The sequence below is a fragment of the Nostoc sp. LEGE 12447 genome, from assembly GCF_015206985.1.
Lineage (GTDB): Bacteria > Cyanobacteriota > Cyanobacteriia > Cyanobacteriales > Nostocaceae > Nostoc.
This window is the reverse complement of sequence record NZ_JADEXT010000002.1, coordinates 230686-346028: the sequence shown is the minus strand read 5'-3', so window position 1 is coordinate 346028 and position 115343 is coordinate 230686. Positions and strand designations below refer to the sequence as shown.

The 115343-nt window shown below is 41.3% G+C and carries 92 protein-coding genes, 1 tRNA gene, 1 other RNA gene and 3 pseudogenes (2 of these 97 only partly in view); 51 read left to right on the top strand and 46 right to left on the bottom strand.

Translation table 11 applies throughout. The features are described from left to right. Positions 1-277: the beginning of a multicopper oxidase domain-containing protein gene (locus IQ274_RS03925; protein WP_194141484.1), read on the bottom strand. 749 nt of this gene lie to the left of the window's left edge; the window shows 277 of its 1026 coding nt (coding positions 1-277); it begins with the start codon at positions 275-277; its stop codon lies off the left edge, out of view. A 711-nt stretch (positions 278-988) separates the two neighbouring features. On the opposite strand from IQ274_RS03925, the gene IQ274_RS37680 reads away from it, so the two are divergent. The 6 genes from IQ274_RS37680 to psb27 all read left to right on the top strand — a co-directional run bounded on the left by IQ274_RS37680 (position 989) and on the right by psb27 (position 7854). After that, positions 989-1180, top strand: a complete 192-nt coding sequence (locus IQ274_RS37680; protein WP_012412434.1) for a CbtB domain-containing protein — start codon at positions 989-991, stop codon at positions 1178-1180. Between the two features lie 296 nt (positions 1181-1476). After that, positions 1477-2646 carry a hypothetical protein gene (locus tag IQ274_RS03915; RefSeq protein WP_194141483.1) on the top strand — a complete coding sequence of 390 codons (1170 nt, stop codon included), beginning with the start codon at positions 1477-1479 and terminating at the stop codon, positions 2644-2646. A gap of 297 nt (positions 2647-2943) precedes the next feature. Beyond that, on the top strand, positions 2944-4545 hold the full coding sequence (locus IQ274_RS03910) for a glycosyltransferase family 39 protein (protein ID WP_194141482.1): 1602 nt from the start codon (positions 2944-2946) through the stop codon (positions 4543-4545). A gap of 103 nt (positions 4546-4648) precedes the next feature. Then, the gene (gene cofH, locus IQ274_RS03905) at positions 4649-5791 is read left to right on the top strand and encodes a 7,8-didemethyl-8-hydroxy-5-deazariboflavin synthase subunit CofH (RefSeq protein ID WP_194141481.1); all 1143 of its coding nucleotides are present in this window, start codon (positions 4649-4651) and stop codon (positions 5789-5791) included. A 147-nt stretch (positions 5792-5938) separates the two neighbouring features. Continuing rightward, positions 5939-6637, top strand: coding sequence for a phosphatase PAP2 family protein (locus IQ274_RS03900; protein ID WP_163927482.1), 699 nt, complete (start codon positions 5939-5941; stop codon positions 6635-6637). 812 nt (positions 6638-7449) lie between these two features. Next, positions 7450-7854 carry a photosystem II protein Psb27 gene (gene psb27 / locus IQ274_RS03895; RefSeq protein WP_175586534.1) on the top strand — a complete coding sequence of 135 codons (405 nt, stop codon included), beginning with the start codon at positions 7450-7452 and terminating at the stop codon, positions 7852-7854. A 218-nt stretch (positions 7855-8072) separates the two neighbouring features. Here the strand turns inward: psb27 and polA are convergent, their stop codons facing one another. After that, positions 8073-11009 carry a DNA polymerase I gene (gene polA, locus IQ274_RS03890; RefSeq protein WP_194141480.1) on the bottom strand — a complete coding sequence of 979 codons (2937 nt, stop codon included), beginning with the start codon at positions 11007-11009 and terminating at the stop codon, positions 8073-8075. A 553-nt stretch (positions 11010-11562) separates the two neighbouring features. Between polA and IQ274_RS03885 the strand changes: the two genes are divergently transcribed. Together IQ274_RS03885 and IQ274_RS03880 are read left to right on the top strand one after the other, a co-directional pair. Then, on the top strand, positions 11563-12261 hold the full coding sequence (locus IQ274_RS03885; RefSeq protein WP_163927480.1) for a choice-of-anchor E domain-containing protein: 699 nt from the start codon (positions 11563-11565) through the stop codon (positions 12259-12261). Between the two features lie 284 nt (positions 12262-12545). Continuing rightward, on the top strand, positions 12546-13415 hold the full coding sequence (locus IQ274_RS03880) for a Cof-type HAD-IIB family hydrolase (RefSeq protein ID WP_194141479.1): 870 nt from the start codon (positions 12546-12548) through the stop codon (positions 13413-13415). 180 nt (positions 13416-13595) lie between these two features. On the opposite strand, the gene IQ274_RS03875 is transcribed toward IQ274_RS03880, so the two are convergent. Next, positions 13596-14495 carry a DALR anticodon-binding domain-containing protein gene (locus tag IQ274_RS03875; RefSeq protein ID WP_194141478.1) on the bottom strand — a complete coding sequence of 300 codons (900 nt, stop codon included), beginning with the start codon at positions 14493-14495 and terminating at the stop codon, positions 13596-13598. A 311-nt stretch (positions 14496-14806) separates the two neighbouring features. On the opposite strand from IQ274_RS03875, the gene IQ274_RS03870 reads away from it, so the two are divergent. Next, on the top strand, positions 14807-15526 hold the full coding sequence (locus IQ274_RS03870; protein WP_012412419.1) for a Crp/Fnr family transcriptional regulator: 720 nt from the start codon (positions 14807-14809) through the stop codon (positions 15524-15526). Positions 15527-15580: 54 nt separating this feature from the next. On the opposite strand, the gene IQ274_RS03865 is transcribed toward IQ274_RS03870, so the two are convergent. The 5 genes and pseudogenes from IQ274_RS03865 to IQ274_RS03845 form a co-directional block, all read right to left on the bottom strand. Then, positions 15581-16627, bottom strand: a complete 1047-nt coding sequence (locus IQ274_RS03865; protein WP_194141477.1) for a PstS family phosphate ABC transporter substrate-binding protein — start codon at positions 16625-16627, stop codon at positions 15581-15583. Positions 16628-16915: 288 nt separating this feature from the next. Then, the gene (locus IQ274_RS03860) at positions 16916-18316 is read right to left on the bottom strand and encodes an ABC transporter substrate-binding protein (RefSeq protein ID WP_194141476.1); all 1401 of its coding nucleotides are present in this window, start codon (positions 18314-18316) and stop codon (positions 16916-16918) included. A gap of 57 nt (positions 18317-18373) precedes the next feature. Further along, positions 18374-18697 (bottom strand): annotated as a pseudogene (locus IQ274_RS03855) (phosphate ABC transporter substrate-binding protein); the annotation flags it as partial. A 51-nt stretch (positions 18698-18748) separates the two neighbouring features. Beyond that, positions 18749-20146 carry a serine/threonine-protein kinase gene (locus tag IQ274_RS03850; RefSeq protein WP_163927475.1) on the bottom strand — a complete coding sequence of 466 codons (1398 nt, stop codon included), beginning with the start codon at positions 20144-20146 and terminating at the stop codon, positions 18749-18751. Positions 20147-20399: 253 nt separating this feature from the next. Beyond that, entirely contained in the window at positions 20400-21413 is a 1014-nt protein-coding gene (locus tag IQ274_RS03845) for a LysR family transcriptional regulator (RefSeq protein WP_114084359.1), read from the bottom strand. Between the two features lie 212 nt (positions 21414-21625). Between IQ274_RS03845 and IQ274_RS03840 the strand changes: the two genes are divergently transcribed. The 3 genes from IQ274_RS03840 (at position 21626) to IQ274_RS03830 (ending at position 25472) form a co-directional block, all read left to right on the top strand. Further along, entirely contained in the window at positions 21626-22348 is a 723-nt protein-coding gene (locus IQ274_RS03840) for an NnrU family protein (protein ID WP_175586533.1), read from the top strand. 414 nt (positions 22349-22762) lie between these two features. Then, complete coding sequence (locus tag IQ274_RS03835) at positions 22763-23149, top strand: thioredoxin family protein (protein WP_163927474.1); 387 nt, start codon at positions 22763-22765, stop codon at positions 23147-23149. A gap of 220 nt (positions 23150-23369) precedes the next feature. After that, positions 23370-25472, top strand: a complete 2103-nt coding sequence (locus IQ274_RS03830) for an NAD(P)H-quinone oxidoreductase subunit 5 (protein WP_163927473.1) — start codon at positions 23370-23372, stop codon at positions 25470-25472. Between the two features lie 219 nt (positions 25473-25691). Here IQ274_RS03830 and IQ274_RS03825 read toward each other — a convergent pair whose 3' ends face one another. The 3 genes from IQ274_RS03825 to IQ274_RS03815 all read right to left on the bottom strand — a co-directional run bounded on the left by IQ274_RS03825 (position 25692) and on the right by IQ274_RS03815 (position 27301). Continuing rightward, positions 25692-26261 (bottom strand): hypothetical protein, encoded by a 570-nt coding sequence (locus IQ274_RS03825; RefSeq protein WP_194141475.1) that lies wholly within the window; start codon positions 26259-26261, stop codon positions 25692-25694. 496 nt (positions 26262-26757) lie between these two features. Next, on the bottom strand, positions 26758-26988 hold the full coding sequence (locus tag IQ274_RS03820) for a hypothetical protein (RefSeq protein WP_163927470.1): 231 nt from the start codon (positions 26986-26988) through the stop codon (positions 26758-26760). Positions 26989-27037: 49 nt separating this feature from the next. Then, positions 27038-27301, bottom strand: coding sequence for a hypothetical protein (locus IQ274_RS03815; RefSeq protein WP_163927469.1), 264 nt, complete (start codon positions 27299-27301; stop codon positions 27038-27040). Between the two features lie 349 nt (positions 27302-27650). Between IQ274_RS03815 and IQ274_RS03810 the strand changes: the two genes are divergently transcribed. After that, on the top strand, positions 27651-29228 hold the full coding sequence (locus IQ274_RS03810; protein WP_163927468.1) for an NAD(P)H-quinone oxidoreductase subunit 4: 1578 nt from the start codon (positions 27651-27653) through the stop codon (positions 29226-29228). Positions 29229-29396: 168 nt separating this feature from the next. Here the strand turns inward: IQ274_RS03810 and IQ274_RS03805 are convergent, their stop codons facing one another. Both IQ274_RS03805 and IQ274_RS03800 read right to left on the bottom strand, forming a co-directional pair. Further along, entirely contained in the window at positions 29397-30386 is a 990-nt protein-coding gene (locus IQ274_RS03805) for a DUF4351 domain-containing protein (protein WP_194141474.1), read from the bottom strand. Positions 30387-30413: 27 nt separating this feature from the next. Next, entirely contained in the window at positions 30414-33014 is a 2601-nt protein-coding gene (locus tag IQ274_RS03800; protein WP_194141473.1) for an ATP-binding protein, read from the bottom strand. A gap of 421 nt (positions 33015-33435) precedes the next feature. On the opposite strand from IQ274_RS03800, the gene IQ274_RS03795 reads away from it, so the two are divergent. Beyond that, on the top strand, positions 33436-34158 hold the full coding sequence (locus IQ274_RS03795) for a Uma2 family endonuclease (RefSeq protein WP_194141472.1): 723 nt from the start codon (positions 33436-33438) through the stop codon (positions 34156-34158). A 150-nt stretch (positions 34159-34308) separates the two neighbouring features. Next, positions 34309-35031 carry a hypothetical protein gene (locus IQ274_RS03790; protein WP_194141471.1) on the top strand — a complete coding sequence of 241 codons (723 nt, stop codon included), beginning with the start codon at positions 34309-34311 and terminating at the stop codon, positions 35029-35031. Positions 35032-35068: 37 nt separating this feature from the next. Here IQ274_RS03790 and IQ274_RS03785 read toward each other — a convergent pair whose 3' ends face one another. Continuing rightward, positions 35069-35278 (bottom strand): type II toxin-antitoxin system HicA family toxin, encoded by a 210-nt coding sequence (locus IQ274_RS03785; protein ID WP_194141572.1) that lies wholly within the window; start codon positions 35276-35278, stop codon positions 35069-35071. Further along, complete coding sequence (locus IQ274_RS03780) at positions 35275-35475, bottom strand: type II toxin-antitoxin system HicB family antitoxin (protein ID WP_114084373.1); 201 nt, start codon at positions 35473-35475, stop codon at positions 35275-35277. Before IQ274_RS03780 ends, IQ274_RS03785 begins: the two co-directional genes overlap by 4 nt. A gap of 95 nt (positions 35476-35570) precedes the next feature. On the opposite strand from IQ274_RS03780, the gene IQ274_RS03775 reads away from it, so the two are divergent. Then, on the top strand, positions 35571-35924 hold the full coding sequence (locus tag IQ274_RS03775) for a CopG family ribbon-helix-helix protein (RefSeq protein WP_228058020.1): 354 nt from the start codon (positions 35571-35573) through the stop codon (positions 35922-35924). A 46-nt stretch (positions 35925-35970) separates the two neighbouring features. Here IQ274_RS03775 and IQ274_RS03770 read toward each other — a convergent pair whose 3' ends face one another. From IQ274_RS03770 to IQ274_RS03755, 4 genes are all read right to left on the bottom strand, one after another. Beyond that, a complete protein-coding gene (locus IQ274_RS03770; RefSeq protein WP_194141470.1) occupies positions 35971-36414 on the bottom strand; it encodes a DUF29 domain-containing protein in 444 nt (147 codons plus the stop codon). Positions 36415-36419: 5 nt separating this feature from the next. Continuing rightward, on the bottom strand, positions 36420-36617 hold the full coding sequence (locus IQ274_RS03765; protein ID WP_194141469.1) for a DUF433 domain-containing protein: 198 nt from the start codon (positions 36615-36617) through the stop codon (positions 36420-36422). A 12-nt stretch (positions 36618-36629) separates the two neighbouring features. Beyond that, on the bottom strand, positions 36630-36908 hold the full coding sequence (locus tag IQ274_RS03760; protein WP_194141468.1) for a LapA family protein: 279 nt from the start codon (positions 36906-36908) through the stop codon (positions 36630-36632). An 86-nt stretch (positions 36909-36994) separates the two neighbouring features. Next, a complete protein-coding gene (locus IQ274_RS03755; RefSeq protein ID WP_163927459.1) occupies positions 36995-38410 on the bottom strand; it encodes a phosphoglucomutase/phosphomannomutase family protein in 1416 nt (471 codons plus the stop codon). A 146-nt stretch (positions 38411-38556) separates the two neighbouring features. On the opposite strand from IQ274_RS03755, the gene IQ274_RS03750 reads away from it, so the two are divergent. Then, entirely contained in the window at positions 38557-39411 is an 855-nt protein-coding gene (locus IQ274_RS03750) for a PD-(D/E)XK nuclease family protein (protein ID WP_163927458.1), read from the top strand. Positions 39412-40033: 622 nt separating this feature from the next. Here IQ274_RS03750 and IQ274_RS03745 read toward each other — a convergent pair. Both IQ274_RS03745 and IQ274_RS03740 read right to left on the bottom strand, forming a co-directional pair. Continuing rightward, a complete protein-coding gene (locus IQ274_RS03745; RefSeq protein ID WP_193867393.1) occupies positions 40034-40486 on the bottom strand; it encodes a TerB family tellurite resistance protein in 453 nt (150 codons plus the stop codon). A gap of 454 nt (positions 40487-40940) precedes the next feature. Further along, entirely contained in the window at positions 40941-42611 is a 1671-nt protein-coding gene (locus IQ274_RS03740; RefSeq protein ID WP_193867392.1) for a transglutaminase-like domain-containing protein, read from the bottom strand. A gap of 636 nt (positions 42612-43247) precedes the next feature. Between IQ274_RS03740 and IQ274_RS03735 the strand changes: the two genes are divergently transcribed. Beyond that, positions 43248-46106 (top strand): cation-translocating P-type ATPase, encoded by a 2859-nt coding sequence (locus IQ274_RS03735; RefSeq protein ID WP_163927456.1) that lies wholly within the window; start codon positions 43248-43250, stop codon positions 46104-46106. 83 nt (positions 46107-46189) lie between these two features. Further along, positions 46190-47311, top strand: coding sequence for a DNA replication/repair protein RecF (recF, locus tag IQ274_RS03730; RefSeq protein WP_193867391.1), 1122 nt, complete (start codon positions 46190-46192; stop codon positions 47309-47311). Between the two features lie 255 nt (positions 47312-47566). On the opposite strand, the gene IQ274_RS03725 is transcribed toward recF, so the two are convergent. Then, positions 47567-48025 (bottom strand): MgtC/SapB family protein, encoded by a 459-nt coding sequence (locus tag IQ274_RS03725; protein WP_193867390.1) that lies wholly within the window; start codon positions 48023-48025, stop codon positions 47567-47569. A gap of 502 nt (positions 48026-48527) precedes the next feature. Between IQ274_RS03725 and IQ274_RS03720 the strand changes: the two genes are divergently transcribed. The 3 genes and pseudogenes from IQ274_RS03720 (at position 48528) to IQ274_RS03710 (ending at position 53897) form a co-directional block, all read left to right on the top strand. Further along, positions 48528-50873: a putative PEP-binding protein gene (locus tag IQ274_RS03720; RefSeq protein ID WP_193867389.1), complete on the top strand. Its 2346-nt coding sequence runs from the start codon at positions 48528-48530 to the stop codon at positions 50871-50873. 375 nt (positions 50874-51248) lie between these two features. Continuing rightward, positions 51249-52085, top strand: a complete 837-nt coding sequence (locus IQ274_RS03715) for a hypothetical protein (protein WP_193867388.1) — start codon at positions 51249-51251, stop codon at positions 52083-52085. A gap of 154 nt (positions 52086-52239) precedes the next feature. Beyond that, a pseudogene (locus IQ274_RS03710) lies at positions 52240-53897 on the top strand (IS1182 family transposase). 126 nt (positions 53898-54023) lie between these two features. Here IQ274_RS03710 and IQ274_RS03705 read toward each other — a convergent pair. The 8 genes from IQ274_RS03705 to IQ274_RS03670 all read right to left on the bottom strand — a co-directional run bounded on the left by IQ274_RS03705 (position 54024) and on the right by IQ274_RS03670 (position 63492). Further along, a complete protein-coding gene (locus IQ274_RS03705; RefSeq protein ID WP_193867387.1) occupies positions 54024-55196 on the bottom strand; it encodes a hypothetical protein in 1173 nt (390 codons plus the stop codon). Between the two features lie 228 nt (positions 55197-55424). Continuing rightward, complete coding sequence (locus tag IQ274_RS03700; protein WP_114084385.1) at positions 55425-56081, bottom strand: DUF1361 domain-containing protein; 657 nt, start codon at positions 56079-56081, stop codon at positions 55425-55427. Positions 56082-57084: 1003 nt separating this feature from the next. Beyond that, the gene (locus IQ274_RS03695) at positions 57085-58281 is read right to left on the bottom strand and encodes a hypothetical protein (protein ID WP_193867386.1); all 1197 of its coding nucleotides are present in this window, start codon (positions 58279-58281) and stop codon (positions 57085-57087) included. A 137-nt stretch (positions 58282-58418) separates the two neighbouring features. Next, entirely contained in the window at positions 58419-60311 is a 1893-nt protein-coding gene (locus IQ274_RS03690; protein ID WP_193867385.1) for an iron uptake porin, read from the bottom strand. Between the two features lie 216 nt (positions 60312-60527). Next, positions 60528-61004, bottom strand: coding sequence for a hypothetical protein (locus tag IQ274_RS03685; protein ID WP_163937670.1), 477 nt, complete (start codon positions 61002-61004; stop codon positions 60528-60530). 117 nt (positions 61005-61121) lie between these two features. Then, positions 61122-61886, bottom strand: a complete 765-nt coding sequence (locus IQ274_RS03680) for an energy-coupling factor ABC transporter ATP-binding protein (RefSeq protein ID WP_163937673.1) — start codon at positions 61884-61886, stop codon at positions 61122-61124. Between the two features lie 36 nt (positions 61887-61922). Continuing rightward, a complete protein-coding gene (locus IQ274_RS03675; protein ID WP_163937677.1) occupies positions 61923-62576 on the bottom strand; it encodes an energy-coupling factor transporter transmembrane component T family protein in 654 nt (217 codons plus the stop codon). Next, positions 62569-63492, bottom strand: coding sequence for an energy-coupling factor ABC transporter permease (locus IQ274_RS03670; RefSeq protein WP_163937680.1), 924 nt, complete (start codon positions 63490-63492; stop codon positions 62569-62571). Before IQ274_RS03670 ends, IQ274_RS03675 begins: the two co-directional genes overlap by 8 nt. Before the next feature lie 1001 nt (positions 63493-64493). Between IQ274_RS03670 and IQ274_RS03665 the strand changes: the two genes are divergently transcribed. Then, positions 64494-66332, top strand: a complete 1839-nt coding sequence (locus tag IQ274_RS03665) for a glycosyltransferase family 39 protein (protein ID WP_228058018.1) — start codon at positions 64494-64496, stop codon at positions 66330-66332. Positions 66333-66587: 255 nt separating this feature from the next. After that, complete coding sequence (locus tag IQ274_RS03660) at positions 66588-69116, top strand: mannose-1-phosphate guanyltransferase (RefSeq protein ID WP_163936547.1); 2529 nt, start codon at positions 66588-66590, stop codon at positions 69114-69116. A gap of 246 nt (positions 69117-69362) precedes the next feature. Here IQ274_RS03660 and IQ274_RS36275 read toward each other — a convergent pair whose 3' ends face one another. Continuing rightward, positions 69363-69539, bottom strand: coding sequence for a hypothetical protein (locus IQ274_RS36275; protein ID WP_228058017.1), 177 nt, complete (start codon positions 69537-69539; stop codon positions 69363-69365). 462 nt (positions 69540-70001) lie between these two features. Between IQ274_RS36275 and fldA the strand changes: the two genes are divergently transcribed. Both fldA and IQ274_RS03645 read left to right on the top strand, forming a co-directional pair. Further along, entirely contained in the window at positions 70002-70514 is a 513-nt protein-coding gene (gene fldA / locus IQ274_RS03650) for a flavodoxin FldA (RefSeq protein WP_193867384.1), read from the top strand. Positions 70515-70579: 65 nt separating this feature from the next. Next, complete coding sequence (locus IQ274_RS03645) at positions 70580-71332, top strand: alpha/beta fold hydrolase (protein WP_193867383.1); 753 nt, start codon at positions 70580-70582, stop codon at positions 71330-71332. Positions 71333-71486: 154 nt separating this feature from the next. Here the strand turns inward: IQ274_RS03645 and IQ274_RS03640 are convergent, their stop codons facing one another. Further along, positions 71487-72404, bottom strand: coding sequence for a rhodanese-related sulfurtransferase (locus tag IQ274_RS03640; protein WP_163936538.1), 918 nt, complete (start codon positions 72402-72404; stop codon positions 71487-71489). Between the two features lie 73 nt (positions 72405-72477). On the opposite strand from IQ274_RS03640, the gene IQ274_RS03635 reads away from it, so the two are divergent. From IQ274_RS03635 to IQ274_RS03615, 5 genes are all read left to right on the top strand, one after another. Continuing rightward, positions 72478-72550, top strand: a tRNA-Ala gene (locus tag IQ274_RS03635). Positions 72551-73030: 480 nt separating this feature from the next. Continuing rightward, entirely contained in the window at positions 73031-73477 is a 447-nt protein-coding gene (locus tag IQ274_RS03630; protein ID WP_163936535.1) for a DUF2127 domain-containing protein, read from the top strand. Positions 73478-73778: 301 nt separating this feature from the next. Next, positions 73779-75185, top strand: a complete 1407-nt coding sequence (locus IQ274_RS03625; protein WP_193867382.1) for a lysophospholipid acyltransferase family protein — start codon at positions 73779-73781, stop codon at positions 75183-75185. 524 nt (positions 75186-75709) lie between these two features. Then, entirely contained in the window at positions 75710-78337 is a 2628-nt protein-coding gene (locus IQ274_RS03620; RefSeq protein WP_194141569.1) for a PAS domain S-box protein, read from the top strand. Between the two features lie 64 nt (positions 78338-78401). Then, a complete protein-coding gene (locus IQ274_RS03615) occupies positions 78402-80165 on the top strand; it encodes an ATP-binding protein (RefSeq protein ID WP_194141568.1) in 1764 nt (587 codons plus the stop codon). A gap of 117 nt (positions 80166-80282) precedes the next feature. Here IQ274_RS03615 and IQ274_RS03610 read toward each other — a convergent pair whose 3' ends face one another. Next, complete coding sequence (locus IQ274_RS03610) at positions 80283-83807, bottom strand: eIF2A-related protein (protein ID WP_193867381.1); 3525 nt, start codon at positions 83805-83807, stop codon at positions 80283-80285. 227 nt (positions 83808-84034) lie between these two features. On the opposite strand from IQ274_RS03610, the gene IQ274_RS03605 reads away from it, so the two are divergent. The 5 genes from IQ274_RS03605 to IQ274_RS03585 all read left to right on the top strand — a co-directional run bounded on the left by IQ274_RS03605 (position 84035) and on the right by IQ274_RS03585 (position 86904). Beyond that, positions 84035-84907: a hypothetical protein gene (locus tag IQ274_RS03605; protein WP_193867380.1), complete on the top strand. Its 873-nt coding sequence runs from the start codon at positions 84035-84037 to the stop codon at positions 84905-84907. 25 nt (positions 84908-84932) lie between these two features. After that, entirely contained in the window at positions 84933-85313 is a 381-nt protein-coding gene (locus IQ274_RS03600; protein WP_193867379.1) for a hypothetical protein, read from the top strand. 133 nt (positions 85314-85446) lie between these two features. Beyond that, positions 85447-85851 (top strand): hypothetical protein, encoded by a 405-nt coding sequence (locus tag IQ274_RS03595; protein ID WP_193867378.1) that lies wholly within the window; start codon positions 85447-85449, stop codon positions 85849-85851. Positions 85852-85926: 75 nt separating this feature from the next. Continuing rightward, entirely contained in the window at positions 85927-86307 is a 381-nt protein-coding gene (locus IQ274_RS03590) for a DUF1304 domain-containing protein (protein WP_193867377.1), read from the top strand. Between the two features lie 93 nt (positions 86308-86400). Next, on the top strand, positions 86401-86904 hold the full coding sequence (locus IQ274_RS03585) for a hypothetical protein (protein WP_012412370.1): 504 nt from the start codon (positions 86401-86403) through the stop codon (positions 86902-86904). A gap of 28 nt (positions 86905-86932) precedes the next feature. On the opposite strand, the gene IQ274_RS03580 is transcribed toward IQ274_RS03585, so the two are convergent. After that, positions 86933-87502 (bottom strand): Uma2 family endonuclease, encoded by a 570-nt coding sequence (locus IQ274_RS03580; protein ID WP_163928690.1) that lies wholly within the window; start codon positions 87500-87502, stop codon positions 86933-86935. Positions 87503-87621: 119 nt separating this feature from the next. Between IQ274_RS03580 and ureE the strand changes: the two genes are divergently transcribed. The 3 genes from ureE (at position 87622) to ureG (ending at position 89398) form a co-directional block, all read left to right on the top strand. Next, a complete protein-coding gene (gene ureE / locus IQ274_RS03575) occupies positions 87622-88068 on the top strand; it encodes an urease accessory protein UreE (protein ID WP_163928691.1) in 447 nt (148 codons plus the stop codon). After that, the gene (locus tag IQ274_RS03570; protein ID WP_163928692.1) at positions 88043-88735 is read left to right on the top strand and encodes an urease accessory protein UreF; all 693 of its coding nucleotides are present in this window, start codon (positions 88043-88045) and stop codon (positions 88733-88735) included. Before ureE ends, IQ274_RS03570 begins: the two co-directional genes overlap by 26 nt. A 66-nt stretch (positions 88736-88801) precedes the next feature. Then, positions 88802-89398: an urease accessory protein UreG gene (ureG, locus tag IQ274_RS03565; RefSeq protein WP_194141567.1), complete on the top strand. Its 597-nt coding sequence runs from the start codon at positions 88802-88804 to the stop codon at positions 89396-89398. Between the two features lie 135 nt (positions 89399-89533). Here the strand turns inward: ureG and IQ274_RS03560 are convergent, their stop codons facing one another. Continuing rightward, positions 89534-91420 (bottom strand): ABC transporter ATP-binding protein, encoded by a 1887-nt coding sequence (locus IQ274_RS03560; protein WP_163928693.1) that lies wholly within the window; start codon positions 91418-91420, stop codon positions 89534-89536. A gap of 382 nt (positions 91421-91802) precedes the next feature. Between IQ274_RS03560 and IQ274_RS03555 the strand changes: the two genes are divergently transcribed. Both IQ274_RS03555 and IQ274_RS03550 read left to right on the top strand, forming a co-directional pair. Beyond that, positions 91803-92033, top strand: coding sequence for a hypothetical protein (locus tag IQ274_RS03555; RefSeq protein ID WP_163928694.1), 231 nt, complete (start codon positions 91803-91805; stop codon positions 92031-92033). Further along, a complete protein-coding gene (locus tag IQ274_RS03550) occupies positions 92014-92295 on the top strand; it encodes a type II toxin-antitoxin system YafQ family toxin (RefSeq protein WP_194141566.1) in 282 nt (93 codons plus the stop codon). The genes IQ274_RS03555 and IQ274_RS03550 overlap by 20 nt, the downstream gene beginning before the upstream one ends. Positions 92296-92498: 203 nt before the next feature. Here the strand turns inward: IQ274_RS03550 and IQ274_RS03545 are convergent, their stop codons facing one another. Continuing rightward, positions 92499-93068 carry a single-stranded DNA-binding protein gene (locus IQ274_RS03545; protein WP_163928695.1) on the bottom strand — a complete coding sequence of 190 codons (570 nt, stop codon included), beginning with the start codon at positions 93066-93068 and terminating at the stop codon, positions 92499-92501. 271 nt (positions 93069-93339) lie between these two features. Next, positions 93340-94596 carry an FAD-dependent oxidoreductase gene (locus IQ274_RS03540; RefSeq protein ID WP_193867376.1) on the bottom strand — a complete coding sequence of 419 codons (1257 nt, stop codon included), beginning with the start codon at positions 94594-94596 and terminating at the stop codon, positions 93340-93342. Positions 94597-94771: 175 nt separating this feature from the next. Between IQ274_RS03540 and IQ274_RS03535 the strand changes: the two genes are divergently transcribed. Further along, on the top strand, positions 94772-96130 hold the full coding sequence (locus IQ274_RS03535; protein ID WP_193867375.1) for an ABC transporter ATP-binding protein: 1359 nt from the start codon (positions 94772-94774) through the stop codon (positions 96128-96130). A 20-nt stretch (positions 96131-96150) separates the two neighbouring features. Here IQ274_RS03535 and IQ274_RS03530 read toward each other — a convergent pair whose 3' ends face one another. Both IQ274_RS03530 and IQ274_RS03525 read right to left on the bottom strand, forming a co-directional pair. Then, positions 96151-96768: an NUDIX hydrolase gene (locus tag IQ274_RS03530; RefSeq protein ID WP_163928717.1), complete on the bottom strand. Its 618-nt coding sequence runs from the start codon at positions 96766-96768 to the stop codon at positions 96151-96153. A 118-nt stretch (positions 96769-96886) separates the two neighbouring features. Continuing rightward, the gene (locus tag IQ274_RS03525; RefSeq protein WP_193867374.1) at positions 96887-98089 is read right to left on the bottom strand and encodes a phosphoglycerate kinase; all 1203 of its coding nucleotides are present in this window, start codon (positions 98087-98089) and stop codon (positions 96887-96889) included. Positions 98090-98178: 89 nt separating this feature from the next. On the opposite strand from IQ274_RS03525, the gene IQ274_RS03520 reads away from it, so the two are divergent. Continuing rightward, the gene (locus IQ274_RS03520) at positions 98179-98595 is read left to right on the top strand and encodes a universal stress protein (protein ID WP_193948439.1); all 417 of its coding nucleotides are present in this window, start codon (positions 98179-98181) and stop codon (positions 98593-98595) included. Positions 98596-98891: 296 nt separating this feature from the next. Here the strand turns inward: IQ274_RS03520 and IQ274_RS03515 are convergent, their stop codons facing one another. Together IQ274_RS03515 and IQ274_RS03510 are read right to left on the bottom strand one after the other, a co-directional pair. After that, the gene (locus tag IQ274_RS03515; RefSeq protein WP_163928699.1) at positions 98892-99602 is read right to left on the bottom strand and encodes a GDYXXLXY domain-containing protein; all 711 of its coding nucleotides are present in this window, start codon (positions 99600-99602) and stop codon (positions 98892-98894) included. A 169-nt stretch (positions 99603-99771) separates the two neighbouring features. Further along, a complete protein-coding gene (locus IQ274_RS03510) occupies positions 99772-101193 on the bottom strand; it encodes a DUF2157 domain-containing protein (protein WP_193867373.1) in 1422 nt (473 codons plus the stop codon). Between the two features lie 228 nt (positions 101194-101421). Between IQ274_RS03510 and IQ274_RS03505 the strand changes: the two genes are divergently transcribed. Continuing rightward, positions 101422-102393 (top strand): RsmB/NOP family class I SAM-dependent RNA methyltransferase, encoded by a 972-nt coding sequence (locus IQ274_RS03505; RefSeq protein ID WP_193867372.1) that lies wholly within the window; start codon positions 101422-101424, stop codon positions 102391-102393. Positions 102394-102961: 568 nt separating this feature from the next. After that, positions 102962-103411 carry an NUDIX hydrolase gene (locus IQ274_RS03500; RefSeq protein ID WP_114085362.1) on the top strand — a complete coding sequence of 150 codons (450 nt, stop codon included), beginning with the start codon at positions 102962-102964 and terminating at the stop codon, positions 103409-103411. A gap of 302 nt (positions 103412-103713) precedes the next feature. Here IQ274_RS03500 and IQ274_RS03495 read toward each other — a convergent pair. Beyond that, positions 103714-103881, bottom strand: a pseudogene (locus tag IQ274_RS03495) (peptidoglycan-binding domain-containing protein); the annotation flags it as partial. 310 nt (positions 103882-104191) lie between these two features. Beyond that, on the bottom strand, positions 104192-105130 hold the full coding sequence (gene pip / locus IQ274_RS03490; RefSeq protein ID WP_193867371.1) for a prolyl aminopeptidase: 939 nt from the start codon (positions 105128-105130) through the stop codon (positions 104192-104194). A gap of 243 nt (positions 105131-105373) precedes the next feature. Here pip and IQ274_RS03485 point away from each other — a divergent pair, with 243 nt between their 5' ends. From IQ274_RS03485 to queF, 5 genes are all read left to right on the top strand, one after another. After that, a complete protein-coding gene (locus tag IQ274_RS03485; RefSeq protein WP_012412163.1) occupies positions 105374-105640 on the top strand; it encodes a YciI family protein in 267 nt (88 codons plus the stop codon). Positions 105641-105677: 37 nt separating this feature from the next. Continuing rightward, positions 105678-105774: signal recognition particle sRNA small type (gene ffs, locus IQ274_RS03480), an RNA gene on the top strand. A gap of 25 nt (positions 105775-105799) precedes the next feature. Beyond that, positions 105800-106183 carry a phasin family protein gene (locus tag IQ274_RS03475; RefSeq protein ID WP_114085360.1) on the top strand — a complete coding sequence of 128 codons (384 nt, stop codon included), beginning with the start codon at positions 105800-105802 and terminating at the stop codon, positions 106181-106183. A 160-nt stretch (positions 106184-106343) separates the two neighbouring features. After that, a complete protein-coding gene (locus IQ274_RS03470) occupies positions 106344-106742 on the top strand; it encodes a hypothetical protein (RefSeq protein WP_094330725.1) in 399 nt (132 codons plus the stop codon). A gap of 89 nt (positions 106743-106831) precedes the next feature. Then, positions 106832-107230: a preQ(1) synthase gene (gene queF / locus IQ274_RS03465; protein ID WP_193867370.1), complete on the top strand. Its 399-nt coding sequence runs from the start codon at positions 106832-106834 to the stop codon at positions 107228-107230. 177 nt (positions 107231-107407) lie between these two features. Here the strand turns inward: queF and pstS are convergent, their stop codons facing one another. The 3 genes from pstS to IQ274_RS03450 form a co-directional block, all read right to left on the bottom strand. Then, complete coding sequence (pstS, locus tag IQ274_RS03460) at positions 107408-108502, bottom strand: phosphate ABC transporter substrate-binding protein PstS (RefSeq protein ID WP_193867369.1); 1095 nt, start codon at positions 108500-108502, stop codon at positions 107408-107410. 118 nt (positions 108503-108620) lie between these two features. Next, entirely contained in the window at positions 108621-110018 is a 1398-nt protein-coding gene (locus IQ274_RS03455) for a cytochrome c biogenesis protein (protein ID WP_163928705.1), read from the bottom strand. Between the two features lie 30 nt (positions 110019-110048). Continuing rightward, complete coding sequence (locus tag IQ274_RS03450) at positions 110049-110789, bottom strand: cytochrome c biogenesis protein CcdA (RefSeq protein ID WP_163928706.1); 741 nt, start codon at positions 110787-110789, stop codon at positions 110049-110051. A gap of 181 nt (positions 110790-110970) precedes the next feature. On the opposite strand from IQ274_RS03450, the gene IQ274_RS03445 reads away from it, so the two are divergent. Continuing rightward, positions 110971-115343 carry the 5' portion of an AAA family ATPase gene (locus IQ274_RS03445; RefSeq protein ID WP_193867368.1) on the top strand. The gene runs 2713 nt beyond the window's last position, so 4373 of the gene's 7086 nt are visible here — the first part of the coding sequence; its start codon is at positions 110971-110973; its stop codon lies beyond the right edge, outside the window.

The window sequence follows — 115343 nt, the reverse complement described above, 5'->3', positions numbered from 1 at the left end:
TGGAAGTACCCGCAGTTAGCTGAAATTCCCGGATAGTCTGTCCATTTTCTTGCTTTACCGTCCCATAATCAAAATCCCTTAACATCTTCATCGGGTTAGTAACATCGTCTGGTGCTGACCTATTGAATGGTGGCACTTTAACGATTGACTTACTTTGTAGATTTAGCATCTGCCAAAGTCCAGCTGCACCAGTCACTCCAGCACCTGCTAGGCCCAGCTTCAATAATTGACGGCGGCTCCAAGGCTTTCCGTTACCTAGAGCGAAGTTGTTGGGCATGACATTTAGTTACGGTTAGCACCAAAAAAGAATTGCAAAAGATTTGCAATTGCTTTTAAAGCTTAGAGGAATTAATAATTATTGTCAATAATTTGATAGTGCTTAAAAGCTGTTATTTAGGTTCCTAAATCTAGATCGAGCTAGAATCAGTCTTTGAAAATTCTAGCCAAACTTGCTTTATTTCAACAGTATTATTACGTTTAAATTATGTATAAATTATGTTTAGCAAAACCTAACTGTTTTATACCTATTCCTGATATGCTTATTGCTTCAGCAATACCTGTCGTACAAACAATGAGTATAATAGCATCTTGGATATAGACACAAGCAAGCAAATATCGGTAATCAGTAGTGTATTTAATTGGCTTAGAGATAACATCAATTACATTTCAAGGAATTTTGGATGCTTGGTAACATGAGCATTTTTGATTTTTAATTTTAATCTGTTACCTTCGTGTTATCAGCTTTGAAAATGCCGTCATTCAAATCCATGTGTCATTCTTTTGTTATTTGTATGGATTTTATGTGGAGATTTCTACATCCTGATGAGCCGATGTTCAAAGGATAGTATAGTATTCACTAAAGTCGAATTACACAATACATTTGATACACACTTGTCAAATCCAAAGTTGATCGTATATCTTTTTCCAATCAAGTGGCATCATGCCTTTTGATTGATAAATTACCCAAATTAATTATAGGAGGTCAAAAATGACTACTTTTTCTCAAATGTCAGTATTGCACAAGACCGCAGGTATTACCTTATCCAAGCCTGTGCAGGTAACACTTTATATGTTGCTATCTTCTTTAGTTATATGGACTGTTTTGTTCTCCACCTATCCTGCGGTTCATAACACAGCACACTCAGCGCGTCACCATACATTAGGCGTTGCATGTCACTAAATTATCATAATCCCAAGATTTTTTAGGTGAATGAAAAACTTTGCTAGTTAACATAACAAAGTTACAACGCTAAAATATCGCAGGTTTCGCACGAGTGTTTTTGCTTGGAATAAATTTTAGGTAATGTAGAGATGCTTTTTTTCATCTCCACATTACCTTAACTGTATTTTGAATGGTGTCTGAATTTATGAATAATTCTTTTACTTGGTAATAAAAATATAGAGTAAGTTTCATCCACTGCTATTGAGCTTTAAGTTGTAAAAAGTACAAAAGTTTCACATTTACCGTCAGTTTTTATGAAAAAATATCGACTTTTTGGGGTTATCAGTGCTGTTTGCATTACCTTGTCAATTCTTTATTCCTTTGTAGGGAATTCCCAAACTCCTACATCCAGAGTGCTACTCTCTACCAACCCACCTTTAGAACGTATTCTTCCCTTTGAAGCAGAGGCAGAAAAACCACAATCTCCTCTTACCCTGACTTTACAAGCTGTTGATGCTGCGGGTAAACATTTAGAAAATACCAAAATTAGCTTACAAATTCTAACACCACCGCGTAATCCTTGGCTAACAACAGATTTCCCTATTGTTGAGGGAACAAAATTGCTGCAAATGAATGCTACTGCACCTGATGGTAAGCTAGAAATTCAGCAGATGTTACCTATTCGTGGTAACTACCAACTAATGGTAAATGTGTCACCTTTAGTAGCAAATGCTTTTGCTCCATATCAACAAACTTTAAATCTGAATGTCCATGAAAATCCAACCAAATATAAATATTTTGTGGTTATCGCAGCTATTTTACTATCACTTGGATTGTTAGGTGGCTGGGTTATTGGCGGACAAGGAGAACTACAACAAGGAGAAATTGCACCACAGTCAGTACGCCTTTTATTAAGTGCATTGACAGTAGTGGCTATAGTAACCCTATTAGTTATCAATATTAGTGCAGAAGTTGCAGAAGCTCATGGCAGCGAACACCACCAAAGTAGTACCGAAGTAATTGCACCATCATCTCAGAAATCTCAGGGATTGGAAATTAGCCTTGACGGAGATAAAAACGCAACTGTCGGAAAACTTGCGAATTTAGCACTACAACTGAAAGATACAGCAACCGGACAACCGATCACAGATGTAGCGTTGCAAGTAAAAGCGATCGCCACAGAACATAATTTAACAGTCTTTGACTACAAAGGTATTCCCGACGAGCAAGGTAAGTTAACATGGCTTGAACAGTTTTTTGATGGTTCACCCCACAAAATCGAGGTGGAAGCAACTCCTCTACCAGGATCTAACCGTCAATTTGCACCAGTGAAAGTAGCGCAAGAAGTGGAAGTTAAAGCGATCGCACCACCAATTTATATCCGATTGATTGGTTTATTCTACTTTACAGCCTTTGTCGGCATTGGTATGGCGATCGGGTTACTAATACAGCATCGGCGAACACCACAAGCAAGGGAAAATTAGTAAAATCCAATGTTTTAGTGAGAATTCCAGCTAATCAATATAACAATGGGGATTAAGTAAGTCAACTAAATTACGCAATTTCAAATTAATTAAATTTGCTTATAGTAAGCGGCTCCTGCCCTTACTATAAATTCTCTTAATTGCCTATTTTATTGTTAATTAATTACAAAGCTCGTCTACGATCTATATGATTACAATGGCTTTTAAATTATTAATTATTAACATCTAAAAGAGTGCTTTAAAAACTACGAATACTGGACTTTATGAACTTTTAATCTACGCTATAGTCCGATATTTATGATAAACAGACAATCAATAATTGCAAAATATTCTCCTCCGATTTGGCTACGATTTTTAATTATTATTTTGTTAATATTAGGGATATTTTTTCGCTTTGCCTATCTAGATCGAAAAGTCTACTGGCATGATGAAGCTTATACCTCATTAAGAATTTCTGGTTATACTAAGACAGAATTTGTTCAAAAAGTGTTTAATGGGCGTGTGTTTGCTGTTGGAGATATACAAAAATATCAACAGCCTAATTCTGAAAAAGGTTTAATAAATACAATCAACTCTTTGGCGGTGGAGGATGCCCAGCATCCTCCACTCTATTACGTGATGCTTAGATTATGGATGCAGTTTTTTGGTAATTCAGTAGCGATTACGAGAAGCTTGTCAGCCATAATTAGCTTAATAGCTTTTCCTTGTATTTATTGGTTGTGCTTAGAATTATTTCAGTCACCTATAACAGCATGGATCAGCGTAGCCCTTCTAACAGTCTCGCCCTTCCATGTACTGTACGCCCAAGAGGCAAGGGAGTTCGGTTTGTGGATGGTGACTACTTTGCTAGAGAGTGCTGTACTGCTGCGAGCAATAAGACTAGGTAGTAAGAAGCTTTGGGGGATTTATGCAGTAACAGTGGCACTAGGACTGTACACCTTTTTGTTTTCTGGGTTGCTAGCGATTGCCTACGGTATTTATGTATTTGCCATCGAGCGCTTTCGATTCACCAAAACCGTTAAAGCTTATCTAATAGCAACTAGTGTCGGGTTTTTAGCTTTCGTTCCTTGGATTTTAACTATTATTAACAGCTTATCTGAAATTCAACGCACAACAACCAGCACTCAAACAAGGCAATCTGTGTCAGTTTTGATTTCTGGTTGGATTAGCAATATTAGCTATTTATTTGCTGATTTCTGGCGCTACGAACCATTTTTTAGAGATTTGAATTTGCCAGTTTTGCGCTGGGGTCGATTTTTAATTCCCTTGCTACTAATCTTGGTAATATATTCATTCTTATTTCTTTATAATCACGCAGGAAAACGAGTTTGGTTATTTGTTTTTATCTTAAGTGGAGTACCTGCTTTAGCTTTCATATTGCCTGATTTGATTATTGGAGGTAAGGTCAGTCTGCGAGCTAGATATGTCATCCCGTGCTATGTAGGCATTCAGCTAGCTGTTCCTTACTTGCTAGCATCCCAAATTATTACTTCTAAGTTAATAGCCCGCAAATTTTGGCAATTAGTAATGGTAGTAGTAATTTCTAGTGGAGTTCTATCTTGTGCCGTCAGTTCTCAAGCTGAGACGTGGTGGAATAAAAGCAGCCATGCCAATCCTCAAATAGCTCGCATCATCAATAAAGCTAATAACCCACTATTAATTAGTAGTAATTATTCTCTAAATATTGGCGATTTAATGTCTCTCGTTCATCTGCTAGATCAGAGAGTGCAGATGCAATTGGTAATTGAACCAAGTCTGCCAAATATCCCTAATAGTTTCAGTGAGGTATTTCTGTATAATCCTTCTAAGGAATTTAGATATCAACTCGAGAGAAAATACAAACTAGTCGATGTTTTCCAGTATAGTAGGCTGTGGCGGCTAGAACAGAAAGGTACTTAAATTTTATCTAGCTGGGATTTTCCAGAGCTTGGCGTATTTATTAAGTAAAATTTTATTATTTACCAGATCATAAAATTAAAATTTACTGAGAAATTAAGAAATAATGCTGACAAAAATTGCTGTTGAAAAAATTCTTGAGCGTGCCTTGATGGGGTATGACTTATCTCCTCAAGAGGGAGTGGTATTGCTACAACAAACTGAGCCAGAGGCGATCGCAGCAATTCGTGCTACATCAGACACACTCCGCCATACCCAAGCAGGCGATACGGTTACATACATAATTAACCGTAATATCAACTTCACTAATATTTGTGAGCAGCACTGTAGTTTTTGTGCATTCCGTCGAGATGATGGTGATGTCGGTGCATACTGGTTAGATTCGGCGCAAATTTTGGAAAAGGCAACAGATGCAGTGCGACGGGGTGCTACAGAAATCTGTATGCAGGGTGGGTTAAATCCACAAGCGCAGATAAATGGTAAATCTTTGCCCTACTATCTCAAGGTAGTGGAAACCATCAAACAGGAATTTCCGCAGATTCATCTCCATGCTTTTTCTCCCCAGGAAGTGGAATTTATCGCCAGACTTGATGGACTTGAATATGCCGATGTAATTATTGCTTTGCGTGATGCTGGCGTTGGCTCAATGCCAGGAACAGCAGCAGAAGTATTAGACGATGAAGTAAGGCGGATATTGTGTCCAGAGAAGATTAATACAGCAACTTGGCTAGAAATTGTCAGCACCGCTCATAAATTAGGCTTACATACCACTAGCACCATGTTATCTGGGCATATTGAAACCCACGAGCAGCAAATTGGGCATTTAGAAAAATTGCGATCGCTCCAACAAACCGCCATTAATCAGGGATATCCGGCAAAGATCACAGAGTTTATTTTATTACCCTTTGTTGGTCAAGAAGCGCCCAAACCCTTACGTCGCCGTGTTGGACGCGATCAACCAGTTTTAAGCGATGCGCTGCTGCTAGGCGCTGTGGCGCGGATTTACTTGGGTAATTGGATTCCCAACCATCAGCAGAGTTGGGTAAAACTGGGGCTTGCAGGTGCAACCGAAGCCCTAATTTGGGGTTGCAACGATATCGGTGGCACCTTGATGGAGGAGCATATCACCACAATGGCGGGTGCTTTGGGCGGTACATGTATGGAAGTGGAAACTTTAGAAACTGCGATCGCTTCTTTAGGACGACCTTATCAACAACGTGAGACTCTTTATCAAAAAGTTAGGATTTAAGAGTTAGGAGTAGCCTTTTCAAGGTGGATAAAAATTTTAGTTAAAAAATTCCTTTCCAATCTCTTTACTCTGTTTTCTCTGCACCTCTGGGGTTAAATAAATTACTTTTTAACCCCAGAGGTGCAGCGAAAAAAATGATATTAAAGTATGATTCGAAAAATTTCTAACTTCTGGTTACGTCATATACACCCTCGTTTGGCTCCCTTAATTGCGACAATTGGTATTGTTGGACTTACTAGTTGTCTTCTCATCCTTTTTGTTTTAGCACAACTGGCTGAAGAGGTTTTAGAGCGAGATGCTTTTAGATTTGATACTACTTTTCTGTTATGGCTACATCAGTTTGCCAATCCAAATTTAGATAATTTAATGCTGTTTATTACAAATCTTGGTAATCCTACAACAGTAGTCATCGTTGTCGGCGTTAATCTATTATTACTTTGGTGGCGACGTTATCGAGAAGAAGCAAGATTTTTTCTACTTGCTTGCCTGGGAGCATTCATTTTAAATACAGGGCTAAAGTTATTTTTTTCTAAACCTCGCCCGGAACTCTGGCATCAATTAATTTCTGAAAAATCTTTTAGTTTTCCTAGCGGTCATGCACTTGGCTCTATGGTGCTTTATGGTTTTATTGCTCACGAATTGGCAACTCATTATCCTCGTTTTGCCAAGTTAATTTACAGTTTGACAGTTATTTTAATTGCTGCTATTGGTATTAGCCGTTTATATTTAGGAGTCCATTGGCCCACAGACATAATTGCAGGTTATGGAGTTGGCTTTTTGTGGTTAATGATATGTATTACGATGCTGAAATTGCAGAGATTGAGGCAAGGGAAGTCAGTTGATTAAATAGTTTTAATACCAATTCTCTATGAAGATGCACATAACAAGACCCCCCTGTAGTCCCCCCTTGGCAAGCTACTGTGTATACACAAGTCCTAAAATCCTTGCCTGGTAGGATACAAGCCTTAGTAGGCAAGGTTTTGAACCGAGCAAGCTAATTATCAATAGTGTCAGCTTATTGATAGAGATTTAACGGATAATCTTGGATTTTAAAAAAATTTTCCGTTCTTTTGTATCTATGTGATTCCCAACTCAACTTGTGTATACACGGTAGCCTTGGCAAGGGGGGACGGCGACAGCCGGGGGGTAAATATATGCAGCTTCACAAAGAAACGGTATAACCTCTCATTTTATAAATCTAACTCGCAAGCTACTATTTTCCATAGACTGAAAACTGTTGCTCTCACTCTAGGTAGTAAGTCCAGAACGAAAGCATTATCTCTTGTGAAGATTTCGTCGAATTGGCGATTGAAATCCCTACTCACCAACTGTCACAGGAATATTGTCAAGAGTCTAAGCGAGAAATCTGCACCCAGTTGGTAATCGAAAAGCTACCACCTCAACAAGTAAATTTAAGTGTGTTGCTGTACTTATACGGCGAAGCAAACTATGCGCGTAGCATCTGGCAGAGAAACCATGACTATGATAATTATCCAATCAGATTTTTTAATCACCTAATTTTTTGCCCAAGATGCTTGTAAATGAAAGCCTTTTAGGGAATGAAATAGCCCTTACCAACTTCCTAGTCACCATTCAATTGATCCCCAAGTTACCAATCCAAGATAGGATGGACGTTGATTTACGTATTCTTTTAATTAATGCATATGAAGCGCTATTGGTCGCGTTTGCTTGCGCTGGTTTTGGTTGTGTCTATCGGCTTAATGGGCTGTTCTGGCAGTCCAGATAGTTTGACTGGGGATTATCGCCAAGATACCTTAGCTGTAGTCAATGTGATGAGACAGGCTCTGAATCTATCACAAGATTCATCAGACAAAACAGCAGTTCAAGCAGAAGCGCGTCAGAAAATTAATGACTTTTCGGCTCGCTATCAGCGAGTTAACTCTGTTTCTGGTCTTGGTTCCTTTACAACCATGCGGACAGCCCTTAATTCCCTGGCTGGACACTACAGTTCTTACCCAAATCGTCCCGTACCCGAAAAACTCAAAAATCGTTTAGAGAAGGAATTACAGCAGGTTGAGGCCGCACTAAAACGTGGCGGTTAACTTTTAGACTAAGCCAAAAAACATCTAATTTGCATAACTAAATTAAATATAACTCTTGTGCGGTAGGCCGAAAAGCCCGCCCAGTTTATGCAATTTAAATGTGAAACAGCTTATTATCTATTCAATGATCTAAGAATCAAGAGTCAAAAATTTTGACTCTTGATTACCTTTGAAATTTTTCACTAAAAATTGTCTAAATCCGCAGTCCCAAATTCAACTTACTTTGTATCCATCCAATTTTCACCTACACGCGCCTCTACCAGCAACGGCACGCTCAACTGAACTGCGTTTTCCATCACCGACTTAATTTGCGGTTGTAATTCTTCCCACTCATCAGGGGGAATTTCAAACACTAATTCATCGTGTACTTGCAATAATAAACGCGCCTGATAGTTTTTCAAAACTTCATGCAGTCTTACCATCGCAATTTTGATAATATCAGCGTTAGAACCTTGAATTGGTGCATTAGCCGCCGAGCGTAATAAACCCGCATCATAAGGGCCCAAATTCTTCAATTTACTCAGATCAATATCTTCTGGGTTGCTGCCTTTTAATTTGCGTAAACTGTTATTAGTAAAATCAAAGTAACGACGACGACCGAAAATAGTTTCTACATAACCAAGAGCGATCGCTTCTTTTTTTACTTGCTCCAAATATGCAAAAACTTTAGGATATCGTTCATTAAACCGCTTAATGAACTCGTTGGCAATGTTCTTATCTATCCCAGTTGAGCGCGAAAATCTTAAAGAACCCATTCCATAAATCACGCCAAAATTGATAGTTTTTGCTATCCCTCGTTCTTCTGAGGTTATATTTTCTTTTTCAAAAACTAACCGTGCGGTAACAGTGTGAACATCTTCATTTTGCTGATATGCTTGCACTAATATTGGCTCTTGACTCAAATGAGCCAAAATCCGCAATTCAATTTGTGAGTAATCAGCAGCCACCATTAACCAACCAGCTTCAGGCAAAAACGCCTTCCGAATTTGGCGACTAAAAGCTGTACGAATGGGGATATTTTGCAAATTCGGATTAGAAGAAGATAACCTACCAGTTGATGTTGCTGCTTGATTAAAATCAGTATGCACCCTCTGCGTATCTGGACGCACCAATGCAGGTAGGGCATCAACATAAGTAGACTTTAATTTAGATAGAGTGCGATACTCAATGATCGCCTCAACAAAACCACTTTTATCATCTTCTTGGAGTTTTTCTAGTGTGGCTGCATCTGTAGAGAAACCCGTTTGGATTTTACGAGAATGTTTGGTACTTAACCCCAATTTTTCAAACAATATTTGGCTTAATTGCTTAGGGGAACCTAAGTTAAAATTTTCTCCAGCTATTTCAGTTGCTTCTTCTTTTAACCTGGCTAACTCCGTTTCTAAATGCTGCGAAAGTTGTTGTAAATAAGCTGAATTAATGCGGACACCCGTGTATTCCATTTGGGCTAAAACCGCTTCTAGTGGCTGTTCCACTTCCACTAACAGCTTAGACAAAGTTGGAAGTTTATCCAGTTCTTCACGCAATTTCGGCACTAAGCCAAAAGTAGAATAGGCATCCATACCGCAGTAATCTGCAACGGAGGGAATATCTATATCAGCGATGGTTTTGCCTTTAGGAACTAAATCTAAGTAACTTTTTGCTATCAATCCCAAATATCGCTGCCCTAAATCCATCAAATTATGACTTGAATCTGGATTTAGAATGTAACTTGCCAGCATGGGATCAAACACTACTCCTGCCAAATTAATCCCTTGACACTTTAAAACTAGGCGATCAAATTTAGCATTCTGTAAAGCTTTAGGGTAATCAGCGCTTTCAAGAATTGGGCGTAATGCTTCTAGTACTAAATCTTTATGCAAATTTTCTCCAGTTTTATGCCCCAGAGGAATATACGCTACCTCATCTGGTTGCATTCCCCAACAGCAACCAATTCCTACTAACTCAGCATCTCTTGGTTCTAAAGCGGTAGTTTCAGTATCCCAACCAACGGGAATATTGGGGTTAGTGAATGTTTGCAAAAGTTTCACTAACTCAGTTAGTTTGGCTTCGGTGTTGATGATGCGTGGTGTAATAGGAGAAGTAGATTGTTGTGGAACTGCTGCTGTATCGCTAGCGCTGAAAAACCACAAATCATTATCTTCATCATCTCTCAATTCTGATTTAGGATTAACTACATCTGTTTTGGCTTCTTGCTTTTCTTCAACTTTGCCACCAAAACGTTGTTGAAGGTCGTTAATTTTCCCTAAAAAAGACTTGAATTCTAACTTTTCTAAAATGGGGGATAAAACGCTTGTATCAAATCCTCTTAATTTGCAATCTTCTAAATTAATTTCTATAGGAACATCTAAAACTATGGTTGCCAAATAACGAGACTTATCGGCATCTTCTTTACCACTTGCCAGTTTTTTCTGAGTTGCGCCTTTAATTTCATCTAATGCAGCATAAATATTGTCAAGGGAACCATAGGTATTTAGCAGCTGTACTGCTGTCTTTTCTCCAATTCCTTTAACTCCAGGAATATTATCTGATTTATCTCCACAAAGAGCTTTGAAATCGATAATTTGTGAAGGTAAAACACCCATCTTCTCTTTGACTTGTTCTGCTTCAAATTCCGTAATGCTATTTGTAGAGCGTTTTATGGCATCTGGACTAAAATTCAGAACAGTGATTTCTTTGTCAGAGTCGATCAATTGAAATAAATCGCGATCGCCAGTTAGAATCTTTACCCTATACCCAGCCGCAGTTACTCGCTGTGCTAAGGTTCCCAAAACATCATCCGCCTCGTAACCAGGGGCAGTGAAAATTGGTAGATTGAAGCCATTTAGCAACTCATGCAGGTTTGCTAAGTCGGGAATGAAGTCTTCTGGCGTTTCTTTGCGATCGGCTTTATAAGTCTCGTCAGCTTCGTGGCGAAAAGTGGCCTCACCCAAATCAAAAGCGATCGCCATTGCTTGAGGCTGTTGTGTTGCCATTACCTCCAGCAGGCACTTCACAAAACCAAAACATATACTCGTAGGAATGCCTGCTTTAGTACGCAGTCCTCCATCTCGCCCTTTGGCGAAAGCAAAGTATGAACGATAAGCCAGCGAGTGTCCATCTACAAGGATGAACGTGGGGCGTGTTGCAGTTACAGAAGTGAAAGTTTCAGACATAGCCCTATTTTAGCCAGAAGCTTTGTCACATAGTTAGCAATTTACGATGCTTGTTCAGCTTGGCTTTGGCGACAATAGCGCACTTTTTGCGTATCAATTGCTCCTGACATATAATTTTAGACAAAGTTATGTCTACGCATTTACAGCTTTAGTACGGAAGCCCAGTAAAACAAACTTTTGGCAGGGATACCACCCTAATTAAGTACGTGAGTATCAATATAATAACCAGATAGTAACTAGATTCCCAATTTCTCACCAGAAGTCGGGGATCTATATCCTGAGCGTTTTATGTTTAATAAGGTTGACCTAGCTTACTTCTCAGAAACCAACAAAAACTAGCTTAATATTTCGACATAAAATTACCGCTATAAAAGCCTCTTTAACTTAACAAAACTTTATATATACAAATCAAAAAGTAGATTTTCCGAAGGCACTTGGACATAAAAACTTTACATAAATTTACGTGAATTTATCAATACTACAAGCAAAGTTTCAGAGTTAGAAATAACTTAGTAATCCTGTAATGATTCGTTTTAGAAAAGCATCTTCCATCATGACAACAAAACTATTGAACACTCTAGCTGTTGCTACAACTCTGGTAGGAATTGTTGCGACATCTGGAGCAGCTAATGCAGCTTCTCTCTCTTACACTAGTTCTAGTAATTACGAATTCACAGATATTATTGATACACCTCTAAGCGTCCAACAATTTAACTCATCTCTAGGCACACTCCAAGGTGTAACAATAGAATTTACTGGAGATATACTCGGAAATGCAGGTTTTGAAAATAGAAGTCCAACCCCAAGTCAAACCACAGTAAAACTTGACAGTCAATTTAGCTTACAACTAAATAATCAGTCTTTGTTGGCACTGAATCCACAATATACTTCCAGTTACCAAGTTGCCAAATACGATAACATCACTGATTATAGTGGCACATCTGGAAAGACTCTTTCTAACTTAACTGCCACACAATCTGGTATCCAGACTTTTACTGATACGCAATTCTTGCAGTCTTTCATTGGTAATGGCAACATAGACTTTTTGTTCTCAGCCATAGCCAACTCATTAGTTACAGGATCGGGCAACATAAGATCCTATATTGATACTTATGCCAAAGCAGGTATCAAAGTAACCTATAACTACGATGATGTAAAATCAGTACCTGAACCCTCTGCCACACTTGGAGTTGCTTTAATTGCTGGGCTTTGTCTGTTGTCACAAAGCAAAAAAAGCTGGAACAAAGGGTAAAATTTATAGGCTTTATTGAATAGGTGGTTTTTCTCATATTATCTATCCATCAGGCTTTCTAATTTAAATGAAAAACCCCGATTCTCGAAAAAATCGGGGTTTTTTGTTGTGATTATTATCCAGAATTTTGAATATAAAAAAAACTATAGCAATCTAAAATCATGTGATTCAGCATCCTCATGTTAGAAAAGTTAGGTTGACTAAAGAACCCAATTTTTGCTATTACTGCCCACTGGTCGCTAGAGCCTGTTAACCTCTTACTGGAACTTAAAATCTAGGAAATTATGCAGAAAGCATCTGCCACCCATTTGGCATCCACCGATTATCAGGCTGCTGCAAAAGACATTAAACTACTAGTTTTGGATATAGACGGCACGATCGCAGGACACTCTAACACCATCAGCGCAGGTGTAAAGCAAGCTATTGTTGCAGCGCAAGCACGAGGAATTCCAGTGGCGATCGCTACAGGTAGGATGTACCGTTCAGCCTTGCGTTTTCACCAAGAAATCGGCTCTACATTACCATTAATGGCCTATCAAGGAGCCTGGATTCAAGATCCAATTACTCAAAAAATTCATCGCCATTGGCCTGTTTCCAGGGAAATGGCTCATCAACTACTCGACTATTTTGAACAGCCTGAGTTGCGATCGCTCCTATCTGTCCACTTTTACATCAACGATCAGCTATACGTCCGTGAAATAACCAGAGAAACCCAAATTTATGCAGAACGTTCTGGTATTACTCCGATTCCCGTTGGTGATTTGCGCCAAACTTTAACAAATGAACCGACAAAAATTCTCGCTTTGTCTGATGACATAGATTTAATTGATCAGTTATTGGGGAATTTGCGCCGCCAATATACACCTGCTGAACTTTATCTCACAACATCTGTTGCTACCTTTTTTGAAGCAACTAACGCCTCTGTGAATAAGGGAACTGCTGTGCGTTACCTAGCTGAAGAATTACTGGGATTAAAGATAGCCAACGTTATGGCGATTGGTGATAACTTCAATGATGTAGAAATGCTAGAGTCTGTTGGACTTGGTGTAGCTATGGGCAACGCACCCGAAGGAGTCCAAGCGATCGCGCAGTGGGTAGCTCCTAGTGTAGAGGAAGACGGAGCAGCAGTAGCAATTGAAAAGTTCTTGCTGTAATGAGGACACTTTTTCAAGCCTAAACCCTATAAATCAGAAAGGACACCGACGACTGGCCGTGTTTCGTCTCGGTGCCCTAGCTGGTTCGCTCCTCACACACCTGCTAATGTAGCCGAGGTGATGCATTGAGTCAATAGCTATTATAAAAGTTTTTATTTGTGCCTAAGCGACATTACCGATTTATAACTCCAAGGGCGCAAAAACACCCAAGTTTTCCTCTAGTACGTATCTTAATACTGACTGAGTAGCCATAAGTAATCCAAGTCTGGCTTGTGCTAACTCTGGTAATGTAACTTTCACCTCACCCCAAATCCGGCAATTAGACCAGAAGTGTTCAAAAGCTTGACTCAAATTCAGCGCTAATTTTTCCCATTTCACAGAACCGTTAATATCAGGGGACTCTATGTTGTCTACTACTTGTATTAACTCGGCAATTAAACGACGCTCAGCTGGATGATTTAGTCGTAATGTTTCATTACAGTTGAGCCAAGGTAGAGGGTTAGGAGAAATAACATCCCAAAAACCTTGACTAGTATTTGTAACAGGTTGTTTAAGTTTAATCAATCCCTCTCGGTGAGCCAGAAATACCAGCGAACAGCAACGTGCATGGGCGTGCTGAATAGCAAATAGTGAATTGGGGATTGGGGATTGGGGATTGGGGATTGGGCATTGGTTATTCACCTTGCCTCCCCCTGCTCCCTGCTCCCCCTCTTCCCCCAAACTCCCAACTACGAGACTTTGTAACCAAGTCGCTAAGGTCGAGTGAGTCAATTCAAAATGTATCCAGCCAGGAGGAACAATTTGGATGCGAAAAACGTCACCACAAGTCCTTGATAAATCAGATGCGATCGCACTAGCAAGCTCCATAGCTTTTCGATTCTGAGATTTTGACAGTTGCAGAGACACATTTGAGGTATATAAAACTCTATTTTCATCTCTATCTTTATGTAGAGGAATTTTTTTATCTTTTATGCATCCATTCTCTGGGTTATAAGTATCAATGCTTAGTGATTTTATTAAATAACTGTACAATAACTGCTTGATTGACTTATATTTGCTAACTGGTAATTTATAATGCACGTAATATTATTTAAACAACCATGTAAGATATATTTGTTACTTTTCTGTCATCTATCTTGCGGTATAAATTGAATTTAGATGAAGAAAAATGAGAAGAGGATAAAATTTGATGAATAATCGATGAATAGTAAGTAAACTTTACTACCATCATTGTACAGTAGGAAGTATAACAAAAGAGTAGAGAGTAATTTTCTTTCTATTCTTTGGATTGGCTGACGCTGTTAGGCGTTAAGCCTGCCTCGTCAACACAAAGACACTCCTTGCACCTTTTGATCACGTCTTTGTCTTCAGCCGAACGCTCTTTGTTACCTATGCAATCTCCATCCTCCTTTTCTGAGGCATCACGGCCTTTTTTAACTTGGCAACGAATTCTTGACTGGGCTCAAGAACACTATCGATGCCGTACCTTTAGCAAAGATGAGCGCATTCCAGCCCGGCCTGGATTGCTATATTTGGTGCAAAGGGGTGCGATCCGCATGGTAGGAACTGCCCAAGTTAGTGCAACAGCTAGTCAGCTAACGTCTCGACGAATCAACAGAACCCCAGAAGAAGCGTTCTTGGGTTTTGTGGGAGCGGGACAGCCATTTGAAATTGTTGCTCAGTCGCCATTTACACTCCAGGCTTACGCCCATGTTGACCAAACTGCGGTGCTGTGGATGTACTGGCATGACCTAGACAACTGGCCTCACTTCCGTCGTGAAGTTATGGATGCCTTTAGGTATCAGCACCAGCGTAAGCTGCTGTGGCTGAGTGCCTTGGGACAACGCCGTACAATTGATCGACTCTTAGGATTTCTCACATTGTTAATTGAGGAATATGGAGAGCCAGCAATGAGCGACACCGATCCTGATGTGATTCGCGGCTATTGTCTGCCTTTTCCCCTCACCCATGCCCAAATTGGTAGCGCGATTGGTTCGACCCGTGTCACCGTCACCCGCTTGATGGGTAAGCTGCGTCAACGCGGCTTAATCCTCACCCAAGGGGATAATTTAATTTGTTTGCCAGCAGAATCGATTAATAGAGCTGGTTAAAGCAGAGTTCAGAGCGGCGATTTCCGCCACTCTGCCTGAGTGTAATCCTAGGTGTCAGCGAATTTTGACAAATCCAGCTTGGGTAATCAATTCCTGTCCCTGCTCAGTCAGCAGTAAGTTGGCGTAAGCGACACCTGCTTGCTGCTCAGTCTGACCATTCTGTTTGACCACCACAAACAGATTGCGGGTAATCGGGTATTTTCCTGATTGGAAAGCCTCAATATTCAATTTGTTCCGTTTACCAGGACATTCAGACGGGAGGACAAATGTTTCTTGGTAAGGAGCAATATATTGCCCTTGTGTTCGCCCCAACGGTAAGGGTTTGATTGAACATTGAGGAATCACCTCTGGGGCAGAAGCGTAGTAGATACCACCAGAACTACCAGCCAATTTTTGCAAGGCTTGGGTGGTTGTGGAGATAAATTCCACATTGGGGCTAAAAGCTTGACCACCCAAGATGTCTTGGACAAAAAGTTCTACAGTACCGCCATCAGCAATGCGGCGAGAATACAGCTTAATCGGGATATTGGGGCCACCCACCTGGCTCCAATTATTGATTTTGCCTGTGTAAATTGACTTTAATTGGTCTACAGTCAGTCCTGAGATTTTGAGGTTGGGGTTAACTGCGACTGCTAAACCATCAATAGCTACAGGAATTTGTTTCAAACTGAATCCACGCTGCTGGGCGCGGCTTAATTCCTGATCGAGAACTGGTCGGGAAGACTGGGCAAAGGCTAGTTGACCGTCTATCAGTGACTGGATGCCAGTACCAGAACCAGGAGATGCATTACTGGGTTCTACATAACGCAGCCGAAACTCTGGTCGCGCCGCTTGAATTGGTGAATCAACTACCAAGCGAATCGGTGCCCAAGATGTACTGCCTCCATAATTGAATAATCCTGTAGGAACATCTTGGATTGAGGCAAAAGTCTTGCCACTAGGTTGTTCTGATACAGCTTGTGGTGTTTTGGTGCTACCAGAATTAATTGCATTTAGGTCAACACCAGACTTTCTACTAAACCACCAAAAACCGCCAGCTATTAACCCGGCTGTGATTAGGATGGATAAAACAAGAATAGTTGTTTCATTTTTTTGAGACATAGTAAATTACCCGCACGTCCATTCAATATAAGTGCTTAACTTAATAGGTGCTTGCTACTTGAGATTGTATTTGGAGGACGGGTATTTTGTTAGTGAATTATGACAAATCCTAACTTCTGAATTACTTACGGTTTTAGATATAGTAAATTTCCTTTGAATTATTTGTTACTTTTCTATAAGGCATAAATTGTTAGTTGGCGTTAATATTTTTCCCTATAAAGCTCAATTTCTCATCTTGAGAGCTTTTTTAGGTTAACTATTGGTTAATTTTTAATTTTTTATTGCTGATTAACGCACTGGTTCAAAGTCATAACCAGTGCGAGAGCGAGAACCAGGAACGATTTTTACAAGTTGGACTGGCGCATTGCGATCGCCTGATGCTAAAAACCGAATTGTACCAGAAGCGCCGGTGACAGAGAAGTCAGAGGAAAAGAGTGCTTGTTGGACTCCAGAACGTGTGGGATTGCGTTTTAATGCCGTAATCAAAGCCACTGTAGCATCATAGCTGAGAGCGCTTCGCCAACTCACATCACCACCCCATAGCTGCCGAGATTTCTGGGGGAAATCTGATTTAGGATCGCCGTCAATATGCCAGGGAACCGCCACTACCATCCCCACAGCTTGTTCTCTACCAATCTCTAAAGTTTTGGCGGTATAAACATCATCTCCTGCCAGCAGAGTTAACCGTTTCTGATTAATATGAATTACTTGCAGCGCTTTATCGAGAGTTGCTGTATTAGCAGCTAACATCAACACTTCTGCACCTTGTTTAGTTGCTTCTTCTATACTTTTAGCTGCACTAAAATCTGCCTTGGATAAGTCAAATTCGCTGGATATCTGTCCACCTTCTAAAGAAACAGATGAAACAAATTCAGACTTTAAGGACTGGCTATAGTTGCTTTGTGAATTAAAGAAAACCACTGCATTTTTTTTCTGCAAAGTTCTCACCATATAGTTGGCTAAACTTCTCGCAGCCATAAAATCACTGGGAACCGTGCGAAAAACGTAGCGGCTAAAGTTAGAAATTTTGACAGATGTACTGGTAGGGGAAATAGCTACAAGTTGTCCAGAAGTATAAATAGTACCTGCGGCTAAAGTAGAATCGCTAGTGATGGGCCCAACTACACCTAATACTTCTGAATTGCTGACTAGGCTAGAAGCGATTTGCTTTGCTATTTCTGGATTGTCGTCGTCGTTAGCTATACCTACCCTCAACAGTACTCCTTTAGCTCCCCCAGAGGTATTAATTTCATTTTGGGCTTGAGCGATGCCACGTAAAATTTCTAAAGACGCATTGGGGTCAGTGCCTATTGCTACGGAAGCCACAATGGTGTAACTCTTGGAAGAGCCAATGCGGGCGTTATTAAGAAAGATCAGTGCTTCTGGATCGTTACGGTTGAGTTTTAGGGAATCTGTGAAATTAGCGATCGCTTTATCATAACTTTTAGCAGCGATCGCCTGGACTCCTTCTTTTTTTGCAGCAGAAACCGCACCTGGAGTCAAAGTTTTGTCCCCAAAACTAATCCGATCTTTTAGGGATGGATTTTTGCCTGCTTCTGAACCTGGAATGATGGTATTACTTATTTTGACTCCAGAGCCATTAGTAAACCACCACACACCTCCGCCAACTATTCCAACTGTCAGCAACAGAGCCAAGGCTAAAACTGCGGTTTCATTCTTTTGTGACATGAACAAATTTTAATAAAATAAAAATGTTTATTATTTGGCTAAATCTAACTCATTTGATCATTTAATTCTGACAAATCCAGCCTTTTCGATCAGGCCTTGACTCTGAGGTGTCAGCAGCCAATTTGCATAAGCTTCGCCAGCTTGCTGATCTGCTTGACCATTCTGTTTAATAATTACAAATAAATTGCGGGTAATTGCATAATCTCCACTACGAAATGCCTGACTATTCAATTGATTACGTTTACTGGGACATTGAGATGGAGGTACAAACGGTTGTTGGTAAGGAGGCACTAATTGACTGCTTGTGCGTCCCAGTGGTATGGATTTAATAATACACTGAGGTACAACCTCTGGGGCAGAAGCATAGTAAATTCCCCCAGGAAGTGTTTCGTTTTTCTGAGACATTATGTGACTATTAGCACCAAAAGCTTTTTAAAGGATGAGAGATAATAATTTATAAATAAGCCGAAATATGGCTGTAAGTGAAATGGCTACCAATGCTGCTGCAACTGATAAAATGACCACTGCCTGAATGCCAAGACCCCCTTGTAAAAAGGGAATAAAAAAAATAATCGCAAAAGTAATTGTCGGAATAATTAATAAATCGAACTTTTCAATCCAGCGTCTGGTTTGGGCAAATACCAGTATTCCCAAAATTACACATACAACGCTTAAAGTAACTATTGGTGATTGTACTAGACTGAAGAGGGCGATCGCTATCAATGCCCCCTCAAATCCACTAAATGCCGCTCCACCCAACAATTCCACTGTAGAAAACGCTGGTTGAGTTGGTGAAGGCTGGGAGACGACGGGATTAAAACTTTTAGGTGATTGTGGTGGAAGTGTTACAGAAGGCGAATTAAGCTGTGTAGCGGCTAGAGGCTGTGAGTAAAGTGTATTTAGAACTTCCTGCGCCGATTGAAAGCGCTGATTAGCAGCAGGTAACAGCATCTTATCTAAAATGTCAGCAAGGCGAGGATTGACATTTACTTGCTCCCGCCATTTCCACTGGTTGCTATAGGCATCAAATAGTTGAATTGCTTCTTGATTTGTTAATAAGGTAATAATAGTTACAGCTAAAGCGTATAAGTCTGTACATGGGAATACTTGCCCCCCAGCCATCTGTTCAGGTGGTGCAAATCCCATAGAATAAATTCCTGTGGAAGAAGCAGCTCCTAGTGCAACATTTGTTACTTGCTTAACTGCGCCAAAATCTAAGAGGAAAAGTTTCCCATCACGACGGCGCATGATGTTAGAAGGTTTAATATCTCTGTGGATAATGCCTCGATCATGGACAAACTTTAGCACCTTCAGGATTTCTTGCAGCACCTCTAAGACTTGGTGTTCAGAAAATTTACCCTGTTGAACTAATTCTTCTTCTAAATTTTGCCCATCAATATATTCTTGTGCTAAGTAAAAAAATTGGTCTTCCTGTCCTGATTGCGAACTATTAACTATCACTGGGAAGAAGGCAAACAGGTCAGGAATTTGTTCGTGATCGTTACCAAGTTGTGCTAGAACGTCTGCCTCTCTCTCAAACATTATCTGTGCTTGTTGCAGTTGAGTTGAGGTTAAATTACCCACTGGTTGAAACTGCTTAACCACGCATTGACGCATTCCTGGGATGCGGCGATCGCGTGCCAAAAATGCTGCTCCAAATCCACCCCTTCCCAGCAACTTCGTGGGTACATATCGACCATCTAACAGCAGTGGCATACCACACGTAGTACAGTATTTTTGCTGCGTTGTTTTCAGGGTTGTAATATCATCTAAATCAGCAAAATAGTTTTGTGGGCGTGGACAACGTGGACGAGTACAGTAAACTTCCATTTTCGTGATTAGTCATTAGTCATTGGTCATTTACAAAAAACAAAGGACTAATAACCTTAACTAATTTTAGATTTTAGATTTTAGATTTTGGAGTTAAGGAAAAATTTCCCATCCAAAATCTAAAATGTTGGCTTTATACCCTTGAATTAATTCGTGGAGATGAATCAAATAATTTCATGATCTCAAGCTCCACTTTTCCTATGGGGTCAATCCAAAATCTTAAATTTAAAATCCAAAATTGTGTTACCAGATTTTAGTCTTCGCCAGAGGAGGCGGGTATTGCTATATCCAATGTAGTTACCACGATGTTTTTTTGTGTAAATTTTAACACATCTTGACTCCATCCAGGGTTAGCAAACTGGGGCAAAATTTCTTGACTAAAGGCTTCTGCGGCCTTGGATCTATAGCGATTGGGATTAAAAATCAACCATAGCGTCCGTTTGACGACTACCCCTTCAATAGGGGTACGGTGCAGAACACCCATTTGTAACTCTTTAGCGATCGCACTTGTTGAAACAAAAGCAGCCCCTAAACCAGATTGCACAGCATTCTTAATTGCTTCAATGGAATTTAGTTCCATTTCAACCTTAAAACGTCTGGTATCAATTTCACAGCGTCCTAGCACTTGGTCAATCACTTTGCGGATGGTCGATTGGGAATCTAGGGCAATGAATTGTAATTTATATAGGTCTTCTTTTTGGATTGTTTCAAGTTTGGCAAAGGGGTGAAAGACAGGTAAAATCAACGCTAGTTCATCTTCTGCGTAAGAAAGAACTTCCAAAGATTCTGACAGTTCACCAGGAATTTCACCGCCGATTATTGCCAGATCAACTTGTCCGTTAGCGACACTCCAAGCAGTCCGCCGGGTAGAGTGGACGTGTAATTGCACTGCCACATCTGGATATTTTTGTCGGAACATTCCGATCATTCTAGGCAAAAGATAAGTGCCGGTGGTTTGAGAAGCACCGACAATTAACGTACCGCCTTGGAGATTTTGTAAATCCTCAATGGCGCGGCAGGTTTCTTGACACAGACTGAGGATTTTTTCACCGTAATTTAGGAGTAGATGTCCTGCTTCAGTTAATTGGGCACGTCGTCCTCCACGGTCGAATAAAGGGACATCTAGCTGCCGTTCAAGATTTTGGACTTGTAAGCTGACGGCAGGCTGGGAGACATAAAGACTATCGGCGGCACGCTTGAAGCTTCCTTCTTGTGCGATCGCTTTTAAAATCCGTAACTGATCTAAAGTGAAAGGAAGGTCAGACATAAGGCTCAACCCACAAACATTGAAAGGAGCGGATGCACACAACAAATAAACTTTGGCAGCAATCAGCCGCGTCTGATTTGTTGCATATTAAACTTGAAGACTTGACTCGAAAAGGACAGTAGCACAACATCTTGACTAAAGTCTCCTTTGGAATACTTTGTGGTATTGGTTGTACTGAATTCAATTTTCTTTAAATTACTTCACCCGTTTATATGCTGCTGATTTCTTGGTTGACACCCAGTCATTTTGTCATACTGGGGTTACAAATAGTTTTTGCGATCGCTCACAGTGGAGGCGCTGCTTTGCGTCCTTGGGCAGAAAAATATATTGGCCCAAGGCTTTATCGCATTTTCTTTGCATTAGTCAGCCTACCGTTGGCTGTGATATTAATTATTTACTTTTTTGGGCACCGCTATGATGGTTTGCAACTTTGGCAGGTACAAGGAGTGCCAGGAGTACGAGAATTTGTTTGGCTGCTGTCAGCAATCTCGTTTTTGTTTTTATATCCTGCTACCTTCAATCTACTAGAAATTGCTGCCATTCAAAAGCCCCAAGTTCATCTCTACGAAACAGGAATTATTCGAATTACCCGTCATCCCCAGATGGTGGGACAAATAATCTGGTGTGTTGCCCATACTCTCTGGCTAGGTACTACCTTTACCCTTGTGACTTCCATTGGATTGGTGTTGCATCACTTGTTTGGGGTTTGGCATGGGGATCGCCGTCTAAGCGATCGCTATGGGGAAGCCTTTGAAATTGCCAAACAACGGACTTCAATTATTCCCTTTAAAGCAATTATTGACGGCCGTCAATCTATCTTATGGCAGGAATTTCTCCGCCCTTCCTATTTGGGAGTTGCCATTTTTATCGCTTTGCTTTGGTGGTCGCACCCTCTGTTGATGGAAGCAACTGGTAGAATAAAATGGGAGATTTAAGCGATCCCCAATGTCAGCAGAAAATCCCAAATAGATTGGAATTTCCGCTTATCAATTGCTCCGAATCAATGTAGGATAAATTCAAACATCTATCAGTGGGGGTGCGTTTAGTCGGCTTAAGATTTTATATTGGTAGTTGAAGACCCGTTGTCTTTCCTTGGGAGTCAGTAGCAGATTCAGTCAAATCCCAGGCGGACAAAGCAATCAGGAGTCTAACATCCGAAAAAGCCACAGTGAGAGTCGCAGTGGCTTTTTACGTCAGAGACACATTAACATGCTGAATTTTTGCCCAATTATTCTGTGTCCTGAGATTTGGTTCCTGAAAGTATCTATCGGCAGTTACTGACTTACCAATCCTTCACTTCAGTACTGATAGGTAGTTTGATATAAAAACCTTATAATCCAAGAGGCGTCATGGTGTTGTCGGTTAGTGAACGGACATTTACTCAAGAAGTTTTAGAATCACCTATTCCTGTTTTAGTTAACTTTGAAGCACCTTGGTGTGGCTTGTGTCGGATTATCCACCCACTGTTGTTGCAATTTCAAGCCCAATGTGGGGACGAAATTAAATTAGTTGGGGTTAACGCCGATCAAAATTTTAAATTGTCTACTACTTATAGGCTAAAGTCACTGCCAACTTTACTACTGATTCAAAATGGCACTGTTCGCCATCGCTTAGAAGGCTTTCGCGGCAGAGAAGATTTACGTCTAGCTTTAGAAGACATTAAAGCCAGCTACAGCAATTACGCGAAAATCTACAAGAGTCCAAAAACAGTGGACTTAGAGTGTCGATCAGCTTGATGAATATTGGGAATAGGGCATGGGGCATGGGGCATGGGGCATTGGACAAATGACTAATGACCAATGACTAATGACTAATGACTAATGACCAAATCTAAAACCATGCTTAACACCCCACCCAATCAGTCTTGGGTGGGTTATTTTATCCTAAAGGGTGTGTGTCACAATTATTAACAGTTTCGACACGCTAAATCAAGAATTCTAAAAGTAGGCGTCAGTGATGGAAGTAATCTATCAGTATGCCTGGCTGATTCCGGTGTTCCCTCTTTTTGGGGCAATGCTGGTCGGTCTAGGGTTAATCTCGTTGAATCAGGTGACAAACCGCCTACGGCAGCTTAACGCTGTGGTGATTATCTTCATGATGGCAGCAGCTATGGGGCTGTCGTTTGCCTTGTTATGGAGTCAAATTCAAGGACACCCGCCCTATCTCCGCACCTTTGAGTGGGCGGCAGCAGGTAATTTTCACCTGAGCATGGGCTACACTATTGACCACCTGACAGCCCTAATGCTGGTGATTGTAACAACGGTAGCCTGTTTAGTCATGGTTTACACCGATGGCTATATGGCTCACGATCCCGGCTACGTGAGGTTTTACGCCTATCTCAGTTTGTTTGGCTCCTCAATGTTAGGTCTGGTGGTCAGCCCCAACCTAGTACAGATTTATATATTCTGGGAACTTGTGGGGATGTGTTCCTACTTGCTGGTCGGCTTTTGGTACGATCGCAAGTCAGCAGCCGATGCCGCTCAAAAAGCGTTTGTTACCAACCGCGTCGGCGACTTTGGTTTGTTACTCGGCATTTTGGGGTTGTTCTGGGCAACAGGAAGCTTTGATTTTAATATCATGGGCGATCGCCTCGCTCAGCTCGTGCAATCAGGTTCTATCAGCAATTTTCTCGCTGTCCTGTTGGCGATTTTAGTTTTCTTAGGCCCAGTTGCAAAATCAGCCCAATTTCCCCTCCATGTCTGGCTACCAGATGCGATGGAAGGCCCCACCCCCATTTCTGCCTTGATTCACGCGGCAACAATGGTGGCGGCTGGTGTTTTCCTGATTGCCCGGATGTACCCAGTATTTGAAGACGTTCCAGCCGCAATGAATGTCATTGCCTTTACTGGGGCGTTTACGGCGTTTTTGGGGGCAACCATTGCCATTACCCAAAACGACATCAAAAAAGGCTTGGCTTACTCCACCATTTCCCAACTTGGTTATATGGTGATGGCAATGGGAATAGGTTCCTACAGTGCTGGACTATTCCACCTGATGACCCACGCCTATTTCAAGGCGATGCTGTTCTTGGGTTCAGGTTCTGTAATTCACGGTATGGAAGGTGTCGTCGGTCACGATCCGGCCTTAGCGCAAGATATGCGGCTGATGGGTGGACTGCGAAAATATATGCCCGTCACCTCAATTACCTTTTTGATTGGTTGCTTGGCAATTTCTGGTATTCCGCCTTTTGCTGGTTTCTGGTCAAAAGATGAAATTCTAGGGAAGGCTTTTGAGGCTAACCCATTTCTTTGGATGATTGGCTGGCTAACTGCCGGGATTACAGCTTTCTATATGTTTAGAATGTATTTCATGACATTTGAAGGCAAATTCCGGGGTACTGACGAGAAAATCAAGGAAAAACTCAAGAAAGCTGCGGCGACAATTGTCCTGGAATTAGAGTCAGAAGAACCAGTCCCGAATTTTGGGCCTGGGGCGATGAAGAAAGGAGAATTGGCAGCAACTAGTCAGCATCATGACTCCCATGACTCCCACGGGCATCACAGCGACTCCCCCCACGAATCGCCGTGGACGATGACGCTGCCGTTGGCACTGTTGGCTGTGCCTTCGATTTTGATTGGTTTGGTGGGAACTCCCTACGCCAATTATTTTGAAGAGTTTATCTTTCCTCCTAGTGAAACTCTCTCCGAAGTTATAGAAAAGGCTTCCGAGTTTAATCCGACGGAATTCTACATCATGGCGGGTGCCTCAGTCGGAATTTCTTTGATTGCGATTACCCTGGCTTCGCTGATGTATTTGCGCCGTAAAATTGACCCGGCTGCGATCGCTGCTAAAATCCAACCACTTTACGAGTTATCGCTCAACAAGTGGTACTTTGATGACATTTACCATCGGGTTTTTGTCCTCGGCTTGCGTCGCGTAGCTAGACAAGTTATGGAAGTTGACTTCCGCGTTGTAGATGGTGCTGTTAACCTCACAGGCTTTTTTACTCTTGTTAGCGGTGAAGGTCTGAAGTACCTAGAAAACGGTCGCGCTCAATTCTATGCCTTGATTGTGTTTGGGGCGGTTTTGGGTTTAGTGATTGTCTTTGGTGTTACCTGATTTTCATTGGGGTGGGCGATCGTCCACCCCTAAGTTTTTTAAGAGTTTTAAGAGTCTAATTTAGACTCCTTTTTTTTGGCTGATAGTTTAGTAATTTAATATACAGTCTCCTAGATTACTCAAAAACCTCCTAGTTCAGAAAAAGGTAGCGAATAGGCAAATGATTTTCTCGTCTGTCTCAGAGGTTATGTTAGACCGGAGACTTTGATTATATAGATATCAACGCCAAGAGTAAAACACTACGATTTCGATTATAAAACTCACAAGCTTTCCCAATTCGCTTGAACTGGTTTGCACTGTCGTTTCTATGTCACCAGTACTCAATATCTGTGCAACAGGCTTTCCCGTATTGCGCTGCCAAACTTCTCCCCACTGACCATCATTACAATCAGCCTCACCTTCATTGACAACCATTCGTAATTTCATTGTCGATTTATCTGAAGTAATAATATCAAAATCTACCCAGTAATACTGTCCAATATTATCGAAATACTTTGATGGATGCTCTCTATAAAGCCTAGTAGAATCTTTAGCATTTTCTCTATGATGATCGGGTATGTTTGGACATTCTAAGTATTTTGCCGTACTACATTTTCCTAGAATTGAAACTGACCGAATTGAAAAGAGCATTTCATCGAATCTATCTGTCCAGCTGTGTGCCTCTCTTAGTTCGGCGAGCGATTCTCCCTCTAGTGGATGTTTATTTTTAACAGGCGACAACTTATTAATGCAAGTAGGGCATTTAACTTGCCTATCTTCTTTACTATACAGAATCCACTTCTTCGTCATAGCAATTGCTTAAGCTCACTCAAAATCGATGATATCTGAAAGTATCGAATAAGAGCTAAAGATTCATTGACAAAGTGTAAAAGTTTTATAAAAAGCAGAGTTAGCTGTTAATAATGGAGCAGAATTGGAGATTATTAGATATGCAGTTTAGTGTTCTTATTTGTGTTTCTGCTTTAGCGATGGGTTATTCAGATTATGGAATTTTATTATAATTGGTAAATAAAATAGCGATCGTGTTATGAAAAAAAGCTTTCATAATCGTCATGGCTACCTATCCAGAACCATGTAACTGTATCACCCTCCAAAACCCCAATTGCTCGATAATTGCGAGTTATTCTGACAGACCAAATATTCTCCTCGTTATTTATACATTTGAAATGCAAAGACGGATGAAAAGAATTTTCTCTCCATAACTGATAAGCTTTTTTCGCACTCTGTCTAACTTGCTTTTCAAGAGACTGATATTTATCCCAAAAAGAAGGAAGAGTTGCAGACTTCACAAATTTTCATAGTTCATAGGTTTTGCAAGTCCTTCTGCAATCTCTCTTTTAGCAGATTGGGCAGATGCAATCAGTTGTTGTTGAGTTTTCTTAAATGATTTATTCCATTTCAATTCATCTTGCAAATCTTCCAGGTACTCTAGAAGATGTTCCACAACTCTTTCTTGTACATCTTCAGATAAAGATTCCATCATCTTAACTACAGTAGCGATCGCTGGAGATGACATAATCGAATTTCCCTTATCAACTTTCCCTGTCTATTTTACTAAAAAAAACTCAATCAAATCGCTTACTGTAGTCCCAAAGCTCTGAAACTGGAAAGGTTTGTCCTAGTGCTGCTTGTCGCACGGACTCTTGCAAATCGGCTAATATTTGTGCTTTTGGCTCTTGTTCATCAATCCAAGCTAAACCACTGACGTTATCAGAATTTATGGAACTTATAAGCTGTTGCCAAAGTTCTACAGGGACGAGTACATCAGTTGTTTCTCCATTTACGTTGGTGACATAACGAATCTGACTTTCAATTTGTGCGATTATCATAGTGTTATTTCTCCTGTGATGCTTTTTTGTACCGAATCAACACTAAACAGCATCTTGTATTTTTAGAGATGCGGTAGGCTACGCGTAGACATGGAGCGGCTTGTCGTAGACATCGCACCGCTAAAATTCTAGTTTACCAACTTTTTTAGGGTAAATTGTTGACCTGACCGGGAGTATCACAACCTACATTCCGCACGCCCAAAGGTCAAAAGAGACTCCCAACAGAAGAAACGAGGGATTGCCAATTTAATTAAATCAACCTAACGAGGAAGACGAAATCCCTAAAAAGCTGTTACTTAATAACTAGTGACTTTTTGCCAAACATGATTTTGATAGCAGACGAATTGTGATGAATATAGCTAATTTTCCGTGGCTGACGACGATTATTCTGTTTCCGATAGCCGCGTCGCTACTTCTTCCCGTCATTCCTGATAAAGAAGGCAAAACAGTGCGCTGGTACTCCCTTATCGTGGGGCTGATAGATTTTGCACTAATTGTTTATGCTTTTTATACTGGGTATGATTTCTCCAATCCAGATTTGCAGTTGGTGGAAAGTTACCCCTGGGTACCACAAATCGGTTTGAATTGGTCAGTAGGGGCAGATGGCTTATCCATGCCCCTAATTATTTTGACTGGATTCATTACCACGCTGGCGATTTTAGCAGCTTGGCCTGTCACCTTCAAGCCCAAGCTATTTTACTTCTTGATTTTGGCGATGTATGGCGGTCAGATTGCCGTGTTCGCCGTCCAGGATATGCTGTTATTTTTCCTGGTGTGGGAACTGGAACTAGTACCGATATACTTCCTGCTGTCGATTTGGGGAGGTAAAAGGCGGCAATATGCAGCGACCAAATTCATTTTATACACTGCTGGCGGTTCGCTATTTATTTTGCTGTCTGCCCTGACAATGGGATTTTACGGCGATACGGTGACGTTCGACATGAGAGCGATCGCCTTAAAAGATTTCGCCCTGAATTTCCAACTAGCTCTCTATGCTGGCTTCCTAATTGCCTACGCCGTCAAGTTGCCGATTATTCCTTTGCACACCTGGCTACCTGATGCCCACGGTGAAGCGACAGCACCTGTACACATGTTATTAGCAGGTATTCTCTTGAAAATGGGCGGTTACGCCTTAATTCGGATGAATGCCCAAATGCTCCCCGATGCCCACGCTTATTTTGCACCAGTGTTAGTGGTTTTAGGGGTAGTTAATATCATCTACGCTGCCTTGACATCCTTTGCCCAGCGCAACCTAAAGCGAAAAATTGCCTACTCTTCAATTTCTCACATGGGCTTTGTGATGATTGGTATCGCCTCCTTCACTGATTTAGGATTGAGTGGGGCGGTGTTACAAATGGTTTCCCACGGGTTAATTGGGGCGAGTTTGTTCTTCCTGGTTGGCGCAACTTACGATCGCACCCACACCCTAATGTTGGATGAAATGGGTGGTGTTGCGAAGAGAATGCCGAAAATTTTCGCTATGTTCACTACCTGTTCGATGGCTTCTTTGGCATTGCCAGGGATGAGCGGTTTCGTGGCAGAATTGATGGTGTTTGTAGGCTTTGCTACTAGCGATGCTTATAGCTCTACCTTCAAAGTCATTGTAGTGTTCTTGATGGCAGTTGGAGTGATTTTAACTCCGATTTATCTGTTGTCGATGTTGCGAGAAATTTTCTATGGAGAAGAGAACAAGGAATTAGTTTCTCACCAAGCTTTGATAGATGCCGAACCCCGTGAAGTCTTTATCATTGCCTGTTTGTTAATTCCAATTATTGGTATTGGTTTCTATCCAAAATTGCTGACTCAGATGTATGACGCGACAACTGTACAATTGACAGCAAGATTGCGTGATTCCGTACCGACATTAGCACAGCAAAAAGACGAAACCCTAAAAGTTTCTTTGAGTGCGCCCCAAATTGGTAATTAAGTAGCGATCGCTAGTTTAGTTTTAATATTGATTGCTTTGAGGGCAGGTTTTATACTTGCCCTTTTTGTTACTCATTCGTAACTTTTTATGGGCAAGGTAAAAAATAAATCATTGAACTGATTTAAAAAATCCTGTATAGGGTTAAGTGAATTTTTATAAAAATAGATTTTAAGCTGATTGATTTGTTTGCAACCACTTAAGCAAATCTTCCATACCAGTAAAATCTAACAAAGCTTCGCCAAGGGTTTCTAATTGATTTAAAGAAAGAGATTTGATGCGCTCTTGCAATTCTGGTGATAATTCTCCCACTCGTCTTTGTAGTAACCTTAAAATAAGCTGTTGTTCACCTTCTTTTTTACCTTCTTGTTTACCTTCTTGTTTGCCTTCTTGTTTTCCGCGCTCGTAGCCAATGCGCTCACCTGTAGTTACATATCTCATAGTTCGCTCCTGCTCAAATTGTTTAAACTCTTCCCAAAACTGATTTTCTAATGCCTTTGGTAATATCATAACCCAATCTATAAATCGATACAGGTTGCGAATATCCTGCTCTTCTAAACCTAAATCATAGAGTCTGCGAATTAAGCTAAATTTCCATATTTTGCGTTGTTCTGGTGATGAGCATGTCTGCTGCGTTTTCAAATGCGCCATGACAACAATTGCAAATGGATTATCGCTATTTTCTAACTCGCCAAATCTATTTTCATAATCCAAAAGTTTAATACTGCCAAATTCAAAATTTAAGCGAGTATTGGGATAATTGTAACTATAATTGCTTGGTCGCCATTCGCGGTTTGGATCGCAGAGAATCGCAAGGCTAATTGCTGGTCGATCAAAGCGGTCAAATATGCGAAAGTTGTAGGTAAACATCCGCTTACTAAAGTTATCTTCTTTTTGTGCCTGAATTTCAACATGGACTAATAACCAAAGCTCTTCCCCTTGAGTTTGCCAAACTTTGACTAATTGATCGGCATATCTTTTACCTTGTTCGGCTTCACGAGCTATTTGTTGGAATTCTTTATCTAGAAATTCGTAGGGATGTTCCCAATCAATTAATGCAGAAGTTTCTGGAAAAAAGAAATGCATTGCTTGGGGAAAATAAGCTTCTATAATTTCTTTCCAAGGGCTATCAAAATCAGCACGGTCGCTATAATTATTCATATCATTTTCCATTTGTCCAGAGTAACATCAAATTCTGGATAGAGTGGCAGTACTTGTAGTAGCTAGTGTACTACTTTGAGAGATCGGAATCTCAACCCAAAATTCTGCTCCCTGTCCTGGTTCTGAAATACACCAGATAGCTCCATTGTGTTTTTCTGCGACAATCTGAGCGCTAATTGCCAATCCTAATCCTGTGCCTTTACCTGCGGGTTTTGTGGTAAAGAAAGGGTCAAATAATCGTTGCTTAACTGCTGGGTTTATGCCAGCACCATTATCTGCAATTTGTATAGTTATGCGATCTGGGTTGCGTAACTGAGTACGAATTACAATTTGGCTGGGGTTAGCTTCTATGTCTTCAAGAGTTCGCTGACTGTTATAACTATCTAGGGCATCAATGGCATTACTGATGAGATTCATAAATACCTGATTGAGTTGTCCAGCATAGCAATCTACTAAAGGGATATCACCATATTCTTTTATTATCTCAATTCCGGTATTTCCAGACGTTTGTTTGAGGCGATTTTGTAAAATCAGTAGTGTGCTATCAATACCTTCGTGAATGTTGACAGGCTTCATATCCGCTTCGTCAAGTCGAGAAAAATTCCGCAAGGATAGAACTATTTCACGAATGCGGTTAGCTCCCATTTTCATTGAACTTAGGATTTTAGGTAGATCCTCAGCCATAAAGTCAAGATCGATCGCTTCTATATAAGCTTGTACTTCATGTGTTGGATTAGCATTGGACTTTTGATAAAGTTCTACCAGTTCCAATAAGCCCAGCGTATATTCATTTACATGGGTCAGATTACCGTAGATAAAGTTAACTGGGTTATTGATTTCGTGAGCTACCCCAGCCACTAATTGACCTAAACTCGACATTTTTTCAGTTTGAATTAGTTGAGCTTGGGTCTGTTTGAGATTGTGCAGTACTTGGTTGAGTTGTTCTGCTTGAGTAGTTGCAGCAGCAGTCGCAGCGCGGCTTTGATTATACAATTGCGCCTGGTCAATGGCGATCGCTAACTGGTCAGCTACGCCTCGAATCAGTTCCACCTCTTCATCACTCCAAGAACGCAGCGCCCTACTATGTTCGCAGACAATCACACCCAAGCGACCCGACTGAGTTTGAACCGAAACTATTAGTAGAGACTTAAAGCCCAATGTCACCAGTAAATTCCGATTTTTGAAATCAAGCCAGGGATCTGTTGCAATGTCATCAAAGCAAAGCAAATTTCCTTGCAGAATAGCCTCACTCAGTGCTTCCACATTTTGGATAGGAGAACAGCCTAAAGGTTCTAGCAAGTCGGGAGCGCAAGCTTGTTGACTGAGTTCAAAACTAGTAGATTCATCTTCTTGATGACACCAAAAAAACTGGCATCGATCAATCTGTAGCAGTTCCCGAACTTCAACTACTACTGTACTCAAAATCGTATTTAGATCCAACGAGTTGCGAATTTGACTAGATAAACGAGTTTTAAGAATTTTTTCCCGTTTAACTAGCTTTCGTAACTCAGCTTCAGACTGCTTTAACTCTAGCTGGGCCATCTGACGATTGACACTAGCTTTTGCTAGTAGCCAAGAACCAATGCCAATGAGTCCTACTAACCCAGCATATAGAAGTAGTAATTGGCTCAAAAATCGGTTTGATTTGGCCATCAACATCTCTGGTGATACCCATGAGACAATCTTCCAATAATAGGATTTCGTATCAATTTGATTTTGGCTTGGTGCAAAAGCCTGTCCTGCTCCTGTACTAGATTTTTGTCCTTCAAGAAGTGGATAAACTGTAGTAAAAGTGAACATTCCCTCAGCAGTTTGGAATTGTCCCGATTCTTTTTGAGAAATTTGCTGCCATGCTTGAGGAAAAGTTTTGCCAAAAGTATGGTTTTTGCGATCAGGAAACATAAATCCCCATTCGTCCTCAGATTTAGCCCCTTTTAACCAATAACCATCAGCATTCAGCAGCATTCCCTGACTAGGTACGTTAGCGAAAGCTTGATTAAAATTATCCAGCAGTTTAGCACCGAAATAATTTAACACTACAATGCCTCGTTTCTGTCCACGACGATCAAAAACGGGTGTGCCAAAGCGGATCATTGGCTTCAAGGGTTGTTGAACCTGACCTCGTTCAATGTTGAGGTCAAGAGGAGAGACAAACACTTCTCCTTGACTCAGTTGCAAAGTGTCATTAAACCAGTAGCGCTTGGCTTGCACTTGCAGTTTTTCTTCGGGGACAATCTCTGGTTCACCTTGTTTGAAGTTGACTCTGACAACTTCTTTACCTGATTGATCCAAAAAGCGAATTTGGTCGTAAAGTTTTTTATATTGAGAAAATGATAAGAATTCTCTGGATAGTGCCTGTTTATCTGCATCTACTCCTTCTAAAATTCTCTGTAGCTCGTTTTGTTTAGAAATGACAATCACATCTGAAACAACGGAGTGAAAGTCTCCACTAATTACTTTTGTTTGTAAATCTACCTTGTCAAATTCATTAGTTTTTAATACAATTTTCTCCGTCTGTACCTGTTGGTAATAAATAGTCCCTACAACACTTCCAAGGAAGGCCGATAATGGTAAAAAAACGGCTAAAAAGTGTTTGATTAAAATTCGTGAATGGCTCTGTGGTGACATATCTGATACTTAAGTACGATTCAGAAAAAAATCGGGCTAAAAATCAGCTAAGTTCCAGCTACGCCATATTTTCGGAGTCAAGGTTGAGAAAAGCTTTTTTCTCTTGGTAGGTATAGCTAATCAGCCCAGCTACCAAATTCACCATGAAATTGAATACTCTGCGACTTCTGGAATGTTCTAGTTGAACAATATTCCACCCTTTTTTGCTATTGTGGGTTAGACACTCTCATAGTCAGTACCGAAAAATTACCTAATTAGAAAATTACACTTGCAATTGCTTTTCAATACTGAAAATAAAGAGAAGCTATGGCTACGACAGGCTATTCGGCATCGCTAAAAATGGTTCTTTATTCTGTCGCTGCGATCACACATCAATAGATTACGTACAATCTATCTAGAATCAGATTTGGCAAAACCGCTCATGTTAAACTACAATCCGCTACATTGTTTGCCATCTTCCGAAGAGCTACCCGACTCAAATGATACCCCTGTGGATAATGAAGTCCAAAATTTAATTCCCGGCTTGCTGAAAACGACACTGGCTTTAGTTTGGTGCGATCGTTGGGATTGGTTTTTTGGTGTTGATATGGGTATTTATTATCACCCAGACAAGCCAGCCATCGTCCCTGATGGGTTTCTCAGCTTAGGAGTTAAACGTGTAATTGATGAGGACTTGCGCCTAAGTTATGTGCTGTGGGAAGAAAAAAAGCTGCCAATTTTAGCACTAGAAGTTGTTTCTCAAATATATCGGGAAGAACATAGCAGCAAGAAAGAACTCTATGCCAAAGAATTAGGAATTTTGTACTATGTTGTGTATAGTCCCCTTCGCCGGAAAAAGACACCTTTGGAGGTGTATCACCTAGTTGATGGGGAATATATCTTAATGTCAGGAAATCCCGTTTGGCTACCAGAAATTGGTTTAGGAATTGGTCGAGAACGAGGAATTTATCAAGGTATAGTCCGGGAATGGCTGTACTGGTATGACGAGGAAGGGCAAAAATTGCTCACACCAGAAGAACGCATTAGAGAAGCGGAAGAACGCGTAGCTTTTGAAGAACAGCGACGTGTGGAAGCAGAACAGAAAGTGAAAATGTTAATTGAAAGGTTGAATGCGCTAGGTCTCGATCCAGAAAGTTTGTTATAGATTCACCAAATTTCGGAATTTTCGCTGCCTTAATGTGAATTTGCTTGCTGGCTTGGGAATTATATCTATAAAGTAACTCATAGCTTGACAGTACAAATGGGAAAAGCTAGTTGCTCAATAAATATATTTACCAAAACCTTCATCAAAAATATGGAAGTTAAATTAGGATTTGGAGCAGTCCCAAAACCTCAATATGTCTTTGTCAGCAAAGAACCCGATCATTGTTGGTATATGCTTGCTGAAGATGAAAAACGCATCGCAATTTATGAGAGAGCTTTGACTGGGGTAATTACAGATATAGAAGTTAATAAAAAGGTTGAAACTAAATTCGGGCCAGTTGAAAAAAACGATTTATATATTTTGGCAGATAAACCTTATATTATCCGTTCAGGTAGCGACTCTTTCTTTTCTAAAAGTTTATTGCTATCTTTAGATACCCTTACTTATAAAGAATTGTGTAATCCACTAACGATCGCCGTTAGTCCTGGAGATAGTAATGTAGTTTTTTGTAAAATTTACGATCCAATAACTTATCGTTCTGTAGGTGTTAGTTGGGATGGACATAAGAAATTAGACTGGCAAGCTATAGGGCAAAAAGTAAGTTTAAAAATTAATCAAATTCACAATTTTAATCCAGATAAAAATCAATCTCAATCAGAAACAATTCACAATATAAAAACGCCTGAACCGCATGATGTTTTTATAGCTAAAACTGACACATATTTAGCCCAATTAAATTGGACTCCAGAGCAGGGAAGGGATTATTTGCAGCAGAAATATGGGAAGCGATCGCGTCTACAACTCACTGATACAGAAATTCTGGATTTCATTGATTATCTGAAGCTACAACTAACCCAAAACTGCTCAACTTAGCTGCTGTTATGTGAACTTGGGATAATTGCGATCGCTTTTAGTCCAAATTTTCTTCGGTAAGTCCAGCATCTTTCATAATACTTTTCAAAGTTCCAATCGGTAAATCTCGATTACTATGAACCGGAACGGAGAGGATTACATCAATACCTTCCTTTACGTAAATATGATGACTGCCAGTAATCCGTTTCAATTCCCAACCCTGCCGTTCCAAAATTTTACAAAGTGCTTTACCTGAAACCGCTTTTATAGCGATATTTCAACCAACTGTTTCTCCGGATCAAGTTCTTCTCGTTCGCTAGCAACTTCCAACCAACCTTGAATTGCATCTTGCAGCATCTCTAACAAATGTTCATAGCTGTCTCCCCAAGTGTGGCATCCTGGTAGGGCAGGTACAGAAGCACACCACACACCGTCTTCTTGCCAGATAACTGCTTTAATTTTCATTACCAATCATCTCCACAAGACTGTAACTTATATTTTAGTGTTAGGACTAGACGAGTGCGATTGCCATCTGCTCTTCGGCAGTGTCTCCCTGCTCTTTGAACCAAGCAAAAGTTTCAGGATTTACCTTAACTGTTATTGTTACAGGTGACTTGGGCATTCGCAATTGTGCTTTAGCAAAAAATTTATTCGACTCCATAAAAGGAACTGAAGAGCCAGAAAATATTACGTTTCTGATAGATAGCGATCGCAAGGCTGCACTTGATGCGATCGCAATTCATTGCAACTGCGATTGCAGCTACATACTTAATGAGGCGGTAGCCGCTTATCTAGAGATATATCAGTGGCAAATTGAGGAAATTCAAAAGGGTATTGCTGAAGCGAATGCTGGAGACTTTGCCAGTGATGAAGAAATAAAAGCGACTTTTGCAAAACTCACCAATGTATATTAAGTGGCTGTGTTGTGCGCTTCATACCACACAGTCACAATTACAGTTATCAAATATCGCTTGCTTCTGGTAGCCAGTCTTCATCCAACACTAACTCTACAGAATATGGGCACTCTTCTGGAAACACGGATAAAAGTATCCCCGTTTGCTTGGCTGCTTGGCGACGTGCCCTTTGATAACTTTCCTCAAGTTGCTCTGTAGGATAGCTCTTAAGACTAGGACTATCTTCTATTGCTAACTCAATTTGGGTGCGAGAATCAGTGATGGAATCGAGCCAACTATCTGAGCGACGCTGGGGTTGATATTGCCACTTGAGCAAATGCAACAGTAAGCGAGTTAGTTGACTGGCAATACCCCGCCTTTCACTTTTGCCCAAGCCTTCAACCTCTTCAATCAGATGTTCTACATCAACTTCCTGCCAGCGATTCGATCGCAATAGTTGGGCTGTCTCTTCAATCCACAAATTAAAATCTGCCTTATAAGTTGCGCTCATAGCCTTTATTGATTAGCTGCATAGCTTAGGCAAGCCAAAATATCCTCTTGTGTCAAATAAAGAAAGTCATCAAGTAATTCCTCGTAGGTCATGCCAGAGGCAAGACAAGATAAAACATGGTATACAGTAATTCGCATTCCTCGAATACAAGGCTTAACACCTCGTTTTCCTGGTTCGATTGTAATAATGTTTTGATACTGCACAGCTATCAATTCTCAAAAATCTTCATCGTCAACAAAAAATTCCGCATCGTCTTCTAATCGAGAATTACGCTGTCCAATACCAGCAAGTCCCCAAAGAGGTTGCAGCAGTGCCATGCCAATTAACCCAAAACAAGCACTAAAAGCTAACACTAAACCCAGTGGTATCTGAATCGATTGGAATGTTAAGAATTTTAACGATACGGGTGTGGCATTTTGAACTGAAATAACTGCGATCGCTATTACCCAAACCGCTACAACTAGAGATGTCAAAAATGGAGCGAAAGTTTTCATACTTTGAGCAAAGTTAGGAGTGAGATAACTGTTAATAGAAGTGAAGAATTGTTAATTTATAACTCTTAATTTTTAACTGCTAATTCTTATCCCTCTAATTTAGCAATGACACTCTCTAACTCTTGGGCAATTTGGGTGAGTTTTTCGGGAGTGTTGGTTTCTAGGTAGACGCGCACCAGTGGTTCTGTACCGGAGGGACGCAATAAAACCCAGCTACCTTCTTCTAAATACAGCTTAATACCGTCTTTACGCCCGACTTCCTTGACTTTAATTCCTGCTACCTCTGTAGGTGGATTTTTAGTAAAGGAGCCGATGACGGCGGTTTTGTGCGCCTCTGTGAGGTGCAAGTCTAGGCGGTTGTTGTAAAGTGGGCCATCGGCTTCAGCGATCGCTTCTTTAACCATCTGACTTAAAGGTTTACCTTCATAAGCGATCGCTTCTGCCACCAGCATATCGGCTAATACCCCGTCTTTTTCGGGAATATGCCCGATAATACTCAAACCGCCTGATTCTTCTCCACCAATTAATACGGCAGTTTCCCGCATTTTTTCACCGATGTATTTAAAACCAACTGCTGTTTCGTAAATTTGCAGCCCATTTTTAGCAGCGAAATTATCCAGCAGGTGGGTTGTAGCCACAGTGCGGACTATCGCGCCGGTTTTACCTTTGTTTTTAATTAAATGACGTGCTAGAACTAACAACACAGTATTCGGAGTGAGGACAGTTCCTTGTTCATCAACAATACCAAAGCGATCGCTATCTCCATCCGTCGCCAAGCCCAAATCAGCTTGATCGCGGACTACAGCTTCCACTAACTCAACTAATTGTTCTCCTTTGGGTTCTGGCATTCCACCGCCAAATAAAACATCCCTCCAATCGTGGAAACTTTCTAACTGAACACCACTATGCTGCAAAACTTCATCTAAATAGCCACGGGAGGTAGAATACAAAGCATCGTACTTTACCTTTAAATTAGCCCTTTTGATCTTTTCTATATCAAGTAGAGTGTAGATAAATTGCAGGTAATCAGGTTTGGGATCGAAAATTGAAATTGAACCTGATGGGTTACTTCCAGGTAACTCATCCGATGCACTTTCTATATTTGCCACAATAGTATCAGTAATCTCTGGAGTGGCAGGCCCAGCATAATCGGGTATATATTTAATTCCACAGTAAGGTGCTGGATTATGACTAGCAGTAAACATTAACGCCCCTGCGGAATTTAGGTGACGGGCATTGTAGGCAATTACTGGTGTGGGGCAATCCCGAACGGTAATTTTCACAGTCCAACCTAAGTCTGCCAGTACTTGGGCCGCAGTTTTGGCAAACTGGTCAGCTAAAAAGCGAGTATCGTAGGCAATAAGTACTGGTCTATCTTTTGTGTAGGCTGTTTCCAAGTAAGTGGCAATTGCCCTTGTTACTTTTCGCACGTTGGGGAAAGTAAAGTCATCGGCAATAATCCCTCGCCATCCATCGGTGCCAAATTTTATCTTGCTAGACATTCTTGCCACTTGCTCCCGTACATTATCAGTACTATAAAAGCTTCCTGCAAAGCGTGTTTAGCAGCAACTATCCTCCGAAGTTCTTTTCTAAGTAAGGCTTAGTTTAAACTTCTCCCCACCGTATTTTCTCTCACTGTTTCTGAGCAATGTCAACCCCCGATCGACCTTTTGCCAGTTATCACCTTTGGTCTCTAGTTGCCCCAGCGACTGGGCAAGAACGCTGGCATTGCCAGATGAGACGGGGGTTTATCAAAGCACGGCAACACGAACCACAAGTCAAAGCACTGCTAGCGCAAGCCACTGCACCCCAGCGCATTGGCATACTCGCGCAAAAAGGTGTTTATGAGTTTCATCATCATAGGCATCTGCTGAAGCAATCAGATGGTGTAGAAAGAGTTGCACAGCTACTTAAATTAGGCAATTCAAGCGTTCAAGTTCAGCAACGCGTGCTGCAAATTTTGCAAAAATATCATAATGCGCCGTTGCTTTTGGATAAAGATATTATCCAATTAACTCCGGGTGATGAAGGTTTTCCTAAGCCAATAGTAGTTGAACAAGAGGATTATTGCTTTCGGTTATATGCGGCTATGGACTGCGTTTTCATTGAATCTGATAGGACTTTACATATTTTAGATTTCAAAACAGGTAAGTCAGCTTTTGACAAACGACAGGCATTAGTTTATTTGCTAGCTGCTCGTTATCTTTACCCTGAACACGAAGCTGTCGCATCATTTTATAATTTAGAAATATGTAAAAAGTCTGAGTTAATTAGCATCAATAATTACGAGTTAGAATCTTTAAAATTTGAGTTAGCTAATATTGCCCACAAGCACCAGCACGATTTGCAAAAATATCAGGAAAAAACTACTAATTTCAGTAAGATTTTTCCTGCAAATCCTGGCTCCCACTGCCGGTTTTGCCCGTTTAACTCCATCTGTGAGTTTGCCGATTTTAAGCAAACTCAATCATATCCACAGCCAAGTTTAAGAGTTAATAGCTAAGGTTCTTCAGTACGTAGTATGCTGGACTTTTAATTAAAGTCCTTTACTTACCCTGAAAATCAAGCCTTACAGGGAGTTATAGCTTCAATTTCTGAATCAAGGCTCAAATGCTAATACTAACGGCTGTTATTATTGCCCAGCAAGGATTTTAAGCTTATTTACAGACGTATTTAGCATAAGAAGTAATGAAGAGCCATAGCTAATTGGTTTACCTATTTATCTTGGTTCAATGTTCAAAAACATCTGCTAAATCCTCGTAATTTTATGGATTGAAGAAAAATATAGAATTAACTCAGGTCAGTCATGGTCTAAAATAATACTTTTCGATTCTGTAGAAGAGCATGAGGCACTACAGAAACGTTTTGAATTGTTTAAAGAATACTTGAATAGGAATAAGAGTTTAGAACTAGACGAAAATTGTGGTTAAGCAGACGTGAGTTCGATGAACCTCTCCCTCTCCGAAACGGAAAGGGAGGAGCAACGAAAAATTTAGCTTTTTACTCTCCTCTCCGTGTCGGAGAGAGGGGGAGAGGTCAAATAAGACTTGTCGAACTCACGTTAAGCAGAGAGTATTAAGGTGCGTTAGCCTACGGCATAACACACCCTACTCTCTGGAATACCTTTAAGCTAAAACCTCTGTTTGTAGTAGCGCCTTACGTAATGCAGTTACTGCTTCTTCTGTTTCTATCAACTTATTGAGAGCAAGCGCAACATCATCTTCAACCTTCAGTAGTTTAGCTGCTTTTTTTACAGCCTTTTGCTCTTCAATTGAGTAATCATTATCGGCACGGGACATTTGAATTGCATGATACAACAATGACCTTGATTTCGACCAAGTAGAAACATCAACTGTAATCTTACTCAGCAGGTTTTCTAAGTCAGCATTTTTGTATTCAAATGTTTTATATTTTTCTATTAGTTCTTCAGGAGCGCCAACTATACGCTGATGATTTAGTAACCAATTAAGTTCGGCTTCTGAAACCTCTCCATCAGCTCCAGCAATAGCAAGCAGTGCATATCCGTAGTTAAGGTACGCTTCAGCAGGAGCTTCTGAAATACCTAAGTTCTTTTTCATAAATTCTCAAGCAGGTATTGCTTCTTTAAGATTGCTCATGAATTACCTCTTTGATTGTTTTGAGAATTTACTATTTGGCAAATGCTATCTATAAAATTTAAGAATTGCTATCTAGGTTTTTAATTAGTCTTTACCAATTAAAAACCTAGATAAATTGTTGATATTCTACTATTTTTATAGATGCCTCTCAATATTCTCAGCATCCAAATAAAAATGCAAGGACAGTTAAGACAGTTAAGACAGGTAAGAAAATTAGTCAAGTAATTTTCTTACAAGCAGCTAAAAATATAGCCTCTGGAAAAAGAGGCGAGCAACGCAATTTTGTAAATTGCTGAGACCAAAAACGAAAATATGCTACTTCGAGATCTATAGGCACAGCCAAACCCAGGCATTGCAACGAAAAAACCTGGCTTTATTGATAATTCAACCCTGAAATAATACCCGATGTCCTAATTTAAAAAGGTGGTAATTCTTTAAGAATTGTGAACCGAATATGATTAATTGCCAAATCACCGATGGGGATATCTTCTTTGGTTAGCCGCGCACCTTGACTTGTCACGGTTTCAAAAGTGATACCTTTACCAATTTCAATGTGATACCAGCATAAGCCCATAAAAAAGCGCGTCGGATAAGGCCCACCTTCACCCACATCATCAGGATTTGATTCCATTGGCAACCAGCCAAAATTCGGGACGTAGAACTCCAGCCAAACATGATTAAAGTCTGGTTGTAGCGGTACTCCTAGTAAGTCACTATGGGGAGGACATTTGTACCTACCTACGGTGCGGCAGGGAATGTCATTCAAACGGGCTAGGGCAAGCAATACGCCGACATATTCCCCACAGGAACCAACGCCCCGTTCTAAAACTATATCTGGCGTGTCAATGTAAGGCTTAATACCGTAAGATAACTGGTCGTATACGTAGTTGCGGATACTGTGCATTTTCCGCAGTACGTTGGTTTCAGAACCAATTGCTTCTCTGGCGGCACGGCGAACAATGGTAGTATCCATTGCTAAATCGTCGTCATCTACTAGGTAGCGTGTTTGTAATTCTGGAGATAGTTCAGGTATATCTTCAACATCTCTAGGTGTGATGCGATACTTAATTCCTCGAACTTCCACAAGTGCTTTCCAGCCAAATACATGCCGTTCACCTGGAGCAAGAGAATCAAATTTAAAGACTGCTACACGTTGCCCTTCTATTACTTCTTCTGTAAAGGGTATACCAATTGCTTCAACGTGTTTCACCTTTTGACGCTCAGTTTCCGAAGGTAGGGCGATGCGCCATTCTACATCAGGTAAATACACCTCGTCTAAGGGTGCAATTTCCTCAGCATAAGACATTTCAATGAGATAGCCATTAGAGAGAGCGTAGCGCTTATCTGGTTGGTAATGATAATGCAGGGGATGAATAAAAGTGCGATCGCGGAATGTTAGCTCATGACTCGGATCGGCATTGGGGTTATCCCGGATATAAGGCTCCTCTGAGGCGTAGGCAACATAAATACTTTCCTTACCGGTTTCGCCATTTTTATGTATTGCTATACCTGTAGGACATTCAAACGGTGTCAGGACACTAAATTGAAGTTCTCCTGTTGCCCTGTCCATTGCGTACACTGATTGTTCGGTGCGATCGCAAATCCATAGCATTTCTTGGTTAACTGCTAAATTCTCTATCCCAACTCCAGGGGCATAAAATCTGGTAATCTCTTTTCGGGTTTCGCGGTCATAAACCAAAATGTAGCCCAGCCGTTGGCAGCTGACATAAACTGTTGTTTCCCAAACAGCAACGCCGTCAGCCGGATAAGGCAATGTCACAAAATGTTCCAGACCTAAAGCATTGAGCTTGCACAAGTAAACACTATTTTCTCGGCTCACCCACAGGGAATCTTCCCATACCGCTAAACCAGTGACATCGGTAAATTCTTTAACTTGATGGGGATTGAGAATTTTGCTGTTGTCAGAGGTGGGATCAATCTCCAGTAGATGCCCTTTAATACTGTCAATGGCAATGAGTCTATCTTTAATGAAAGTAATGCCACACAGGGTAGCAGCAGTAAGCGGTCGAATTGTTTTTTGCCCAAACATCTGGCTAACGGTCAAAGTGGGGAGTGCAAAACTCATATTAAGCATATTTATTGAATGGTTTAGCACGCCTGGGTAATTCAAAATTCAAAATTCAGCTGGAAAAGTTTGCTAGATTGGGAAACCCTAATGGCACTCCAGTTTACTTGAGCGGCGAAATACACAAGGGACTGGCTCAACTTTCCGCAAAATTAAAAATGAAGAAATGCAATCGTGCCATACATCCTGGCTATTGACTACGGGATGAAATGAAAGGAATGGCAGCCTAAAATTAATTGTGACATATCCTCTGTAACAAAGCTTCAAAGCTCTATTACTCATAATTATCGGTAAAATGTGTTCCGATCAACTCTTTCGTGAGAAATAATACTATGTCAAAATGGGGGGATTTACAAATGTTAAGAATTACATATACATTTATCAAGCAAGACAGGAGGAAAAATGTCCTCACTCTTGAACTGCTCTCACCAGAGCAAGCTTGGTTTAAAACCCCATTAATGATAGTTCAATGACTTCAATGACTTAAATTCATCCGGGGTCAAATCCCCAACTGAAAAGTTCCTTCCGTCTCCTTCACATATCTAGGCGATCGCCTTAATGTAACTTTAGAAGATGGAATTCCTGCCATCACTAAATTATGATCGAATTTTGTAACCATTTGCTGTGACCTACACGATGTCTGCTAATTCTCTGCCTGAAGGTGCCGCCGTTTGGCATAGTTTAGAAGTTGATAAAGCGCTAGAACTGCTCGATAGTAATGCAGACAGTGGCTTAACACCTCAAGAAATTCAACAGAGGTTGCAAAAATACGGCCCCAACGAACTTGAAGAAAGTGCTGGCCGTAGTGCTTGGGAAATTCTGCTAGATCAGTTCAAGAACATTATGTTGTTGATGCTGATTGGCGTAGCTCTGATTTCTGGGTTTTTAGACCTGATGGCTTTGCGGGCGGGCGATTTGAAGCCCGGTGAAGTGCCATTTAAAGATACGATCGCTATCTTAGCAATTGTGATTCTCAATGGCATACTCGGTTATGTCCAAGAAAGCCGTGCCGAAAAAGCCTTGGCAGCCCTGAAAAAAATGACTTCTCCCTTAGTACGGGTCATCCGCGACACCAGACTGGTGGAGATAGCAGCCAAGGAACTAGTTCCAGGGGATGTAATGCTGCTGGAAGCTGGAATGCAGATAGCTGCGGATGGACGTTTGATAGAACAGTCTAATTTACAAGTGCGTGAGTCGGCATTGACTGGTGAAGCCGAAGCGGTGAATAAACAGGCATCACTAAAATTGCCGGAGGAAACATCATTAGGCGATCGCCTTAATGTCGTGTATCAAGGAACCGAAGTAGTCCAAGGACGCGGTAAGGTTCTGGTGACTAACACCGGCATGACAACAGAATTGGGTAAAATTGCTGCGATGTTGCAGGCGGTGGAAAGTGAACCTACGCCTTTACAGCAACGTATGACTCAACTGGGTAATGTCCTAGTTACGGGTTCTTTAATTCTGGTGGCGATCGTTGTCGTTGGTGGTGTCATCAAGGACGGAGGTTTTAAAAACATCCAAGAACTCTTGGAAGTTTCCTTGAGTATGGCGGTTGCTGTGGTACCAGAAGGTTTACCAGCTGTAATTACCGTTACACTGGCACTGGGAACCCAGCGAATGGTGCGCCAAAATGCCTTGATTCGCAAACTGCCAGCAGTAGAAACATTAGGTTCTGTAACAACCATCTGTTCTGATAAAACCGGCACTCTGACTCAAAATAAAATGGTCGTGCAATCGGTTTATACCAATGACAAAACTTTTCGCGTCACCGGCGAAGGTTATGCTCCTACAGGGGACTTTCAGTTAGATGGTCAAAAAGTTTCCTTAGAGGAGTCTCCAGAAATTTCCGCGTTATCAGTCGCCTGTGCTGTTTGCAATGATTCAGTGTTGCAAAAAGAACAAGGTGAATGGGCAATTTTGGGAGATCCGACAGAGGGGGCATTAGTTAGCCTGGCGGGAAAAGCCGGAATCGAAAAAGACCAGTGGAACAGTAAGTTACCTCGCGTCGCTGAGTTCCCCTTTTCTTCGGAACGCAAGCGGATGAGCGTGATTTCTCAAGTGGAGGGAGTCGCCACAGGTGAAGCGTCTTCGAGAGGCGTTGACCCAGCGATCGCCGATTTTCTCCAATCTGAACCTTACTTAATGTTTACCAAAGGTTCTCCAGAGTTAACCTTGGCACGTTCCACTCAGATTTATTTGGGCAATCACTCGGCCCCCTTAACCGAAGAACAACGCCAGAAAATTTTGGCAGAAAATGACCAAATGGCTAGTAAAGGTTTACGGGTACTAGGTTTTGCCTACAAATCTCTTGCGGAAATTCCACCGGAAGGTTCAGATGAAGCATCTGAGCAAGGCTTGGTATGGCTGGGATTGGTGGGAATGCTGGATGCGCCACGCCCAGAGGTGAGGGCAGCAGTCCAAGAATGTCGGGATGCAGGTATTCGCCCAGTAATGATTACTGGCGACCACCAATTAACAGCACGAGCGATCGCTACCGATTTGGGAATTGCCCAAGAAGGTGATCGTGTTCTCACAGGTCAAGAATTGCAACGGATGAGTGACGAGGAATTAGAGCAAAATGTTGACCTAGTGAGCATTTATGCCAGAGTTTCCCCAGAACACAAACTGCGAATTGTCCAAGCACTGCAACGCCGTGGACGATTTGTCGCCATGACGGGCGATGGTGTTAACGATGCCCCAGCCCTCAAACAAGCCGACATCGGTATTGCAATGGGCATTACTGGCACTGATGTCAGTAAAGAAGCCAGCGATATGGTGTTACTTGATGACAACTTCGCTACAATTGTCAGCGCCACCAAGGAAGGTAGAGTTGTTTATACCAACATTCGCCGCTTTATTAAATACATCTTGGGCAGTAACATTGGTGAAGTTCTGACAATTGCCGCTGCACCCTTAATTGGTTTGGGAGGCGTTCCCCTGACTCCCTTACAAATTTTGTGGATGAACTTGGTGACAGACGGTTTACCAGCCTTGGCATTAGCTGTGGAACCTCCAGAACCGGATGTCATGCAACGTCCGCCTTTTAGCCCCCGCGAAAGTATTTTTGCTAGGGGATTGGGTTCTTACATGATTCGCATTGGGATCATTTTTGCCATTATCAGCATTGCCTTAATGTGGTGGGCTTATCAACATACCCATGCTGCTGGGTATCAGGGCGATCCCGAAGCTTGGAAAACAATGGTATTTACTACCTTGTGTATTGCCCAAATGGGACATGCGATCGCTATTCGCTCTAACAATCGCCTAGCCATCGAGATGAATCCCTTCTCTAATATATTTGTACTAGCGGCTGTTGTCGTCACCACGATTTTGCAGTTGATGCTAGTTTATGTCCCACCCCTGCGAGATTTTTTTGGTACTCACTACCTGAATATGCAGGAATTGGGCGTTTGTATTGGTTTCAGTGCTTTAATGTTTGTCTGGATTGAAGCGGAGAAGATATTTCTGCGGATTATGGGCAAGAAGGCTGTCTGAAAAGGAAATTTTAGATTTTAGATTTTAGATTTTAGATTTATCTTCAATCCAAAATCTAAAATTTAAAATCCAAAATTGAACTTATGTACCTGAAAACTCTAAACCTCCGACAATTTCGCAATTATCAAGACCAAAAGGTTGAATTTACTGCTGCCAAAACAATTTTGGTAGGTAATAACGCTCAGGGAAAATCGAATTTGTTGGAGGCGGTAGAGTTGCTGGCGACATTGCGATCGCACCGCATGACCCGCGATCGCGATTTGGTTCAAGAAGGGGAAGCTATAGCCCAAATTAATGCCACCCTTGAGCGACAAACAGGCGTTAGTGACCTTACCTTAACCCTCCGGCGCAATGGTCGCCGGAGCGTTGCTCTCAATGGTGAGTCTATCCGCCGTCAAATGGATTTTCTCGGCGTTCTCAACGCAGTGCAGTTTTCCAGCCTGGATTTAGACCTAGTACGCGGCGGCCCGGAAGGTCGCCGCAACTGGTTGGATACACTCTTAATTCAACTCGAACCAGTTTATGCTCACATTTTGCAGCAGTATAATCATGTATTACGCCAGCGCAATGCCTTTTTAAAACGCCATGTAGAGACTTTGGATGCAACGTCTCTACACTCAGAACTGGCGGTATGGGATGCACAGTTAGCGACCACAGGAACCAGAGTAATTAGAAGACGCGATCGCGCCATCCAAAGATTGGCTCCTATTGCTAGTGCTTGGCACGCCAGTATTAGCGGCAGTACAGAAATTCTGCAAATCAATTACGTGCCTAATATTCCTTCAGAGGATAACCATCCAGAAGAAGTACAGCAAGCTTTTTTAGCAAAAATCCAGCAGCGAGCCGTTGCTGAAATGCACCAAGGTACTACTCTTGTCGGCCCCCATCGAGACGAAATAGAATTAACTATTAACCAGACACCCGCTCGTCAATACGGTTCTCAAGGTCAACAACGAACGCTGGTTCTAGCCTTAAAATTAGCCGAATTACAATTAATTGAAGAAGTTGTCAAAGAGCCACCATTACTATTACTTGATGATGTTCTTGCCGAACTAGATTTATCCCGCCAAAATCAATTGCTTGATGCTATTCAAGACCGCTTTCAAACCCTAATTACTACCACTCACTTGGGTTCTTTTGATTCCCAGTGGTTAAAGTCCTCCCAAATTCTTTTTGTGAAAGCAGGAGAAATAATCGCAAATTAATGATGATTTAGGATTAGCCCTTTCAAGATGACTCTAAAATCTCTTTTTTTCTCTGTGTTGCGCCAGTTGTTACAACGGTGAGAACCCCTGCAACGTACTGGCTTCTCTACACCTCTGGGGTTTAAAGGTAGTTAAATAAACTACCTAACAACTATAAAACACATAGATGAAAAGGGATTTGTTAACCGTTTAATTCCTTAAAAATGGCTGATTGACAATAGTTAATATTTATGGATCAGGCTGAAATCCTAATTTTTATTGACGTTTTTCTAACCTTTTAAAAACGTTGAGAATCAGAAAAGTCAGTAGAGTACCAATCAATCCTAACTGCCACAAACCACAACCGGCAGCAATTCCCAATGCAGCCGAAACCCAAATAGCTGCTGCTGATGTGAGTCCGTGAATTTCAAGTTGCTGTGATTCTTGAGAAGATTGGCGCACAATTTCTCCAGCACCGAGAAATCCTACACCGGCTGCAATTCCTTGAATGACGCGGCTAAGTGCATCAGGACTATTTTGCAATCCTCCTGTTTGCATAATTATCAAGGTAAACACAGATGAACCTAGACTCACTAGCGTGTGAGTTCTTAAACCAGCTGGTTTGCGGCTAATTTGGCGTTCTAAGCCGATAATCGCTCCTATAAATAACGCAAAGCATAATCTGAAGCTGATATTTAGCCAATCATTAGTTGCAATGTAGTAAGTGTTTGGCAATGTTTAGTCTGGTGTAAATAATTTTATATACATAGTACAGCACGGGAAAATGCAGTTACCATCTCAATTAACAAGACTTGGGAAAAAATACCTTTGTTAAAGGTTGGCAACTTTCCGCCAGAGTGTACTAGGTTAATTATTAATTTTTTTACAAAATAGTGCAAAAATATTTTACTCTTTATATTGGTAGAGTCTAATTCAATGGATGTAATTGAAAGTTTATATCATCTAGTCATCTGCTTTATTTTTTGAACTTAATCTTGGCTTAATAGGCAATTTCTGAAAGGTTAAGGTGTTCAGATCCCCGACTTCTTTAAGAAGTCGGGGATCTGAACACCTAGGAAAATTAATGAGACAGACCACTAGCAATTAACCCCTAATAAGGTCAGCAAATTAAATGTAAATACTGGAAACTCCTCCTAGTAGAGAGTCAGTGGATTTATGGCTGATAACGCACCCGAAGGAAATGCCTGTGGCTACAAATAGACAACTAACAAATTGAGTGGACAAACTCTACTGGCTAGACCAAATTAAATTACAAGACCGCGCCAAAGTAGGTGACAAAGCATTTTACTTGAGCAGAATCATGCAGCGTGGCTATCCGGTGGTGCCTGGTTTTGTCGTTTCGGCAGAAATTTTGCGGCAATTTCTTGAAAATCTCAATAGTTCAGAGTCATTAGTAGCTGACTTACCCCATTCTTCGTTACATCTAGATGTTACTAATTGGCGGCAACTTCAGCAGGTAGCTGGTCGCTTGCGCCAAGAAATTCTCACTGCGACTGTGCCGCAGCAGTGGGTGAGTACAATTTTCCAAGCAGCTAAGGAATGGCAAACTAGCTGTCTGATTCTTCGACCTACCTTATCAATATCAAATACGACTCCAGGTATAAAGAATATATCTGGTTTGCTGGAGTCGGTGTTTTGCCAGTGCGAACCTGAAGCGATCGCTTGGGCGTTAAAGCGCACTTGGAGTCAGATATTTCGTGCCAGAAGTCTCCTATATTGGCAACGAGCAGGAATTAATCTACAACAAATAAATCTAGCAGTTTTGGTGCAACCTGTTGAGAATGCGATCGCCAGTGGTTTGCTCAAAGCCAACTCCTCTGGGTGGGAAATTGAGGCTACTAGGGGATTAGGAATTGCGATCGCTCTTGGTGAAGTCCAGCCAGATATTTACTACATTCAACAGGCAACGGGGGTTGTGCTTGAGCAACAGTTAGGCAATAAAATGCTGGCTTATGGTGTGAATGATGAAGCATCTGAAGCTTTTTCGCAACCCACACCTAACTCAGTACTAACACCAGATCACATTTCTCTAAGTACCTACGTACTTCAAAAAGCCCAACAAGAACAGTACGCTTTACAAGAAGAATATTTACAGCAAATAATTGCTCTGGGAACTCAACTAGTAAGTGAACTAGGCAAAACTTTCACTATTAAATGGACTATTGCTCAACAAAACACATCTAACAAACTCTACATCACACAAGTTAGTTCTCCCCAATCTGTAATTCCCCACGGACAATTCATCAGGGGACTAGGAGCAGCAGGGGGACGTGTTGTGGCCAATGCCTTAGTAATTAATAATTCACAACAGAAACCCGAACAACTACCCAAGGATGTGATTTTAGTAGTACCAACAATCACTCCTGATTGGCTACCATTACTACACCAAGTTGCTGGTATTATCACAGAACAAGGTGGATTAACCAGCCATGCCGCAATTCTGGCGAGAGAATTAAGGATCACAGCAGTAGTAAACGCAACATCTGCCACAACCTTAATCCAAACGGGCGAACGACTACTGCTTGATGGCGACAGAGGAGAAGTTTATCGCATCAAAGGAGACTCAAAGGAGGAGATGGAGAAAGAGAGAGAAGAAAAACTTCTTTCCCCACATCACCCCAACCCGAAAGCGCCCTATCCTACTTTTACTTCTCATCTACCCATGATTGCTACCCAACTACTGGTTAACTTGAGTCAGTCCAGTTTAATAGAACAAGTGCAAAGCTTCCCTGTAGATGGCGTGGGATTATTGCGCTCAGAATTGATGGTATTAAATATATTGGACGGACAACATCCCAATAGTTGGATTTTAGGCGGTCGTCAGGCAGAATTATTAGAGTTATGGTCTGAGCAGATTAGGCAATTTGCTCGTGCTTTTGCACCAAGACCAGTTTTTTATCGTTCTTTAGATTGGCGATCGCAGGATTTACCATCATTGAGTGATAATTTAGAATATTCACCCCAGTCGATGTTGGGTGAACGCGGCACCTTCAGCTATTTACGAAATCCCGCAGTGTTTGAGTTAGAACTGCAAGCTTTAGCAAGGGTACAGCAGGCTGGTTACAGCAATGTCAACCTACTATTACCATTTGTGCGGACTGTAGAAGAATTTGTCTTTTGCCGTCGCAAAGTTGAGCAAGCTCTTTTAACCGAGGTGTCGCAGTTTCAATTGTGGATGATGGCGGAAGTGCCAAGCGTACTATTTTTGCTGCCGGAATATGTGAAAGCAGGTGCAGCCGGAATTTCCATTGGTACAAACGACCTAACCCAATTATTGCTCGGAGTGGATCGAGAACAAGGACAGCTAGCAAAAGTATTTAATGAACGTCATCCCGCAGTTATGGGTGCGATCGCTCAACTGATCCAAATGGCTAAAAGTGCCGGTATACCTTGTTCAATCTGCGGTCAAGCACCAGCCCTCTATCCAGAAATCATCGATAAATTAGTGGAATGGGGCATAACTTCCATTTCTGTTGAACCGGAGGCAGTTGAGCGAACATATCAGGCGATCGCTCGTGCTGAACAACGCCTAATTTTAGCAGCAGCGCGTCGTCAACAATAGGCGCAAGGGCATAAGAAACACCTGATGAATAAATTTATTAAGAAGTATTATCTATTATAATACTTTGTCACACAATGAATTACAGTATTTTACACAAGAAAAGCGCTTTAAGTAGATGGGCGTGACTAAATATAATATGTTCTGTAATTGCGAACAATGATTTTTTCTAGGTTAGCTCCCACTAAAAGCTGACGAAATTATTTTGAAATATTTTCCGAAAGGCAAGGTATTTTCTCTGTAGTCTATATAGATTTTATTTTTATGCGCTAGGGCGGAAACTAGTCAAAATCTTTGGAGATCCTATTCATAGTTTAGATTTGCTTTGGCAAAACAGAGATATTTTTAATAAATTTTGATTGATTTGGAGTTGAATTTATGAAGAAAAAAATTCTCGTATTTATTACAACAGCAATTGTGGCTTGTATTTCCATTGCTAGTCTGACAGCAACAATTGTAACTTTGGATTCGTGGACAGATTCACAAACTTCAAAAGCTGTAGCTCAAAAAACTAATAGTTGCCCTGGTGCTTCAACAAAGACGTGCTTGGATATTGATGTTTATGAAGCTCTAAATCTCATGCCAAGAGAAAATAGACCATTATTAAATCCAAGTCTTGGAGCTCAATACGGTGGAACTTCTTCTCCTCCCAATCCATTAGTTATTAAATCAGGAGAATCGGTAAACTTTTTTATTGGCCCTCAATACTTCTTACCTGCATCCTATCAAGAAAATGGTACAAAGTATGTTCCTCATGTTGGTGCTGGTACCACATGGCCAATTTTATATCCTAGCTCAACAATTTTTACGAATAATAAGGTGACATTTAACTCCGGCATTTCATCAAATCCGCAAACAGTAGTAAAACAATTTTCACACGCAGGCCCAACGGATGAGCCTCCTTCCCCTGCTTCTGCTCAATACTTAATTGCTAGTGGCCCCATAACTTATAATAATCTGGGAGAGTTTGTGGCAACAGCAAGAATTCAAATGATCAGACACTTTTGGATAGGTTGCTCTCCTTCTAGCTGGTTATTCGTACCGAACAAAAATGACTTATGTTCCGTTGGACAATCACAAGGAGGACATAGTGCCTCAAATCAAGATAAGCTGATTGATATCACTGTTTCTCGCCTGATTAAAGTAGTTCCTAGTATCACGATTAATCCTAATTTACCGATTAATCCTAGTTTCCCAATTAAATTGAATCCATAAGCGGCTTCCAGACGAAATACTTTCCAAACGTCCCTAAAGCAGCGAATTCCATGAGACTGTTGGCGAATAAGTGAGGGGTCTTACCCCTCATAAAACAAGGGAGTAATTAGTGAGCAGAATAATTGTGAGACAAAAGTGGCATAAATAATCAGGTATGACTCTTCATCTGCGAGACTGGTCATTGATTCCAGAAACAACAGCGCAAGTAGCACGAAAATGCTTTCCCAAAGGAAACGTGTATATGAAAATGCGGGATGAACTGGGAGTACTGTACCTTGATAATGACTTTGTAACATTGTTTCGGGCAGACTGTGGACAAAGCGGCATATCACCAGGACAGTTGGCATTAGTAAGTGTGATGCAATTTGCCGAAGGTTTGACTGACCGACAAACGGCAGATGCAGTCAGGAGTCGGATTGATTGGAAATACGCATTGGCACTAGAAATCACTGATAGCAGTTTTGATTACACAGTATTAAGTGAATTTCGCAGTCGATTAATTGCTTGCGGGCGAGAAAGCGAATTGCTAAATTTGATGCTGGTACATTTTCAAAACAAAGGTTGGCTCAAAGCTAGGGGAAAAGCCAGAACCGACTCGACCCATGTACTAGCAGCAATCCGGCAACTCAACCGTTTAGAGTGTGTTGGAGAAACCTTACGCCATGCCTTAAATCAGTTAGCAACGGTTGCTGATGAATGGTTATTAAGAATAGTTAATGAAGATTGGTATTCGCGTTATGCAACCAGATTTGAACAATATCGCTTACCAAAATCGAAAACAGAACAACGAAGCTTGGCATTGACCATTGGCTGTGTGGTCATCAGTTATTGGCAGCCTTGTATGACGCATCGAACCCAGAATGGTTACGGCATCTCAAAGCGGTAGAAATTTTACGCTGTGTGTGGGTACAGCAATATGAACTACAACAGGGGCAAGTCTATTGGCGAGAAGCCGACAACTTACCACCGAACAAACAGCTCATCCAGTCTCCGTATGATATTGAAGCGCGTAACCGCACAAAAAGAGAAATGAATTGGACAGGTTATACCCTGCATCTAACAGAAACTTGTGATGACGATGCACCGCATCTAATTACCAATGTCGAAACTACATCTGCAACCACTGCGGATGTGGAAATGACTCAGATTATTCATCAAGCTTTGGCTGATAAAAACCTCTTGCCAGATGAACACATGGTTGATACTGGTTATGTTGATGCCCAACACTTGCTAACGAGTCAGACTGAGTTAGGAATTGACATCGTTGGCAGAGTACCTCCTGATTCCAGTTGGCAAGCCCAAGCCCAACTTGGTTTTGACGCTTCTAGTTTTACTGTCGATTGGCACAATCGCCGTGCTATTTGCCCACAAGGTCACACCAGTCAATCTTGGCATTTGCGAACGGATAACTATGATAATCCTGTGATTCAAGCACGCTTTCACAAAAGTGATTGTACTACTTGTCCTGTCCGCTCTCTATGTACTCACTCGCCAAAGTTGTCCCGTGTTCTCACCCTCAAACCTCAACCTCTTTATGAGGCTCTTTCCTCTGCTAGAGCTAGACAAAACACCCAACAGTTTAAACAACTTTATTCTAAACGTGCTGGTGTTGAAAGCTCTCTTTCTCAAGGAATTCGTGCATATCAATTGCGCCGCACTCGTTACATTGGTCTTGCCAAAACCCATCTTCAACATATCGCCACTGCTGCCGCCATTAATCTCTCCCGGATGTGGGCTTGGTGGTCTAATGTTCCTATTGGCAAGACCCGTGTCTCTCGTTTTGCTGCTCTTTTTACCTCTGCTTCATCATAATCCCTTTGCCATTTTTATGGGATGTTTGGTTTCACCCTCTTTTAATTCGCCAACAGTCTCATAGTAATAATCGTTGGTGTTGTACATAGCACATTCAGCTTTATACAACACCGTCAAAATGTTTGTTCAATATCGATAAATTGCTACAACAGGTGTGCTATATGGAACCTGTTCTGGAGGAACAGCGTAAACCGTGCCACCATTTAATAAAGTATGAGCAGCAACAAAATCCAACAAATCTTCATCACCAGTTTCTTTTTCTGGGTGCAAATAAACCGTTTCTGAGGTTGGATCGAATAAACCCCACTGTTGTTGACCAACTGCAACTAATAATGAATCCACTCGTTGGTAATAAGCTGCTGAGACAATTTCTTTCAGGTTGTTAGATGCCTTGCCAGTACCACCACCAAACAATTCGTGAAATTGCTCTAAAAACCCTTCTTGGGACTTCTGGAAATCAGCCTCGACAATCGGCCAAGCTTGGTCATGTAACTCTTGGGCGCTGAGAATTTCTGGATTACCAGCGATCGCTTCATCCATCAAATGCTGGTAAGTATTTGCCTGTTTATATAAAGGCAAGAGATACTCTACCCCAGCCAGTACCAAAGGCGCTTTTTGCAATTTCAGTTTCTCATGTAATGCGCGATCAATAATCTGAAAGAATTGTAGTATGTATTCTTGTTGTTTATCTCTGTCAGGACTTCCCTGACCGTGAAATGTGCCTGACTGTGAAAAAGGATTAGTGGTTCCTCCTTTTGATGGTGCGAGGTGGAACTCACCTTCTTGAGCAGTCTCGTCTATTTGCAGAGCTTCATCTCGACTTTTAGGGAGATTTTCTACTTCCAACTCATTAACACTGTAGCGTGTTCCTTCAAAGAATCTGACATCTTTTTGGCTCAAGGCCAGGATATAGAAGCGACCATTGCCATTTAAAATTGGCAGCAGTGGCTTGATGTGAAATCGGTCTGTAACCACGACCAACTCTTGAAAATCAATTGGCAGGGTATAATAGCGAAAAATATTTTCAGAAATAAAAATCGCTAACCCTGGTTCTCCCTTTTGCTCCCAAAATTCTTGGGTATCAATTTCATGGGATTTTTCCAATAATGCGATCGCATCTTTCTCCTCCAAACCCGCATCAACTAAACGAGTCTCTGCTTCCTTGACCAAATTTTTAAACCGAATTGGGTTTTGTCGCACTTCTGGCCCGGCTGGGTGCGTTGGCATATAAATTGAAACACAATTCCCTTTTGGCTGTTCTATTAATGTCTTTATTTCTTCTCTAGAAATTAACTCCATAAGATACCCCTCCTATAAACGGATCAAAAACATCAGATCAGACCATCGATATTCAACGATCTGATAGGACGCTATTCTCAGATGGTGGTGGTCAAAGTCCGACCGTTTGCTTCTGAGTTTATTTCACCTTAAGGAGGGTTTAATTGCATCTTTCTTTTGATAGGCAATATTCATCAATGGAATTACTAATGAAAACCCCAAATTTAAAATCTGAAATCGCTAGGAATATCAAATGTTTGGCGTGTTAGAGTTAGTGCTTTCTGACTTGATCCCGATTCTACTACCTGGCTTGCTAAGACCTAAAGTTACTCGTTTCATAATCCAGTACAAACCTGCAAGGACCACAAAGGTGATGGCAATAATTACTAAGGGTTGTTTTCCCAAAATTTCTTCTACCCCTTTAGTAAGTAAGGCATCGGGTTGAGTAATAAAATCCCAACTGTTGAAACGTAAAAATCGCCCCCAATAAACACCAACAGCACAGAGAAAATGTGTAATTAACTCAACGCGCCAAATCCATTGACTCTTACCGATGCGATGTAGGTAGTAACCCCAATTAATTAACGATATTACGTAAGCTTCAAATCCACCGAGAATTACTAGCAAATACAGAGGTATGAGTATTAAAGTAATCATCCACACAGATTGAATTGTGCGGATATCATCTATCAAGTGGATTACATCGGTCAACAAATACGGTGCATTTGGTAAAAAAGCATAGAAAACTAAGAATCCTAGCCACCAAAGCCAAGTGCCACCGCGCCTCATGCGAAATAGCCACACACTCAAAGCCAAAGGTATAAAAGCCAGAAATAAATTCCAAGTCATCCAACTCATATTAATTTGCAATACTTGTATAATTCTGGCTATCAATTCTTCTTTCATAGGTGCTAACTCAGAAGATGTTTGATTGTTTTAGATTGACTCTGTAATGTTAGTGTTAATAACCTCAGTGATTGACTGATGAAATTTTTTACCCCCAAGGAAATTTATTTACTCTAAGAGCAGACAAGGCTTTTGTGTCACTTAAAAGGAAATGCACACTTAATATTATGTCTGAAATTTATAGTTTTTATGTTTTTCATACTGGGGGATTAAATTTATCAATCAATCAGCTTAAATCACTAGTATAGCCAGAAAATCATCAGGGTAAAATCTACCACTGAGACGAAGCCTGAGCAACCAAAACACCACGAATAACTTCTAGTGGACTTTTTTAATTGCAATGTTGCCCCTGTCCTGGGTATCATATTTATTCCATTTTGTCCTGCTAGAATTCCAGAAGCACCTTAAAACTTTTGCCAAGACCACATCCCCAAACTCCTCAGTTTACAGAGCTATGCTGTACATACAAGTCTTCTAGAGTCGTTTCACAGGCTTTTGATTCCCTTAAAAAAAGGGGTGGTTTTATACAAAGAAAGAAAAATACATAAGTCTAGATTTTTAATTTTGTGGCACGGCTTTTACCCCTCTCGAAACATCTCCCCGAAAGGTCGAGAGGCTTTGAAACCCAGTTTCAGTATTTTCTCTGCTTATATAAAACCACCCTACCAACCCCCCCTTAAAAAAACGTGTATACACAAGTCTTTCTGACCCCCTCTAACTCCCCCTTATAAAGGGCTACGGTGTACACACAAGTCTTATAAAGTTGTCTAACAGTGTTTCGATCCCCCCTAACCCCCCTTAAAAAGGGGGAAATTTCTTCAAGTCCCCCTTTTTAAGGGGGATTTAGGGGGATCAGATGATTTGTGTGTACACCGTAGCTTATACAGGGGGAAAACCGGACATTTCCCCCCTTCAAGGGAGGTAAATGGGGATTTGTGCTTCATTAACAAGATGTGTGTACACCGTAGCGAAAAAAAGGGGGGCAAAAGAAGCCCTCAAATCACTAACGTACTAGCACTCGACTACGGGGGCCGATCGCTTGTTTGGGTGAAGCGGGTATTGTGCAGCTATTGGTAGAATCCTGTGAACAAGCAGCTTGAGCAAGGGTTGCAGGGTTAACCATTACTTGATTACCCTCTAAGGAATTACCGTTACTGAATTCCATATTAGGCGTAGTAGAAAGGGATGGAGAATTAGTCCTTGTAGGTGTAGGGGAAGCGATCGCACTTCCATTATCAACTACTGGTGTAACAGTGAATTCACTTCCACCATCAACTACTGGTGTAACAGTGAATTCATTTCCACCATCAACTACTGGTGTAACAGTAAATTCACTTCCACTATCAACTATTGGTGTAACATTGAATTCACTTCCACCATCAACTATCGTTGGCAGAGTAGATGTACTACCACCGCTAATTACTGGCGAGGGAGTAGGTGTACTATCACCACTAACTACGGGTGTAGGAGTTGGCGTACTACCACCAACTGGTGTGGGAGTTATAAGAGTTGCATTTGCAGGTACTTTGATGGTTATCCTCGCTAGGGGGGAGTTAGTCATTTCCAAAGAAGTCACCTTTGGCGAACCTGGAATATCGGACTTGAAATCAAAGACAGTGGGGGTTGCACCACCATTGCGATCGCTATATCGGACTCCATATCCACTCACTTCAAAGGTTCCCTGATATTGATTTCCGGTTTTTGGATCGGTGACAGTACCAGTGTATAAGGCTTTTGTGAGATTAAATTCATCCTGAACTACTCCTTGAAATGTGGTTCCTGCTAATCTCCCCTGGTATTTATAGGGTGTTAACTCACCGCTAGAGAGAATCGGCGAATTCAGAACGCCATTAAAGGAGACAATCGGAATGCCTTTAAAGTCAACAAAGTAATGCAGGCTACCATCAGAGCGTGTTTGTACCTTCACATAGTCTGACTTGTATACAGGAACGTAATTAGGATTGTTCTTAGTACCTAAATTCCGTGAGTAAGTCCCCGCGTCATCTGTATCAACACGAGTCGTACTGCCATTGAAATTAGGATTAATGCTGGGAAGCTGGATAGTACCTGATAATGTGCCAGTGCTTTGAATGGTGATTTGAGCAAAAGCACTTGTTCCACCTAAACTGATGATAACTGCGGCTAAACTGCTACTGCTAACAACTGCACAACCCAATTTAGTTAATGAATCTAATTTCATGAAAAATTTGCTCCTTTAATCACATATAAAAAAATACGCGCAGCTTTTCGTTCCTTCTATTGAGCGATGCAAGCATTTCATACCGAATTAGTCAGTATGAAAATAGCGCTTTTTATTACATTTTCATCGGTATAAAGTTAAAACCGGAAAGTTGCTCTTAATGCTCCAACGACTAAAGTATCGTTAGCAGCATTGTGATCGGGATTGAAAATGACGAATAAGCCTGGAGTCAGGGCGACATTATCGCTCAATTGGGCGCGGTAAAAAAGTTCTACGTGAATTGATGTGTCACTACGTCCACCTGCTGTTCCCCCATCAGAGAACTTGGGAAAATTGAAGTTATCGGGTAAAGTACTCGAAGTAATTTTGGGCGGTTGTCCGACGAGAACGCCCCCTAAATTTCCAGGACGCAGCAAATTGGGAAAGGCCGCGAACACCATCCAGTTTGTAGTTTCTACACTTCCAGGAAGGTTGAACGGTTTGGAAGAAGTAAAGCCACCCCAACCGCCCAATTGCAAGTTAGAGTTGATTCGCCAAGCAACGGTAGCGCCAATGGCTTGGGTATCAAAAGCTGTTGCATCTGCAAAAGGCGAAATCAGTTGAGAATCGCCGATACCACTTCCTAATAAGCCATCTGGGGAGTGGGAATAAAGATAATGTACGCCGATATCGATGTTATCGGTGGGTGCTAAACTTAACTGAGCGCCAGCAGTTAATCTACCGCCGAATAGTCCGCCCTGGTTGATATTGCCAGAAAAACTAGGAATTTCTGCACTATAAACGCCTTGTAAACTGATGCGATCGCTAATTTGCCAATCAAAGCCTATACCGCCAGTGCCGTTGCCAATACTTAAAATCGGGTTACGCTGACCAAATAGAGAAATTGCACCATCGCTAGAACCTTCTAAAGGACTAATACCCCGAAAGGTGTTGATAGGGTTGACTCCCGCCGTACCTACGACAATTCCGAAGTTATCCGAGACGACAAATCGATAAGATAAGTCACTAACAACTAGATTGTTGTCTGTATTTGACTCGAAACCCAACCGCCCCATATTAGTAGAGAGCAACGCTGCATTAGAACCTAAATTACCCGCAGATAGCCCTGTTAACAGCAAATCTCGTCCTGTAAATGAAGTTGCTAAGGTTAGTTGGGTGCTACTTGTGAAAGTCAGATTGGTTTTTCCCTGACGTTCAGGGACTCCATCTCTAGGAAACAAATCCACATCGGGGCTATTGGTTCCCTGAACGCTAAAAACGGCTTGACCAAATAATCTGGTAGTTGTGGAAAACTGATTGACTTGTAATTCAGTAGTCCGGTTTTCTACAGCCTCAACACGCTGCTGTAATTGCTGCAACTCTGCTTTGAATTCGCTTTGCAACCTTTGCAGCAGGATTAAATCTTCACTATTAACAGTATTAATTTTATTATTAGCGTAGGCGTAGCCCGCCGCAGGCATCGCTTCTTTAATCTTCTCTAAACAAGCGTTTAAACCAGCCGCAAATTCATAACGGCTGATGGTGCGGTTTCCCAGATAATTCCCATCGTGGTATCCCGCAATGCAGCCATAGCGTTCTACTAGAGATTGCAAAGCATCAAAAGCCCAGTCGGAAGGTTGCACGTCTTTAAGTTGTGACACCGATGTGACTTGAGACATTTGGTTGTCTGAGTCGGGAGGCTGAGGAGATAGAGAGAATTCTTCTGTGTTTTCCTGGTTCTGGGCAACTTCTGTTACAGCTTGAGTATCTTTTAACTGAGGTAAATTAGGGGAATTTATAAATTGAATTTTTTCTCTGCTTTTTTTAAGTATATTTTCGTACTTGTGCTTTTTAGCTGATGAAGTAGTTATATCTGGCTGCACAAATTCAGGTGGTGTAATTTCAGCAGGCGAAACAACTTGAGATAAATTTTCTTGTGTTGACTGCTGCACCAGATTATCTGGCGTGATTACAGGCTGTTCTGGTAAATTAAGGGCAGAGATTGGCCCTGTTGCTAGCACACCCGCCATCAGTAGACTAATATCACTCATGGTATTTCATTTGACTTGCACCAATATTTCTTTTGACAGACAAAGTTGGTGTATATCAGGAAAATTTATGAAAAAAGAGTGATAAAAATTACTATGTCTGGGATTGAGGGGCAGGGGAGCAAGGGAAGCAGGGGGACAAGGAGGAATTATTGAACAAGTCTCTCTCTTGTCTCCCTTGTCTCTTCTTCATGCCCAATGCCCAATGCCCCAGATAAATTATTCTGGCTGGCTACAATACTTATTCATCTGATTGACTAATGTATCTGACTGCTTGCCAAGATTTGTAGCTGTTGTCAGTGCTGAGTCAATTTCGGTTCTAGCCTTTTGGATTTTTTCTCTACCCGATTCTGAAGCTTCTGCTGTCTTGGTTGCACCAAGGGCTCTACCAGCTTTGGCGATCGCTTGACTAAGATTCTGAAAAATATTGACAAAACCGCTTTGGAATCCTTTCAGCTTGGGATCTTTTAAATTCAGTTCCTTAATCGATTTAGTCACAAATTCTAAATCTTTAGATAGTTGTATGCTGGTGATGACTTGCCTTCCTTTATTGTTATCAATCAGAGAAGTTCCGGCATTTACAACTCGAATCAGTCGCTGGCACTGAGAAACTTTATTTTCGCTGCAACTGGTAACGAACAAAGCGATGCTCAGGCTAACAGGAGCAATAACAGTATATTTATGTAAAACAGACATTAACACCCCAACAGCAATAAAACCCAAAATATAGTATCTAATATTACGGGCAATGGGCAGAGAGAATAGTGAATGATTCTTTAAACTCCACTTCTGTGCCCATGCCCCAATCTCAAATTACCAATCTATGGGCAAACCTAACTGGTCTAAAGTAGCACCATCTTGCAAAAGTGGCTTAATATTGCCGTCTATTTGAATTCGACCACCAGACAGCACCAAAGCACGTTGCGTAACTCTACCTAACCAATTTAGGTCATGGGAGGCAATTAACATCACCTGCACTGGCAACTTTAACAACACTTGCGCTAAATGTCGTCGCCATGCTGGATCGAGACCGTTAGTCGGCTCATCCAAAATTAGAATTGTTGGGTCTAGGGCTAAAATTGAGGCTAGGGCAGCAAGGCGTTTTTGCCCCCCAGAAAGTTCGTGAGCGGAGCGATTAGCGTAGGCTTCTAGTCCGAAATCAGCTAATAACTGCCGGGCGCGATCGCTAGCCTCTGCTGGTGACATTCCGTAGTTGCGTGGGCCAAAGGTAATATCTTCCAAGATGGTGGGCATAAATAGTTGGTCGTTGGCATCTTGAAAGCTAAAGCCAATTTGACGACGTATTTGAGGTAGAGTTTTGGGTTCTAGCGGGATGCCATTAATGGTAATTTTCCCCGTTTGGGGTTGTTTTAAGCCAATTAGGTTCTCTAGCAAGGTGCTTTTTCCAGAACCAGTTGCTCCCATCAAGGCGACGCGATCGCCTTTATTCAAAGTAAAAGAAATTTCTTGTAATACCGGCTCCTGGCGAGAATAGGCATAGACCAAGTTCTCAACTTCAACGACAGTTGCGTGGGGGTTGTGGGTTGGTGGTTGGGGATTAGATGTTAAAGATTTCAAGATTCACAAACTCAATATTGCGGAGTGAGGATTGGGTTAAATTTTGTAAGAAGTTAGGGTTACAGTAGCAGCGATCGCACAAGCTAGTAATACGGCAAAACGCTCTTTCGGTCTGAGAGGAGAATCGATGGGCAATTGCCCGTTGTAACCGCGAGCTACCATTGCCCCATAGACTCGTTCTGCCCTATCGAGACTGCGGAGATACAAGGCTCCAATCATGGCAGCACTGGCGTAGCGCAACCATCCCGTAGTTCCATTCAGACCACGTAATTGAGCGCTGCGCTGCATTCGCGTTACTTCTGAGAGCAAAATTTCCATATATTGCCCAGCTAACAACAAGTTTTCCTTTAAAGGTGCTGGTACGGGTAAGCCTTTCAGGGCTATACCAAAGCTGTGGGGCGGTAAGGTTAACAAAAAACTATTCATAGTAACTAGACAAACCAGCGAACGAAGCAGTAAAAAGCTGGCTCTTTCCCATCCCAAAGGCAAGGCTAGCAATGACAAAAAAATCAATTCTGTACCGAGTAATCCTCCCAAGTGGCGAATTGATACGCGCAACAGCCAAGCCCACAAAAGTGCGATCGCGGCATATACACCTAAGCAATACCAAGCATGATATTTTAGTAACGCTGCTCCCACCACAATCACTAGAGACAGCTGCAAACGTAATGGCAAAGAAAGTTTAAGCATTCTTCGGTTTCACCACCTTGGCAATCCCAAAGGCTACAGCAAAGCAAACTGTAGCTCCCATAAGTCCAGCGATACTAGTACCAATTGGCCCCAAACCCTTAATACTATAGTCAGCTAAGGGAGTCGGCACAATTACCCGGACTTTCGCAGCTAAATCAATGAAACCTGTATTTTCAGCGACTTTTTCTAAACCATCAGGCCAGGCTGAGGCAAAGAGTGACAGTACTCCTGCAATCAAGAAAATGGTGACAATAGGCACTGACCAGCCACGAAATTCCTGCTGTTCCCCTGGTAATAAATCTGGCCGGGCTGTAGCTAAATAAGTCAGTACACCCCCAGTAATTATCCCTTCGCCAATGCCAATCAAAATATGCACGCCAGTCATAGCTGGTAAAACTATGGCTACAGGTGCAGTACCAGAAAGGGCTAACTCAATAGCACAAGCTATAGCAGCTACCACTACACTTACGCCAGCAGCTATACCAGCAGCTAGGGGTAAACGCCCTTTAAATCCCCCCAACAGCCGTTGCAAGGTTTGGGTTAAAATCCAGCCTACCCAAACACCAACTACTGCCATATTGAAAATATTTGCTCCCAAGGCTGTAATGCCACCATCAGCAAATAGCACAGCTTGAATAATTAAAACTGTGGCAATACACAACGTTCCTGCCCACGGACTACCCAAAACGATCGCAGCTAAGGTTCCTCCTAGTAAGTGACCACTAGTACCTCCAGCTACCGGAAAATTGATCATCTGGGCGGCAAAAATAAAGGCAGTGGTTAATCCCAGTATGGGCGCACGACGGATACCAAAAGCTTCTTGCGATCGCTCGAAGGCAATAAAAAGTGCTGCTACACTGGCTAAACCAGTAGCCCCTGCCACCGGAACAGAAACAAATCCATCAGGAATATGCATGATCTACCCTGTATTTTTTAGATGTTTATTTACTCAATACCAGCAATAAACAAAGGCATTAGATTAATAACAAACAAAATTTTCATCTTTTTTGCAATGCCCTCTTGGGGGATTTTATGCTGTTACTTTTGAGAGATTTACAATCCAATGGCTGCTAAATAGTATACTTAATTTACATGAATATTAATTTTTGTTAATTTTATTTTTATATATGTCGATAAATTCTTGGAAAAGTGTAAATCTCTTGACTTTAATAAGCTAATATGTATTTAATTGGCACATTCTGAATGCCAAAAAGCTTGCTAGTATTGTGCTTTTTATCTATGAGACTGCTACACGAACATTTTAGATTTTGAATTGCTTTACGGCTCTTATGGTTGATAGTATAATCGCCATTTAAAGCGGGTTTGATTGATTTTAACTACATTTTTTATGGCAACACAGCAGTATGATGACCTAAAAATATTTAACTATATAGCTAAATATCAAAGTAATTTAGCTGGATTCAATAATAACTCAGGATTCAGAATTCCATTAGTTCTTAATCTGTACTCATTACTTTTTTGTTGACCACCAATTTTAAAATTTGGTAAACTAGTATTTTTTTAACTTATAGTCATTAACCAACTAATGATTTTAGATTAGTATAACTAATATAACAATCTAAAAAAGTCTTTACATAGTCTCGACCAACTGTATATTTGCTGACTTCGCTGGCTTAATGGTACAGTATTGATGATTTTTTGGGATAAAAAATTGTGTAAGCGTTGATACGTAACACAAAATAGTGGTTAAACTTAAAATTCAGTTGAAGAAGGCAGAAGGCTTAATTTAGACGGGGTTTGAATCCCCTCCTAAATGGGATGAAACTTAGCTAGCGCGTCACTAATGTTAAATAATCACAACGAAGGATTTGAGATTTTGATTTTTGTTCTTGGATTTTAGAACGAACTTAAATCTCAAACGTCAAATCTACAAATCCATTTGTATAAGGCCCGGCAATGAGAGTTATTTTCAAAGGTGCATTTTATTTTTACAAAAAAATTATCTCGTTGCTACCTACATCTACTGACCCTTGTGTACAGATTGTAGATACTAATTCTGCCTCACAACACAAGCACTGGTATAATTATTGGCAAGCTCGCCTCCCACCTTCCTGGCTTCACCCTTTGCTGATTTTGATGTGGTTGCTCATCGGCATTAGCTTACGCCTAACCAACTTGACAACAAAGTCTCCTTGGACTGATGAGTTTTCCACCTTAGTGTTTAGCTTGGGTAACAATTTTTTATCAGTACCCCTAGATCAGGCGATCGCACCTGATATCTTATTACAACCACTGCAACCCAACCCAGCAGCTAGTATTGGTGATGTGGTTCATAATTTAGCTACACAAGATAGTCATCCACCTCTGTATTTTGTGCTGGCTTACCTATGGATGAAATTATTTCCTAGCGAAGGAGGATTAGTATCGCTATTTGCAGCACGATCGCTACCTGCGATATTCGGTGCTGTCTCAATACCGTGTTTTTACGTGTTAGGTAAAGTAGCATTTCGTTCGCGGCTAGTAGGACAATTAGCTGCTGCCACGATCGCAGTATCACCCTACCCCGTATTTTTAGCACAAGAAGCACGTCATTACACTTTGGCAATCTTATGGGTGATTGGTTCGCTCACCTGCTTAGTAATTGCCACACGTCATATTCAAAACCGCACACCTTTACCTATATGGGTAGCACTTTCGTGGGTAGCAATTAATGCTTTGGGTATTGCTACTCATTATTTTTTCACCTTCACCCTCTATACAGAAGCCGTAGTTTTGATTTCTCTTGCTTGGCTTCAATTGCAAACTAGCACCAAATTTTCTCTCCTCTTCTCTTCTCCCTGGCGGCGCATTTATGCCGTTGCGGTAGGTACTTTGGCGGCGGGTTTAATTTGGATACCAATCTTGTTAGAGAATAAAAACCGTGGGATCTTGACCGAGTGGATTCGAGGTTCGCGTGTTGGACTAGATTGGTTAAGCCCAATTTTTCAAGCTTTAGGAACATTGATTGCAATGATTTCCCTATTACCAGTTGAATCTTCACAGCTATTGGTGGTGATTCCTTCTGGAATAGTGATGCTGGCTTTCTTTATTTGGGCAGTACCAATTTTGCTGCGTGGGATCAAAATTCAACTACAGCATCCAGAAAACCGGATTATGATTCAGGTATTTATTGGAATTGCGGTTAGTGCGATCGCTTTATTTTTGATCTTTACGTACTTTTTGGGTATTGACCTGACCAGAGGCGCTAGATATAACTTTGTTTACTATCCTGCGATCGTTGTCTTGCTAGGCGCAAGTCTCGCAGTTTGTTGGCATCCCCCCAAGGAAATAAAAAGCATAGGTAAATGGGGAATAAACGGTAAAAAAGCCGTGATGTTAATTTGGCTAATGGGATTTTTTAGTGCAGTTACAGTAATTTGCAATCTCGGCTATCAAAAATATTATCGCCCTGACCTGTTTGTGCAACTCATCCAACAAATATCCCCAGTACCAGTACTGATTGCCACTACTCACAAAAGTTATATACACACTGGGGAAATGATGGGAGTAGCTAGGGAGTTGAAACTTGCCAATTCGCCTCAAAATTCTTTGTTTCTCCTTGCCCATCAATATCAAGAGCCGAATACTTCCACCATTGCTCTAGAAAATACCTTAAAGACGCTACCACGACCTTTTGACTTGTGGTCGGTAAACTTTCATGCCCCAGTAGCAGAAGCCGTCAAAACATGCGTCGCTGATACTAAATCTTTGCCAAGCGTAGACGGCTATGAATACGAACTTTATCATTGCCAATAAGAAGCAGGGGGCAGGGGAAGCAGGGGAGGCAGGGGGACAAGGAGGAATTATTGAACAAGTCTCTCTCTTGTCTCCCTTGTCTCTTCTTCATGCTCAATGCCCAATGCCCAATTCCCAATACCCAATCCCCAACGTAGATGCATCTTGTGGAAGTTCCTCAAAAATCGATATCCATAGGAGACTAGAGAAAGAAGAACAAAATATATGTGATACGTTTTCAAGCGCTGAAGGCTGTAACTACTTTAAGGAGGATTTATGCGTGCAGTACTGATGGCAGGGGGTTCGGGAACGCGGCTTCGCCCGTTAACTTGCGATCTGCCCAAACCGATGGTGCCAATCCTAAATCGACCAATTGCTGAACATATTATCAATCTTCTGAAGAGACATCAAATTACAGAAGTTATTGCGACATTGCATTATTTACCTGATGTCTTGCGAGACTATTTTCAAGATGGCAGCGATTTTGGTGTTCAGATGACTTATGCCGTCGAAGAAGATCAGCCTTTGGGTACAGCAGGCTGTGTGAAAAACATTGCCGAACTTCTGGATGAAACTTTTTTAGTCATTAGCGGTGATAGCATAACAGATTTTGACCTCACGGCTGCGATCGCATTTCACAAACAAAACAAGTCGAAAGCTACTTTGATTTTAACCAGGGTTCCTAACCCGATTGAGTTTGGGGTGGTGATTACGGATGAGGAAAGACGAATTCGGCGATTTTTAGAAAAACCCTCTAGTAGTGAAATTTTTTCCGATACCGTCAACACTGGCACTTACATTCTCGAACCAGAAGTTTTAGAATATCTGCCAGCAAACATTGAATGCGACTTTTCCAAAGACTTATTCCCCTTACTATTAGCAAAAGATGAGCCAATGTATGGTTACATCGCTCAAGGCTACTGGTGTGATGTTGGTCACTTAGATGCCTATCGGGAAGCTCAGTATGATGCATTAGATCGAAAGGTAAATCTCGATTTTGCCTACAAAGAAGTTTCCCATGAGTTATGGGTAGGTCAAAATACTTACATCGACCAAACGGCTGTGATTGAAACCCCGGCAGTGATTGGTGACAATTGCCGCATCGGTGCAAGAGTGCAGATTGAAGCTGGAACCGTAATTGGTGATAACGTTACTATTGGTGCTGATGCCAATCTCAAACGTCCGATAGTGTGGAATGGGGCATTTATAGGTGATGAAGCACATCTTTCTGCTTGTGTGATTTCCCGTGGCGCTCGTGTAGACCGCCGCGCCCATGTATTAGAAGCTGCTGTTGTGGGTTCGCTTTCCACGGTGGGAGAAGAAGCCCAAATTAGCCCCGGTGTGCGCGTATGGCCAAGTAAGAAGATTGAGTCAGGGGCAGTTTTAAACATTAACTTGATTTGGGGCAACACCGCTCAACGAAATTTATTTGGGCAACGTGGTGTGCAAGGATTAGCGAATATCGACATCACCCCAGAATTCGCCGTGAAATTGGGATCTGCTTACGGTTCTACCTTGAAACCTGGTTCTAAGGTAACGGTTTCCCGTGACCAGCGTAATGTCTCTCGGATGGTGACGCGATCGCTCATTGCTGGTTTAATGTCAGTAGGTATTGATATTCAAAACCTCGATGCTACAGCTATCCCCATCGCCCGCACGGTTATACCCACAATGTCGGTAGCTGGTGGTATCCATGTGCGAGTCCACCCCGATCGCCCGGACTACATTCTGATTGAATTCATGGATGCTAAGGGCATTAATATTTCCAAAGCCCTGGAAAAGAAAATCGAAGGTGCTTACTTTAAGGAAGATATGCGACGGGCGCTAATTCATGAAATTGGTGATGTATCTTACCCCAGCCAAGTCATGGATCGCTACTGTACTGCTTTTGAGAAACTTTTGCATGTTCACACACTCCGCAATAGTCGGGCAAAAGTGGTGATTGATTATGTTTATGCAGTATCAGGGGCAGTTTTACCCCAAATGTTGGATAAATTTGGTGCTGATGCAGTAGTACTGAACGCCAGTGTCAATAAATCGGCGATGTCAATCACCGATCGCGAAGGACTGCTAACTCAGTTAGGTCATGTAGTGGAAGCATTGAAAGCTAACTTTGGTGTGCAAGTCTCAGCTAATGGAGAACAGCTGATTTTAGTTGATGAATCTGGCTACCCAATTCGTGGGGAAACTTTAACAGCACTGATGGTAGACATGATTCTGACGGCTAACCCCAGAGGAACAGTAGTAGTCCCGGTTCATGCTTCTAGTGCTATTGAACAAGTCGCCCGTCGTCATGATGGCAGGGTAATTCGCACCAAAGCCAACCCTACAGCTTTAATGGAAGCTTGTCAAAAAAATCCGAATGTGGTTTTGGGAGGTAGTGGAGAGACTGGTTTTATTTTCCCGCAACTGCATCCGGGATTTGATTCTATGTTCTGTATTGCAAAGATCATTGAGATGTTGACTATACAGGAGCGATCGCTAGCTGCTGCGCGGTCAGAATTGCCCCGTGTAATTCATAAAACTTATACAGTCCGTTGTCCGTGGACAGCCAAGGGTGCTTTGATGCGTTACTTAGTGGAAACTCACCCAGCCCAAAACTTAGAACTCATTGATGGAGTGAAAATTTGTCAACCTTATGATGATAGTTGGTTGTTAGTTTTACCAGATGCCAGCGAACCACTGGTGCATCTGTATGCAAATAGCAATGATCGCGAATGGGTAGATGAGACTGTCAGAAATTACCGTACCCGTGTTCAGAGTTTTGTGGAAAGACAACAAGAATATCAACCAGCCGAAGTGTAATTCGTAATTCGTAATTCGTAATTGAATTCTTTAATTACGAATTACGTCAGTGAATTCGCAAGCATGATTATTACAATAAATAACGAATTTTGGCGAGATGGGTTCAAAATTATCATTGAGAACATTCTGGTAAATTTCTACCAGCGTAGTTGCAATCAAAATAAATTAAAGCTTCCCTAGTAGAGGTGAATGCTCTAGTTGTAGTGTATGAGTCACAGTTTTGGCTTGCCTCAGATGCCCAAACTTTCAAATAGTAATGGCTATTATCATCGCTAGATCGCTAGACCATAATTCATAACGATAATCACCTCCTGAACCCTGACTAGTTAAATAGTCAGCTAGCGCTTTATTTGATGCAGACAACAAGCTCAATACAGTTAAAACAGGAATTACAGCTATTTTTATTATTTGGATTAATTTCATAAATGCACACAAAATTTACTCTCTCTAGCTTCTTTTAGCAATGTAGCTTTTGAAATTAGTAATTCCCTTGAATATTGTGTGAGGATACCGTAAGGCATTTATCAAGAAGTTGGTTTGTAGCCTACTCCTCAATACAGTTTAGGTAAGACCAAAACACTTGTAGAGACGGCGATTTATCGCGTCTCGAAACCTCAAAATTTTTGCCAGTAGCCATTTGAACCGTATTGCCCCGCTCCTGATTGAGTTGGAATGAACCGCCGCCCGCTTTTCCGGTTTATTCCCTAAAATACTTTACAAAACTTAACCCATGCTAAATGATAAAAACTATCAATAAATCTGGTAGGATATCTCCAAGCTTATTGAGATAGATATTCATTAAGCTAAAATATATTTCAACAAGCAAGGACAATAAGTATCCTTGCGTAAATTATTGCGTTCCAAATTCATATACCAGGTGGCAATATGTCGAAAAAAATCGGTCTGTTTTATGGTACTCAAACTGGCAACACTGAATCTGATGCTGAAAAAATTCGGGATGAGTTTGGTGGTGATGTTGTAACATTACATCCTATTTACGAGGCGGATACTACCACTTTTGATGAGTATGAATTACTGATTATTGGCTCTCCAACTTGGGATATTGGTCAACTTCAGAGCGATTGGGAAAGCTTTTATTCCGATCTGGATGAAATAAATTTTAGCGGTAAGTTAGTTGCCTATTTTGGTGATGGAGATCAATATGGCTATGCTGATAACTTTCAAGATGCAATGGGAATTCTGGAAGAAAAAATTTCCCAGCGCGGCGGTAAAACTGTTGGCTACTGGTCAACAGAGGGTTATGAATTTGAGAATTCTAGAGCTTTGAAAAATGGCAAGTTTGTTGGTTTGGCACTTGATGAAGGTAGTCAATCCGATCTCACAGACGAGCGAATTAAAACTTGGGTTGCTCAGTTGAAAACAGAATTTGGTTTGTAGAAATTAGGAGCTTACAGCTAGCTGTAAGCTCCTACTATTGATAGTTTAGAAATTATAGGTAATTTATGTCTGATTCATTTGATGTTCTGTGGTTAAATGCAAGTCCTATTTTGAAGCGTTTTGATAAACCGTTACTTGATTACTTATCTGGGTATATGAGAATTGCCCAGTGGGAATACCAACAAACCAAAGATGAAGCGAGTTCCATAGATCAAGCTGTAAAGTTGCTGTATGATTTTTTAGAATGGCGCGCTCGCCCCGTGCATTTAGCGGGACATGGAATGAGTGGTGCGATCGCTTTAACCTTTGCTCGCCGATTTCCCCAAAAAGTGCGATCGCTAACTCTCCTGGCTGTAGCAGCTCAACCTGCAAACAATTGGCAAGCTCACTATTACTTTCAACGACAACTTTTTAGCATCAGCCGTGAGCTAGTTTTAGCAAGTACCGTTCGCAGTCTTTTTGGAAATCAACCACCTCATACCACTAAGAAGTTAGTAGCTGCCTTAGATAAAGATTTAGAACAATCTCCTTCACAACACTCTTTGTTTAAGTTGGTTTATTTACCCAAGGGTGGAGTTTCTATGCCAATGATGGTATGTGGTAGCAAGAGTGATCCGGTAGTCAACCCAACTGTATTACATGACTGGTTGAATTGGTTGAAGCCAGAAGATAAACTCTGGGAATGCCCACAAGGGTATCATTTTTTTCACTACTTCTATCCTCAACAGGTTGGCGAAGAGATTTTGAGTTTTTGGAAACGCCACCCTTCGCATTTGATAGAAGCATCTGCACTATCTTTTAGTACTTCTACAAATTAAGTTAAGACTAGAGATATTCTATGTGAGGCTGCGCTTGATTCACCTAGGGGCAATTCATCAATTGCCCTTACAGCCTGTAGTTTTGGATAACTCTTATCAGCGCATCTTGAAACAGAAATGGTATTAGATCCCCTCTACACAAACTTGAAATCCGTTAGCTTACATCCCGATTTTTGGAATTAGCAACTTGGGTTTGGTAGTGCCGCCATTTTTCCTGTTGACGCGATCTTTTCTCCTCGGTGAGGCTATCAAAACAGTAGGCACAGGAGATACCCTGCTCATATTTGGGAGATATTTTATCTTCTTCAGAAATTGGATACCCACAACAGAAGCACAACTCATAACTTCCTTCCTCCAACCCATGACTGACAGCTACCCGCTCGTCAAAGACAAAACATTCACCTTGCCATAAACTTTCTTGTGCCGGAACTTCTTCCAAATACTTGAGAATGCCGCCTTTGAGATGATAAACTTCTGCAAAACCTTGGGCAAGCATGAAAGATGAAGCCTTTTCACAGCGAATGCCACCTGTACAAAACAAGGCAACCTTTTTGTGTTTAGTTGGGTCAAGGTTCTGTACCACATAATCGGGAAATTCTCGGAATGAGCTAGTTTGGGGATTTTCTGCTCCTTGAAAAGTACCGATATTCACCTCATAATCATTGCGAGTGTCAATCACAGTTACTTCTGGATCGCAAATCAAATCATTCCATTCTTGGGGACTGACATAAGTGCCAACTTTCTCAGTTGGGTCAATTTCAGGCAACCCCAAAGTGACAATTTCTGACTTCAACCGCACCTTCATCCGCTCAAAAGGTGGAGTTTCAGTATGGGACTCTTTGTATTCTAGGTCTGCTAAACGGGGGTCACTACGCAGAAACCAGAGAACAGAATCAATCGCCTGACGCGAACCCGCTATTGTACCGTTAATGCCTTCTTGTGCCAACAAAATTGTCCCCTTGACACCTTGCGCTTGGCAGTAAGACAGCAGAGGATCTCGTTTCTCGGCAAAATCTGGCAGCTTGACAAATTTATACAATGCTGCAATAATCTGAATGTTTTCTGAATTCATCCCTATTAGTAAGAAAATAATATAAGTTACAATAGCAACGTCAAACGAATGTTGCCTGCTATTTTAATTTTATGGGGGTTTAGCTCAGTTGGTAGAGCGCCTGCTTTGCAAGCAGGATGTCAGCGGTTCGAGTCCGCTAACCTCCATTGGATATAATTTATCTCAAGTGCGATCGCTAGTAATACCCAAATAAAACACACCTAAATCAAAATCCCTTAATCTAGTACGGAATGGGGTTTGGCAATTATTAGGCTAAAAGTTAAGAGATAGGTAAGTTAGTATCACATCCAATCGTCTTATTTTCAAAGCTGTACTTAGTTAGAAAAATCTCTACATAATTAAGTCAACTATTACCTGACAAAACGTAGGTAATTTTGAGGTTCAAAATTTGCGGTTGAATTTGTTAGCAATGACAGCAGCCTTAACTAAATCTTCCGCAACAATATTTCTGTTTTGGAGTTGTAACCCACATCCCACACTTCAATCGGTAGTATTAACACTTGATTTACTGGTTGCAAAAAGTGGAAAAATGAGACAAGAAAGTGTTGCTACAATAAACTTCTTAGTTGGTATCATCCAGAGGCAGTAAATCAAAGTTTGGCTTATATATATTTTTAGGGGGTTGTTTGAAAAAGCGTCCATTGGGGTTAGTGGCAATTGTTGCCTACAAATCATTTGCTGCCTTGCTACTTATGGTTACTTCTATTGCTTTATTATTGACATTAAAAAATTATCAAACTCTAGAGGCTTTCTCAGAAAATTATGTTTTAGAAGGTAAATCGATAATTATTGATTGGATTTTAAAGAAAGTTATCAATTTAAATCCTAGAACTTTGGCATTTAGCGGCATTGGAGCAGGAGTTTATGCTATTGTTACTACTATTGAAGCTGTTGGTTTGTGGTACGAGAAGCGTTGGGCCCATGTCTTGGTATTGGGACTTGTCGGTATCAGTATCCCACCAGAAGTTTATGAATTAATTCGGGGAATATCTCTGATAAAAACATTCATCTTTTTGTTAAATCTAGCTGTATTTGGATATTTACTCCGAAATTTTCCTAAACATCCAAAGTAATTTTTTATTCGATACTTAGGATCTAAACCTCGTCTACCTTGAGAACCGTAGTTTTGTAGTTTTGTCGGTTGGGTGCAGGGATAGCGTAACCCAACATAAATAAGTGGTAATGTTGGGTTGCGTTTCACTCCACCCAACCTACATAAATATATCTTTTAAAAAACTCTAGGTTTCAACATAGATGAGGTTTATATATCTTTGAAGAGTTTCTTAGTGCTGAGTCTTGATTAAGAAGTAGTACTTATGAATCTTTTCACTCAGTACGTTGTACAATCGCTAAAAACACAATCTGGAGAGCGACTTGCCTAGATCGATTCAGTCTACTCAACCACCACTGAAATTTATTACTCAACGGTTTAACCCATTGGTACTCCAGATTGTTCGGTGGTTACTGCCGATCGCACTACGGTTTCGTACTCGCCCTTGGCTAACGGCTGGGATTGTCGATATTGAAGCCAAGAATGTTGAGGTATTAGCTGAACTTTATCAACAATTCCAGGCTGGGAAAATTCGCTTTTTGTTAGCATTTCGTCACCCAGAGGTGGAAGATCCTCTGTGTATGCTGTATTTGCTTTCCCGTATTGTGCCACGAGTTGCCCGTCAGGAAGGTATTTTACTGCAATCCCTTGTTCACAGTTATTTTCTCTATGACCGGGGTATGACGGTTTGGGCTGGAAATTGGCTAGGTTGGTTATTTTCACGGGTGGGAGGTGTACCGGTTCATCGGGGTAGACGATTAGATCGGCAAGCGATCCAAACTGCACGGGAGTTATTTGCTAATGGCGAACTACCGATCGCAGTAGCACCAGAAGGCGGTACTAATGGTCATAGTGGTATTGTTAGCCCACTGGAACCAGGCGTTGCTCAAATGGGGTTCTGGTGTGTAGAAGACTTACAAAAAGCCAATCGCACTGAAACTGTGATTATTGTGCCGATCGCTATCCAGTATCGCTACGTCGAGCCACCTTGGTCTAAACTGGATTGGCTGTTGAGTAAGTTGGAAGCTGATAGCGGCTTGGCAGTTAAGGAAATTGATCGGGGCACTCAAGAAGAGATTTACTATCAACGCCTCTGTAGGTTAGCTGAATATCTCATTACTGAGATGGAAGAATTTTATCGTCGCTTCTATCATCAAGACATCCCAAAAACCAGCTCAACTGATGAATCTGCTAGCCCAAATCAAGTATTAATTGCCCGACTTCATCGCTTGCTGGATAAGGCTTTAAAAGTTACTGAGCAATATTTTGGAGTTCAGGCACAGGGTAATTTTATTGACCGTTGTCGCCGCTTGGAAGAGGCTGGTTGGAATTACATTTACCGGGAAGATTTGCCAGATATCAATGCTTTACCACCCTTTAAACGCGGTTTGGCTGACTGGATTGCTGAAGAAGCAGACTTGCGGATGCGACACATGCGGATAGTGGAAAGTTTTGTTGCAGTCACAGCTACTTATATTCAAGAAAAACCGACAGCAGAACGGTTTGCAGAAACAGCGCTACTTGTATTCGATATGCTTTCTCGAATTCAAGATACAACACTTCCAGGGCGACCTCGCTTAGGTTTGCGCCAGGCACATATCACTGTGGGAGAGCCAATTTCAGTTACTGAACGCTTTCGCAATTCTCAGGGCGATCGCTATGCAGCTAGACAAGGTGTAAGCGATTTGACAAAAGATTTGCAAATTGCTTTAGAGAAGATGATTAGTTAGACATAAATTCAGCAGATTTCAATAATCATTTTTTAGAGGGAAATAGACCCGCGCGGTAGAGGCAATTAATGTGACGCAAAGCGGCTACTCTTACGAGAACGCTTTCAGCGTTAGCACAGCGGTAGCGACGAAGGAGCGTCACCCGCAGGGTATTTCCCCTACCTGATAATCAGAATTTTGGCTATTGTTTGCGTAAGTCCTAATAGAAAGACACCTTACGCAAAGAAACAATGATGCAACTTGATTGATGGTTAGCTTAGTATTTCAGAAGAGGATTGAAATTCCTCCTGAACATGAGCAACTCAATTAAGAAATTCAATCTAGGTCTTAAACGTTTACCTCAACTTCACTCAGCACGGGTTAAACGCCGCGCTATTCATGTACAGCAATTGTGAAGTGATTAGTTCTTGGATAACTGGTTCACCCGATTGGGTGAATGCGATCGCTGCATCCAGAACTACTCTGAAAGTAGAGGAACTTTTTCTGCTATTAGTGATAACGCCAACAGCCAAAAAAGTCTCATAATGGCTATGATTGCCTTGAATATTATGTCAATTGCTTATATATCAAAGGTTCAAAGAGTGGATGAAATTGTCAAATCACCAGATTTCCAGCCAGAGAAGATCGCTCTATTGGAAACAATTGCTGCCAATTTACCGGGGATGATTTTCCAAATTCTGCAACGGCAGGATGGCTCTGTGTTTATCCCTTATATTAGTTCTGGCTGTGAATATTTGTATGAATTAAAACCAGAAGCTGTACAGGCAGACTTTCAGGTGCTATACAAACTGATTCATCCACAGGATATAAAAGCTTTTACAGAATCTATTACTGTTTGTAGTACCACTTTTAAACCTTGGCATTGGGAAGGTCGCATCATTACGCCTAGTGGCAAACTGAAGTGGATTCAAGGTACTTCGCAACCCGAACTACAAGAAGCAGGCGATTTTTTGTGGAATGGCTTAGTCATGGATGTTACAGACCGAAAACAAGCCCAAGAAAAATTGCAAGAGAGCGAGGCTCGCTATAAAGCAATTTTGGATGCTATTCCCGACTTGATGTTTCGCATTAGCCGCGATGCTGAGTATCTAGATTTGAAAAGTGAGGGAGCAAATATCACTCTTTCGAGAGAAGAAATAGTTGGGAAACGCGTACAAGAGTTATTGCCTAGTGATGTTGCAGCAATTAGCCTAGAAGCGATCGCTAAAACTTTAGATTCTGGAACTTTGCAAACTTGCGAATATCAACTAGCAACGCCTTTGGGAGCTAGAGATTATGAGGCGCGGTTGGTAGTGAGTGGTGAAGATGAAGTACTAGCAATTGTCCGAGATATTACAGAACGCAAACAAGCAGAAGTAACCTTACAAAATCTTGCTCAAAAATTTGCTAAAGCTTTTAGTTGCAGTCCTGATTCCATTACCATTAGTACGCTGCAAGAAGGGCGGTTTATCGAAGTTAACGACAGTTTTGTCGAACTCTCAGGTTATGAGCGAGATGAGGTGATTGGTAAAACTTCTTTTGAATTAAATCTTTGGGTAGACGATCGCGATCGCCTAAATTTGTTAAATCAGTTGCAAAGCACAGGAGTTGTTCGCAACTTGGAATTTGAATTTCGGCAAAAGTCTGGCAAGATAATTACAACGGTGCTTTCAGCCGAAATCATTGATTTAGATAATATCCCTTCGATCCTAGCAGTCCATCACGACATTACAGAACGCAAGCAAGTAGAAGCGCAATTTCGCCTAGCAGCACAACGCGATCGCTTGTTGGCAGAAACTTTAGTGCGAATTCGGTCTTCCCTTAACTTAGAGGAAATTCTTCAAACCACCGTAACGGAAGTTAGGCAATTTCTGCAAGCAGATAGAGTTTTCATTGGTTTAAATAATGCCAAGTTAGGAGTCAGAACCCTTGCCGAATCAGTAGATCCCAAGTATCCATCAGTCTTAGGTTGGTCTACTAATGATGAAGCTTATTTACAAGAATTGAGAAACTTACTAAAAGATAATCTTGTGCGTGTTGTTGAAGACATTACACAAATAGCAGTATCTCCCAAAGTTAAAGCACACTATCAAAAATTCCAAACAAAGGCTAGCTTGGCAGTACCACTGATGCTAGGTAATGAATTATTTGGTGCGTTAATTGCCAATCAATGCTCAGGTTCGCGTCATTGGCAGCCAATAGAAGTTGATTTGCTACAACAGATGTCAGAACAAGTAGCGATCGCCATTCAGCAAAGCCAGATATACCAAAAACTCGCAGAACTTAACACTAATTTAGAACAACAAGTCGAAGAACGAACAGCACAGTTGCAGCAGAAAATGCAAGAATTTGAAAAACTGGATCGGATAAAAGATGTTGTTTTGCATACAGTTGCCCACGATTTACGAACTTCGGTGATGGGTAACTTAATGGTGTTAAAGAATTTGTTAAATCAGGGAGTGGGGAGTGCGGAGCAGGGAGCAGGGAAGCAGGGGGGCAGGGGAGCAGGGGAGCAGGGGAGCAGGGGAGAAGAATTAATAACCAATGCCCAATCCCCAATGCCCAATCCCCAATCCCCAATCCCAGTATCTCGCTCAATAATCGAGCGGATGATTCAAGGCAACGATCGCCAACTGGCGATGATTAACTCATTGCTAGAAATTAATTCCTGCGAACAACAGGGTATTGATATCAAACATGAACCTGTGCAACTTAGCACCGTGCTGGGAGGAACAGTCACCCACTTGGAACCTGTGTTGACACAAAATCAAGCGACTCTAAAGAACTTGGTTCCCGCAGATTTACCGTTAGTAATGGCAGATGGAACTCTGTTGCAGAAAGTTTTGGTAACTTTAATCACCCATAGCTTGCAAAATAATCCACCAGGATTAAATTTTATTCTTAGTGCCAGCATTGAGGGGGGAATGATTCGCACTCAGATTCAAGATGATGGTGTAGTAATGAGTAAACTAGAGTGCGATCGCCTTTTCGATCTCCATGTCCGCGATCCCCAAGATTGTTGTTCTACGAGCATTGGCTTAAAAATGTATCTTTGTCGGAAAGTTATTAAGGCACATGGCGGCAAAATTGGTGTTATTAGTAACCGCAAGCGCGGGTTAACTTTCTGGTTTACATTACCTCTCTTCACTTCATCCGCAACAAATCGCCCATAAATCACCAAAAAATGAGAGGGTGTTATTTATAGCAATGTTGAGTAAAGGAAACACCCTCGACGGTATGGGCAAAGTTGCTTGGATGCTAATAGCTACTCCATTTACAACAGTGCAAAGCTGGTGGAGAAAAACCTTTTCTGCACCAACAACAGATGAAACCACTACTCTTTACAGAGCTTGGCGTAACCGTTTTTTGTGGCAGAGATTGCGTTTATGGTTATGGCTGGCGCTGATTTGTTTGTTGTCTTTTACTTTGCGAGACATTTACGGCTTTTTGTTCTCTTTAAAAGAGTTGGAAAGTCTGCCAGAAATACTTAGAACTCAACGCCTTGTAATCAATATTGCAATGCTCCTGAGTATACTGATCTGCTTTGCCTTACATAAAACTAAATTAGGTCGTAATCGTCCAGATTTATTATTTTTGGGGTCTTCTTGGGCAATTAGTCTCGCATCACAGTTGTTTGCCACCCTGAGAGGCTTCGCACTACCCGATGCCATCGGTTGGTCACTGCTCTTCTTGAGCCAAGCTATATTAATGCCTGTCTGCTGGATTGTTCACTTGCTGTCTCAAGTGGGTGTGCTAGTTTACTATTTTAGTGTAAATACGGTGCTTGGGCTAAAAACACCAGTCCCTGAACACCCAGAAATATATAGTGTGACATTTCTTTTATACATTTTTTGGTTTTGTGCTATATGTGACATTGGTGTTTATCTATACGATCGCCTGCAACGCTCTGAATTTTACGCTCGTCAAGAACTGGAATTTGCATATCAAAAACTCAAGGTTGCAGAAACTAAATATCGCAGTATTTTTGAAAACGCTGTTGAAGGAATTTTTCAAAGCAGTCCCGATGGACGTTACATTACGGCAAATCCTGCTTTAGCACGCATTTATGGCTACTCCTTAGCGGAGGAGGTGACAGCAAATTCCACTGATATTCAACAATTGTACGTTGATCCAAACCGCCGCGCTGAATTTGTGCGGCTGATGGAAAAGTATGGCAGCATTTCCGAGTTTGAATCCCAAATTTATCGCCGAGATGGGAGTATTGTCTGGATTTCAGAAAAAGCCTACGCAGTGCGTGACGAACAGGGAAAACTGCTTTATTACGAAGGTTTGATTGAAGACATTACCCAGCGCAAACAAACTGAAGAAGAACTACGAGTATTTTTCCATGCAGTTTCTCACGACTTACGTAACCCAGTACTGGGTACTTTAATGGTGCTGAGAAACTTGCTTGCACGTCCAGAGGAAAATATCTCGATTTCCCGCTCAATATTAGAGCGGATGATTCAAAGTAGCGATCGCCAACTGAACTTAATTAATTCGTTGATGGAAGCTCATATCAGTGAGGTGCAAGGTGTGATTTTGCAACGTCAGCCTGTACAATTACTGACAGTTGTCGAAGCTGCGATCGCAGATTTGGAACCATTGCTAGAGCAAAATCAAGCCAAGTTGACCAATCTGGTATCCGCAGATTTGCCATTATTGAATGCAGATCCTACCCAACTATGGCGAGTTTTTTCTAATTTAATTGTCAATGCTCTCAAACACAATCCTCCTGGATTGCTATTGACAATTAACGCTACCCGTGAAGGTGAGATGATTTATTGTACTGTTAGTGATAACGGTGTAGGCATTAGTCAACAACAAAGCGATCGGCTTTTTGACCTTTACTTTCGGGGCGCAAATATCCGCAATTCTGTAAGTTTGGGATTAGGGTTATATTTATGTAAGCAAATCATCAATGCTCACGGCGGCGAAATAGGTGTAAACAGTGTATTAGATGCAGGGGCAACCTTCTGGTTTACTTTACCTATTAGCTGACTAGTGGTCTGTTAAACAAAGTTTGAAAGGAAAAGGAACGAACCACAGAGGCGCAGAGGTAACAGAGTAAGAGAGAAAAGAGATGTTTAAGAAGTGTTTCATATATTTGATAGATTATTAGGAAGCAGCGCCTAATGCTTGCAAAGTTGCCAATTGAGCTTCTGTTAAACCTTGAATTTCTTCCACCTTCATACCTTCATAAGGGCGAGGCGCTCTCCAAGTTTGCTCATATTTACCAGTTTGCAAATCCCAGACTTTGATGGTTTCGTCTAAGCTACCACTAAAAGCAGTCAATCTGGTAGAAGTTGCGTCTCCAATTGAGATAGAAGCTACTACTAAACTATAAACAAGCTCTGAGTGACCCACCAAAGTTTGATAACATTCTCCTGTAGAAATACGCCAAAGTTTCAGATTGCGATCGACACTACCGCTAACAATAAACTGAGCATCTGGACTAAACTGTGCCACCATAACGGGGTCTTGATGTCCTACAAAAGTTTGGAGGCATTTTCCTGTGGAAACCAACCACAGTTTCAAAGTTCGGTCGAAACTTGTACTTAATAACCACTGACCGTTAGGGCTAAAGGTAACTGACCACACACTGTTGGTGTGTCCTGTTAAAGTTTGGCGGCATTCTCCAGTGTCAATGTTCCACAGCTTAATTATCCCATCAAACTCACTACTTGCAAGCAGTTGACCATCTGGACTAAAGGCGACTGAAACAACTGGACTATTATGTCCTTTGAAGGTTTTCAGGCATTGTCCTGTGCTAATATCCCAAAGTTTCACGGTTTGGTCATAGCTGCTACTGGCTAATTGTCTGCCATCTGGACTAAAAACGACTGTCCAAACCCAACTAGTATGACCGTGTAAGGTTTGTAGACAAGTTCCTAACTTCCAGTCCCATAATTTGATACTGTAGTCTGCACTGCCACTGGCAAGTAAAAGATGCTGGTTAGCGGGTTGAAATGCCACTGACCACACGCGGTTAGTATGTTCCCGTAATGTTTGCACTAGAGTACCGTTTTTAATATCCCAGAGCTTAATTGTTTGGTCTTCGTGTCCACTTGCCAGATAGTTGCCGTCTGGACTTGGAGCCAGGGATAATACGCTATTGGTATGTCCTTTGAGTGTTTTCGTGCAGCGTCCTATTTGAAGATTCCATAGTTTAGTGGCGTGGTCATCACCACCACTGACCAATTGTTGCTCGTTGGGATGATAAGCAACTGACCAAAGGCGGCTGCTATGACCAAGAAAGGTTTTTAGGCAATTTCCGTTGACATCCCATAATTTGACTGTGCGGTCAAAACTGCTGCTAGCCAACTGCTGACCGTTGGGACTAAATGCGATCGCAGTTACTGTCTGTCGATGTCCGCGTAGGGTTTGCAGACATTTTTGGCTTTTAACATCCCAGAGTTTGATAGTGTTGTCATAGCTGCCACTGGCGAGTAACTTACCATCTGGACTAAATGTTATTGAGCGTAACCAGCGATCGTGTCCTTGCCAAACACAAAAGCAATTTCCGCTAGCAACATCCCACAAGCGAATTGTATAATCTTCGCTACAACTGGCAAGAATTTTACCATTAGGGTGAAAAGCGATCGCCCAGACTCGACCTTTATGACCAACTAAAGTCTGAACTTCTGGGTTAAGCTTTTCTGGTGTAACTTCCCACAAACGAATACTTAAATCTTGACCGCAACTTGCAACAATATTACCTTGAGGACTAAATGCAACGGCGTTAACTGAGTAAGTATGTCCTTGGTATGTGTGCAGACATTGCCCAGTTTCCACATCCCATAACTTTACTAGATAATCATCACTAGCGCTGGCCAGATACCGTCCATCTGGACTAAAAGTTACACTCCACGTCCAATGTTGATGTCCTCGACAACGCACTAGTTGTTTAACTGTGTTAACATCCCAAATTTGAATGTCGCCTTTGGTGTCACTAGTAGCTAAATACTGACCATCTGAACTAAAAGCAACACTGAGTACACCACCAAAGGTTTCAGCAAAGACAGTTTCTCTAATTTTGACATTAGTAAAATTAGTGTTATGTAATGTGGTGTTGGCTAAGTAAGCTTGGCGAATAGCCAAATGAGAAAAGTCAAAGCTACTCAGGTCGGTTTGCAAGTAAGAGAATAGATTCAGCAGATTGCCCCCTGCATAGCCTGTTTGCACTACTGTTTGGTGTCGCAATTGGGCTAAAATCTTGCAAAGCTGCTCCTCAAGTTGGGCTTGTGTGTCGAAGTGGCTGAAAAGTCGCTCGACTAATGGGTGCAGAATAAATTGAATTTGGGCTTCGCGCACGTAGTCTTGAGTTTGAGCTTCAATTAAGGCGTGGTTTTTGAATAAGTTGAGTTCGCCTCTAATAATCTCCCGCTCAATAGTCTGGATAAATTGTTCTGTAACATATTCCATAATTACGGGTTGTTGCGTTAACCCTGTCGTTACTGTTTCTATAAGTGAGCGTCCCTTGAGTGACTCCAAAGCTTCTAAGAGTTCTCGCCAAGGTAATTGCGGCAATATTTCTGTTTGTAACTTCGTTGGTGTTACTCCTTCTCGGTTAATCGCTAGCCAGTACATAATCTGCTGTTGCAGAAGCGATAAACGCTCGAATTGTTGCCTTAATAAGTCCCACAAATCGCTAAAAAGGGTATTACCTTGTGCCAAAAATGCTTGTGTGTCACCACAAAATATATCTTGAATAGCGGTGGCGGCAATTTTGAGGGCGAGTGGATTACCACCAAAGTAATTAACCAAGGTTTGATGCTGAGGTGTTGTATCTAGCCCTTTGTCCATCAGTATTTGCTGACCATCTATTGCTGATAGTCCTGATAGAAAGAGCGATCGCACAGGTAAATTTTTTCCTTCCCGCACCGCAATTCCACCTGGTTTTTCTCGTCCGGTAACTACCAAACAACTTTGGTGAAGTTCATCGCAGATTCGCTCAAATAGCTGTTGGTATCCTTCAAACCCTTGTTGGTACTGTCCACCCCGGTTTCCACTTTCTAAAACTGACTCGACATTATCAAAAACCAACAAGCAACGCTTCTGCCGCAACTGTTGCATCAAAATACTAATTGAACTATTGATTGTTGCCTCTGAACCCATTAAAATCGGCAAAATCTCGCCCAATAAAGTATTTAGTGGCAGTGCTTGCCGTAAACTACGCCAAATCACATATTCAAACTGAGATTGAATTTGCTCTGCAAGTTTGACTGAGAGAGTAGTTTTGCCAATTCCACCGAGTCCGAAAATCCCGACGAAACGACAACGCTCATTCCCAATCCATGTTGCTAAAGTTTGCAATTCTGCTTGACGACCGTAAAATCGAGAAACATCTATGGCTTCTCCCCAATCTTGTGTAGTGCTTTGGGATTGCTGATAGCGATGCAGAACCGCTTGGATATTTTTTTTAGAGACATCTTCACCAGTGACTTGGGAGAGCGATCGCCACAATTGCGAACCTACCTGTTTAATATAGTCGTTTTGATAACCTAGTTTCTCAGCAATAACCTCATAGGTTTGTCCTTTCCAAGTTTCCAGAAAGACCACAGATTTAACATCATTGAGCCTTTTCCCAAATGTAGAGTGTAAAAGAGCATTGACTATTTTGAGTGCCTCTTCTGCCGTCATCGCTCAACAAGATCCACGTATCGTTTAAGTATTATTTAACTTGTCTGTTGTTCCTGGGAAGATTATGGCAAAGTTTACAATTCTTTATACTAACTAGTCAACTTTTCTCACCGACAGGGCGATCGGGTTTCAGGTTTGATGAAGTTAAGACAAAGCACAACTTGCTAGCATCTATTTCGAGTTCTCTCTTATCAAACAGTTATGATTTATAGGAATTATCAATAATTATGAAGAAAACGCTTCATAAAACTGTATTTTTGTTTGTAATGATTGCTACGTTAACAACAGGATGTCGCTCAACTGATGAGTACAAAAAATTTGCAAATGCAGGAAGTGGGTATGTAAATGCTGTTGACAAACTACTTGATGCGGCAGGTGACATCCGCATTGATACTACTTCCGAGCAATTATTACGCAACGACCGAATTCTCAATCTCACAGTTGACGACTATAAAAAGCTCGCCGACCGTGATGATGAACGTCTAGAAGTTATCAGAAAATTACGCAAGCATAATAAATTATTAGGCAATTATTTTCAACTGCTGAACGAACTTGCTAGTTCTGATGCCCCCACACGCGCCCAAGGAGAAATTGCCGGAGTTGTAGATAATCTTAATACTATTGGGAAGGAACTCCAAAGAAGTGATTTGATTACCAATGCGGGACTTTTTCAAGGTATAGGTAACGTTGTAGTTTCATCACAAATTCGTGGTGCATTGCGTGACGAGCTAGAAAAACGCCATCGGACAATTTTGCTTGAACTGACAATTCAAAAAGAGATGTTAAAAGTTTTAGGTGATTCAATTTCCCAAGATGTCAAACTTATTCGGATAGCAAGAGAAGAACGTTTTGTTATCCGTCCATTGATTCAGGACACAACAATTTCCGAAGAAGATATATGGATTGAAACACGGCGGAATTTAGTAAAAATGGAAAAACGAGGACAAGAGCTTCAATTTGCTAGTCAAACATTGGGAAACTATCAAGAAGTTTTTCAAGCGTTTTATGAAGGAAAATTAACTTTAGCAAGAGTTAATAACTTTTTACAAGAAGTTGATGATTTCCTGCAAATCGTTGAAGCAGACAAAAAACAAAGTTAACTATTCATATAATAGGAGAGATATCATGACATACAGCCATACAATTCTTACAAGCGACCAACTACCAGCAATGGATAGAGTTCGTGCACAATTTTTAGACCGACTCCGTGAATGCGAACTTGAACTCAATTCATCAAAGATACAAAATATATTTGAAGCCGAAACAGACATTGCTAAAAAACGGAAATTTATTGACGATCGCACAGATTTATCTGTATTGCGTCTAAAACTAGAAAGTGTAGTCTTAGAAAAAGTTGCTGCCAGGCTCAAGTGTTTTGAAGATGACCTTAATGAAGGAATAAATGACTTAAAAGAATCAATAAAATCTGTTAACAAGACTGTAGATATTTTAACTACAATCAAAAATGTTACTGGCGTAATTGCAAGAATCCTTGTAATCCTTTAATTATTTTTACCCCATATTTTATCGAGATAGCATGGGGTAAATCTTGTCTTTGTAATTCATAAAACTCTATTCTCAATAGAGTCCCAAATCATCGAATTAACCTAAGTATTTTCATACATAGGATAAGGCTGAAGTGCAAGATTTTCAAGACCAAAGACAAAATTTGCAGAATCAGATTGAGAAACTAACTCACGATACTAGCAGACTCAGGCGAATCAATGGAAGTTGGGATGCAAGTTTAACAATTACCACTATCATTCTCACTTTAATGATTACTATTTTGGCTTCTTTAAATCAAGTAGATGAGCAAAATAAAAAAGTCACTACAAGTATTTTAGGAGCAGTAATCGTAACTATTCAAGCCATTGGAAATGCTTTTCCAGTCAAACAAAAAGCTGGAAGCTATCGCCTACTACAAGCCCAAGCTAGTAACTTGCTCATAGATGTTCAATATGTAGAAAATATGGAAGAATTAAAAAATCTCTCATCTCAGTTTCGTCAACTAAGTATTGAATCTGCAAAAGTTGAAATTCAATAATTGTAGTTTCAAGATAATGAGATTTCATTTACTAGTATAGTGAGTTAAACATTAAATTATAGGAGGACAGTAATTGTGGAAATATTTGTCAAGGTACTCATAGGCATTATTGCATTCATACATATTCTTTTTCTAATTGTGCAGATGTTTTTCTGGAAGACAAAACTTGTTCAAGAAAAAATAGTGGGAGATTTCACACCTGAGCAAATTTCTGAAATTCTTGCTAAAAATCAAGGGTTATATAATGGATTTCTTGCTGCTGGCTTAATCTGGGGATTATTTATCTTACAAAAGGTTCCACAAGTTGAGCCTTTATCGATTGTAATTTTCTTTTTAATTTGTGTAGCGATCGCAGGTATTTTTGGTAGCATTACTTTGAAACGCCCAACAGCATTTTTAATTCAATCAATACCTGCAATATTGGCTTTATTGTTGCTGTGGTATACTCATTTTTAAAATTTTATTACTAATATGGCTATTTTGTGTATGGTATGAGTTTAAATAATTATTTTAACTTCCTCAATCAAGAAAATAGATAGAAACTTCAAAATGGAACCATCATCCTCACTAAATGAAGCAATATTGCAACTTCTTGCTCGTGAAAACGACACATCTCCAACTGCTGGCGCATTCTCATCGGTTTCAGGTGTCTTGGGTGGCTTCAGCATAACGCTTGTAGTACTAGCATTAACTCCTGGTACAATTGCAAGTAATAGTGGCAAAGACTGGATTGTTGCTTTAGTTCTTTTATCAGCAGGACTTTACATCTACTCATCCGGTATTTTCGCTAACTCGATTAGTTATAAAGATGAGAAGGTCAAACAGAAAGTTTTTAAATCTGCACTTGTGTTATTTCACTTATCCAATCTGCTTTTATCAGTAGGATTATTGCTTCTGACCTTTCAGTTTCCTCTTTTATATGCAGCAAGAATCGCTGCTATGATTATTGTATTTTTTGCATTTGTCGTTGCAGCTATCAACTTTTTCTGTAAACTTTCAGGTTCAATATCATCAATTTTGGAATCAATATTGGCATCTGTATCTAGCGGTTAGATTTCCATAAATATTATGGAATCTGCGATTATTCAGGAAAAAATAAACCGATAGAACAACAAAATCCCGGTAACAGTGGCGATGTGATTTCATCATCGCCTAACAAAGTAGCAACTAAAACCAACTGTGCTTTTTCTCGACGATAAACTTCAACTTGTTTCGTGAAGCGATCGACAATCCAATACTCACGCACGCCTTGCACTGAATAAAGTTTCAGTTTTGCTTCCTTGTCTCGAAGCTCGTTTTGTTTACCAGGGGATAAAACCTCTACAACTAACTCTGGTGCGCCTGTCAAATGTCCCGCTTCATCTTCAATTTGCACCAGTCGTTCTCGACTTACCCAAACTACATCCGGTATAACGCTATCTGCTTGTGAAAAAATCACTCCTGGAGCCACAATTGTTTCTCCTAAACCACTCGAATCTGACCAAACATCGAGTTGTCGAGCAATTTTTACACAAACTTGTTGATGACGGCGGTGAGGAGTGCGAGTCACAAAGAGTTCTCCATTAATAATTTCATAGCGCGTCCACTCATTTTCGGGTAGAACCTCTAAATCGTGAATTGTCCAGCGTACTCCCTCAATGGCTTGGTTCATGATTGTCCCCGTTTGGCTTGCTGCCTTCTTTGCTTAATTTTATCTTTCCTTTGGACAAGGCAGTTATGGTATTTAAATTAGGACCATAATGAAAAGCAAAAGTTCAGGCGAAACTCTGTATGCTGATGTTTACCCAACTCAAACCACCTAATGGCGATACTGCGGTTACTTTTACTCTGGCGCTGACAGCAGAAGAACGCACCCGCAGCCGTCATCGCTTTGAAACGGGAGATGGTAAGGTTGTGTTTTTACATTTACCCAGAGGAACTGTCTTACACGATGGCGATATTCTGCAAGAAGAAACCCATAGTAGTTTAATCAGAATTACTGCTAAACCAGAATTAGTGCTGACTGCCTTTGCCCAAACATCACTATTATTATTACGCGCAGCATATCATCTAGGAAATCGCCATGTACCTGTAGAAATTACTCCAACTTATTTACGCTTGTCCTCAGATTCGGTTTTACGCGCGATGTTGGAACAACTGGGGTTAGAAGTTCAAGAAGAAATTTTACCGTTTCAGCCAGAATTAGGAGCTTATGGACGACACCATCATGCTCACTGATAGCCATCTTTTGAGTATTTTACAGTTGGCTAGCCCCGCTTTGCCTGTGGGAGCATATAGCTATTCTGAAGGTTTGGAAATGCTGGTGGAAAATGGTACGATCGCTAACCAGACAAATCTCAAAGATTGGTTAAAAGCAGAGTTGCTCTACGGGGCAATTCGTCTAGAGGCGGCGGTGATGGTACGATCGCAGCAAGCTGCAAAAGTAGGTGATGTAGAGTCGCTATGCCGTTGGAATCTCTGGTTATCCGCAGCTAGAGAAACAGAAGAATTACGCGCCTCTAGTTGGCAGATGGGGCGATCGCTGATCCAATTACTTGGTAAACTAGAACCGCAGATTATACCTATTGCCAATGCTGTGGGTAATCCTTGCAATTATGCGATCGCTTTTGGTATTGCCGTTGCCCATTGGCAAATTAGCATCCAAGCTGCATTACTCGGATATCTGCATAGTTGGGCAAGTAATTTGATTACTGCTGGCGTGAAACTCATTCCCCTTGGCCAAACAGCAGGACAACAGTTATTACTAGATTTGCAACCATTATTTAGCACTGCGACATTAGAAATTCTCGCGTTGGAAGATGATGAACTCGCTTGTTGTAGTTGGGGTTTGTCGCTGGCGAGTATGCAGCATGAGACGCAGTATACAAGGTTGTTTAGGAGTTAGTCAAAATAATTCGTAATTCGTAATTCGTAATTCGTAATTATTACAAAGGACAAATGACAAATGGCAATAAACGCATTTAGAGTGGGAGTTGCTGGGCCAGTGGGTTCGGGGAAGACGGCTTTGGTGGATGCTTTGTGTAAGGGATTACGTGAACAGTATCAGATTGCGGTGGTGACGAATGATATTTATACTCAGGAGGATGCTCTGTTTTTAGTGCGTTCTCAGGCGTTGGCAAGCGATCGCATTTTGGGTGTAGAAACTGGCGGTTGTCCTCACACTGCCATCCGCGAAGATGCTTCCATGAATTTGGCGGCAATTGAACAGTTAGAAGAACGTTTTATCGATTTGGATTTGGTATTTTTGGAAAGTGGCGGCGATAACTTAGCTGCTACTTTTAGTCCAGAACTGGTGGATTTAACGATTTATGTAATCGATGTTGCGGCTGGTGATAAAATTCCCCGCAAAGGTGGCCCCGGCATTACTAAATCTGATTTGTTAGTAATTAACAAAATTGATCTAGCACCATACGTTGGTGCAGATTTAAGCGTGATGGAACGAGATGCTAAAAAAATGCGCGGCGATAAACCTTTTATTTTTACTAATTTAAAAACTCAGTCTGGACTTGCAGATGTAATTAATTTTGTTTGCATAAACATCTGTTGAAAAGAATTTTATAACCCACGGAGGTGGGTTTTGTCTATGTAGACGAGCCAGTGCGCCCTTGCGGCTTTGCCGACTTGTTCGCGCAGCGTCTCCTCTTGGGAGAAGCACCTGGCGTGCGGTTTCTAACCGCCCTTTCTATAAAGCCCTTAGATGCCGACTTCGCACCCGTTCAGCACTACCAGTAGGAATTGCAGCAATTAATTTTTGCGTGTATTCCTCTTTGGGTTCTTGGTAAATGCTTTCGGCTGTGCCTTCTTCAACAATTTGACCGCGATTCATGACTAAAATGCGATCGCTCATAAATTTCACCACACTTAAATCGTGAGAAATAAAGATATAAGTAAGCTGAAAATCTGACTGTAATTCTTTGAGAAGATTTAATACCTGCGCTTGTACTGAAACATCCAATGCTGAAACTGATTCATCACAAATGATAAACTTAGGATTCAATGCCAAAGAACGGGCTATGCAAATTCGTTGACGTTGACCGCCAGAAAATTGATGAGGATAGCGGTTCATCGCATCTGCACTCAACCCTACCCGTTCTAAGAGTTCGGTTACTCGCTGCCGTCGTTGTTGCTTTGTCTTCCCAACAGCGTGAATTAACAAAGGTTCCATAACTGCGTCCCCAATCTTCATCCGTGGATCGAGGGAACTAAAAGGATTTTGGAAGACTATTTGCATTTCCCGCCGCAATTTTTGCAATGGTTCTCCTTTGAGGTTAGTAATATCTTGTTTCTCAAAGATAATCTGCCCACTCATCGGTTCAATTAAGCGCAGCAAGGTTCTACCAAGGGTGGTTTTACCACAACCAGATTCTCCCACCAAACCTAGTGTTTCTCCTGGCTTGACATCAAAGGAAACTCCATTGACCGCCATATTGTAGCGTTTTGTCCCACCAAACACCCCGCGCACTGGAAAACCAACTTTCAGGTTGCGGATTTGCAGCAGGGGTTCCTTTTCATTGAAGTTTGCCAATCTTTCAGCAATCTCTTCGTTGGTGACTTCTATAGGTAGTGCAGGTTCTTTCGCCTGAATTACTACTTGTCCCGTTGCTGTCTCCTCTGCACTCATGTAGTCAGAAACAGTGAGTAATTTTTGGGGACGGCGGTTGAGTGTGGGGCGACAAGCGATCAAACCTTTAGTATATGGATGCTGAGGACTGCTGAAAATTTGATCGGAAAGACCAGATTCGACAACTTTACCTTTATACATCACCGCTACTTGGTCAGCAATTTCCGAAATTAGCCCCAAATCGTGGGTGATGAAAATCATTGCCATGTCACGGCTTTGCTGCAATTCTCGCAACAAATCCAAAATTGTAGCTTGCACCGTCACATCCAAAGCTGTGGTTGGTTCATCGGCAATTAAGATTAATGGGTTGCAAGAAATTGCCATTGCAATCATTACCCGTTGCAGCTGACCCCCAGAAAGTTCATGAGGGTAGCGTTCCAGCATGGCTTCTTTGTGTTCTTTAACCAACTGGGCCAACTTTGATGGTTCTGGTTTGGGTGAATTGGCATTGGTTTGATGCCAAGTTTCGATATACTGCTGTTGTATTTCCTCATCGTTAGGTAAAAGTTTAACCTCTTGTAGACCTGCGATCGCAATTTGTCGTGCTTGGGCTGCTGACACCTTTTGATGCCGCATAATCGCTTCTGTTAGCTGAAACCCAATGTCATAAACCGGATTCAGCGAACTCATCGGTTCTTGAAAAATCATGGCGATGTCGCCACCCCGGTGTAACTGCATTTGCTCAGGAGGCAATTTTACCAAATCGATGGGGTTGGCATTCTCCTGCGGACGAAACCAGATTTCACCGCCAGTAACTATACCGGGAGTTTGCAACAAACCCATCACAGCTAGGGCTGTCACTGATTTACCACTCCCCGATTCTCCTACTATTCCTAGAGTTTCACCTCGATGCAGTCCAAAGGAAATACCATCCAAAGCTCTGACAGTATTGCCATCACCGGGAAATTCAACTTGGAGATTGCGAACCTCTAGGACAGTTTCTCTCATAGGAGTTGGGTAGAAATATCAACTTAAAATTATTCGATTTTAACAATAGTCTTGATGTATATGCTAAGTAAATATGGTTTTTACACTTTTTAGCAGTTTTATCACATACTTCCACAATATACACGCATTTGCGATATAGAACTGCTTGTGACTTCTGCAAATTGCGATCGGCTCATGAGTTTAGTGATGATTGCCCTGCGATGCCTGCGGCGGCTACGCCTACCCTAATCTCTGCTTCTACTTTTCAGAAACATTTGCCCTTACTGCGGCTGTATACTATCATATTCTTGCCAAAATTTACCAAATGTAAGAAGCTGAGGCTTTGGATTTAGAGATTAAAATAGAGTCAGTAAAGGTAGGATTTACTTGATTAGGAGGTTCTATGATGACTTTACAAGAAATTATTAATTCTATTGAAAGTTTGCCCACAGAAGATCGAGAGTATTTATTTGAGTTTCTTCGCCAGCAACGAATTGAGAATCGGCGGGTTGAAATTTTGGCTAATGCTCAGGAAGTAATGCAGGCTTTTAAGAATGAGACAGCAAAGAGAGGAAGCGTTGATGATTTGATCGCTGATTTACTCGGAGATGATGATGGAAGTTGTCTGGAGTAGTGGATTTAAGCGATCTTTTAGGAAGATTATAAAGAAAAACCCACAATTAAAGAATCAAATTGTTAATGTCTTAAAGCTTTTGGCAGATGATCCATTTACACCGTCTTTGAAGTCTCATAAGCTAACAGGAAATTTAGCGGGTTTGTGGTCTTGTTCTGTTGCTTATGATTGTAGAATTATCTTTAATTTCTCTGAGGATGAGAAGTTGTTAGAAATGGTTATTTTATTGATTGATATTGGTAGCCATGATGAAGTCTATTAAAATGTAAAATAGAGGCTGAAGCTTGGGATTTAGAGATTAAAATTCTCTATCTCTAACTGTTCGATAGCTAAAGCCATTTCTCACGACAAGACGAAAAGTGTCAACACAGACAAAAAATAGCACATCCTAAAGGATGGCTATTTGTAGAAATTATCTAATTGTGATGTTAGTTAGCAAATTGAATACACGCTCAACTAACAACTTTAGAAGGGAATATCATCTGGATCTGGTTCTTCCGCTTTCACTGCTGGATAAGTGGTTCGCTCATAATTTGTAGATTGGGGTACGGGTTCGTAACTTGTCGCTTGGGGAGCAACGCCAACAGGATTTGCAGCCGGAGTAGGCGCTGGACGTGGTGACTCGTAAGTGTTAACTTCTTTCTGGGGAGGACGAGATGCTGATGGTTGTCGTGGAGCAGTTTCAGTGAATGATGGAGTTGCGGTTGCTGAAGGCAATGGATCGGTATTAAAACTACCTCCAACAGGTTGAATTTGTTGCACTGTCAATTCAGCGCGTTTTTCTTTAAAACCTTCCATCGGAACAGTATTCATGCCTAAACGCCCTACCAAGATGACGCGATCGCCTTGGTGGTAGTTTTGTTGAATTTCTGTCGCTAAATTCCCCCAACCGACAACTTTCAGGGTGGCTGGCGGGTCTTCTGGTTTCAGGGAATTGGGAAACTGCACCAGCATTTCCGTAACTCCCAAATTATCGGCTGTATAGCGGAGTTGCGGCTCGTTAATAATTTCCGCCATCAAAACGCAACTGTTCATTAAAATTACTCCTGACTGCAAAAAGTACTGATTGAAAAAGTTGGGGTTTTTCTATGTAGCGCCAATTAATATCTAGATATGTTTAATTGTTTGCATTTTTTAATAATGCCTGAGTTTTTAGTCCTTTCTAGCATAAAAGCCAAGCGATCGCTTTGAACAGCATTAAGTATGCCGTCCGCCACCCTCGCTTGACTAAATTGAGCATTCAATTCTGCATTGAGTAGTATAATTGTACCACTAGTTGAAGAAAGAGAAAAATTATTGGCAAAAATTAAGTCTTGACGTGAGAGGGGAAAACACCGAAGGCGATCAACCTGGCTGGTAGGTCGCGCAAGATGGGTAAGCGCAAAAACCCAGGTGGTACAAAGGTGCGATTTGAGGTGAGAACTGGCGCAAATACCCGTTTCTGGATAAAAGTTTGAAACGCCTGAATGATACGTGTGGGCAACTCGCGTTGACGCTGTACTTTTGCTAGGTCGCTAAGTTGTACTTGTCCGTTTTTGAGCGGTTTGCTGAGTACATTCGCGGCGACGACAGCATCTTGAATCGCGTAGTTAATCCCAACTCCACCCACGGGGGACATTATATGAGCAGCATCACCAAGGAGTAACAGTCCTGGACGATACCAGCGTTTAACGCGGCTGGACTCGACTGAGAGAAAAGCTATTTGTGACCAGTCATGTAAATTTTGGATGCGTTGCTGGAATTCTGGCACTACTTCCACAACAGATTTTTTTAATTCCTCCAAACCCTCAGTCCGCAGTTGTTGATAGCCTCCCTTGGGGATGACATAGGCAACTTGCCACTCATCACCACGGTCAAGCATGGCGATGATTTTACCTTGACCAAAGCGCCCCATTCCCCCCTCTGGGTCTTCTGGCTGGCGCGGTAGGCGAAACCAGAGGACATCCATTGGCGGCGAGGTTTCGATGGATTCAAACTCACCCAGGTGGCGTAAACGTGAGTGGCGACCGTCTGCACCCACCGTCAGTATTGCTCGGATTTCATGCCAACCACCGCCTCCCCGATAGCGGACACCTTGAATTACGCCATTTTCAGCAATTAAGTCTTGCACATTCGCACCCATTACCAGATGGAAACTAGGATATTTTTGTGCTTCTTGAGTGATAAACTCCAGAAATTTCACCTGGGGAAGCATTGTAATGTAGGGGTAGCGGGTTTTTAGGTGACTAAAATCTGCCAAAGTGACGGTATCTTCAGGTGTTTTAAACCTAATTTGGCGCATTTTGGCATGGGGGAGTTCTAGCAAGCGATCACTAAGTCCCAATTCTTCCATAATTTCCATCACCGACGGATGAATCGTATCACCGCGAAAATCGCGATCGAAGTCTTTGTGTGCTTCCAGTAGCATCACCGAAATGCCTTGACGCGCTAACAACAGCGCCAAAACTGCTCCGGCTGGGCCCCCACCCACAATGCAACAATCTGTGGTTTGTACATCTACAATGTCATGGATAGGGTTAACGCTTGGGTCTTGAGAAAGATTTTTAGGTACATCGGTAGTCATAACAACACCTTCAGATAGCCCTAAAATTTAGGATAGTTTGCTTTTGATTGTGCAAGCTGTTTTTTTTACTTTTCGTATTTACATAGAAGGTGTATTATGATGGGCGCTAAACCGTCATTGGTCATTAGTCATTTGTCCAATGCCCAATGCCCCATGCCCAATCCCCAAATTAGTTGTGTCCCAAGTTATTTTAGAAAACGTTTATAAAAGTTTTTCCTCACGTAAAGGCGAAGGTGTTACCTCACAAAACCAATCTTCTCCCACGCCTGGGGAGAAAACTGATGCAGCGCAAGAACGTGCGGGAAGTGTTAACGTCTTGCGACGGATTAACCTGACGATCGCAGATGGCGAGTTTATGGTGCTGGTAGGCCCTTCTGGTTGCGGGAAAAGTACCTTGCTACGGTTAATCGCTGGGTTAGAAGTAATGACTGGCGGTAATATCTGGGTAGGCGATCGCTTAATCAATGACCTACCACCCAAAGAACGCGACATCGCAATGGTGTTTCAAAATTACGCCCTCTATCCCCACATGACGGTGTATGACAACATCGCTTTTGGACTGCGCCGTAGGGGAAGCAGGGGAGACGAGGAGCATACTTCTCTACGAGAGGCTGCGCCAACGACTACGCTCAGTAACCGGGGGAGCAAAGGAGAAAATACCCCCTATATTCGGAAGTGGGCAGAAAATCTCTTCGTGGGGGCGACAAGAAAGTTACCTAAAGGATTGCGCTACACTTCTGAGAAAGAACGGGCGGTAGATCAGCAGGTGCGTAGTGTTGCCCAACTGTTACAAATCGAAACATTGCTAAATCGCTTACCCAAACAGCTATCTGGGGGACAAAGACAACGAGTTGCACTGGGAAGAGCGATCGCGCGTGACCCTCAAGTGTTTTTAATGGATGAGCCGCTTTCTAACTTAGATGCCAAACTACGGGCAGAAACCCGCGCCCAAATTGTAAAATTGCAGCGCCAACTGGGGACAACGACAATTTACGTTACCCACGATCAAACAGAAGCGATGACAATGGGCGATCGCATTGCGATTATGTCTGAGGGTAAAATTCAACAAGTTGCTTCTCCCCTAGAACTTTACAATCGCCCTGCCAATCTTTTTGTAGCAGAATTTATTGGTTCACCACCGATGAATTTTATTCCTGTAGAATTCCATGCCCCACAGTTGATTACGCATTCCCAGTTGCGTTTCACCCTGCCAGAAGTTTGGGGAAAAGCTTTACAAAAATATGATGGGAAAACTCTAATTTTAGGCATTCGCCCAGAACACTTGAACTTGAGTATGCCTGCTACCAAAAATCTACCAGTGCAAGTAGATTTGGTAGAGAATCTCGGTAATGATTCCTTTCTCGCTGTTAAGATTGCTGAACCGGGTTCTCAGCCTGCCACTACAGCCAATTCTCTACAAGTGCGAATCCCACCAGATCGTCTTGTACAACCTGGTGAGCAACTATGGTTATCGCTAACTCCAGAGAAAATTCACTTTTTTGACCCGGAAACCCAGTTAGCAATATTTCCTTAAAAGTATCCGCATCTAATTAGTTAATCAAAATCTGTCGGTAAATCTGGTTGGCGATAATGTTGAAAAAGCCGCGTGATTTGCACTGGTGTCACACGTCCCAGAGAAAGTTCTGGTAACGCATCTTCAGAGAAAAAACCTACATCTTCAGTTTCAATACTTGATGATGGAGAACCACCGATAAGTTCACATTTAAAAAACAGCTTATAGACATAAAAAGGCAACGGTGGATGTCCCTGTTTGTTTCTATCATAAACTGCTAGTAATTTAATAGCGCGTGCTTGATATCCAGATTCTTCATATACTTCTTTAACAACTACTTCACTGGGTGACTCGCCAACATCAGCCCATCCACCAGGTAAACTCCAACAACCGTCTGCTTTTTCTTTGACTAACAATATAGTATTTTCGTAAAAAATAGCTGCCCGCACGTCAACTTTGGGAGTTGCATATCCGACTTCACGGCCAAATAAATCGAGGACATAGCTGTGTTCTACGTTCGAGTAAGTCGCCATGATTTCTGTGGCGATCGCTCGTAATTGTTTATAGCGTTCAATATCGAAAGGCCCTTCAGAATAGGTTAGACCATTTTGAGCGATCGCTTGTAACTTTTGCGCCCACTCCAGCCATTTAGTTTCCATATTTAGGGATTGGGGATTGGGTACTGAGGATTGGGCATTGGGGATTGGGCATTGGGATTGGAAAATAGTATTTTTAATCTTATTTCCCGTTCCCCATTCCCCATTCCCCATTTCCTACTTACGCATCATCTAAAGCTGCAATTCCAGGCAATACTTTGCCTTCAAGTAACTCCAAGCTAGCGCCGCCGCCGGTGGAAATGTGGCTCATTTGGTCTGCTAAACCAACCTTTTCCACAGCCGCTACTGAGTCACCACCACCAATGATGGTGGTTGTACCAGTTTTACCAATTTCAGCGAGAGTATGAGCGATCGCTTCCGTACCTGCCGCAAACTTATCAAACTCAAATACACCCATTGGCCCGTTCCAAATTACCGTTTTGGTATCTGCAAGGGCTTCTTGGAAAAATTTCACCGAGTCTGGCCCAATATCCAAACCCATCCAACCATCGGGGATATTCTCAATGCTAACGGTTTGAGAATTGGCATCAGGGGCAAAGTTATCTGCCAATACCACATCTGTAGGCAGCAATAAAGCAACACCCCGTTCTTTAGCCTTAGCTTCCAAAGACTTCGCTAGTTCTAGCTTGTCTTCTTCTACCAACGACTTACCAACACTCAAACCACGGGCTTTGTAGAAGGTGAAAATCATCCCACCGCCAATAATCAGCTTGTCGCACTTCTCCAACAGGGTTTCAATTACACCAATTTTGCTGGAAACTTTGGAACCGCCAATAATTGCCGCCAAAGGACGCTGGGGATTTTCAATAGCGTTTTGCAGATATTGCAATTCCTTCTCAACCAAATATCCAGCCACAGAAGGGCTGAGGAATTTAGTCACACCTTCAGTAGAAGCATGGGCGCGGTGTGCAGTACCAAAAGCATCATTTACATAAAAATCAGCATTGGCAGCCAACTTTTTCGCAAATTCTGGGTCGTTTTTCTCTTCTTCTTTGTAAAAACGGACATTTTCTAGTAATAGCACTTGGCCATTTTGCAAAGCGGCAACTTTTGCTGCAACTTCATCGCCAATAGAGTCATCAGTTTTAATGACTTCTTGCCCCAGTAACTCAGAGAGACGCTTGGCAACGGGAGTTAGGCGTAATTTGTCATCCACACCCTTGGGACGGCCAAAATGACTTGCGAGAATGACTTTAGCACCCTTCTGCGTTAAATCTTGGATGGTTGGGAGAGCGGCGCGAATGCGAGTATCGTCGGTAATGTTGCCTTGATCGTCCACAGGCACGTTAAAGTCAACCCGCACTAAGGCACGTTTCCCAGATATATCAGCTGAAGATAAACTTGCTAAACTTTTTTTGGACACACCAAACTCTCCTGATTGCCTTTTTGTTATTGTTTTGAAAGTAGAACCATCAAGATTTTACCGGAGTCAGGGGTACCCAAGTGACAGAGATATTTAAGACAGTACTATTTCCTATCGATCAAAGCCGGGAAACGCGGGAAGCTGCTGATGTTGTTACCAACGTAGTCAAAAAGTACAGCAGTCGCTTGGTGCTGCTGTCTGTGGTAGAAGAACCGCCTCCAGATGCTCCAGATGTGCCTAGTGCAGATCCGATGGTCTCACCAGAAGTAGTTGCAAAACTGCTAGAAAATGCCCAATCTTTATTTTCAGGGCAAGGAATTCAATCCGAAATTCTGGAAAGGCAAGGTAAACCAGCTTTTACTATCTGCGATGTCGCTGATGAAATTGGGGCTGATTTAATTATTATGGGCTGCCGGGGGCTAGGCTTGACTGAAGAGGGAGCGGATGATAGTGTGACAACTCGCGTGATTAACCTTTCCCCTTGCCCAGTGCTGATTGTGCCTTAGTAAGCTGTTAAGCATTTAATTGGCACCTTGAGATCGCAGGGTGGCAGGGGGCAAGAGGGTTTGCAGCTTTTATTACCATTAAAATGATGCAATTTAAATGACGATTAGCTTAGTAGTCAGTGTCTCCAGCAATTAATTATGTCTTATCCAAAACCCTTGTAGAGGCGTAGCAATGCTACATCTGTACAAGGGTTTTCGGAAAAGTCTAATGACAAACAGAAAATTCTGAGCGTCGCCTGGTGACGCTCAGAACTTTGGAAATAAACCTTCCATGTTTACATGCTTTGCCTAACAGCTTAAAAGCGATAGTTGCGATCGCGTACCCACATACTAACTGGAACAGCTTTACCCTGTGGATCTACTTTCGCTTTCACCACAATGGGGGGTACTTGTCCTCTGCGGGCGCGTTGGGTTCGCAAATCGTTGCTAATCTGCTGACGTTGGTTTTCTGGGATGTAATAGGTTTCCAAACCGTAGTTAACGGAACCATCCTGATAAACACCTTTTAAGGCTACCTGATTGGCTCTTAGAGATGTTGGGCGATCACGACTTACTCGTAATGGTCTCCAAGCTCTAGGAACACCATTACCAGTGGATAGTTGCTCTTGCAAAGTCACGTAGATATTGGTTCCTTCAGGCAATCTTCTGCCGCTTCCACGACCTTTGCTGACAATTGTTTGCCAACCAGGTAATCTACTCAAATTTGAGGTACGGGATATGTTGTAATCTAGCGCTAAGGTATTACCGTCTAGTACATTGTTCGGGTCTACAGGTACGGTTTGCAAAATCACCGTTTTACCTGTCACATCTGTATAAACGGCTTGGGCTGGTACTGCCATAATTAACCCTGTTTGTAGCGCCAGGGGAGCTAGTAACCGCCAAAAAGGTAAGGGCTTATTCGATTTTTGTTCAGTAGCAATCAAGTAATCCCGAAAAGTCACCTTACTGGAGAACTCGGCTTCGGGAGACAAGGTTTTATTTTTAGATTCAGAAGAACTATTAGTCATGAGCGTAGTCCTAAAAAGCAGAGGAATTGAGGAGGTCAAAAGTAACGAGATTAGGACTAACGCAGAGAAACTTTAAAAATTTTGACGCACAGAGATAGAGATGTTGATGATGGGGAAATTCCTGAATTCTGTTAGCGTTGCGGGGCATTTAGCCCATGCTGAATTTGTACTATTTTTTACTTGCAGAGCTAGAGCCACCAGGTAAACGGCGTTCAAACCAGAGTCCAGCGCTAATTAAAGCGGAACCGCACAAGATAAAGACTAGAGACTTGAAAAGTAAGTCGGTGTCGTACTCTTGCACGCGACTGATAATTTGCAGTGTCACTAACAGCATACCGCCCCAAAAGGAACTTCTGTTGCTTAATTTCAATCCTTCTTGAATTAGTCCCCATGCTAATGTTGCTAGAAGTACATTGAAAATAAAAACACCAAGTTCATCAATCCGACTGATAGTTTGATGCCAAAAAGGTACTATGGCAATAAAGGCAAGAAAAGTACCAATAACAGCAGTTGTGAAAATCACTTCGCGGCGCGGAGGATTATTTCTTTGACGCAGTAGAAATAACCATTGCAATACCGCCAAGCCACTGAGAATCCCCAAATCGATGATCGGCAGAGACTGGAACAAGTTTGTCAAGTTCGTTGGCTGATTATAACCATAATTTGGAGATTCCCAAACCCAACGAAAAGACAGAACATAAAACACACCACCAAAGCTAACCAACGCTAAATTACGTGCCAGAGATTGAAACAACCTGTAATTTATGGTTGGAAACAGCAGATCGTCATAACTCCAGAATAATGCAGGTGGGAGTGCAAAAGCAAAAGATGCCACCCAAGGCGCTATATCAGCATAATTCAGCAGTGGCAGAGGATTAAGGTTAGCTTGTAATGAACTAGCGAAAACAAAGGCTGCTAGACCAAAAATCCAGCGCGATCGGCAGAAGTAGGCTAAGGGGACAAATACCAGCCATGCCAACAAAGGCAAATGCTGCACCACTAACCGCGACCAAGTTAACTCTCCTGTTGCGTACCATAAGTCTTCTAATCCCGTCCAATACCCGATTTCCACGAGGACAATTGACAGAATTCCTAAAGAATTTATGGACAAACTGAAGGCCATCACCACAACACCCAACCCCCAGGCGAGAAAAAGTTGGGAAGTTGAACCGGCGATATTGAACATCTGGGCCATCAGCAGTATATTTGCGCCGAAAATGAAGGCGCTTAAAATGAGCAACCCTTCTCCCAGTAAGCGTTTACTTTTTTGTGGCTTCTTTCCTTCAGGTGTTATCCAATTGTAAAAACCGGTAATAGCGATCGCAAAAAACAAACTCATCATCAGAATAAATTTGACTTCCCGCGAACCTCCCTGCCAGTTTCCTGATACAAAGGTAATTATGCCTAGGCATAAAAGGATGCTGCCTACAGTGATCGCTATTGCTTTATTGCGATCGCGTACAGCAGCTTCCAGGTTTTTAAATTGATAACGTTCTGCTATTTGCTCATACAGCGAAGAACTAATTAATCCTTCATCCCTCCATAGTTGTGCTTCTTTGCGTAACTTTTGCGGAAAACTATCTAAGAACATGACCTTCTCCGGTGCAGTGGGGTAGCTTGGCCATTGCGTTCTGAATGGCGGTCATTATATTTTGAGTATGAAGCCAAAAGGCTTGATTACATTGTTCTTGTGTAACAGTTTGATTTGGATTTTGATACAACCTAATTCGTAATTAAGAAGCGTCATCTTTCATATTGATTTCCACACAATTGCATCTCTACTCTGATTTGTGAAAATTTTTATTATTTATATATCCAAATGGAAAAACCTTCTAATTTATTACTTAAAGTCTCACGGCGTTTGTTCACTAATCTAGATGAACAAGAAAAATTTATTGAGGCTTTAATGAATCCTCAGCCTTTTTCACCCAGTATTCTTTGGTGTAAAGAAAAGCCAGATTTTTCACCTTTAGCAGTGGAAACACCAACCTATTGGCAACCACAATTTACTGACCGTTTATGCTTGGGAGAAAAACCCGGTCAGCATCCCTTCCATCAACAAGGATATTTCTATTGTTTAGATTTCTCTTCAATATTTGCAGCTACTACTTTGTTAGCAATTCCTCAGTCAGTGCATTTAGTTTTTGATATGTGTGCCGCGCCAGGAGGTAAAAGTGTCTTCGCTTGGAAAGCTTTACAACCTGAATTACTCATCAGTAATGAAGTAATTGGTAAACGTCTAGGAATGCTAATTTCCAATTTGAAACGTTGCCAGATTAGCCCTAGCGCAGTGGTTAATAGAGATTCGAGTATATTTGCCGAAATGTTTCCCTACTCTAGCAGCTTAGTAATAGTAGATGCTCCTTGTACTGGGCAATCTTTACTTGCTAAAGGTGAAAAAGCACCCGGATGTTTTCACCCAACTGCTATTAACAAGAGTGCAAATCGGCAAAAGCGAATTATAGCTAACTCTGCTAAACTTGTTTCACCACAAGGCTATTTAGCTTATATGACTTGCACATATTCACCCGAAGAAAATGAGCAAGTTTGCGAATGGTTTTTAGAACGCTTTTCACAGTTTCAGGCGATAGAAATTAGTAATTTAACTAAATATCAGTCGCATTTAACTACAATACCTTGTTATCGGATGTTTCCTCAAGATAGGTTAGGTGCTGGTGCGTTTACAGTTCTATTTAAAAATACTAATGAAAATCAAGATGAGCAGAAAGAAGTAGATTTAAATGCAATATCTTCGCTGTATATCTACCAAAATCTGAAAAAGTCAAGTTAATACATTGGTGGTATATCTTCTGGCATTAAACCAGAAGATGTGATGTTTATAAGAGGGCTGCATTTGTCAATCAGCCATCAGGAGTACACTTTTTAAGTGAGTTGACTTTATATTAAGACCATAGATATTGCAATTCTTATATAGATGCAAAACGTGGTGTATACAAAACATTTTTCATCTACATCAACCTCAACCCACCCCTTTAAAAACTTCATAATCTCCTTCCCAGTTCTAACTAGGAATGCAACTAGAAGGCTCCGCCTCTAGTCTAAGCGGTAGAGTTAAATAAGTGGGCATGAATAATTAAAGGTTTGTAGTCAGGGCTAAAGCCGCTTACTAAGAGCCAATTTACTTGATTTTATATTCCTTAACATAGTTTGATGTATTCTTGCCCACAAACAAGATGACGAAATTAATAAAAAACTTTCAATAATTAACTCTTATGGATAATAAAATTTTTTTAACCTCATCCTAACCTAAATTTAACCAAAACTTATCCGGTATCAGCGTTAGACTTTTTGAAATAACCATTATACAAAAAAGCTAAACCGTACAGGATGTAAATTACATGGGTCGAAAAGTCAGCAAAGTGTTTAAACAATCTGGGGTGATTCCTTATAGAGTGAACAATGGCAAAGTTGAAATCTTGCTAATCACGACCCGTAACTTTCAACACTGGGTGATTCCAAAAGGAGATATTCCTAATGGCATGAGTCCGCCCGCTTCAGCAGCCAAAGAAGCTTGGGAAGAAGCAGGGGTGATTGGGCAGGTAGACACCAATGAACTGGGCACTTACAAGTACCGTAAAGGAGGCAAAAGTTATCGTGTCAAGATGTATTTGTTACCAGTTGAGATGCTGAGTGAAGATTATCCAGAAGCAAGTAAAAGAAAACGGCAGTGGGTAGAAGTGACTACAGCTATCAGGTGGGTTAAGTTTAGTTCGCTCAAACGAATTCTTAAAGGTTTTTTCCAGGTTAAATCTCATTTTTGTGCATTTCAAGATACTAGTCATATATAGAAATACATACTAAATAAGCATAATTAAATAAGCCAAAAAGCCTGGTTCGTAGTCAGCAATTCATCGTTAATAGCAAGTTTTACTAGAACTAAAGTCCTTACTACAAACTTTAATTTATTTACACCTAGCTACTTATTGAGAAGCCATCGAAGCAACATAAGCGACTTTCAATAAGTAGCTAAATATTTAAAACAACTGTACTTGCTAATCAAAATAAGTAAATATTAGATGTAAGGTATCACCTATGTTTACATCAATTTCATGGTGAGTATGGGTCTATGTATTGAGTAAGCTTATCCATTCTAAATCCACAGTAAAGCAACCCAAGTTTTTATACCGACAATTCCATCAGCTTGCATTTTCTTAGATGTTTGGAAATTAACAATTGCATTCTTAACTGACTCAGAAAACTTCCCATCAATGGCATCAGTATATAATCCAATATCTTTTAATTGCTGTTGTAATTGTTTGACCCTAAGCCCAGAATCTCCTAGCTGTAAACCATTAAATTAAAATCCTTAACCTTTTTGAACAGTACAATACTGGACTTATCAGAGGCTCTAATCAAATTTATGCTATTTTTAGATGTTTTAGTAAATTACGCCTAATGTGAATTAAAGAGGTTGAGATTGGAAAGTGAGAACATTGATACCAAAACGGCGACGAAGTAATAATAGTGTAAGTTTCCTGTTTCACAAGGGATTGCTTTGTTGTGGGTTTGGTCTTACATCCCCTTTCTTGGCGAACTTCTCCGTTCTACAAGCTCAGTATTCAACCTAATTAAATATTATCTGTTGCTTCAATCAAAGCATTACGAATTCCTGGTTCACTCATCGAATGTCCGGCATCAGAAACCACTATAAATTCTGCTTCTGGCCAAGCTCGATGTAATTCCCAAGCTGATATCATTGGGCAGACTACATCGTAGCGTCCTTGAACAATTACAGCCGGAATATGGCGGATACGGTCTACATTTAAGAGTAATTGATCTTCTGTTTCAAGAAAGCCCTTATTCATAAAGTAATGGCATTCAATACGTGCAAAAGCTGAAGCAAATTCGCTCTCACCAAACTTTTGCATGAGTTCTGGGTCTAAAAAAAGTCTACTGGTACTAGCTTCCCAAATTGACCAAGCACGCGCCGCTGCTAATTGAATTTCTAAATCGGGACTGGTCAAGCGTTTGTAATATGCTGCGATCATATCATCACGTTCTGCGATCGCAATTGGTTCGACATAAGCTTCCCAAGCATCAGGAAAAATATAGCTAGCACCTTCTTGGTAAAACCATCGCAACTCTTTTTGCCTCAGCATAAAAATACCACGGAGAATTAATGCCGTGCAGCGAGAAGGATGGGTTTGGCTGTAGGCTAATGATAAAGTGCTACCCCAACTACCACCGAAAACCGCCCACTTTTCTATACCTAAATGTTGGCGCAGTTTTTCGATATCACTGACTAAATCCCAAGTGGTATTTTCTCGTAATTCAGCATGGGGCGTACTTTGACCACAACCACGCTGGTCAAACATCACTATCCGCCATTTTTCTGGGTGGAAATATTGCCGATAAAAAGGTGGACATCCACCACCAGGCCCACCATGCAGCAAAACGATGGGTTGACCTTGGGGGTTTCCTGACTCTTCAAAATGAATGGTATGTAAGTCGGAAACCTGTAAACTACCTTCTCGGTAAGGCTCGATCGCTGGGTAAAGTTCTCGCATTTTAGAAATTTTATCAGTAATGTTGTCATAAACCGCAGTGCGCCCTTGCGGTTCCCTGATTTGTACGAAGCAAGCTACGCTCTTAGCGTTCCCGCAGGGTAGCAACGGGCGCAGCGCTGAGAAAAATTAAGATATTTTACGAGTCACCTTGAAAGGGCTACTCCTAAAAATATCTTGATTCGCTCAGAAGCTTTGATTATTCCCAATCCAAAATCCAAAATTATTATGAGAGGTCGCAAGTAAATGCCGTGGTTTGTCAAAATTGAAGAAGGGAAAGTCGATAAACCTACCTTTGACCAATATGTACCTGCCCACAAAGCCTACATCCAGGACTTGATTGCTAAAGGACACAAAGCACGAACGGGCTATTGGGCAGAACAAAGAGGCGGAATGTTGCTGTTTGAGGCAGCCTCTAAGGAGGAAGCAGAAGCAATTGTCGCTGATGACCCGTTGGTAAAACACGGCTGCGTCAACTATCAACTTTACGAATGGCGAATTGTTATGGAATAACACACACTTACTGGTTTTTCATGTTATGCTTTTAGAAGACCTGGATCTATGCGATTGCAACACCCAAATCTTGTCAGAACCGGAAGGTAGCAGCAACACGGGAGGCTTGTAATAGGCGTAGTCTCCGGGTCGCCCTATTTTTAGGAGCGGTCAGCAACAATGGCTGGTTTTGGAGATATTGTTCAAAAAGCTTTTTACCTCGGTGTTGGATTAGCTTCTTACGCAGGTGAGAAAGCAGGGGGGAAATTAGCCCAAGTGCGATCGCAAGTCCAAAAACTGGCAGATGAAATGGTGGCAAAGGGCGAAATGAACACAGAAGAAGCCCGCCGCTTTGTTGAAGAAATGATGAAGCAAGCCCAACAAGCCCAACCATCTGCTGAAACCTCCGAGAAAACACCGCCTTCGGAACCTCGCCGCATTGAAATTTTAGAGGAAGATGAAGAACCAACGGTGAAAGAGGGATCAAGTGATGAGAATGTGGATAAATTGCGTCAAGAAGTGCTAGACCTGCAAAACGAGTTAAAACGATTGCAACGCGATTAATAAAAAGTATTTTTTACTCGATATAACTGGCAATAAGTGGCACTTTGACATGGCACTTCATATAGAAACTTGATAAGATACATTGCCTAGTGTATATTCTAGTGCTTCCACCCAGATAACACAAAGCGTCCTGTTTATAGCCTGCAAAGGTGTCAAGTTTATGGAACAGTGGCAAAAGGATTTAGCAGAAATCGTTGAAACAGTGGCTGATGAAGTAGAGCGTTTCTTCCTGGGAATGAGTGAAATGGTTGACGCTTTTTTTGAGCTAACGGAAGAAATTACTGAGCAAGTCCCTAATATTGTTACTGAAGTCGATCAGTATTTACAGGATTTAGCTGAACCAATGTTGGAGGCTTACTGGGAACTGGAAGACATGGTAGCAGATGTAGATCCAGGTTTTCCTTATTCAGTTGAACCTACGGCTGAAAAAAATCCTGCCTGCATCGGTTGTACTCATTACCACGGTCAAGTTTATAGTGGTAATTTGTTAGTTTGTGCCATGCATCCCCACGGTTGTGAAGATGAGAATTGTCCAGACTGGGAGAAGGAAGAGTATTGAGGGGGGAGTAGAGACGCGAAAAATCTTTGTCTGTACAAAACTAATAAAAAAACGTAAAGATAAGTAAAATAACCAATGACAAATGACAAATGACAACTGACAAATTCCCTGAAATGAAGTATGGTGAACGCGATATTGCGGAAGGGAAATTAATTACCTTTCCAAATCCGCGTGTGGGGAGACGATATGACATTAATATTACTTTGCCGGAATTTACTTGTAAATGTCCGTTTTCCGGCTATCCCGACTTTGCGACAATTTACGTTACATATATACCTGATGAACGGGTAGTAGAATTGAAGGCGCTTAAACTTTACATTAACAGTTACCGCGATCGCTATATTTCCCACGAAGAATCTGCCAACCAAATTTTGGATGATTTTGTGGCTGCTTGTGACCCGTTAGAAGCCACTGTGAAAGCAGATTTTACGCCTCGTGGCAATGTACATACTGTGATTGAAGTGCGTCATCATAAGTACCCATCATAAAAAAGGGATATGAATCTGGATGTAGAGACGTTGTAATGCAACATCTCTACAAGGATTCTGAAATTACACAAAATTATTTTTCATACTCCAATTAGCAATGCCAAACTTTGGTTTTTAGTGAAGACGAACATTTTTACTCAGGTTGATTAAGCGGACACGATCTAAACTAAAAACTAGTTATTTTGCAATTTTGTTTGCAGCAGATTGCACTTGAAGCACAACTTTTTTAGATAAAGGAATATATCCGAGTTCCAAACTGGATTTTTGCCCCTCAATCAAAGCCCAATCAATAAATTTTTTTAGCGCTTCACCTTTGACTCGGTTGGGATATTGCTGATAAGTTAAAACCCAGCTATAAGTAACGATGGGATAAGACTGGGAACCTGTAGGATCGTTGATAAAAGCAATCAAGTTATCGGCAGGTAACTTCACTGACTCCAAGGTTTGAGCTACAGATTCTGGTGTCGGCGTAATATAATTACCAAATTTATTTTCCAAAGCAGCCACAGGAAGTTTATTTTGTTTGGCGTAGACGTATTCTACATAGCCAATAGCTCCTGGGATTTGTTGAACTAAGGCAGTAACACCTTCGTTACCCTTTCCACCAATTCCCACTGGCCATGCGACAGCTTTACCTGCTGCAACTTTGCTGTTCCATTCTGGACTTATAGCACTTAGATGTTGCGTCAACACACTTGTAGTTCCACTACCATCAGTGCGGTGTACAACCTGAATCGGTAGATTGGGCAAATTTATGCCTGGATTAGCTACAGCTATTCTCGGATGATTCCAATTCGTAATTTTTCCGAGAAAGATATCTACATAAACTTGGCGTGATAGCTTTAAACCATTTGGCAGATTGACTGGAGGTGACTGGAGGGCGGGCGCGAGGTTGTAAGCTAGCACTATGGAACCAGCTGTCATGGGTAAAGCAATCACTCCCCTTTTTATCTTAGCTGCTTGTTCATTTGTAATTCCCACATCACTAGCTGCAAAATCTACAGTACCTTCAATCATCTGTTGCACTCCAGCGCTGCTTCCTATAGCTTGATAGTTAATTTCCACATTGGGATTTTGCTGGTTGTAATCTGAAAGCCAGCGTTCGTACAAAGGCGCAGGAAAACTTGCCCCAGCACCAACGAGAGAAACGTGCTTGATTTTTTTATTATCGGTAGTACAAGAAGCGATACTCAACAATATAGCGATTACAGGTAGTAGGCAAACCCGTCGTTTAGATTGAAGTTGAGCAGATATACAAAACTTTAGTTCCAATGCTTAATAATTTTCCAATCTGTAGCTGTGTAGGTGTAATTAATTGTAAAACGAGGAAAATACATTTGAAATACAAAGGTACGCCAAGTTTTCAGTTATGCTATGCGTACCTTTGCATTTAAACTTCAATAGCCGTCTCTTTTTCCTCAATTTTTGGCTCTGAACTAAGCCGATCTAAAATTTCTAAAACCTCTTGTTCAAAAGCAACTTGAGCGCGATTAGTTTTGCCACCAACATATAAGAGATCGCCTTTTTGCAATGCCCATATTTGTGAATGAGAAAAGTAACTCATCACCACACCCAACATTAGTAAACCAAATCCTGAGTAAACAATTGGTATGCCTGGATCGGCTTTAATTTGTAAGCCAGTGCTGCCAATAACATCCAGAATTTTCAACTTCACGCCATTGACTTCGGTTGACATCCCAGCGCGGACAGTATCAACGAGTTTACCCTTGGGATCATAAATTAATACCATCCCTTGCAAGTCTTTGGCTAGCAAAGAGACACCCTCACTCAAATCCGGTTTAGTAGGAACCCACGTACCCCAAATGCGCCCTTGTCCTTTGGTGTTCAATAGCGCCATTGGTAATTGAAAAATCGGGCTGTTGTTAAATTGGACGCGAACACCTGCAATTCCCCAATCAGTTTGGTAGAAGGTTATGCCTCGATAGCGCAGAGGCTCGTTAACAAAAATCTTCTTGTGGTCAACTTCCTCTCCCTGCTGATTTAAGACAGACATATCGGAATAAAATTGATCGATGCCGCCAGATGGAGTGTAATCAATCCAAAAACGATTGACGCGCACAGACCAATCTTTTGAGACTTGGGCGGCTAACGGGCCAGCATCGACAATATTTGTCACTTGAAATGTATCGCCACTGGCAATCATTTCTTGTGCCATAAACCCAGTCATCGCCCCCCAAATTCCCCCTATTAGAATAGCTACGATACCAATATGAACAATAATTGGGCCGATGCGTCCGACTATTCCTTTGCGGGCATAGAGGATATTTTCTTTTTCTTGATCTGGAAAAATTTTATAGCGGCGTTTCTGTAATAGTTGGCTGAGAGAATTTAGAGAACCATTATCTAGTTCTGCACTTAAAGCTAATTTTTGAAATTGCCGTGGTTCTTCGTAATATTTCCAGCGCTGGGCGGCTTTTAAAGCTGGTAACTGACGGGTAAAAGAACAAGCAGTTAAGCTAGTACCAAATAAAATGAGTAATGCCAGAAACCACCAAGTACGATATACATGGTCTAAGCCAACTACCTGAATTACTTTCCAAGTTAAGAAACCAAATAAAGCTGGATGTTCTGGGTAGTTAGCCTGATAAAATGCGGGTGGCTGACCTTGCTCAATTACAGTACCGGTGGAGCTAAAGATTGCAATCAATAGCAATAGTGCGATCGCTAGTCGTAAGTTAGTCAGTACGGGCAAAAGCTCTTGCTGTAAGTACTTGCCAGGTATTGCCCACCATTTTAATTCTTTGGACGCTGAATCTTCTAAAGTCATTACGTGTAAAATCTAACAAAGGTATTGATATTAAAAACTGCCAAGGGGAATCCGAGAAATTAAGGAAAAGACACCGAATCCTACCAACAGCGCCCCGCTAACTGGGTTAATCCAACCAGACCAGCGACGCAATTCTAGTAATTTTTTAATGGAAGCTGTAAAAGTACCCGCCAAAATCAATGGTGCTACATAACCGGCTGTGTACGACAGTAGCAAAACAGCGCCTAAAATTAAGTCTTGTGTATTGGCAATCCAACCCAGTAAACTGGCTAAAACAGGCGTGCTACAAGGAGATGCAACTAAGCCGAAAGTCAGCCCCAGTAAATAAGAACGCAATCCTATAGGTAAATCTTGCGAAATCCAATTCGTTTCGCCCAAAGATGGAAATTGCAGAGGTAGTGCTTCTAGTAAGTTCAGCCCCATGAGTATGGCGATAATGCTGACGATAATTGGCAAACCAATTCCCACTTGTCCATAGACTTTTCCTACCAAAGCTGCTATTATTCCCATCCCGGCTAATGTAGTTGCTAATCCTAAAGCAAACCAAGTTGATTGGGCAGCTGCTTGCAAGCGGTTTTTGGCTTCATAACCGCCGATGTAACCAATGGTAATTGGCAGCATAGAAAGCATACAGGGTGTAAGACTGGTGAGCAAGCCAGCGCCAAAGATGATACCAACACTGACCACGCTAAGGTGTGCCAGTTGGTTAGAAACGAGGCTGTTGGCAAATTGTTCTAGTTGGTAAATTTGGGTTTGCAGGTTATCAAACATGGGGAGTTTCTGAGCGGGAAATGCTTACTCTGCTTGAATTGTAGCTTATTTTTGTCTGTAGAGTCAGCAGAAGTGATTGTCTGAAGCTGATATCATCTAAATTTCATCTGCCCAAAGAAATGTATCTAAAATACAATTAAGCTCGAATTATCTCGGAAGAAGCACGGCTGGAGCATTTAGCATGATGATTGCATTACCCGGATTTAAAATTGTCACTTTGTTAAAAGCAGGGGTAAAAGCAGTCATATACCGTGGAATCAAAGTTAAAGACCAGTGTCCGGTAATTATCAAAGGGCTACGTCCAGACCAGTGTACACCCAATAATATTGAACAACTCAAATATGAGTATGCGATCGCTCAAAGGTTAAATATTGCCGCCGCAGTCAAGGTATATGCCTTAGAGATGCACCAGGGAATCCCTTATTTGATTATGGAGGATTTTGAGGCGCGATCGCTCGATCAGTTACTAGACCAATTTCAAGAACCTGTTTCGTTCTTAAAAATTGCTATTGAAATTACCAGCAAACTGGCACAAATTCACACTTGTAACATTGTCCACAAGGATATTAAGCCACAAAATATCTTAGTTAACCTCGATACCAGTCAGGTTAAAATTGCCGATTTTGGAATTGCTGCTTTTATTCCATATCAGCAGCAAATAGTTAGCAGTTCCAGTCGCATTGAAGGCAGTTTACCTTATCTTGCACCTGAACAAACCGGGCGGATGAATCGAGGAATTGACCATCGTAGCGATTTGTATTCACTGGGAGTCACCTTTTATGAGATGCTGACAGGTCAGCTACCATTTCAAGGCAAAGACCCATTAGAGTGGGTGCATTGTCATATTGCCCAATCTCCACCATCTCCGAAAAAGCTCAACTATGATATTCCCCAAATCCTCTGTGACATCATTATCAAATTGTTGTCGAAGGTTGCAGAACAGAGATATCAAAGTGCTTTAGGTTTGCAATTTGATCTGGAACAATGTTTAAAGCAATTGGAGACAACCGGAGAAATTCAACCCTTTGTTTTAGGTGAGCAAGATATTTCAGATCGCTTTCAAATTCCCCAAAAATTATATGGGCGAGAACAAGAACTTGCCAAGCTTCTCCAAGTATTTGAGCGAGTTGTTAGCGAAGGAAAACCAGAAATTGTCCTCGTCTCTGGATATGCTGGAATTGGTAAATCTTCTTTAGTTAAGGAGATTCATAAGCCGATTGTGCGAGAACGGGGAGTTTTTATCTCTGGTAAATTTGATCAGTACAAACGAGATATTCCTTACTCCACGATTGTTCAAGCTTTTCAAACACTTGTTAGACAAATTTTAACTGAACCAGAAGAGCAACTTGCCAATTGGAAAAAGCGAATACAAGCAGTATTAGGAAACAATGGTAGATTAATTGCCGATGTAATTCCAGAAGTTGAATTAATCGTTGGCGAACAGCCACCTATACCAGAGTTGGGACCTGCTGAATCTCAAAATCGATTTAATTTAGTATTTCAAAATTTTATCAGCATATTTTCGCAAAAGGAGCATCCCCTCACTGTTTTTTTAGATGATATGCAGTGGGCAGACAGCGCTACTTTAAATTTAATTAAAACCGTCATTACTGGGTCTAGTATCCATTATCTCTGCTTTATTTTAGCCTATCGAGATAATGAAGTAGATGTTGTGCATCCATTTAGTTTAATGATGGAGAAGATTTGCCAGCAGGGAGTAAGAAAAACTGAAATTGTTCTTACTCCCTTAAATCTTGTTTATGTGAATCAATTGATTGCTGATACATTGCATAGTTCAGCAGAACGAGTAGAACCTCTTGCTCAATTGATTGTCCAAAAAACTGATGGTAATCCTTTCTTTGTCAATGAATTTCTGAAAACACTGCATCAAGAAAATTTGCTGATTTTTGAACCCCAATATCGGATTTGGCAATGGGATCTAGCTCAGATTGAAGCCCAAGGTATTACAGATAATATTGTCAGCTTGATGATTGGGCGGATGCAAAAGCTACCACCCGCAACTCAAGAAGTGCTTAAATTAGCTTCCTGTATTGGTAATCGCTTTGATCTAGAAGTTTTAGCGATCGTTGGTGAACAATCTATTCAAGAAACAGCAAATGCCCTTGTTGAAGCAATTTTAAGAGGATTAATTATCCTGATAGAGTCAGATGAAACTACTTGTAGAAACTATCGTTTTTATCATGACCGAGTTCAACAAGCTGCATACTCCTTAATTGCTGATGAATCAAAGTCGGTAGTTCATCTGACGATTGGGCGGCTTTTGCTGAAAAATTCTAGTCAGGAACAAGTAAACGAGCAAATTTTTGATCTAGTCAATCAACTCAATCTCGCGGTTAATCTGATTATTGAACAGACAGAAAAAGATGAATTGGTAAGATTGAATTTAATCGCTGCTAAGAAAGCAAAAGCATCTACAGCCTACACTCCTGCTAAAAGACTTTTTAGCGTCGCCATGAATCTTTTAGCTGAAAATGCCTGGATAGAGCAATATGAACAAACATTTACTTTATTTATAGAACTAGCTGAATGTGAATTCTTAACGGGGAATTTAGAACAAGCGGAACAATTATTTGAGTTACTATTGCTCAAAGCAGAATCTCATGTAGACAAATCTAATATTTTCATGCTGCAAATCAGACTCTATCAAGTCGCAGGTAGATATGAAGAGGCGCTGACATTAGGATTAAAAGCTTTAAAACTTTTTGAGGTGGCATTCCCTGATACAGATGAGGAAGTGCAAGCTGCGATCGCAATTGAAAGAAACCAGATATCAACTAATATACATAACAGAGAAGTCTCTGATTTAATTAATGCTTTAGTAATTGAAGACCCCAATATTAAAACAGTAATTAGTTTATTGACAACTTTGGGCCCGCCTACTTATCTTGGTAGACCTCATCTCTTTCCTTTAGTCGTACTTAAAGCAGTTAACTACTCACTCAAGTTTGGGAATACGGCAGATTCCTGTTTTGCTTACAGTATGTATGCCATGTTATTGGTTTCTATCTTCCATGATATTCCTACAGGCTACGCATTTTCTGAGATGACAATTCAATTGAATGAAAAGTTTCACGACTTTAAACTTAGAGGAGTTGTTCTACACATTCATGGAAGTCATATTAACGTTTGGTGTAACCATATTGCTACCGATATTCCATTTTTAGAGCAGGGATTTATCGGTTGTGTGGAAGCAGGCGATGTGACGATGGCAAACTACAATGGTTATCAAGGCTCGTGGCAAATTATCCAGTTAGGTTTTCCACTTGCAGAAACATACAAATCGCTAGAAAAATATACTGCATTCGCCCGCCAGTCTAAACATGAGGCTGTCTATCAGACAATCAGGCTACAGCAGATGTTGCTGATAAATCTGCGCGGACTTACTTACCAAAGGTTGACTCTAAGTAATGATGAATTTGATGAATCATACGCTTTATCTATTATTACCGATGCAGGTTTTGTCAGTGGAATTATTTTTTATCACATTATCAAATTAATTATCTTTTTTACATATAGAGAATATGCAGAAGCACTAAATTGTGTATTAAAATTATCCAATTTTCCCGTTGCGACACTGGCATTACCCATTGAAACAGATTATATTTTATATTACTCACTGACTTTAACAGCTCTTTATCCAACAGTATCTTTTCCAGAGCAAGAACAGTTTTTGCTAACTCTAGAATCCCATCAGCAACAATTGGAATACTGGGCTTACCACTGCCCTGAAAACTTCTTACACAAGTTTCAATTAGTAGCTGCTGAAATAGCTCGAATTCAAGGTAGAGACTTGGAAGCAATGCGCTTGTATGAGCAATCAATTACTTCAGCCCGTAAGCAGGGATTTGTACAATATGAAGCTTTGGCTAATGAGCTAGGCGCTAAGTTTTACTTTGAGCGAGAGTTTGAATTAATTGCCAAAACTTACTTACAAGAAGCTAAAAATTCATATCTGCGCTGGGAGGCATCTGCGAAAGTTAAGCACCTCGAAGCATCCTATCCTCAGTTATTGCCACAACAACAGCTTATTTCTAACGGAACATTTATTACCACAGGCGAGCATTTAGACTTTTTATCAGTAGTTAAAGCCTCTCAAAGCATATCTAGTGAAATTGTTTTTTCGCGGTTGTTGAAGACATTAATGCAAATTGTCATCGAGCAGGCAGGGGCCGAAATCGGTTATTTGTTGCTTGAAAATGAGCAAAATATGGTCATAGAAGTAGAAGCTAAGATTAATTCCCAGGCTGAAAAACTCAATGTTTCTCGACCCGTATTTGATGGCGAAATTTCACAAGTTATTCCGCAATCAATGCTCAATTATGTTCAGCGAACTCAAGAAACAGTGATTTTGCAGAATGCTACTGAGCAAAATATGTTTTCTGGAGATGAGTATGTAATCCAAAAACAACCAAAATCAGTACTTTGTTTACCGATCGCACGTCAGTCGAAATTACTTGGTATTTTATATTTAGAAAACAATCTTATCCCCAGCGCCTTTACACAGGAAAAACTTTCCGTACTAAATATTTTGAC

Bases quoted from the DNA above. Each gene is read 5' to 3' on its own strand.
- IQ274_RS03515 (WP_163928699.1), bottom strand. From the start codon at position 99,602: ATGACTAATAGTTCTTCTGAATCTAAAAATAAAACCTTGTCTCCCGAA.
- IQ274_RS03760 (WP_194141468.1), bottom strand. From the start codon at position 36,908: ATGAAAACTTTCGCTCCATTTTTGACATCTCTAGTTGTAGCGGTTTGG.
- IQ274_RS03780 (WP_114084373.1), bottom strand. From the start codon at position 35,475: ATGAAAATTAAAGCAGTTATCTGGCAAGAAGACGGTGTGTGGTGTGCT.
- IQ274_RS03810 (WP_163927468.1), top strand. From the start codon at position 27,651: ATGAATATAGCTAATTTTCCGTGGCTGACGACGATTATTCTGTTTCCG.
- IQ274_RS03580 (WP_163928690.1), bottom strand. From the start codon at position 87,502: ATGAACCAAGCCATTGAGGGAGTACGCTGGACAATTCACGATTTAGAG.
- IQ274_RS03815 (WP_163927469.1), bottom strand. From the start codon at position 27,301: ATGATAATCGCACAAATTGAAAGTCAGATTCGTTATGTCACCAACGTA.
- IQ274_RS03735 (WP_163927456.1), top strand. From the start codon at position 43,248: ATGTCTGCTAATTCTCTGCCTGAAGGTGCCGCCGTTTGGCATAGTTTA.
- IQ274_RS03750 (WP_163927458.1), top strand. From the start codon at position 38,557: ATGTCAACCCCCGATCGACCTTTTGCCAGTTATCACCTTTGGTCTCTA.
- IQ274_RS03835 (WP_163927474.1), top strand. From the start codon at position 22,763: ATGGTGTTGTCGGTTAGTGAACGGACATTTACTCAAGAAGTTTTAGAA.
- cofH (WP_194141481.1), top strand. From the start codon at position 4,649: ATGCTGACAAAAATTGCTGTTGAAAAAATTCTTGAGCGTGCCTTGATG.
- IQ274_RS03670 (WP_163937680.1), bottom strand. From the start codon at position 63,492: ATGCATATTCCTGATGGATTTGTTTCTGTTCCGGTGGCAGGGGCTACT.
- IQ274_RS36275 (WP_228058017.1), bottom strand. From the start codon at position 69,539: ATGAAATTAATCCAAATAATAAAAATAGCTGTAATTCCTGTTTTAACT.
- IQ274_RS03510 (WP_193867373.1), bottom strand. From the start codon at position 101,193: ATGTTCTTAGATAGTTTTCCGCAAAAGTTACGCAAAGAAGCACAACTA.
- IQ274_RS03900 (WP_163927482.1), top strand. From the start codon at position 5,939: ATGATTCGAAAAATTTCTAACTTCTGGTTACGTCATATACACCCTCGT.
- fldA (WP_193867384.1), top strand. From the start codon at position 70,002: ATGTCGAAAAAAATCGGTCTGTTTTATGGTACTCAAACTGGCAACACT.
- IQ274_RS03675 (WP_163937677.1), bottom strand. From the start codon at position 62,576: ATGCTTAAACTTTCTTTGCCATTACGTTTGCAGCTGTCTCTAGTGATT.
- IQ274_RS03805 (WP_194141474.1), bottom strand. From the start codon at position 30,386: ATGAATAATTATAGCGACCGTGCTGATTTTGATAGCCCTTGGAAAGAA.
- IQ274_RS03870 (WP_012412419.1), top strand. From the start codon at position 14,807: ATGCAATCTCCATCCTCCTTTTCTGAGGCATCACGGCCTTTTTTAACT.
- IQ274_RS03820 (WP_163927470.1), bottom strand. From the start codon at position 26,988: ATGTCATCTCCAGCGATCGCTACTGTAGTTAAGATGATGGAATCTTTA.
- recF (WP_193867391.1), top strand. From the start codon at position 46,190: ATGTACCTGAAAACTCTAAACCTCCGACAATTTCGCAATTATCAAGAC.
- IQ274_RS03615 (WP_194141568.1), top strand. From the start codon at position 78,402: ATGGGCAAAGTTGCTTGGATGCTAATAGCTACTCCATTTACAACAGTG.
- IQ274_RS03610 (WP_193867381.1), bottom strand. From the start codon at position 83,807: ATGACGGCAGAAGAGGCACTCAAAATAGTCAATGCTCTTTTACACTCT.
- queF (WP_193867370.1), top strand. From the start codon at position 106,832: ATGACAACTGACAAATTCCCTGAAATGAAGTATGGTGAACGCGATATT.
- IQ274_RS03570 (WP_163928692.1), top strand. From the start codon at position 88,043: ATGGACGACACCATCATGCTCACTGATAGCCATCTTTTGAGTATTTTA.
- IQ274_RS03885 (WP_163927480.1), top strand. From the start codon at position 11,563: ATGACAACAAAACTATTGAACACTCTAGCTGTTGCTACAACTCTGGTA.
- IQ274_RS03450 (WP_163928706.1), bottom strand. From the start codon at position 110,789: ATGTTTGATAACCTGCAAACCCAAATTTACCAACTAGAACAATTTGCC.
- IQ274_RS03475 (WP_114085360.1), top strand. From the start codon at position 105,800: ATGGCTGGTTTTGGAGATATTGTTCAAAAAGCTTTTTACCTCGGTGTT.
- IQ274_RS03790 (WP_194141471.1), top strand. From the start codon at position 34,309: ATGGAAGTTAAATTAGGATTTGGAGCAGTCCCAAAACCTCAATATGTC.
- IQ274_RS03695 (WP_193867386.1), bottom strand. From the start codon at position 58,281: ATGAAATTAGATTCATTAACTAAATTGGGTTGTGCAGTTGTTAGCAGT.
- IQ274_RS03455 (WP_163928705.1), bottom strand. From the start codon at position 110,018: ATGACTTTAGAAGATTCAGCGTCCAAAGAATTAAAATGGTGGGCAATA.
- IQ274_RS03745 (WP_193867393.1), bottom strand. From the start codon at position 40,486: ATGAAAAAGAACTTAGGTATTTCAGAAGCTCCTGCTGAAGCGTACCTT.
- IQ274_RS03550 (WP_194141566.1), top strand. From the start codon at position 92,014: ATGGAAGTTGTCTGGAGTAGTGGATTTAAGCGATCTTTTAGGAAGATT.
- IQ274_RS03860 (WP_194141476.1), bottom strand. From the start codon at position 18,316: ATGTCACAAAAGAATGAAACCGCAGTTTTAGCCTTGGCTCTGTTGCTG.
- IQ274_RS03830 (WP_163927473.1), top strand. From the start codon at position 23,370: ATGGAAGTAATCTATCAGTATGCCTGGCTGATTCCGGTGTTCCCTCTT.
- IQ274_RS03645 (WP_193867383.1), top strand. From the start codon at position 70,580: ATGTCTGATTCATTTGATGTTCTGTGGTTAAATGCAAGTCCTATTTTG.
- IQ274_RS03700 (WP_114084385.1), bottom strand. From the start codon at position 56,081: ATGAAAGAAGAATTGATAGCCAGAATTATACAAGTATTGCAAATTAAT.
- IQ274_RS03845 (WP_114084359.1), bottom strand. From the start codon at position 21,413: ATGTCTGACCTTCCTTTCACTTTAGATCAGTTACGGATTTTAAAAGCG.
- IQ274_RS03755 (WP_163927459.1), bottom strand. From the start codon at position 38,410: ATGTCTAGCAAGATAAAATTTGGCACCGATGGATGGCGAGGGATTATT.
- IQ274_RS03540 (WP_193867376.1), bottom strand. From the start codon at position 94,596: ATGACTACCGATGTACCTAAAAATCTTTCTCAAGACCCAAGCGTTAAC.
- psb27 (WP_175586534.1), top strand. From the start codon at position 7,450: ATGCATATGAAGCGCTATTGGTCGCGTTTGCTTGCGCTGGTTTTGGTT.
- IQ274_RS03740 (WP_193867392.1), bottom strand. From the start codon at position 42,611: ATGAGTTTTGCACTCCCCACTTTGACCGTTAGCCAGATGTTTGGGCAA.
- polA (WP_194141480.1), bottom strand. From the start codon at position 11,009: ATGTCTGAAACTTTCACTTCTGTAACTGCAACACGCCCCACGTTCATC.
- IQ274_RS03685 (WP_163937670.1), bottom strand. From the start codon at position 61,004: ATGTCTGTTTTACATAAATATACTGTTATTGCTCCTGTTAGCCTGAGC.
- IQ274_RS03530 (WP_163928717.1), bottom strand. From the start codon at position 96,768: ATGGAAACTAAATGGCTGGAGTGGGCGCAAAAGTTACAAGCGATCGCT.
- IQ274_RS03880 (WP_194141479.1), top strand. From the start codon at position 12,546: ATGCAGAAAGCATCTGCCACCCATTTGGCATCCACCGATTATCAGGCT.
- IQ274_RS03770 (WP_194141470.1), bottom strand. From the start codon at position 36,414: ATGAGCGCAACTTATAAGGCAGATTTTAATTTGTGGATTGAAGAGACA.
- IQ274_RS03865 (WP_194141477.1), bottom strand. From the start codon at position 16,627: ATGTCTCAAAAAAATGAAACAACTATTCTTGTTTTATCCATCCTAATC.
- ureE (WP_163928691.1), top strand. From the start codon at position 87,622: ATGCTGATGTTTACCCAACTCAAACCACCTAATGGCGATACTGCGGTT.
- IQ274_RS03690 (WP_193867385.1), bottom strand. From the start codon at position 60,311: ATGAGTGATATTAGTCTACTGATGGCGGGTGTGCTAGCAACAGGGCCA.
- IQ274_RS03545 (WP_163928695.1), bottom strand. From the start codon at position 93,068: ATGAACAGTTGCGTTTTGATGGCGGAAATTATTAACGAGCCGCAACTC.
- IQ274_RS03585 (WP_012412370.1), top strand. From the start codon at position 86,401: ATGGAACCATCATCCTCACTAAATGAAGCAATATTGCAACTTCTTGCT.
- IQ274_RS37680 (WP_012412434.1), top strand. From the start codon at position 989: ATGACTACTTTTTCTCAAATGTCAGTATTGCACAAGACCGCAGGTATT.
- IQ274_RS03605 (WP_193867380.1), top strand. From the start codon at position 84,035: ATGAAGAAAACGCTTCATAAAACTGTATTTTTGTTTGTAATGATTGCT.
- IQ274_RS03560 (WP_163928693.1), bottom strand. From the start codon at position 91,420: ATGAGAGAAACTGTCCTAGAGGTTCGCAATCTCCAAGTTGAATTTCCC.
- IQ274_RS03840 (WP_175586533.1), top strand. From the start codon at position 21,626: ATGCTGCTGATTTCTTGGTTGACACCCAGTCATTTTGTCATACTGGGG.
- IQ274_RS03505 (WP_193867372.1), top strand. From the start codon at position 101,422: ATGGAAAAACCTTCTAATTTATTACTTAAAGTCTCACGGCGTTTGTTC.
- IQ274_RS03715 (WP_193867388.1), top strand. From the start codon at position 51,249: ATGAAGAAAAAAATTCTCGTATTTATTACAACAGCAATTGTGGCTTGT.
- IQ274_RS03795 (WP_194141472.1), top strand. From the start codon at position 33,436: ATGTTAAACTACAATCCGCTACATTGTTTGCCATCTTCCGAAGAGCTA.
- IQ274_RS03620 (WP_194141569.1), top strand. From the start codon at position 75,710: ATGGCTATGATTGCCTTGAATATTATGTCAATTGCTTATATATCAAAG.
- IQ274_RS03660 (WP_163936547.1), top strand. From the start codon at position 66,588: ATGCGTGCAGTACTGATGGCAGGGGGTTCGGGAACGCGGCTTCGCCCG.
- IQ274_RS03850 (WP_163927475.1), bottom strand. From the start codon at position 20,146: ATGGAAGTTTACTGTACTCGTCCACGTTGTCCACGCCCACAAAACTAT.
- IQ274_RS03485 (WP_012412163.1), top strand. From the start codon at position 105,374: ATGCCGTGGTTTGTCAAAATTGAAGAAGGGAAAGTCGATAAACCTACC.
- IQ274_RS03500 (WP_114085362.1), top strand. From the start codon at position 102,962: ATGGGTCGAAAAGTCAGCAAAGTGTTTAAACAATCTGGGGTGATTCCT.
- IQ274_RS03640 (WP_163936538.1), bottom strand. From the start codon at position 72,404: ATGAATTCAGAAAACATTCAGATTATTGCAGCATTGTATAAATTTGTC.
- IQ274_RS03800 (WP_194141473.1), bottom strand. From the start codon at position 33,014: ATGTCACCACAGAGCCATTCACGAATTTTAATCAAACACTTTTTAGCC.
- IQ274_RS03470 (WP_094330725.1), top strand. From the start codon at position 106,344: ATGGAACAGTGGCAAAAGGATTTAGCAGAAATCGTTGAAACAGTGGCT.
- pip (WP_193867371.1), bottom strand. From the start codon at position 105,130: ATGCGAGAACTTTACCCAGCGATCGAGCCTTACCGAGAAGGTAGTTTA.
- IQ274_RS03915 (WP_194141483.1), top strand. From the start codon at position 1,477: ATGAAAAAATATCGACTTTTTGGGGTTATCAGTGCTGTTTGCATTACC.
- IQ274_RS03910 (WP_194141482.1), top strand. From the start codon at position 2,944: ATGATAAACAGACAATCAATAATTGCAAAATATTCTCCTCCGATTTGG.
- IQ274_RS03825 (WP_194141475.1), bottom strand. From the start codon at position 26,261: ATGACGAAGAAGTGGATTCTGTATAGTAAAGAAGATAGGCAAGTTAAA.
- IQ274_RS03665 (WP_228058018.1), top strand. From the start codon at position 64,494: ATGAGAGTTATTTTCAAAGGTGCATTTTATTTTTACAAAAAAATTATC.
- IQ274_RS03555 (WP_163928694.1), top strand. From the start codon at position 91,803: ATGATGACTTTACAAGAAATTATTAATTCTATTGAAAGTTTGCCCACA.
- IQ274_RS03600 (WP_193867379.1), top strand. From the start codon at position 84,933: ATGACATACAGCCATACAATTCTTACAAGCGACCAACTACCAGCAATG.
- IQ274_RS03705 (WP_193867387.1), bottom strand. From the start codon at position 55,196: ATGGAGTTAATTTCTAGAGAAGAAATAAAGACATTAATAGAACAGCCA.